This is a genomic window from Mycobacterium sp. MOTT36Y, assembly GCF_000262165.1.
In the GTDB taxonomy this organism is placed as follows: Bacteria; Actinomycetota; Actinomycetes; order Mycobacteriales; family Mycobacteriaceae; genus Mycobacterium; species Mycobacterium intracellulare.
Genome location: NC_017904.1, coordinates 5,203,235 through 5,317,792 on the forward strand (window position 1 = coordinate 5,203,235; position 114,558 = coordinate 5,317,792).

Consider the following 114,558-nt stretch of genomic DNA (forward strand, 5'->3'; position numbering starts at 1 on the left):
CACCCGGATCCCCAAATCGGCTGCCTGCGACAGCAACCCGATCAGCGGAGACCACGGGCGCTGCCCGACGTAGGGGCCGCTCATCGCCGGCGAATCCGGAATCTGGTCGACGTCGTCGATGATCAGGTAGTGCGTCTGGCCCGCGAACGTCCAGCGCGACAGCTCGGCCGGCGACAGGCCGGCCGGCGGCCGGCGCGACTCGATCAGGTTGGCCAGCCCCAGCATCGCCGGGATGATGCGGTCGATGTTGGCCGTGTACTCGTTGTCGGCGAACAACGGTTCGTCGACGAGGTGCAGCCGTCGATCCAGCACCGTGAAGGCGACCTGGTCCGGCGTGGAGTGTTCGCGGACCGTGCGGATGAGGTGGCGCAGCAGCGTCGTCTTCCCCGACTTGCTGTCACCGAACACCATCAGCAGCGGGTTGTCGGCGAAGTCGACCACCACCGGCGCGAGGTCCTCCTCGCGCTGGCCGATGACCACCTGCTCGGGCCCGCGGTACAGCGACCCGACGGCATCCGGGGCGAGGTTGGTGGGCAGCAGCCGCACCGGGGGCGCCGCCATGCCCGGGTAACGGTCGTTGATCGCGGCGATCTGGTCCAGCTCCGGGGTGGCGAACAGGAAATGCTCTGCGGCCATGGTCAATCCGCGACCCGGCTGGTCGTGCGGCACCGCTTCGGCGGGCCGGCGCAGGGCGCCCACCACCCGCACGTTGCTGTCCCGCGGATCGTGCAGCTTGAGCTCGAGCCTCAACCCCAGGCCGTCCCGCATCGACAGCGGCACCTCCAGCCAGCTGGGCGTGGTGACCACGACGTGGATGCCGTACGCCAGCCCGATGTTGACCAACTCGGTGACCTTGGCCAGCAACGGGTTTCGCGTGTTGAACTGGTCGGTGTTGTCACGGCCGAACGCGTAGAGGTTGTCGATGAGCAGGAACACCTCGCCGAACCCGTCGTCGGGGACCCCACCGCGGGAGTCCCGGAACGCCTCCCGGCGCTGCCGCGACAACAGCAGCTGCTCGAGCTCGCCGAAGGTGCGACGGATCCGTTCGGGCTCCAGCGCCGAGGCGACGCTGCCGACGTGCGCCAGGCCCTCCATCGCACGGAGCTTTCCGCCGCCGTAGTCCAGGCAGTAGAACGTGACCTCGCGCGGCGAGTGCAGGCTGGCCGCCGACAACATGAACGTCTGCAGCGCAGTCGACTTCCCCGACTTGGGGCCACCGTGGATGACCATGTTCCCGGCCGACGACGCGGCATCGAAGATCAGCGGGTCGCGGCGCATCTCGAACGGCTTGTCGATCTCACCCAGCGGCCACTGCCACTGCCGCGGCGGCACACCGGCCCGGGCCAGCATCGCGCTCACCGGGATCGGCTCGTCCAGCGGCGGCAGCCACAACTGCGGCGCGCGCGGCCCGTACCCGGCCAGCTGGTCGCCGATGGTGGCGATGAGCTTGCGCGGCGGCCCGGTCAGTTCGACCTCGTCGGGGCTGGTGATCACGGTGTCCTGATCGGGCTCGACCCGCCCGGCCGTGAACACCTTGGGCTCCGGGATAGACGGCACCACAAGCGATTTGGCCTTCTGCGGCGGATCGTAGATGCCGTCGACATAGGTGCTGCGGAACTTGATCGGGGTCGCGCCCGGCGCGGGCACCAAGAAGCCCACGCCCTTGTGCTCCTTGCCGGATTCGATGTGGTAGGCGTCCTCCACCCCGATGATCTGGCGGGACACGCTGGGACTGGCCACCTTCAACCCGATGCGGTAGGAGGTGTTCTTGTCGATGTCCTTGATCTTGCCGACATCCAGCGTCTGCGACGCGAACAGGATGTGGATGCGGAACGAACGGCCTTTGCGGGCAACGTAATCGAACAGCTCCGCGTACTCCGGGTGGTCGGCCAGCATCAACGTGAACTCGTCGGCCACCACGAACAGCGTCGGGATCGGCGCCAGGTCGTGCCCGGCGGCGATGGCGTTCTCGTACTCGACCACCGAGTTGAACGCGCTGCCCTGCACCCGGCGGCCGGCCTCGCGCAGCAGCGTCTCCCGGCGGGCCACCTCGCCGCGCAGCGTGTCGGCGAATCGGTCGGCCAGCGACTTCTTTTCGGCCATGTTGGAGATCACCGCGACAACCTGCGGGAAGTGGCGGAAGCTGTCGGCCCCCGCCTCACCCTTGAAGTCGGCGTAGATGACGATCAACCGGTCCGCGGAATGAGTCGTCAACAGCGACAACAGGATCGACATCAGGGTCTGGGACTTACCCGATCCCGTCATACCGATCATCAGACCGTGCGGGCCCATCCCGCCCTCGGCCTCGTCCTTGAGGTCGAACATCAGCGGCTCACCGGTCGCGGTGACCCCGATCGGAACGCGCAGCTCGTCCTCGCGACGCCGCGGCGCCCACAGCGTCGGCACATCCAGTTGCGACGCGTCCGGGATGCCCAGCATCGTGGTGAACGTGGCGCCCCGGGTGGCCGCCGAACGCAACCCCGTGTGGGTCGGGTTGGAGTCCCAGCGCGACAGCTGGCGCGCCAGGTGGGCGGCCTCGTCGGCGCCCAGTTGGTCGGCGTCGTCGATGTACGGCTGCCAGCCGCCGGTCTGCCAACGCTCGATGGAGTGGGTCCGGGCGCCCGCGCCGTCCGCCGCGGTGATGCGCAGGATCGGCTTCTCGGGGTCCGAATACTGTTCGCGGTGCGGGGCGGTGGCGCCGCGGTGCACGACGGTGACGCCCGCGCGGCCCATCGCCAGCGTCGAGGCGTTCAGGTCGTAGTCCGGGTCGTCGACGATAATCAGCAGGTGCCGCAGCGCGTCGGCGGGTTCGCCGGTGAACGCCGGGCGGTCGACTAGCGCGGACCCCAGCTTGGCGACCAGTTCGTCGACGTTGGTGGCCATCAAGCGGGCCGGCCCGACGCCGTCGAGCTCACCGGGAATGTCAATGTGCGGCAACCACTTCAGCCACGACCAGTCCGGGCTCTCGAGGTCGGGGGTGACCAGCGCGACCCCGAGCACGGTCGGGTCGTGCCAGGTGACCGCCTGGGCCACCCAGGCCCGCATCGCCGAGCGCGCCTCGTCCTCGGAGCCCAGCACGGTGATTCGCGAGACCTTGGCCAGGTCGATCCCGGTCGGCACGTCACGCACCGTGCGGTGGGTGTCGAGCAGGCTGCGTAATGCGCTGTGCGACACCGGTTCCAGGTCGATTTCGTCCGCGGTGTCGTTGACCCGCAGCGCGGTCGCCAGGGGCACGTGGTGGCGTCCGGCCCGCAGCACCAGGAAGTCGGGATCGTGCGGGTCGCGCTCCCACTGACGGCGCGATCCGGGCACGGCGGCCAGCGCCGCGGGCTCCGGGTGGGACCACTGCGCGGCGGCGCTCTGCGCGGCGGCCTGGGTGCGGATGTTGTCCCGGACCACCGACAGGTAGCGCAGGTAGTCGGCGCGTTCGGCGTCGACCTCCTCGGTGCGCGTCTTGTTGTCGTTGCCGCGGTACATCGCCGTCGCGGCGAGCAGCAGCACGAACGGGAAGAACAGCGTCTGCGGGGAGATCAACCGCATTCCGGTCGCGAACAGCGCGACGATCATGCCGACGATCAGGATCACCAGCACGTACGGCATCGCGCGGCGCAGGAACGACGGCGGGATCACCCGCGGCAGCTCGGGCGGGGCCTCGATGGCGATGGTGCCCTTGCGGGTCACCGGCGGCGCCAGCCGGCGGCGCGCTTCGAAGATCAGTCGGCTCATCGGGGGGCTCCCTCGGCTTCCCTAGCAGCGGCAGTGACGCGGCCGGGCTTCTGGTCGGGCGTCAGCCCGTCGTGTGCCAGCAGCGCGTCGGCGCGCGATAATGTCGGGCCGCTCGCGAACAGCGACAGCACCGACCACGGGATCGGGACCGGCGACCCGGTAAGGCCAAGGGCCTCAACGGTTTTGTTCTGCCCGGCGGCCGAGTGCTCGGCCTCGTTGTCGATGCCGTAGCGGACACCGGTGTCAGAGACCCAGAACAGCGACCCGGCGCCCGGCGAGTTCGGCCCGCCGCCGACGGTCTGGGTGAAGTAGCCGGTGCCCGGCGCCAGGGCGACGCGGGCGGCGGTGGCCGGCGAGCCGCCGCCCACCAGGTCGACGGTGCGTATCGATTCGGCGACCGGCAGGGCCGAGCCCGTCAGCAGGTTCACCGAGCTGCTGGCGGCCTTGGCGGGCTTGCTCCAATAGGCGCACATGACGGGCGATTTGGCCGCATCCACCACCCCGACCTGCTGGTCGGGGTACCGCGCGGTGTCCAGCATCCGCGACACCGGCAGCTTGGCCACCGCGTCGGCGCCCAGCCGCGGCGGTTGGTCCAGCCCATAGGAATTCGTGTTCCGCAGGATCGCGGCGAGCACCGGCGAGATCTGCTGCAGGCCGTCCGGCAACACCGCGTAGTAGCGCGGCGCCCCGGAGGAGCTCTGGTCCAGGGTGTAGGACACCACGACCCCACCGATCGGTGCCGGCACGGTAAAGGGCGCCGGCGCACCGGCGTTCGGGATGCCGGGCGCGGTCAGCGGCGGGGCTTCGGGAATCGCGTTGAACAGGCCCAGGGCGATCGGGCGGGGCGCGGGGATCTCGGAGTTGCCCTGCCCCAAGCCAAGTGCGTTCGTGATCGCTTGGTCGGTGAGGTTGATCTGACTGCGCTTGCCGTCCCACAACAGCCACGTGGTGCCGTCACGGTCGGCGAGCATCGCCTGCCGCGGCGGGAGCGTGGCGGCGCGGGCGCCGCTGCTGTCCGGCCGGCCGGCGATCACCGTGACACCGGTGCTGTGTGCGGCGTGCCCCCCGGGCTCGCTGACCGCGTCGCACACCGTCCAGTTCGCATCGGTCGAGGGGTTTTGCACCATCCGTTCCGGCGCACCGGGGATGCCGATCAGGTTGCCGCGCGGAAACCGGTCCAGCTCACTGCTTTTCACCATGGTCGGGTCCACCGGCCGACCCGTGATCAGTCGGGCCGAGGTCAGGTTGAGCACCGGATGCAGATCCTCACCGACACGGACATACAGCGCGGCGGTGGACCGGTCGGCGAGCACGGCGTTGGTGCCCGCCGTCCCGTTCGGACGGATCAGCGAGAACACGAAGCAGCCGGCCAAACCGGTGACCAGCAGGACGGCGCCCATCGCCACCGCGCGCGACTGCGTGCGCAGCGGGTCGACGAGCATCCTGGTGTCGTGCAACGCGATACCGGAGGCGATCCGGCGCATCACGAAACGCCAGCCGCTCACCTGGTGCCGGGTGACGAAGCCGCGGCGGTACTCGACCTGGTCGGGATTGTCGTTGACCGGGGTCCGAGACGAGAACGAACGGCGTTCGTCGGGTTGCTGATTGGACGTCATGCCGGCACCGACAGCCCGAGGCCGCGCAGCAGCGGCTCAACCGACCTTGCGACGTCGTCGTCGGTGATCGTCATCAGCTCCTCGTCACTGAATTCGCCGGTTCCGGCGTGTTCCGAATGGTCGAGCCGGAACTCTCGTTCTTCTTCGGAGCGTTCGACGATGTTTCGCACGAATCGACCGTTACCGGCGATGTCCAGGTTGCGTCGCGAAATCCCGTTGGCGTCGGGTGTCGACTCGGTCGCCAACTTCGTGAACAACTCCTCCATGTGGTCGAGCGCGGCCTTTTCGAAAATGCTGTCGCGCTGCTCGGCCATCTTGTTCGCGATCTCGACCAGTTCCGACGGTGCGTAGGAAGGGAAGTCGATGTTGCGGGTGAATCGGGAACGCAAGCCCTCGTTGGTGTCCAGGAACTTGTCCAGGTCGGCCCGGTACCCCGCGATGATGACCACCAGGCGGTCGCGGTCGTTCTCCATCCGCGCCAGCAGCGTGTCGATGGCCACCAGCCCAAAGTCGTTCTTGGCGCCGGTGGCGACCAGCGCGTAGGCCTCGTCGAGGAACAGCACGCCGTCGAGCGCGCTGTCGATGATCGCGTTGGTCTTGGCCTCGGTCTCGCCGATGTGCTGGCCGATGAGATCGGCGCGGTGCACCTCGCGGATGTTCTCCCGCTTCAAAAGCCCCAGGCCGCAATAGATCTTGGCGACCACGCGGGCGATGGTGGTCTTACCGGTTCCGGGCGGGCCGGCGAAGACCAGGTGGTGGGCGCGCTGCGCGACCGCGAGCCCACGCTGCTTGCGGACCAGCTCCATGGCGACCGAGCTCTTCAGCCGCGACACCTGGTTCTTGACCTCTTCGAGGCCGATGAACTCGGCGAGCTGGCGTTCGGCCTCGTGCAGCAGCACGGCCTTGCGTTCGTGGGCGGCGGGGTCGACGAAATCCTCGGCGCTGGGCTCGGTTTCGGGATCCCACGGATCGGTGCGGGCTTCGATGCGCGCCGCCGTGGTGGTCACGATGCCAAAACTGGTGTCGGTCAGGGCCTGTTCGACCTGTTCGTTCTCGGGGTGGGCCGCGTACAGGTCCTGCAGCACTTCGCTCGCCGCGTCCTCGTCGACGTGGGCGCGCAGCACCAGCGCTTTGGCCAGCGCGCCGTCGACGGCCGCCACCGCGACCGGCCCCTCGGGCTCCTCCAGATAGGACAGCGCCGGGGCGAACATGCCCAGCCGGGCCAGCGCGGTGCCGAGCGCGATCTTGGCCGCGTGCGAGAACGCCTCGTCCAGGTCCGTGTCGTTGACGATCGGGGTCAGCAGTTTGACGACGTCCGACCAGCGCTCGGCGCGGTAGTTGATGACGACGGACACCCAGCGGGCCTCACGCCAGTTCGGTCGCTCGGTCGTCAGGCCCGCGACGATCGCGTCGGCGTCAGCAAACCGTCCCGCCGTCGCGAGCGCGGCCGCGTAGGCAAGGTGGAAGTCGTCGGGAGTGGTCGCGCGGAACTGTAGATACAGTCCGGTGTCGTAGCGGAAGCCCAGCGAGTTGGGTGCCAGGTCGACCTGGCGCTGCAGCACGCCCGCGGAGGCCGCGGTGCGCGACACCGCCTCGAGCACCCGCAGGGACGTGTCTCCGGCAGCCGCCAGCCCCGTCCACGCGTCGCATTGATCGTGGGCGATGCGGGTCAGCGCGGCGAAACCCGAACGCGCGGCGGCCAGGTCGGCCGGCCGCTGGCGTTGGTAGACGACGATGCCCAGCGCGCGGCAGCAGGTGGCGAACCGGCTGACGACGTCGCCGTCAACGCGCGTGTCCACGCGCGAATTGGCCGGCTGAACTGTGAGCATGCCGGTGTCACCGTGTTCCACGGCCGCGTCTTTTCATGTATGTAGTCTCCCCTAACCTGACCCGCCTGAAGTTAGCATTGCATAAGCTAACTGTCGAGGCGTTTGGGCCTGTCCGACTCACCACTGCACTGCCCTTCTTCTACCGCCGATGAGGACGTTCTGGAGAGGGTTTAGCCGCATTTTCGGCATACTCACAGCCGCACGCCGTGCGGCCTCACAGCAAGGCCTCACCTTACTGAAAATCATTTTCATTTTCAATCTCGGCACGCCACCTCGGCGCCCACCGGCTCGGCCGAGCGGATCAGGCACGACATCGTCCGCACCGGCGCGGTCATGGCAAGGACTCCTCGACGATCGGGTTGTGCTCGACGATCGCCCCGACCCGCAGGCCGGTGGAACGATCACGCAGCCACTAGTCGGCTGGCGGACCGAAAAAGTTCCGGCGTTGGTCGCTGCCCGAGCGAACTCGCCCGGCCTTCCGTGAAATCCGCCCGAGGGCTCAGGTGCGGACGGCGCTCACCAACGTGTTGCGCGCGATCATCGGGCCGGCTTCGGTCTCCGGCCCCGGCACCGGGCGGCCGACCTCGCGCAGGTAGTCGGCCAACGGGGTGCCGACCGCGGTCCAGCCGCGGTTGCCGAACCACTCGGTGGCCGGCGCGCACTGCTCGTTGTAGACCAGCTGGAAGAACACGCGCTGGTCGCCCTGCGCGGTGGCCGCGCGTTCTTCGGCGACGGCGGTCTCGAAGTCCTCGGGGTTCATCGGGGCGCCGTCCTCGACGGCGACGTGGCTGCCGTGACCGGCCAGCCCGTCGATACCGGTGAACAGCTGCTCCTGGGCGCTCGCCGGGAGATAGATCAGCAGGCCCTCGGCGATCCACGCCGAGGGTTTGGCCGGGTCGAAGCCGCTGTCGCGCAGGGCTTGCGGCCAGTCCTCGCGCAAATCGATGGCGATCTCGCGGCGCTCGGCGCGCGGCTCGGCGCCGACGCCGGCGAGCACCTCTCGCTTGAAGTCGAGCACCTGCGGCTGGTCGAGCTCGAAGATCGTGGTCGCGGCCGGCCAGTCCAGGCGGTAGGCGCGCGAGTCCAGGCCCGCCGCCAAGACCACCACCTGTCGCACGCCCGCGTCGGCGGCGCGCCGGAAGTAGTCGTCGAAGTACTTGGTGCGGGCGCCCTGGAAGTTGACGAAGTTTTCGCCGAAGTCGGCGGTCTTCAGCTGGTGGTCGGGGTCCTTGCCGTCGAGGACGTCGGCGGCGGCACCGCCGACGGCGCGGCAGAAGATCTCCGCGTACGGATCCACGGCCAGCGGGTCGGGCTTTTGCGCCTCCAGCGCCCGCGCGGTCGCGACGAACAACGCGGTCGAGCCCACGCTCGTGGTGATGTCCCAGGTATCGCCTTCGCTTCGCACCCCGCCCACAGTACGCCGCCGCGACTCGGCCCCTTTTCGGCTGGCGCGCAACGGTAGTGGAGCGCGTCGGCGCGGTACGGGCTACCGGCGACCGTAGCGGCGGTGGAACTTCTCCACTTGTCCCGCGCTGTCGACGATGCGGCGGCTGCCGGTCCAGAACGGGTGGGAGTCGGCGGTGACGTCGACGACGACGAGCGGATAGGTCCGGGTTCCCCGCGCCGTCTGCCACTCGACCGTCCGCGGGCTGGTGCGGGTCGACCGCGTCAAGAACATGGCGCCGGTGGTGGCGTCCTGGAAGACGACGGGGTGGTAGTCGGGATGCACGCCGGGCTTCATGAAGGGTCCTTGCCTTGCTGGGTGTGGCCGGCCACGTTGTCGGCGGCCTCGGTCAATTCCGCGCACGGATCCTCGTGCCAATCGCCGAACGGGTCGTCGTAGGCGATCCAGGTGCGCGGGTTCCGCATCTCCTCCTCGGTGAGCAGCGCGCCGCGCAGGGCGTCGAGGACCTCGTCGGTCCGGGCGCCGCACACCAGGATGGCCATCGCGGTATGCCGATCACCGTGCCGGTCGTCCCAGCCGAGCGCGGCCAGCGCGCGTCGCTCGGCGTCGACGCCGTCGCGCTCCGGCCCGCTCATCGCCGCCAGCCATTTGCCGGCCGAGCTCACCCGCAGCCCGGGGCCGGCCGATTCCAGCCACATCGCGCGGTCGGGATTGCTGGCCAGCCACAGCCGTCCCCGGGTCCTGATCACGCCGTCGAGCAACAGATCCAGGGCGGCGTGCAGGCGCTGCGGATGAAAGGGGCGACGGGCGTTGAATTCCACCAGGCTGATCGGACCGCGGGACTCCAGCGGCGGCTGCCCAGCCAGCAGCGGGCCGTGCGGGTCGTCGCTTCGGCCGCGGCGCGCGTCGCGGTACAGGTTGTTCAGTGCGTCCTCGATGCCGCCGGCCCCCACGCGGACGCGGGCGCGCGGCGACAGGCGACGCAGCACGGCCGCCACGAACGGGTTGGCGCGGTCGAGCACGACGACGTCGGCGAACTCGGCCTGTCCGATCACCACCTGGGCGTGGGTGCGGCCGTCGTCGAGTTCCTCCTCCCCCAACGCCTGGTCCAGCCAGGCCGCCGAATCGACGCAGGTCACCACGGCGGCGATCGCCACGTCCAGGGCCGCGGGCCCGTCGATGTACCCCGGCGCCACCCGCACCCGAACGTGCTTGATGGCCAAGCAGATTGGTTCGGGTTCCAACCAGGGCGCCAGGTGCACCACGATCCGGTCCACGTCGTCGCGGCGGTGCAGCCGGCGCAGCAGCACCAACAGGTCGTTGCGGATGGTGCACGAGACACAGCCGTGCGCGAGTTCCAGTCCGTTCTCGGTGCTGGTCAACACGCCGTCGGACAGCGACGCCGTCGTGCGGCGCACCACGTGACCGTCGAATCGGTGCTCGACGACCAGCGTTCCCGGCGTCTGCAGCATCGCGCCCACAACGGCGTCGGTGTCCCGCTGGCCGGCGACCAGGATGACGGGCGTCCGCATCGTCCTCCTTATTGATAATCATTTTCATCTAAGCCGTTCCTACGGTACCGTCCGTGGGGGACCTTGTCGAAAATGATTTTCAATAAGAGATGTGGAGGTGCAGGTGTCCGCCCACTGCCAGGTGACCGGCCGGCGGCCGGGTTTCGGTAACGCGGTGTCGCATTCCCATCGCAGGACCCGTCGGCGCTGGTCGCCGAACATCCAACTCAAGACGTACTACCTGCCCTCGGAGGACCGCCGGATCCGGCTACGGGTCAGCGCCAAGGGCATCAAGGTCATCGACCGCGACGGCATCGAGGCGGTCGTCGCGCGGTTGCGCCGCGAAGGGCAGCGAATCTGATGGCGCGCAACGAGATCCGTCTCCTGGTGAAACTTCGGTCCACCGCGGGCACCGGCTACACCTACATCACCCGCAAGAACCGACGCAACGACCCCGACCGACTGGTCCTGCGCAAATACGACCCCGTCATCCGCCGCCACGTCGACTTCCGCGAGGAGCGCTGACCATGGCCAAGAAATCCAAGATCGTCAAGAACGAGCGTCGCCGCGCGATCGTGGCCCGCTACGCCGAACGCCGCGCCGAACTCAAAAAGATCATCCGCTCACCGGCGAGCACCCCCGAGCGACGGGCGGCGGCACAGGACGAGTTGGCGCGCCAGCCCCGCGACGCCAGCGCGGTGCGGGTGCGCAACCGCGACGCCGTCGACGGCCGACCCCGCGGCCACCTCCGCAAGTTCGGGCTGTCGAGGGTCCGGGTCCGCGAACTAGCCCACGCCGGCCAGCTCCCCGGCGTGCGGAAGGCGAGCTGGTGATGGCCAGAAAAGTCGCGCGTCGCCGGGCCACCGCGCCCGCCGCCCGCTCGCCCAAGAGGAATCTGCTCGACAGCCTCGGGTTGCGCACGGTGGACTACAAAGACACGGCGACGCTGCGGGTGTTCATCTCCGAACGCGGCAAGATCCGTTCCCGCCAGGTGACCGGCCTGTCCGTCCAACAACAACGACAGGTCGCGGCCGCCATCAAGAACGCCCGCGAAATGGCGCTCCTGCCCTACCCCGGACGGCACACGGCGCCTTGACGTCCCCACGCCGCGGCACCGATCGCCCGTTCACCGTAATCGTCTGTGCCGCATGCGCCGTCGACGATCGACTGTCGGTCATCGACGAATTGCGCCCCGCCATCCGGCGCTGCCCGCATTCCATGTTGGTCTCGGTCGCCTGCATGCTCGGACCACTCACCTGCGCCTCTCGGCCGACCGGCGGGGGCGTGATGGCCCTGGTCCAGCCCTGCACGAACGATCGGGTGGCCAGCGGCCCGGCGCGGTGGATAGGACCCATCGCCGACAGCGATTCAGCCGCGGCGCTGCGCGACTGGCTGGTGCTCGGTCAATGGGAAAACATCCCCGTCCCAAGGCAACTCGATCGGCATCAGCGCTGGACGCGCGACTCGCATCGACGCAACTGACGCCTGACGAACCCGCCGATGGGGTGCCGGGGCGCTAGCCGTCGCGGCCCGCCTCGTCGGCACCGCCGTCGCCCCAGGTGCCCGGCATCATCGGTGCCGTTGGGCCACCGTTGAATTCGTCCCCGGCCAGCCGGGTCAGCCCGGCCGCCGCGGCGACCGCCTCACGCTCGGCGGTGCCGGCGAATCCCAGCGTGCCGGCACCCCGATCGGATGCCAGCGACCCGCCCCAGTCCGGGTCGACATCGACATTCATGTCCATGAACTCGTCGCCATACCCGCGGTCCGTCGCGCCCCGGCGCCGCCGCGCCCGGGCCGCTTTGCGCGTGCGCGCGACCGCGGCCGCCGCGGCGGCGGCGCTATCCGGTTCCGGCGCTTTCCTTTTCGCGCTGAAGCTGGCGCTCGCCCCCATCCCCGAGCCCGTTCCCATTCCGGGCGGACCGACGACGTACGGAGGAAAGAAGCCCGCCGCGGCCGGCGCCGCAGCGGGTGCGGCCGGAGCGGCGGTCACCGTGGTCGCCGTGGGGGCGGGCGCCGGTGCCGGCGCGGAGGCCGGCGCCGCGACCGGCGCGACGGGGGTGGTGGGGGCCATGGCGATGGCGGGCGGGATGCTGGGCGTCGGCGGCGGCGGCGCGGCCACCACCGGGAGGGCCGCAGGCTGGGGGATGGCGGCGAGGCCGGCCAGCCCGGCGAATCCGCCGACGGCGCCGAGGGGCGCGGCCGCGAGGAGGAGCGCGGGCGCCAACAACTCCGGCTGGCTGATGAAAATCTCGAGGATGTGCGTCGGCCAGTCGAACAGGATGAGTTGCACCAGGTACTGGAAGGCCAACGCCGGATTGTGCACCAGGTAATAGCCGAACTGCTCGAAATCCTCCAGCAGTTCCAGGGCGCGCACCACCCAGAAGATGGGCTGCCCGGCATTCGTGTAGGCGTCGTAGGGCAGCCCGTTGACGGTGCCCTCGGACGGGTCCCAGTTGATGCCCAAGTTCTTCAGGATGTTGGCGATGAAGTCGTTGAACGGATTGTCGATCTTGGGGTCATGGTCCGGGTCGTCCGAGTCATCGCTGGAGGCATCGGATTTCACGATCGGCGGCGCCGGATCGGTTTGCGGTGTCGCGGCGACGGCCGCGGTGGACACCGCCTGGTAGGTCGACATCGTGGTCGCCGCCTGGGTCCACATCCGTGCGTAGTCGGCCTCGTTGACCGCGATCGGAACCGTGTTGACGCCGAAGAAATTCGTTGCCACCAGGGCCCCGTGGACGACGTGGTTGGTGGCGAGTTCGGGCAGCGTCGGCATGGCGGTCAGCGCGGCAGTGTAGGCTGCCGCGGCGGTCTCGTGCTGGGTGGCGGCGGCGGCGCTGTCGGCGCTGGATTTTGTCAGCCACGCCAGGTACGGGGCGTGCGCGGCCACATAGGACTCCGCGCTGGGTCCCTCCCACGCCCCCGCCTGCACCCCCGCCAGCAAGGTGCTCAATTGTTCTGCGGCCGAAGCGTATTCGGCGCTCAGCTCGGACCACGCGCCGGCGGCCGCCAGCAGCGGCCCGGGGCCGGGGCCGCTGCTGAGCAAAGCGGAATGCACTTCGGGCGGCGAGGCCATGAAGATCGGCGCCGTCATAGGTACTCCTCGGGCTGGAGGGCTTACCAGACTGAGGAGAGCTTAATGAATATGATTGTCGTTATCAACTTGGCGGGCACCGCCCCGCCGCGGGCCGCTACACCAGCGGCCGCCCCTTCTTGATCCGGCGGTCCAGGTCGTGCAGCAAGACGTTGAACGGGAACTGCCGGATGAACCGCGGCAGATACCGGTTCACCGTGGCCAGCACGGCGATCAGCCTGTCGAAGCGCCGCTGCTTGGTCGCGTCCCAGGGCAGCCGCATCTCGTCGCGGAACCGTTGCGGCAGGAAGCCCGTCGTGATCATCAGCGCGAAGCCCTCGGAGAGCCGCTGGATGGGACCGGGCAGCTTCACGCCCCGGATGCGGTTGGCGGCGATCGGGTACAGGTATTCCCGCACCGCGTCGTCGATGTGCACCTTGGCCAGCGACTCTTCCCAGTAACGGTCGAACGCCGCCCGGTCGGCCGGCCACATCTTCGGCGGCACCTGCAAGGTCGTGGCCAGCGCCATGCCCTCGCGGTAGTGGCGCTCGGCGTCTTCGCCGTCGAGCTCACCGATGAACATCCGGTAGATGTCGAGGCCGCCCTTGTACAGGCAGGCCCCCACCCAGAGCTGCAGCGCGGGATCAAAGGCGTTGTAGGACACCGGGCTTTCCGGCGTCGAGTAGACCTGCGCGTGGGCCTTGTTCACGGCCCGGCGGAAGGCGGCCTTCTGGGCCTCGCTGCCGTTGGTCGCCACGGCCAGGTAGGTGAACGTGGTGCGGGCCCGCTTGAACGGGTGCAGGTCGACCCGGCCGCTTTCGACGCGGCTTTCCATGACGCCGTAGCCCACACCCGGCTGCGCCAGTTGCATGATCACGTTCGCCGGACCGGCCAGCAGGGCGACGCCCATCAGGCCCTCGTCGATGCCCAGCGTCCGCCCGCGCCTGCGCCGCTGGGGGCGCGGCGGATCGGTGGCCCCGCGCTCGACGTGCCCGATCGGTGCCTGCACCGACTGGTGAATTGCCATCGTCAGATCCTCCCGCAGCGCGGCCGCTAATGTGCGAACGCTTGTTTCCTGATATTGTCGCGCCGCGGCGTTAGTGTCAAGATGGTCCGCATGAGCGACACGTCCAGCGCGCGGCCGTATCGCGGGGTGGAGGCCGCCGAACGCCTGGCCACCCGCCGTAACCGGCTCCTGGCCGCCGGCCTGGACCTGCTCGGCGATCAGCGGCCGGACATCTCGGCGGTCACCGTCCGCGGGGTGTGCCGCCGCGCCGGGCTGGCGGCCCGGTACTTCTACGAGAGCTTCACCGACAAGGACGAATTCGTCTCCTGCGTCTTCGACTGGGTGGTCGCCGAGCTGGCCGCCACCACGCAGGCCGCGGTCGCCACGGTGCCCGCCGACGAGCAGACCCGCGCGGGCATCGCCAACATCGTGCGGACCATCACCGACGACGCCCGCGTCGGCCGCCTGTTGTTCAGCACGCAGCTGGCCGACCCCGTGGTGGTGCGCAAACGCGCCGAGTCCAGCGCCCTGTTCGCGATGCTGTCCGGCCAGCACGTCGGCAACGCGCTTCAGGTGCCGGCAAACGATCGCATCAAGGCCGCAGCGCACTTCGTGGTCGGCGGGGTCGGGCAGACCATCAGCGCCTGGCTGGCCGGCGACGTCCGGCTCGAACCGGATGAGCTCGTCGATCACCTGGCCGCCCTGCTCGACGAGCTTGCCGAGCCAAACCTCTACCGGCTCACCGAAACACGGGCCGAGGCCTAGCGCCTCACACGGGGCAGACCGTGTGCCAGCCCGTTGTGGCGGCCAGCGAGAAGTCGCTCAGCGTCTTGGAAAGCGCTTGTCGCAGACCCTCGTTCGAATTGTGGCGGCCCAATTCGTAGGCGAGGACCGAGATGAAGACCCGGCCGTGGACCCGCCCCGACAGCAACGCCAGGGCCCCGTTGGTGCGGTGCATCGTCGCGGCGGTCACGCCCGGGTACACCGACTTCATGGCGAAGTAGTCGGCGTCCGTGCCGTCCGGCCGGTTGGCGGCCGGGTCGAGCGCGCCGAGATTGGACGACACCACGGTCGCCGCGCCGCCGGTGACCACGCTGAGCAACCGCCGAAACACCGGCTTCGGGATCAGCGGGACGAGGGGCAGCAGCGCCCACCGCTCGTCGGGCTCGTCGTGATGGCGAACCAGCGCCCGCTTGATGGCGGCGCGGATCTCGCGCAGGTCCGTGGTGATCGCCGCGGCCCCCAGCGTGACGTCGACGTTCGTGACCGCGTTGGCGCGCGTGTCGCTTGGGGCGCGCTCGTTGACGGGCATGCCGATGTTGACCGAGCCGTCGGGGGCCACCCGCCCCACCCGCTGGGCGAGGTGGGCCGCCAACCCGGCGAGCAGCGCGTTGCTGGTGCCGCCCAAGGCAGTTGCGCGGGCGTCCCAGTCGTCGGCGCTGACGAAGATCGTCTCCATCGGCAGGGAAATGCGGTCGTCGGGCGCGGCCGGCGGCGCGGGCCGCTTCCCGCGTGGCGGGGCGACGGACGCGGTGCCGTCGCGGCCCTGCCGGAGCATCCGGGCCGCGGCGCCGACGGCGCGGCCGACATCGAGCGCGTCGTGCGCGGTTTGGCGCGCGTCCTCGCGCAGGGCTTGCCAGCGCCGCCGGCCTCCCGCGGCGGGCCAGCGGGTCCGGTCGCCGCGTCCCCGAGCCGCATCGGCCAGGGCCTCGCACAGCCCGACGCCATCGGTGAGGCAGTGCGTGGTGACCAGGCTCACCACCGCGCCGCCGTCGGTCAGCGGGAGCATCGCCAAGTGCCATCCGGGCCCGCGCTCGGCGTCCGGCCGCTTGTGGGTCTGCTCGTCGAGCCACGCATCGATGTCCTCGCGCTCCCGCGGCGGCGCGACGATCTCCAAGGGGGAGCACTCGGCGGCCGCCACCCAGCGATGACGGCCAAAGGGCAAGGCGGAGCGCTCGACTCGCCGCGACAGCCGCCCCCGGCCGAGGTGGCGGTGGAACTCACGCAGCCCACCGACGTCGACGGCGCGGTCGTACACCCAGACGCACTGCAGCAAACTGGTGGCACCCGTCGCCCGCTCACCCAGGAAGAGTGTTTGGTCGGCCAGGTCCAGCACGTTGCTCATCGCTACGCCGCTTCGTGATCGTCCGTGTCCGGCGCCGGAGCGAATGTGTCGTCCGGGTTCACCTGGGGCGCAACCACAACCGGCTCGTCCCCGGTGGGCCTGGCGACACGCGCGAACACCTGGATCAGCGTCGCGATGTAGCGCAGCACCGACTCCCGCGCGATCGCGTTGTCCGGGAAGGACATCGTCACCGTGGTGTTCGCGGCCTGGCGGTTGATCCACATGTTCACCCCGCCGTGGGACAGGCTGTCGCCGTACGTGCCGAATTTCGTCTCCGCCCACAACCCGTTGAGGGGGATCTTGCGGAAGTCGAGGAACGACAACATCATCGGCAGCTGCGTGGGCAGCTTGATGCCCAGTTCGTCCGGGGTGGCGAGCTCCAGCACCCGCTCGACCGGCACGTCGGCGAGGCGCTGAGCGTCGTCGAACGACTTCTGCGCCGTCCGGGCGGCCTGGGCGAACGTCTCGCCGGCGGTCGGCACCGTGATCGGAATCAGGCTGGCGAACCAGCCGACGGTCATCGAGTCGACGCCCGGTGTCCTGGTGTCCTTGGCCGTGAACCCGTGATAGGTCTTCTTACCGGTCAATTCGTGCTCGGCCAGGCCCGTGCAGGCCAGCACTCCCCCGATGAACCGGGCGCCGGCCGCCACGCAGGCGGCGTCGAAGGACTCCGTGTCCTCGGCATTCATCAACTCGACCGTCAACAGGTCGCCTCTGGTGCTGGACCACGTGTCACCAAGGGGCAGCGGGAAACTGGGCCAGTCGCCGTCGGTGTGGCGGGCGAACTCGATCCAGTCCTTGATCTCGGGCGACGAGAGCGTCAACGTCGCCGCCTTCTCGCGTTGGCGCGCAACGTAGTCGCGGTAGCTGCGGATCTCCGGTAGGCCGGCGGGCTGGTGCCCGGTCTGCGCGAGTTCCTGATACGTCAGGTGGACGTCGAGGAAGATGAGGGCGGCCGACAAGCCGTCGATGTGCAGGTGGTCGACGCTCGCGTAGAACGTGAAATAGTCGGCGTGCTGGACGATTCCGTAGGTGAAGCAGCCCCACTCGAGGGTGTCCGGGGTGGTGGTCAAGGCATGGGCGCGGACTTGGTCCGCGGTCTTGTGCCCCAGCGCCACGGGGACGAACTCGATCGCTTCGGGATCGTCGATCACCCGGCGCACGAACGTGCCGTTGTCGTACTCGAACCAGTTGTGATAGGTGTCCTGGCGGCGAACGTGGGCGTTGATCGTCGCCGTCATCGCCGCAATGTCGCAGGTGCCGGGGATGTCCCACGCGACGATCATCAGACGGGGCAGCTGGCGGTTCATGGCCTTGCCTTGGTAGGAGGCCCAGAGGTGTTGATTCTGTTGGTAACTCGGCGCCAGGTCGCTTCGCCGTGCGGCGCGGGCCGCTTCGCGTGCGGCTGGTGCGGCCATCCACATGGTGACCGGGCCGTGCGGCGGGTGCCATTCGTTGATATTTCCGAGTGCGACCATTTCCTCGAGTCCTTGTGCTGTGAGACGACGACGTTTGCGGGGCGGTCTGGGGGTGCTGGAAGTACGGTTGGCGCTTGGCTTTTCGAGGATCGTCGATGTGTGTCGCGCTTGAAATTGTCCGACGGACTTTCGCCTGTGTTGGTGAACTACCCCGCCGCTCATACCCCTATGTCGCTGCTGTGGACGCTAGCTGACGCAGGCGAAGATTTCGCGGTTTTGTCAAGACTCGAATTCCGCCGCGAGATCGCCGGCGGTGCAGTAATCTTTTCCCCCTCAACGGCCCTGGCCACGCCGGGCGGGGTCGATTCGCGACGACTTATCGCCGATTCGGCCCGCTACGCCCGCAACTCGGGATACAGTTGTCCGGCCCTCGAGCCGGTGCGCGGGCCAAACCCGCACCGCCTCACGGGAACAGCGGCAGCTCCCAGAGGCGCATGCCGGGACGCAGCAGCCACAAACGCATCATGGTGAGCCGCAGGATGCGCATGGCGCTGAAGATCATGAAGATCGCCAGCGGCACCTCGATCAGCAGCGCGGTGATCACCGACAGCCACACGTCCTTGGGGCCCGCGGTCATGAGGTCGAACCACGCGTCGCAGATCAGCAGCACCCCGGTGGTGAACGCGGCGAGGACCAGCAGCTGGCGGCGCAGATACCCCAGCGCGGCCGTCGTCAGCATGAAGGCGACCAGCAGCACATCGAAGCCGATCCAGGTGACCGGCCAATTGTGGGCGACGTACTTCTCGGGCAGCGTCATCGCCAGGTATCCCAGCCAGGGAACCATCGCGATGGAGCCGCCGATCATCAGACTCAGCCGGACGCGGCGCACGCGGTCCAGGAAGTCCGGGTCGATGACCTCGCCGAGGGGCCGCTCCAGCCGGGAGATGAGGTCGCGGCGCTGCCCGGGGGTAAGCGCGGCGATCTGTTCGTCGGTCAAAATGCCGTCGGTCATACCTAGCATTCTCCGACTCGCGGAGCAGCGGCGCGATCAGCGACCGGCGCCCACCGGGGGCCGGCGGTCCGCGGCGGTCTTGGGCACGGCCTTCGCGTCGCCGCTTTCGAATTCCTTCACCCAACAGGCGAACTCGAGGGTAATGCCGTCGGGATCCTGGAAATAGAACGAGCGCACATAGACGCCGGGATGCACGGTCGCCGAGACCTGCATGGGGCTCTCGTCGTGGTTGAGCACCGGCCCGACCCGCACCCCTTTGTCCTTGAGTCGCTGGCGGTAGGCGTCGAACTTCTCGGCCGGCACGTGGAAGGCCAGGTGGTTCATCGTGCTGACCGCGCTGGTGATGTCGCCGATGCCGGGGATGGCGCCCGGCGACGAAATGCCCGGCACCCGGTCGGGGGCGTCGGCGAACCAGAAGAAGGCGACGCAGTCGCCGTTGCCGGCGTCGAAGAAGAAGTGCTGGCCCGCCCCGCCGGGCAGATCGAGCGACTTGATCAGCGGCATGCCCAGGATGTTGCTGTAGAAGTCGACGGTTTTGGCCATGTCCGAGCACACCAGCGCGACGTGATTGATCCCGCCGAGTTCGAATTCCGCGTTGGTGTTGTGCGGCTTGATCATCGTGCGGCTCCCCTCGGTTCCCGGCTCGATGAGCCTGGCCAAGATCCGAATCTGAATCTAACATCAGATTCAGTTTTGGCCCAGGGAGGTGCGCAGGTGTCCACCGCGGCATCCCCTGCTGACCGGAGCGGGCCACCCGCGGAGCTGCCCACGCATCGCGGCAGGCGGACGCAGGCCGCGATCGATCTGGCCGCCCGGACGGTCATCGCGCGCAAAGGTGTCCTGGCCACGACCATCGCCGACATCGCCGCGGAGGCCGGCCGCTCGGCGGCGTCCTTCTACAACTACTACGAGTCCAAAGAGGCGATGGTGCGCCAATGGGCGCTGCGCTTCCGCGACGAGGCCAACCAGCGCGCGCTGTCGGTGACCCAGCACGGGTTGACCGATCGCGAGCGCGCGTACGGGGCGGCCGCCGCGCACTGGCACACCTACCGCAACCGGCTAGCCGAGGTGATCAGCGTGTCACAGCTGGCGATGATCAACGACGACTTCGCCCAGTACTGGGCCGAAATCTGCTCGATACCAATATCTTTCATCGCTGAATCGGTCCGCCGCGCACAGGCCGAGGGCCGTTGCCGCGACGACGACCCGCAGCTGATCGCGGAGGCGATCGTGGCGATGTTCAACCAGTTCTGCTACGTCCAGCTCGGTTCGGCACGTTGCGGGGAACCCGACGACGAGGCCTGCATCCAGACCCTGGCCAACATCTATTACCGGGCCATCTACGCCACTGAGGGGGACCGCTGAATTGACTCGTCGTACCGGTGCCGGAGTCATCCGCGAATTCGTCGGGCTGCCGTCGCCTACGGCCGGGCGCGCCGGCGCCGGCGGGCACCCCTGCCAGGGTTTGTATCACCGGGGGGTGGGACGCAAGCCCAAGGTGGCGATGATCGCCGCGCACTACCAGATCGACTTCTCCGAGCACTATCTCGCCGATTACATGGCCACTCGCGGCATCGGATTCCTCGGCTGGAACACCAGGTTCCGCGGCTTCGAAAGCAGCTTCCTGCTCGACCACGCGCTGGTGGACATCGGGGTCGGAGTGCGCTGGCTGCGCGAGGTGCAGGGCGTGGATACCGTTGTGCTGCTGGGCAACTCGGGCGGAGGGTCGTTGATGGCCGCCTACCAGTCCCAGGCCGTCGAGCCGAACGTGACCCCGCTGGAAGGCATGCGCCCGGCGGCCGGGGTGACCGAGTTGCCGCCCGCCGACGGCTACGTGGCCACCGCCGCCCATCCCGGGCGACCCGAAGTGCTCACCGCCTGGATGGACGCCGCCGTCGTCGACGAGAACGATCCCGTCGCCACCGACGCCGACCTCGACCTGTTCAACGGGCGCAATGGGCCGCCCTACACCCCGGAGTTCCTCGCCCGGTACCGCAGCGCGCAGGTCGCGCGCAATCACGCCATCACCGACTGGGCCGAAAGAGAGCTCAAACGCGTTCGCGCGGCGGGGTTTTCCGATCGCCCGTTTTCGGTGATGCGCACCTGGGCCGACCCGCGCATGGTCGATCCCGGCATCGAGCCGACCAAACGGCAGCCCAACATGTGCTACGCGGGCGTCCCGGCCAAGGCGAACCGCTCGGCGCACGGCATCGCGGCGGCGTGCACGCTGCGCAGCTGGCTGGGCATGTGGAGCCTGCGGGTGGCCCAGACCCGGGCCGAGCCGCACCTGGCCCGGGTCCGGTGTCCGGCCCTGGTGATCAACGCCGACGCCGACACCGGCGTGTTTCCCTCTGACGCGCAACGCATCTTCGACGCCCTCGCCGGCGCCGACAAGACCCGGGCCTCGGTGGACACCGATCACTACTTCACCACCCCCGGGGCCCGCAGCGAGCAGGCCGACATCATCGCCGGATGGATCGGCAAGCGGTGGCGGTAGGTGATGTCGTCAACCAACCGACTGGTTGTTAGCTTGGAAGGTACTTGGCCGAGACGGCGTCCTGCAGCAACGGAAGGCGACCAATGCCGATCGCGATAAATCCCGAGCATCAAGAACTGGCCGATTCCGTGCGAGCGCTGGTGGCGCGCATCGCCCCGTCCGAGACGCTGCACGAGGCGATGGAGACGGAGGTCGGCAACCCGCCGCCGTACTGGCAGGCCGCGGCCGAGCAGGGCCTGCAGGGCGTTCATCTGGCGGAATCCGTCGGCGGGCAGGGCTTCGGCGTTCTCGAGTTGGCCATTGTGCTCGCGGAATTCGGCTACGGGGCGGTGCCGGGCCCCTTCGTGCCGTCCGCGATCGCCAGCGCGTTGATCTCCGCGCACGACCCGGACGCCAAGGCGCTCGCCGGGCTGGCATCCGGCGCCGAGATCGCCGCCTACGGCCTGAATTGCTGCGCGCTGACCGCCACCCGGCAGGGCAGTTCTCTGGTGATCCGCGGCGAGCTCCGCGCGGTCCCCGCCGCCGCGCAGGCGTCGCTGCTGGTGCTGCCCGTCGCGATCGACAGCGGCGAGGCGTGGGTGGTGCTGCGCGCCGACCAGCTCGAGATCGAGCCGGTGAAAAGCCTGGACCCGTTGCGGCCCATCGCCGACGTGCGGGCCAACGCCGTGGAGGTCGGCGACGACGTCGTCTTGACGAACCTGAGCATGGGCACCGCGCACGCGCTGATGACGACGCTGCTGTCCGCCGAAGCCATCGGCGTGGCGCGCTGGGCGACCGACACCGCGTCGAGCTACGCCAAGATCCGCGAGCAGTTCGGCAGGCCGATCGGCCAATTCCAGGCCATCAAGCACAAGTGCGCCGAGATGATCGCCGACACCGAGCGGGCCACGGCTGCGGTGTGGGATGCCGCCCGCGCGATCGACGAGGCCCGCGAAAACCGTTGGGACACCGCGGGTTCCCACGTTGAGTTCGCCGCCGCCGTGGCGGCGACGCTGGCGCCGGCCGCCGCTCAACGGTGCGCGCAGGATTGCATCCAGGTGCACGGTGGGATCGGCTTCACGTGGGAGCACGACACGAACGTGTACTACCGCCGGGCGCTGATGTTGGCCGCCTCCTTCGGCCGCAGCTCGGACTACCCGCAAAAGGTGGTCGACACAGCGACCACCACCGGGATGCGCGCGGTCGACATCGACCTCGATCCCGAGACCGAGAAGCTGCGGGCGGAGATCCGGGCCGAAGTGGCGGCGCTCAAGGAGATCGAGCGCGAGCAACGCAAGGTCGCCATCGCCGAGGGCGGCTGGGTGCTGCCGTACCTGCCCAAGCCGTGGGGCAGGGCGGCCGGGCCGGTGGAGCAGATCATCATCGCGCAGGAGTTCGCCTCCGGGCGGGTCAAGCGGCCCCAGACCGGCATCGCCACCTGGATCGTCCCGTCGATCGTGGCGTTCGGCACCGAGGAGCAAAAGCAGCGGTTCCTGCCGCCGACCTTCCGCGGCGAGATGATCTGGTGTCAGCTGTTTTCCGAGCCCGGCGCGGGTTCGGATCTGGCCGGCCTGTCCACGAAGGCCACCCGGACCGACGGAGGGTGGCGCATCACCGGCCAGAAGATCTGGACGACCGCCGCGCAGTTCTCGCAGTGGGGTGCGCTGCTCGCACGGACCGACCCCAGCGCGCCGAAACACAGCGGCATCACGTACTTCCTGCTGGACATGAAGAGCGAGGGCGTCGACGTCAAGCCGCTGCGCGAGCTCACCGGCAACGCGATGTTCAACACCGTCTACATCGACGACGTGTTCGTGCCCGACGAGTGCGTGCTCGGTGAGGTGAACCGGGGCTGGGAGGTAAGCCGCAACACGCTGACCGCGGAGCGGGTGTCGATCGGCAGCAGCGAGGCGAACTTCCTGGCCACGCTGTCGCAGTTCGTCGAGTTCGTTCGTGACGGGCAGTTCGATCAGGTCGCGCAGCACCGCGCCGGTCAGTTGATTGCCGAGGGCCATGCGGCCAAGGTGCTGAACCTGCGTTCCACGCTGCTGACGCTGGCCGGCGGGGACGCGATGCCGTCGGCGGCGATCTCCAAGTTGTTGTCGATGCGCACCGGCCAGGGTTACGCCGAATTCGCGGTCTCGTCCTTCGGGACCGACGCCGCGATCGGCGACACCGACCAACTGCCCGGCAAATGGGGCGAGTACCTGCTGGCCAGCCGGGCGACCACCATCTACGGCGGGACGTCCGAGGTGCAGCTGAACATCATCGCCGAACGGTTGTTGGGCCTGCCGCGCGATCCGTAACCGGGCGCAGAAATGGGCCATGCCGGCCTGACTGAGTCAAGCCGGCATGGTTCCCCCCATACACGGGCCGTCCATCCCGAGGGTTGGCGTGTCGGTGATGGCCGGCTACCGCGCGGAGATGGTGGTCACCACCACCAGTTCCACCAGTGCTGGGGCTTCCAGTAGCCGGGCCCATGGACCCAGCCACCGTGCCCCCAGCCGCCGTGACCCCAATTGCCATGTCCCCGACCATCATGGCCACCCCATCCACGACCGCCGGGGCGCTCGGGAATGAAGCCCGGTCCGCTCTGCGGCCCGGCACTGGCGAAGCTTGTGGAGTGACTCGGCCCGGGGGCGGCCGAAGCCACGGGGGCGCCGCCGAAGAGCAGCGCGCCCGCCACGGCTCCGGCGCCCACAACACCTACGGCCGCGCCACGTAACGATGCTGACGAGATCATCGAGGGCGCTCCTTTCAAAGACTTGATATCGATGCTTAAAACGCTAACCGGACATTTCTAAGCAAACAAGCGAATTCGGGGCTTTCGCGGTGTGAATTGCGCAACAATGACGTGATAGCGCCCAATCCAGCGCGCGATGATCAATCCCTATTTACGCAATTCATTTATCCGCGAATACTGAGCCGGCGCACGGCGATCGGCTTATATCTGCAGGTAATAGCCCGTATACTGATGTACTGCGCGAGCCTACCGTATTTACTGAAGTCCGAATATGCGCATTGTCAGATCCACTGATTCGCGCCGCGATTACCGTCCACGAGTCGTCGGATCACCGCAATCCTGGCCTCGTTTTTACCGGCGTCAGCTATTTGCAGAAATTTGCTCTTTCGCCTGCATCCGGCGTCGCGGAGCCGCGCGCAAATCCGTCGGCGTCCCACCCGGGCCGTCCGCGGCCCGGCGACGCGACTTAGGGTGGCGTCGGTGAGAGAATCAGTATTGACACATAGGCGACGAGCGCTGATTTACTGATCCGCACTCACGGAGGAAGACACCGAAGTGAACTTCAAGCCCAGTCCCAACGGACCCAGCGCCGGATCCTTTCGCGCCCCCACCCCGGCGGGCGGCCCCGCCGGAGACGCCGCGCCGACCGAGCGCCTCAGCCTCGGGCAGCCCCGCGGCCAGCGCATCGCCAGCGAGCCGTCGGCCAACCAGGCGGGGCGCACCCAGCGGACCCGCCGGACCGTCGACCTGGCGGCCGCCACTCACCGGGCCCTCGACATCTGGCAGCGCGAGGCGGCCGATCGGCTCGGCGTCGCGCGCGTGACCGGGCAGGAGGTGCTCACCGCGCTGATCGACCAGCTCCTGGTCGACCCGAAGCTCACGGCCCAGATCACCCGGGCCATCAAAGAACGCCGCTGAGGCCTATTCGATCTCCATTTCGCGCAGCTCGCGCTTGAGGATCTTGCCGGTGGGGTTGCGCGGCAGCTCGTCGAGGAAGATGACCTCGCGCGGCACCTTGTAGCGGGCCAGGTGATCGCGCACGTAGTGCTTGACGGTGTCCTCGTCGAGGTCCGCGCCGTCCTTCTTCACCACGAAGGCGCGCAGGCGGTGGCCCCACTCCTTGTCGTCGACGCCGATCGCGGTGGCCTCCACGACGTCGGGGTGCCCGGTGATCAGGTCCTCGACCTCGGCCGGGAAGACGTTCTCGCCGCCGGAGACGATCATCTCGTCGTCACGCCCGCTGATGTAGAGCAGGCCGTTCTCGTCGAAGTAGCCGACGTCGCCCGACGACAACAGGCCGTCGATGATCTGCTTCTTGCCCCCGCCCGTGTAGCCCTCGAACGGGAAGGCGTTGCCGACGAAGATGCGGCCGACCTCGCCCTGCGGCAGCTCCTTGCCGTTGTCGTCGTAGATCTTGACGCGCACGCCCTTGACGACCGGCCCGACGGTCGACGAGTTGTACTGCAGGTGCTTGGGTTCGGCGATGGTCGCAAAGGCGATCTCGGTCGAGCCGTACATGTTGTAGATCACTGGGCCGAGGTCCTTGAGCGAGCGCTCCGCCAGGTCGGCCCCCAGCGCCGATCCCGACACGAACACGATCTTCAGGCTGGACAGGTCAGGCTTGGAGTCCATCTTCTCGACCGCTTCGAGGATCCGCGACAACATCACCGGGACGACGACCATCGCGGTCACCTTGTACTTCTCGATGTCCTGCAGCACCAGCGGCGGCTTGAACTTGCGGCGCAGCACCAGCGTCGAGCCCAGGAACATCGCGATCGTGCCGTGCAGATACCCCAGCGCGTGGAACATCGGCGCCGGCAGCGACGTCACCTCGCCGGCCTTGAACGGGACGTGCGACAGGATTCCGCCGACCGGCGCCAGCGTCGGCGGGGTGCTACGGTTCGCGCCCTTCGGGGTGCCGGTGGTCCCGCTGGTGAGGATGATGATCGAGGCGTGCCTGGCCGCCTTGGGGGCGGGCTCCTTGCTGCTGCGCTCGATCAGGTCGGCCAGCGTCTCGTCGGTGCTGCCGGACGGCTCGTCACTATCCGGGTTGGTCCCCAGCGCCCGCAGCTTGCCCAGCTCCGGCGAGGCCTTGCTGACGGCCTTGGTGTACTCGTCGTCGTAGATGATCAGCTTGGCGCCCTCGCGCTCGGACACCTCTTTGATCTGCGGACCCGAGAATTCGCTGTTGAGCAGGATGATGCGCGCGCCGACCCGCGCGGCGCCGTAGTTGGCGATCAGGAACCAGCGGGTGTTGCGGGCCAGGATGGCGACGCCGTCGCCGCCCTTGACGCCCTTCTCGATCAGCCCGTTAGCCACCGCGTGCGCCGCCTCGTCGAGTTCGCGGTAGGAGAATTCGCCCTCTTCGTCGATGCACGCCGCGCGGTCGGGATGGCGCCGCGCGTTGAGGGCGGGCAGCATGCCGAACTCGCCCCACTTGTAGATGTCGGCCGCCATCGCGGCGTAGTTCTGCGGTGGCTCGATCCGGAACGCGCCCGACTCGAAGATTTTGCGCACGTAGTGCAGTTCGGCGGAGCCGCGCTCGACGTACTGGTGCAGTTTTGCTACCGCTTTGGAGGCCTGGCCGGGCAGGCCGAGGAGGTTAGGCATGGAATCCACCATATGTGACGTCCGTCTCAGCACGGCCAGAAATTCTGGCGAATTAACATGAACTCCCATGACCCGTCCGGTTTTGCTGGAGGTGGCCGGGCGAGAGGTCACCGTCACCCATCCGGACAAGGTCGTGTTCCCCCGCGCGGACGGCCACAAAACATCGGGCCCCTACACCAAGCTCGACCTGGTCCGCTATTACCTGTCCGTGGCCGACGGCGCGCTGCGCGGCGTGGCCGGGCGCCCCATGATCCTGAAGCGCTTCGTCAAGGGCATCACCGAAGAGGCGGTGTTCCAGAAGCGCGCGCCGGCGAAACGGCCGGACTGGGTCGACGTCGCCGAACTCCGTTACGCGCGAGGCACTTCCGCGGCGGAGGCCGTCATCCGCGACGCCGCCGGGCTGGCCTGGGCGATCAACCTGGGCTGCGTCGACCTGAATCCGCACCCGGTGCTCGCCGACGACCTCGATCACCCCGACGAACTGCGCGTCGACCTCGATCCGATGCCCGGGGTCTCCTGGCGGCGCATCGTGGACGTCGCCCTGGTGGCGCGCGAGGTGCTCGAGGACTACGGCCTGACCCCGTGGCCGAAGACGTCGGGGTCGCGCGGCTTCCACATCTACGCCCGCATCGCCCGGCGCTGGGAGTTCCGCCAGGTGCGCCTGGCCGCGCAGACAGTCGCCCGGGAGGTGGAGCGGCGCGTGCCCGAGGCGGCGACCAGCCGGTGGTGGAAGGAAGAACGCGAGGGGGTGTTCGTCGACTTCAACCAGAACGCGAAGGACCGCACGGTCGCCTCGGCCTATTCGGTGCGGGCGACGCCCGACGCCCGGGTCTCGACCCCGCTGCACTGGGACGAGGTCGCCGGGTGCCGGCCCGAGGCGTTCACCATCGATACCGTGCCCGCGCGGTTCGCCGAGATCGGTGACCCCTGGGAGGGAATGGACGACGCGGTCGGTGACCTCGACCGGTTGCTGGTGCTGGCCGAGGAGATGGGGCCTCCCGAGCGGGCGCCCAAAGGGTCGGGCAAGCGCGACAAGGGCACCGGCGGCCGGCGTCAATCCTCGATGCCCCTGATCGAGATCGCCCGCACCAAGACCAAGGACGAGGCGATGGCGGCGCTGGACACCTGGCGCGACCGCCATCCGGCGGCGGCCGAGCGGCTGCAGCCGGTCGACGTCCTCGTCGACGGCATGCGCGGGCCCAGCTCGATCTGGTACCGGATCCGGATCAACCTGCAACACGTTCCCGAGGACCAGCGGCCGCCGCAGGAGGAGCTGATCGCCGACTACAGCCCCTGGGCCAACTACGGCGGCAAGCAGCAGCCCTAACTAGATCCCGACCCGGGTTATCGCGTTGTGCCTGCGCAGGTAGCAGTACCAGGTGACGCCCAGCAGGGCGAGGAAGAACGCGATGTAGAAGCGCAGCGCCGGCTCGATGCTGCCGAACTCCGACTTCGACCAGGCGTAGGCCAGCGGCACGATGAAGCCGCCGAAGGCGCCCACCGCGGAGATGACGCCCAGCGCGCCGGCGGCCTGGCGCCGCATCCGCACCATGGTGTCCGGATCGCCGCCGGCCAGCTCGCCCTTGATCTTGAAGATCCGCGAAATCATCCGGTAGGTCGAGCCATTGCCGATGCCGGTGGCGACGAACAAGAACATGAAGCTGGCGAAGAACGCCGGCAGGTTGACCGCCCGCACCGACCACAGCGCGGCCGCCGCCCCGAGGGCCAACAGCGCGAAACTGGCGGCGGTGATGCGCGCGCCGCCTATCCGGTCGGCCAGCTTGCCGCCGAGGGGCCGGATCACCGACCCGATGCCGGCGCCGAGGAAGGCCCAGGTCAGCGCGATGTCGCCGCGGCCGAACACCGTCTTGAGCAGGGTCGGGAAGGCGGCCGAGTAGCCGATGAAGGACCCGAACGTGCCGATGTAGAGCAGCGACATGAGCCAGGTGTCGGGGTGGCGCAGCGACTGCCACACCGGCTTCACGTCGGCCTTCGCCTCGCTCAGGTTGTTCATGAATCCGAACGCGCACACGGCGGCCACGACGGCCAGCGGCACGTAGAACAGTCCGGCGCGCGCCAGGGCCACCCCGCCGCCGGCGACGACGACGGGCGGGATGATCTTCTGCACAACGGCGACGCCGACGTTGCCGCCGGCCGCGTTCAGGCCCAGCGCCCAGCCCTTGTCCTTCTCCGGGTAGAAGAAGGAGATGTTGGCCATCGACGAGGCGAAGTTGCCGCCGCCGAAGCCGGCGGTCGCCGCGACCGCCACCAGGACCGCGAACGGGATGCCGGGATGGCTCACCGCCCAGGCCAGCAGCAGGCACGGGATCAGCAGCAGCGCCGCCGAGATGGTCGTCCAGTTGCGGCCACCGAAGATCGGCACCGCGAAGGTGTACGGCAGTCGCAGGAAGGCGCCCACCCCGCTGGGGACGGCGACCAGGCACAGCGCCTGGCTGGGGGTCAGCGCCCAGCCGGACGCGGCGGGCAGCCCGTGCGCGCCCGCGGTCATCTGCACCACGACGATGCTCCACAGCATCCACACGCTGAACCCGACGTGCTCGGCGAAGATCGAGAAGATCAGGTTGCGGCGGGCGATCGGCTTGCCAGTCGCCTCCCAGAACTCCGGGTCTTCGGGTCGCCAGTCGTCGATCCAGTGCCGTCCGGCAGGACGCTCGCGCGTCGGCGCGGGCTGCGATGCCGGGCTGAGGGTCGTGGTCATCTGGTGGGACTCCCTTGTGGGTAGGCGCGGGCGGTGACCACTTGACGCTAGAGAGGCACTGTTACCGGTCCGGGTGTGCACAGTTACGCGGGCGATACGCAGAAATCGCAACGGGGCCGGCGCGTTTGTCAGAACTCTGCAACGCGAGCCGCCGGGTGGCGGAACGCGATACTCTCACGCGATGCGACAGGGATGGAATCGACGGGGATTCTTGCAGCTCGCAGGGGCTTCCGGCGTCGCCGCGCTGGCCGGGTCCTCGGCGCTTTCGGCGGGGTGCTCGTCAAACAAAACCGCACCGGGAGCCACGCCGGGATCGGTGACCCTCACCCACCTGTTCGGTCAGACCGTCATCAAAGAGCCGCCCAAGCGCGTCGTCAGCGCCGGCTTCACCGAGCAGGACGACCTCCTCGCCGTCGGTGTGGTGCCGATCGCGGTGACCAACTGGTTCGGTGACCAGCCGTTCGCGGTCTGGCCGTGGTCCGCGCCCAAGCTCGGCGGCGCGCGGCCGGTGGTGCTGAACCTGGACAACGGCATCCCGGTCGACCAGATCGCTGGGCTGAAACCGGACCTGATCGTGGCCGTCAACGCCGGCCTCGACGCCGACACCTATCAGAAACTGTCCGCGATCGCCCCGACCGTCGCGCAATCCGGGGGCGACGCCTTCTTCGAACCGTGGAAGGAGCAGGCCGCCGCCGTCGGGCAGGCCGTGTTCCAGGCGGACCAGATGAAGTCGCTGGTCGACGGTGTCGACCAGAAGTTCACCGACGTCGGCAAGAGAAACCCGCAGTGGACCGGCAAGAAGGCGCTGCTGATGCACGGCGCGCTGTGGCAGGGGACCGTCGTGGCCACCATGGCGGGCTGGCGCACGGATTTCCTGAACCAGATGGGGCTGGTCATCGCCGACACCATCAAACCGTTCGGCACCGATCAGCGCGCCGTCATCCCGCGCGATCACATCAAGTCCGTGCTCGATTCGGCCGACGTGGTGATCTGGACGACCCGCAACCCCGACGATCAGAAGGCCCTGCTGGCCGACCCCGAGGTGGCCGGGTCACTGACCACCGCGCAGAACCGCCACATCTTCACCACCGCGGAGCAAGCCGGCGCGATCGCCTTCGCCTCACCGCTGAGCTACCCCCTCGTCGCCGACCAACTGCCCCCGCTGCTCGCCAAAATCCTGGGCTAGCCGCTCGCGCGCATCCTGGCTGTTTGAGCGTTTGCTAAGGCAGCTCTGGCAGTGCTCGAAAATCCCGCCGCCGCCCCTCGCACGAGCCCCGATCCCGGGGTTACCGTCGAGTAATGAGCGTGACGGACCTTAGCGGCGACCTGGCCCACGAACTGCCGACCGAGCTGGCCGGCAACACCGTCCTGGACTACGGCGACCGGGCGCTGATGGTGCAATGTGGCAGTGCCGCAGAGGTTTTGGCGTGGACCGCCGCGCTGCGCTCCGAGCCGATCGCGGGCGTGGTCGATGTCGTGCCGGCCGCCCGCACCGTGCTGGTGAAGCTGGACGGCCCACGCCGCCAGGGCGTCGTCCGCCGGAGGCTGCACGCGATGCGCGTCACCGCCACGCCACCGGCCCCGTCCGAGCGCGGCGCCGACGTGGTGATCGACGTGGTCTACGACGGCCCCGACCTCGCCGAGGTCGCCGGCCACACCGGGCTGACCATCCCGCAGGTGATCGACGCCCACACCGCCACCCTGTGGCGGGTCGGATTCAGCGGATTCGCACCCGGTTTCGCGTACCTGGTCGACGGCGACCCGCGCCTGCGGGTGCCCCGGCGTCCCGAGCCGCGGACCGCCGTGCCGGCCGGATCCGTCGCCCTCGCCGGAGAATTCAGCGCGATCTATCCCCGGCAATCCCCCGGCGGGTGGCAACTCATCGGCCACACCGACGCGGTCCTGTGGGACCTGCAGCGCCCGGACCCTGCGTTGCTGATGCAAGGCATGTGGGTTCAGTTCCGGGCCGTCTAGCCCAACCGGGCCGCACCATTCAAGGAGGCAGTCGTGGCAGTCCTGGAGATCCTGCGCACCGGGCCGTTCGCCGTCGTCGAAGACCTCGGCCGGCCGGGACTGGCCCACCTCGGCGTCAGCCGGTCCGGGGCCGCCGACCGGCGAGCGCACAAACTGGCCAATCGGCTGGTGGCCAACCCCGACGACCGCGCCACCGTGGAGGTGACGTTCGGCGGGTTCGCGACCAGGGTCCGGGGCAGCGACGTCGACATCGCGGTGACGGGCGCCGACACCGATCCGACCGTCGACGGAATCGAGTTCGGCACCAACAGCATTCAGCACGTGCGCGACGGTCAGGTGATCTCTTTGGGCGCCCCGCGGGCGGGGCTGCGAAGCTACCTCGCGGTCCGCGGCGGGATCTGCGTGGAGCCGGTGCTGGGCTCGCGCAGCTACGACGTCATGTCGGCCATCGGGCCCTCACCCCTGCGGGCCGGGGACCGGCTGCCGATCGGCGAGCACACCGCGGACTACCCCGAGTTGGACCAGGCGCCGGTGGCGGCCATCACCGGCGGCGTCGTCGAGCTGTCCGTGGTGCCCGGGCCGCGCGACGACTGGTTCCTCGACCCCGACGCGCTGGTGCGCACCGCTTGGGTGGCGTCCGATCGCAGCGACCGGGTGGGGATGCGGTTGGTCGGCCGTCCCCTGCAATGCCTCCACCCGGACCGGCAGCTGCCCAGCGAGGGTGCCACCCGTGGCGCAATCCAGGTGCCGCCCAACGGTTTACCGGTGATCCTCGGTCCGGACCACCCCGTCACCGGTGGCTATCCGGTGGTGGGTGTGGTGATCGACGAGGACGTCGACAAGGTCGCCCAGGTGCGGCCCGGCCAGTCGGTGCGGCTGCACTGGGCGCGGCCGCGTACCCCGGTCGGCGCCGTGGCCGGGGCCGGCGTCGCGAGTTGGCCGTTCGGCTAACGCAATTCCGGCGTTCGACTGTAGGACAGCTCACAAAGTCCGACGCACCGGCGTGAGATCACTTGGCGGCGATCGGCATTCGCGCGCGCCGGCACCCTTCAGGGACTTACCAGATAACTGGTAATCAACTAACAGCCCATATCGGCCGATTCCGGTTGACCCGCTCGCGTCCTAGATGTGAGCATCGGAAACCTACGGCGGGGCATGCCCCTTCATGCGGGACGCCCACGCGCGTCGCCGGCCAGACCCCGAACTGCTTCCAAAGAGAGGGATCGGTATGCACGCACGCGCAGCGTCCATATGCCAACGTGCCCAGGTGATCTCGCCGCGCCGCAGCCATCGCATCGCGGACTGGAATCCCGAAGACGCGGCGGCCTGGGAGGCCGGGAACAAGAAGATCGCCCGGCGCAATCTGCTCGGCACCATCGCGGGTGACCACGTGGCCTTCTCGATCTGGACGCTGTGGCCCGTCATGGCGCTGTTCATGCCGGGCGCCGTCTACGGTTTCTCCGCGGGCGACAAGCTGCTGCTGGGCGCGGTGGCCACCCTGGTCGGTGGTTGCGCCCGGATCCCCTACACCCTGGGCATCGCCGCCTTCGGCGGTCGCAATTGGACGACGTTCTCGGCCTTCGTGCTGGTGATCCCGACGGCGGGCACGATCGCCCTGTTGGCCAACCCCGGCCTGCCCCTGTGGCTCTTCGTGCTGTGCGCCGCGCTGACGGGGCTGGGCGGCGGCAACTACGCGGCCTCGCTGGCCAACGTCAACGCCTTCTACCCGCAGCGCCTCAAGGGCGCCGCGATGGCGGTCAACGCCGGCGTCGCCAACCTCGGCGTCGCGGTGATCCAGCTGATCGGCCTGCTGGTGCTGGCCACCGCCGGGCACCAGGCCCCGTACTGGGTGTGCGCGATCTACCTGGTCTTGCTCGTCGCCGTGGGGATCGCGGCCGCGTTGGTCATGGACAACGTCCACCACGGCACCCAGCTGCGCACCATGCGCTCGATCCTGTTCGAGCGCGACACCCACGTCATCTCGCTGCTCTACATCGCCACCTTCGGCTCCTGGATCGGGTTCTCCTTCGCCTTCGGGCAGGTGCTGCAGGTCCACTTCCTGGAAAGCGGGGAAACCGCCAAGCACGCCGCGCTGCACGCCGCCCAGGTCGCCTTCGTCGGCCCCCTGCTGGGCTCCGTGGCGCGCATCTACGGGGGGCGGCTGGCCGACCGCATCGGCGGCAGCCGCGTCACGCTTGGCGTCCTCGCCGGGATGACCCTGGCGGCCGCGCTGTTGGTCACCATCAGCGCCCTCGAGGACCAGCAGGCCGTAACACGTTCCGTCAGCATGATCGGCTGCGTCGCCGGCTTCATGGTGCTGTTCGTCCTGTCCGGCATGGGAAACGGGTCGGTGTTCAAGTTGATCCCGACGGTCTACGAGGCCCGCAGTCGCGGGCTGGCCATGAGCGAAGACGACCGTCGTCGTTGGGCGCGCGCGCAGTCGGGATCGCTGATCGGCATCTGCTCCGCGGTCGGCGCGTTCGGCGGCGTGGCAATCAACCTGGCGCTGCGGCAGTCCTACCTGAGCACCGGTACCGAAACGGCGGCGTATTGGGCGTTTTTGGCTTCCTACGTCGGCGCGGCGATCATGACCTGGATGGTCTACGTCCGGCGTCCCGTCACGGCCCCGGGCCGCTCCGGGGCGCGGGCGGAAGCCGAGGCCGCCCGTGTGTGAGCGGACTCGCAACACGGGCAATGCCACAGCAATTGCCCGGTAACGCAACCGAAATGTCGCAGGCATACACACTTCATATGGCCCCCCAACTGGCCCCACCAGACTCCGCGCCGCTGACCGGCTACCGGATCGCCGTGACGTCGGCGAACCGGGCCGAAGAGCTGTGCGCGTTGCTGCGCCGCAACGGCGCGGAGGTGTCCAGCGCCGCGGCCATCAACCTCATCGCGCTGCCCGAAGACGAAGAACTGCACCGCCACACCGAAGCGGTCATCGCCGAGCCTCCCGATATCTTGGTGGCGCACACCGGCATCGGCTTCCGCGGCTGGGTCGCCGCGGCCGACGGCTGGGGACTGGCCACCCAGTTGCTGGCGTCCCTGTCTCGGGCGCGGATCGTGGCCCGCGGGCCGAAGGCGACCGGCGCCTTGCGCGCCGCCGGACTGCATGAGGAGTGGTCGCCCAGGTCCGAATCGTCGAGCGAGGTCCTGCGCTACCTGCTCGAATCGGATATCGCCGGAAAGCGGGTCGCGGTCCAGCTGCACGGCGCGGCCGACACCTGGGACCCGTTCCCGGAATTCCTCAACGGGTTGCGGTCCGCGGGCGCCCAGGTGGTCCCCATCCACGTATATCGCTGGAAACCAACGCCGGCCGGCGGCGACTTCGACCAACTCGTCACCTCGGTCGCCCGGCGGCAGTTCGACGCGGTGACCTTCACCTCGGCGCCCGCGGGCGCGGCGCTGCTGGAGCGCAGCCGCGAGTTGGGCGTCGAAGAACAACTGCTGCAAGCACTTCGCAGCGACGTGCACGCGATGTGCGTGGGCCCGGTCACCGCGCAGCCCCTGCTCCGCGCCGGGGTCCCCACGTCGTCGCCCGAGCGAATGCGGTTGGGGGCGTTGGCCCGTCACATCGCCCAGGAGCTCCCGACCCTTCGCTCGACCACCATCCGGGCGGCCGGCCACGAGATGGAGATCCGCGGGACCTGCGTGCTGGTCGACGGTTCGCCGCGGTCCCTGTCGGGATCGGGAATGGCGACGCTGCGCGCGCTGGCGGAGCGCCCCGGCGACGTCGTCGCGCGCAACGACCTGTTGCGGGTGCTTCCCGGCAACAGCAACGATCCCCACGCCGTCGACACGGCCGTGCTGCGGCTGCGAACGGCGCTGGGCGACAAGAACATCATCGCGACGGTGGTCAAGCGTGGCTACCGGCTCGCGATCGACCATCCGGACGAATCCCCATGGCACTGATCCTGGTGGCGCACGGCACCCGCAGGCCCGGCGGCGTGGCGATGGTCGAAGACCTTGCGGCACAGGTGAGTACGCTCGTCCGCAGCCCGGTCGACGTGGCGTTCGTCGACGTGGTGGGACCCACCCCCAGCGAGGTGCTGGCCACAGCGAAGGCCGCCGGCCGGCCGGCCATCGTGGTGCCGGCGTTCCTGTCGCGCGGATATCACGTCCGGGCCGACCTGCCCGCCCACGTCGCGATCAGCGGTCATCCGAACGTGACCGTCACCCCCGCGCTGGGCCCGAGCGGGCAGGTCGCGCGGATCGTCGGCGATCAGCTGCTGAAATGCGGTTGGCGGCCGGGTGATTCGGTGATTCTGGCGGCCGCGGGAACCTCGGACGACAACGCCCGCGCCGACCTGCACACCACGGCGACGTTGTTGTCGGCGCTCACCGGGTCGCGGGTGAGCCTGGCGTTCGCGGCCACCGGGGACCCGCAACTGCACGAGTCGGTCGACCGGGCGAGGCGCCGCGGTGGACGCGTCGTGGTCGCCTCCTACCTGTTGGCCGACGGCCTGTTCCAACAACGGCTGCACGACTGCGGCGCCGACCTGGTCAGTCAACCGCTGGGCACCCATCCCTGCCTGGCGCGCCTGATCGCGAACCGATTCCGCCGCGCCCTGCCGCCCGCCCTGGCCGCCACCGCCCGGCATGCGTCGCGTCGATCGGCCCCCCAACAGGTCACCCACGCGCGCGCGTTACGGCCAATTCCTTGATCTTTGGGCTCGAACCGGCGATCCTGGCACCATGCCCCGTCGCGAAGAGCCGTCGCGTGGCATCCTTGATCCGGTCGCCAAGGCGCTGCGTTTGCCGTTCGGCACACCGGAATTCATCGACCGGCTCGTCACCGGAGGGGTCAATCAAATCGGCCGCCGGACCCTGACGATGCTGATCACCACCTGGGATGCCGCCGGGGGTGGGCCGTTCGCGGCCAGCGCCGTCGCGTCCACGGGCATGGCCAAGACCGCCGAAATCGTCCAAAGCAATTTCGTGGGCCCGGTCTTCGGCCCGCTGCTGAAAATCCTCGGCGCCGACAAGGCGGCCACGCGGGCCTCGTTGTGCGCCTCCCAGCTCGTGGGCCTGGGCATCATGCGCTACGGCATCCGCTCCGAGCCGCTGCACTCGATGTCGGTGGACGCGCTGGTCGACGCGATCGGTCCGACGATGCAGCGCTACCTGGTCGGCGACATCACCCGGTGAGCGGTCGCGCGCTCAGGCCGCCCGGGCCTCGGCGTCGCGGGCGATCTGCACGAAGCCGTCTGCGGTGATCCGCACCGGGTACACCGGCACCGAAACGCTCGGATCGTCCAGGCAGGAACCGTCTTCGAGCGAGAACGCCTGCTTGAGAATGGGCGACTGAACCGTGACGCGGCCTCCGCGGTCGCCGACGATGCCGCGGGACAGCACGGCCGCCCCGGAGAACGGGTCGACGTTGCCCACCGCGTGCACGGACCCGTCGTCGAGCCGGAACAACGCGGCCTGGGAACCGTCGTCGAGCAGCACGCCGACGCCGCGGCCCGGAATGAGGTGGTCGTACGCGCACGCGCTCGTCCACACGGCAATGTCGTTGAGAAGCGTCATGATACCTTCCTCGTTCCTTCGGAGTTGTGCTCGCGAACCGTCGGCATGCCAATGGACACAGGGATTTTGCGCCCGGCGTGCTCGGTGAACGTCACCGTCGAATCGACGGCGTCGGGGGCGTTGACGAACGAAACGAAGCGCGAGAGCTTGTCCGGGTCGTCGAGCACCCCCTTCCATTCGCACTTGTAGTTGCGCACGTGCCGCTCCATCGCGGCCTCGAATTCGGCTGCCAGGCCCAGTGAGTCCTCGCAGACGACCTCGCGCACGTGGTCCAGACCGCCGTCGAGCGACTCGACCCACGGCGCGGTGCGCTGCAGCCGGTCAGCCGTGCGGATGTAGTACATGACGAACCGATCGACGTACCGGACCAGCGTCTCGGTGTCGAGGTCGCTGACCAGCAGCTGCGCGTGCTTGGGGGTCATCCCGCCGTTGCCGCCGACGTAGAGGTTCCAGCCCTTTTCGGTGGCGATGACGCCGACGTCCTTGGAGCGGGCTTCGGCGCACTCCCGCGCGCAACCCGAGACGCCCATCTTGATCTTGTGCGGCGCCCTCAGGCCGCGGTAGCGCAGTTCGAGGTCGATGGCCAGCTGCACCGAATCCTGCTGCCCGTAACGGCACCAGTCGGTGCCCACACAGCTCTTCACCGTGCGCAGCGCCTTGCCGTACGCGTGCCCGGATTCCATGCCGCCGTCGACCAGGCGCTTCCAGATCTCGGGCAGTTGGTCCACCCGCGCGCCGAACAGGTCGATGCGCTGGCCCCCGGTGATCTTGGTGTAAAGGCCGAAGTCCTGGGCGATCTGGCCGATCAGGATCAGGTGCTCGGGCTTGATGTCGCCGCCGGGGACCCGCGGCACCACCGAGTAGCTGCCGTTCTTCTGGATGTTGGCCAGGAAGTGGTCGTTGGAGTCCTGCAGCGACGCCTGCTCGCCCTCGAGGATGTGGTCCGAACCGGTGGACGCCAGGATCGAGGCGACCACGGGTTTGCAGATGTCGCAACCCTTTCCGCGACCGAAGCGCTCCAGCAGTCCGGAGAAGGTCCGCAGCTCGGTGGCGGAGATGATCTCGAAAAGCTCGGCGCGCGACTGGCTGAAGTGCTCACACAGCGCCTTGGACTGCTCGACGCCCTCGGCTTCCAGCAGCTGCTTGAGCAGCGGCACGCACGACCCGCACGACGTCCCGGCCGAGGTGCACGACTTCAGCGAGGGCACATCGGCGCAGCCGTCGGCGATCGCGCACTTCAGATCGCCCTTGGTGACGTTGTTGCACGAGCAGATCTGGGCCGAATCCGGCAGCGCCCCAATGCCCAACGCCTCGCCGCCGCCGGATTGGGCCGGCGCGATCAGCGCGAGCGGATCCCCGGGCAGCTCGCTGCCGACCATCGGCCGCAGCACCCCGTAGGAGGAGGCGTCGCCGACCAGGACGCCCCCGAGCAGGGTCTTGGCGTCGTCGGAGAGCACCAGCTTCGCGTACGTCCGGTTCACCGCGTCGTTGACGGCGACCTCGAGGCAGTTCTCGGTGACGCCCATCGCGTCACCGAAGCTGGCGACGTCGACGCCCAGCAGCTTCAGCTTCGTGGACAGGTCCGCCTCGCCGAACTCCGCGACGCCGTCCAGCAGGCGGTCGGCCACCACCTCGGCCGAGGTGTAGCCCGGACCCACCAGGCCGTAGCACCGGCCGCCGATCGCGGCGACCTCGCCGATCGCGTAGATGTCGGGATCGCTTGTCCGGCAGGACACGTCGGTGAGCACACCGCCGCGCTCGGCGCGCGTCAGCCCGGCGGCGACCGCCAGTTCGTCGCGCGGCCGGATCCCGGCCGCGAAGATCACCAGGCCGGCGTCGACCACCTGCCCGCCGGTCAGGCGCACCCGCACCGACGTCGACCCGTCCGGGTGGTCGACCGATTCGATCGACTCGGTGCCGGTGCCGACATGCACGGAGATGCCCAGGTCCCCGACCATCCGGGCCAGCAGCGCGCCGCCGGCCTCGTCGATCTGCTGCGCCATCAGTCGCGGCATCATCTCGATGACGTGGGTCCGCAACCCGAACTGGCGCAGCGCATTTGCGGCCTCCAGCCCCAGCAGGCCGCCACCGATGACCACGCCCGCGGTCGCGTGTGAGCTTTGCGCCGCGCGCTGGGCGTCGGCGCGGATGGCGTCGAGGTCGTCGAGCGTGCGGTACACGTGGCAGGCGGGCAGGTCGTGGCCGGGCACCGGCGGCACGAACGCGTAGGAGCCGGTCGCCAGGACCAGGGTGTCGTAGTCGTGGCGCCGCCCGTCGGCGGTGAGCACCGACTTTGTCGCGCGGTCGATTTCGGTGACCCGCTGGTTCAGCACCAGCCGGACCCGGTCGTCGCCCGCGTACTCGTTGCCGGGCAGCGCGAGCAGCTTGCGGTCCCAGCTTTCGGTGTAGGAGGTCAGCCCCACGCGGTCATAGGCGGCGTCGGTCTCCTCGGCGAAAACCGTTATGCGCCAACGGCCCTCGGTGTCGCGGGCGCGGAGCGCCTCGACGAACCGGTGGCCCACCATGCCATGTCCGACTACGATGATGTGACGCGGCGCACAGCTTGCGCGCGAAATCCCGTCTGCAGACATGGCTTTGAGAGTAACGGCCAGAAATTACGTCTTTTTCGCGCAATGTGACAGTCCTATGACGAGGATCTCACAACTCACAGGGACGGCTGTGATTGATCGTTCGCTGCCGGCGAACGGCCAGTTGGAACTTAAGCGTGGTCGACTCATGTTTGTACTAGTAGCCGGTCATCGGAGCGCCGGTCACAGGAATCTCACAACGAAGATCAAGGAATCGAAAGGGGAAGCACCATGAGCAACCTCGCACTGTGGTCGCGACCGGCCTGGGACACCGACCGGTGGCTGCGCGACTTCTTCGGCCCCGCCGCCGCGGCGGACTGGAACAACCCGCTGAGCAGCGGTTGGCGCCCCGCCGCCGAGATCGTCAAGGACGGTGACGACGCGGTCGTACGTGTCGAGCTCCCGGGCGTTGACGTCGACCGGGACGTGAACGTCGAGGTCGACCGGGGTCGCCTGGTCATCCACGGCGAACACCGCGACGAGCACGCGGAGGAGAAGGACGGCCGGACGCTGCGCGAGATCCGGTACGGCTCGTTCCGCCGGTCGTTCCAGCTGCCCGCCCACGTCACCGGCGACGCCATCACGGCGTCCTATGACGCCGGAGTGCTGACGGTGCGGGTCAGCGGCGCGTACGCCGGGAACCAGGCGCAACGCATCGCGATCACCAAGTAAGGCGCCGACGAGACGCAACAGCCCCCGCACGCACCGCGTGTCGGGGGCTTTTGCGTCGCTGCGCGTCAGCCCCAGCGGGCGAGCAGCTCGTTGGCCCGGCCCGTCAGCGCGGCCTGCAGGAAGGGCCCGAAGCTGATTCGCGCCACGCCCAGCGGACCGAAGGCCGCGGGGTCGTCCTGGTCGGGCAGCGCGATCGCGTTGACCGGCAACACCAACTCCGCGGCCAAGCGCCGCAACGTGTCGGGGTGGTGGCGGCCGACCGGGTACAGGACATCGGCGCCGGCGGCGGCCGCCTGATTCAGCCGTGCCACGGCGCGGTCGACGCGATCGGACTCCTCGCCGTCTTGGCGCAGGAACAGATCGGTCCGGGCGTTGATGACCACATGCACCCCCACCGCGTCGGCGGCCGACCGCAGCGCGCCGACCAGCTCGGCGTGTTCCTCGGCGGACCGCAGCCGTCCGCCCTCCGAGTGCACGGTGTCCTCGATGTTCAGCCCGACGGCCCCGACGCTGAGCAGGCCCTCGATCAGGCGGTCGGCCGGAAGTCCGTAGCCGGATTCGATGTCCACCGAGACCGGGACGCCTTCCGTTTCCGAGACCGCCGCGGTGATCTGCGCGACGCGGGTGAGCACGTCGTCGAACGACATGCCCTCGTTGTCGGATTTGCCGATCGAGTCCGCCATCGGATGGCTCCCCACGGTCAGCGCGGCGAATCCCGCGCCGACGGCCAGTCGCGCCGACCAGGCGTCCCACACGGTCGGCAGGATGACCGGGTTGCCCGGCCGGTGCAGCTTCAACAGGGTGGCGGCGCGCTCGGCCGGCGTGTTGGGGCCCGTCATCAGTGTTTGCTCCCTTGGCGTCGGAGCTCAATGGTCTGACGTTCGCCTGTGCCGTGGATAGTATTGGGGACGTACTGTGATCCGAAACACTGCCGAGGAGATGCGTTGACGAGCACGACTGGCACGACAGAATTCGCCGAACTGCACGATCTGATCGGCGGCCTGCGGCGGTGCGTGAGCTCGCTGCGGTCGCGATACGGCGACAGCCCCGCGATGCGTCGCATCGTCATCGACGCCGACCGCATCCTGTCCGACGTCGATCTGCTCGACACCGACGTGTCCGAGTTGGACCTGGCGGGCGCCACCGTGCAGCAGTCGGGCGAGAAGATCGTCATCCCCGACACCCAGTACGACAGCGAATTCTGGCGTGATGTCGACGACGAGGGCGTCGGCGGTCACAACAGGGCCTGAACAACCCGAGCGCCCCGACTCCATGCCCCCCGCTGGAGGGGGCCTTCTCTCTGTGTACCCTTCGACAGACAGCCCGTTCGAAGAGGAACAACTAGATGAGCGCACCCACGGCGAACCGTCCTGCGTCCGGTGTCTTTTCACCCACGCGCGCCCGTATCCAGCAGCGGACCCTCCGTACCGACCGGTGGTGGATGTCGCCGCTGAGGATCGACCTCGGCTTCGCCGCATTCGTCATCTACGCGACGGCACGAGCGTTCCAGCAGAACTACTTCTTTGTCCCCAAATACCACTACCTGACGCCGTTCTACTCGCCGTGCGTCAGCAAGGGTTGCGGTGAGGCCGGCGACATCTGGCCGCAGTTCCTGCCCGACGTGTGGTGGCTGCCGTATGCGGCGGTGTCGCTGCCGTTCCTGCTGCTGTTCCGGTTGACCTGCTACTACTACCGCGGCGCCTACTACCGCACGGTGTGGCAGTCGCCCACCGCGTGTGCGGTGGCCGAGCCCCGCGTGCACTACAGCGGCGAGACGAAGTTCCCGCTGATCATCCAGAACACCCACCGGTACTTCTTCTACATCGCCTGCCTCATCTCGATCGTCAACAGCTACGACGCGATCGTCGCGTTCCATTCCGACAGCGGGCCGGGCGGATTCGGCTTCGGGCTGGGCAACCTGATCCTGCTGGGCAACGTCATCATGCTGTGGGTCTACACGCTGTCCTGCCACTCCTGCCGGCACGTCACCGGTGGGCGACTCAAGCACTTCTCCAAAAACCCTGTGCGGTATTGGATCTGGACGCAGGTCAGCGCGATGAACACCCGGCACAAGCAGTTCGCCTGGATCACGCTGGGCACCCTGATGCTCACCGATTTCTACATCGCACTGGTGGCCAGCGGCGCCATCAGCGACCTGAGATTCGTTGGCTGAAAAGCCATTTGACTTACAAATCAGAACGTAGCTAGCGAGGGTTTTCATGGTTGATGTCGAGCGGCATGCCTACGACGTAGTCGTCATCGGCGCCGGCGGCGCGGGATTGCGCGCGGTCATCGAGGCGCGCGAACGCGGCCTGCGGGTCGCGGTGGTGTGCAAGTCCCTGTTCGGCAAGGCACACACCGTGATGGCCGAGGGTGGGTGCGCGGCCTCGATGGGCAACACCAACCCGAAGGACAACTGGAAGACCCACTTCGGCGACACGATGCGCGGTGGGAAGTTCCTCAACAACTGGCGGATGGCCGAACTGCACGCCAAGGAGGCCCCGGACCGCGTCTGGGAGCTGGAAACCTATGGCGCGCTGTTCGATCGCCTCAAGGACGGCAAGATCAGCCAGCGCAACTTCGGCGGGCACACCTACCCGCGGCTGGCGCACGTCGGTGACCGCACCGGCCTGGAGCTGATCCGCACCATGCAGCAGAAGATCGTCTCGCTGCAGCAGGAGGACTACGCCGAGCTCGGCGACTACGAGGCCCGCATCCGGGTGTTCGCCGAAACCACGATCACCGAACTGATCAAGGACGGCGACGCGATCGCCGGGGCGTTCGGCTACATCCGCGAAAGCGGCAACTTCATCCTGTTCGAGGCGCCCGCGGTGGTGCTGGCCACCGGCGGCATCGGCAAGTCGTTCAAGGTCACCTCGAACTCCTGGGAGTACACCGGCGACGGGCACGCCCTGGCGCTCCGGGCGGGCGCGTCCCTGATCAACATGGAGTTCGTCCAGTTCCACCCGACGGGCATGGTGTGGCCGCCGAGCGTGAAGGGGATCCTGGTCACCGAGGGCGTTCGCGGCGACGGCGGGGTGCTGAAGAACTCCGACGACAAGCGGTTCATGTTCGACTACATCCCGCCGGTCTTCAAAGGCCAGTACGCCGAGACCGAGCAAGAGGCCGACCAGTGGCTCAAGGACAACGACTCGGCCCGCCGCACCCCTGACCTGCTGCCGCGCGACGAGGTCGCGCGCGCGATCAACTCCGAGGTCAAGGCCGGCCGGGGCAGCCCACACGGCGGCGTCTTCCTCGACATCGCGTCGCGGCTGACGCCGGCGGAGATCAACCGCCGCCTGCCGTCGATGTACCACCAGTTCAAGGAGCTGGCCGGGGTCGACATCACCAAGGAGCCGATGGAAGTCGGGCCGACCTGCCACTACGTGATGGGCGGCGTCGAGGTCGACGCCGACACCGGGGCGGCCACCGTGCCCGGGCTCTTCGCCGCGGGCGAATGCTCCGGCGGCATGCACGGCTCGAACCGGCTGGGCGGCAACTCGCTGTCGGACCTGCTGGTATTCGGCCGGCGCGCCGGCCTGGGCGCCGCCGACTACGTGCGGGCGCTGAGCAGCCGTCCGACGGTCGGCGACGGCGCCGTCGAGGCGGCGGCGAAGCGGGCCCTGTCCCCCTTCGAGGCGCCGGCGGGCGGCGGCCCCGGCGAGAACCCCTACACCCTGCAGCTCGAGCTGCAGCAGTCGATGAACGACCTGGTCGGCATCATCCGCAATGCCGACGAGATCTCCGAGGCTTTGGCCCGGCTCGACAAGCTGCGGGAGCGGTTCAAGAACCTGCATGTGGAGGGGCAGCGCCGCTACAACCCGGGCTGGAACCTGGCCATCGACCTGCGCAACATGCTGCTGGTCAGCGAATGCGTCGCCAAGGCCGCGCTGCAGCGCACCGAGAGCCGGGGCGGGCACACCCGCGACGACCACCCGTCGATGGACTCGTCGTGGCGCAAGCTGTTGCTGGTCTGCGAGGCAGTCGCCGAGCCAGGCGACGTTGAAGGCGCGGTGATCCCCGACATCACCATCACGAAGAAAGAGCAGACGCCGATGCGGCCCGATCTGCTGGAACTGTTCGACATCGCCGAGCTGGAGAAGTACTACACCGACGAGGAGCTCGCCGGGCATCCAGGGCGGACACCCAGGACGGAGAAGTAAATGACCTACAACGCGACGATGCGGGTGTGGCGCGGCGACGACGCCAACGGTGCGTTGCAGGACTTCACCGTCGAGGTCAACGAGGGTGAGGTCGTCCTCGACATCATTCACCGCCTGCAGCAGACCCAGACGCCCGACCTGGCGGTCCGGTGGAACTGCAAGGCGGGCAAGTGCGGCTCGTGCTCCGCGGAGATCAACGGCTATCCGCGGTTGCTCTGCATGACCCGGATGTCGACGTTCGCCGAGGACGAGGTCGTCACGGTCACGCCGCTGCGGACGTTCCCGGTGATCCGGGACCTGGTCACCGACGTCTCGTTCAACTACGAGAAGGCCCGCGAGATACCGTCTTTCGCGCCGCCCAAGGACCTGCAACCCGGCGAGTACCGGATGGCGCAGGAGGACGTCCAGCGCTCCCAAGAGTTCCGCAAGTGCATCGAATGCTTCCTGTGCCAGAACGTGTGCCACGTGGTCCGCGACCACGAGGAGAACAAGAAGGCGTTCGCCGGCCCCCGCTTCCTGATGCGGATCGCCGAGCTGGAGATGCACCCGCTGGACACCCGGGACCGGCGCAAGGACGCCCAGGAAGAGCACGGCCTGGGGTACTGCAACATCACCAAGTGCTGCACCGAGGTCTGCCCGGAGAACATCAAGATCACCGACAACGCGCTGATCCCGATGAAGGAGCGCGTCGCCGACCGCAAGTACGACCCGGTGGTCTGGCTCGGTAACAAGCTGTTCCGTCGCTGAGCGCTCCCGCCGCGCCCTCACCGGCTGGCGGGGTTAGGGCGTCGCGGTACCCGGGTAACCAACCTGCATCCTGTCGGGCCGTCCGGATGGACGGCCGCTGTACCAACGACCGGAAAGGCAGCTCATGGAACCCAGGCGAGAAACCGCCAGCATCAACAACATTCGGACCGCAATCCGGCAATTGTCCGTGCGCGCCCAGCTCGCGCAGAAGGAGGGGCGGCACAACGACGCCGCCGAACTCGAGAGCCGCATCCAGGGCTTCCGGGAAGAACTCAGCCACCGGCCCTAGCGCGCGCCGGCGGCCCCGGTTCAGGCGCCCAAGCGGCGGAAATTGCTCCGGTGGAACACGATGGGCGCCACGTCGGCGTCCACGGTCACCTCGCTGACCCGCAACACGACGATCGTGTGGTCACCGGCGGGAACGAGTTGCTCGATGGCGCTTTCCAGCCACAGGCCGGTGCCCTTGATGAACACCGCCCCGGTGGGCCGGGAGACGGTCTCCAGGCCTGCGAACCTGTCGCCGGTTTTGGCGGCCAGCGTGCGGGCGGCCTCGTCGTGCGCCTCGCCGAGCACGCTGATGCCCAGCATGGGCAGGTCCTTGAGTTTGGGCCAGGTCGTCGAGGTGTTCTGCACGCAGAACGACACCAACGGCGGGTCCAGCGAGACCGGCACGAAGGTGCTGGCGGCCAGCCCTTCCCGGGTTCCGTTCACCTCGGCGGCGATGGCCACCACACCAGACGGAAAATGACCGAAGGCCTCACGAAGTGACGACGCTGTCAGCTTGTTGTTCGAGTTCACCGGACTTTTTCGCCCCTAGAGCGCCAGACGTATTTTCGGGTCCGACCCTACCCGGCGCGCATCGTCCCGGCGCGGACACCCTTACTCGTTTTCTAAGCGCTCTGCCGAATACCCATGCGCGGAAGCGACATCCGGGTGCGAGCGCAGCCGGCTCTTCCAGGCGTTGCGGCCGTAGACCGAGAAGATGGGGTCGGCGGGATCCTGCGACGCCGCCCAGTCAGTCCCGGTGCCCGCCGCGAGTTCGCGAGGCAGCGCGAGCACGGGTATCCGCGCGTCGAGGCGCGGATTGAAGAAGTAGGGCACCGAGATCCGGTCGGTCGCCGGGCCCTGCAGGTTGACCCGGTGCTCGGTGGCCCGCAGGTAGCCGCGCGTCGCCGCCTCCAGCAGTTCACCGATGTTGACGATGAACGCCCCCTCGCGCGGGGGGACGTCGATCCAGGCGTCGTCGAACGCCCGCCGCACCTGCAGGCCCCGGCTGCCCGGCTCCGCCAGCAGCAGCGTGAGCACCCCGGCGTCCCGGTGCGCGCCCACGCCCTGGGAGCCGGCCGCGCGCCCCGGGTAGCGGATGATCTTGATCAGCGTGGCCGGGGTTTCGGCGAAGGCGGGGTCGAACACGTCCGCCGGGCTGCCCAGCGAGGCCGCCCAGTGCCGCAGCAGGGTGCGGGCCACCGCCGACAGCGCGGCGTCCCACTCCTCGACGAGTCCGGGCAGCTCGGGCAGCGCGGCCGGCCACTGGTTGGGACCCTGTAGCCACCGGTAGTCGGACTTGCCCAGCCCGCCGATCGGCGGACGTTGCGGCCCGATGTCGATCTGCTCGCGCCAATCCACCTCGCCGCGGGTCACCTCGCCGCCCAGGCGGGTGTAGCCGCGGAAATGCGGGCTGCGCACCATGGCGACCGAGTCCTTGTCGTGCTGCGGCAGCGCGAAGAGCCGGCGCGCGGCCTCGAGCATCCGCGTCACCAATTCCGGGGCGACCCCATGGCCGGTCAGATAGAAGAATCCGACCCGGTGGGCGGCCTCGCGCAGACCGTCCCGCAACCGCGCCGGATCGGCCCGCAGGTCGACGACCGGCACCGCAGTGACGCCCGGCACATCGCCCGTCCCGCGCCCGTCTCCGCAGGTAGCGCGGGTTTTCGACGGCATCGGCGCACCCTTCCCAACCGGTTGGTTAATTAGGCAATGAAATCTAGCTCACATCCGCTTGCATCCCACTGACGCTAACGATATTTTAGGTGTTGTTACTGGTGGGTAACTTAGACCTAGTACCCAACCACAAGTGGCATTCTCAACGAGGAGGACCGTAGTGAGCCACTACAAGAGCAACGTCCGCGACCAGGCGTTCAACCTGTTCGAGGTATTGGGCGTTGACAAGGCCTTGGGCCAGGGCGAATACAGCGACCTGGACGTAGACACCGCCAACGAAATGCTCAACGAGATGAGCCGGCTGGCCGAGGGGCCGATCGCCGACTCGTTCGTCGAGGGCGACCGCAACCCGCCGGTCTTCGACCCGAAGACGCACTCGGTGACGCTGCCGGAATCCTTCAAGAAGTCCGTACACGCCGTCATCGAGGCCGGGTGGGACAAGGTCGGCATCGACGAGGCCCTCGGCGGCGTGGCAATGCCCAAGTCGCTGCTGTGGGCGCTGCACGAGCACATCCTGGGCGCCAACCCCGCCGTGTGGATGTACGCCGGCGGCGCGGGTTTCGCGAACATCCTGTACCACCTCGGCACCGAGGAGCAGAAGAAGTGGGCCGTCCTGGCCGCCGAGCGCGGCTGGGGTTCGACCATGGTGCTCACCGAGCCGGACGCCGGCTCCGACGTCGGCGCCGGGCGGACCAAGGCTGTCAAGCAGGACGACGGGTCCTGGCACATCGACGGTGTGAAGCGATTCATCACCTCGGCCGACTCCGGCGACCTGTTCGAAAACATCTTCCACCTGGTGCTGGCGCGCCCCGAGGGCGCCGGACCCGGCACCAAGGGCCTGTCGCTGTTCTTCGTGCCCAAGTTCCTGTTCGACTTCGAGACCGGTGAGCTGGGCGAGCGTAACGGCGTGTTCGTCACCAACGTCGAGCACAAGATGGGCCTGAAGGTGTCGGCGACCTGTGAGCTGAGCTTCGGCCAGCACGACGTTCCCGCCAAGGGCTGGCTGGTCGGCGAGGTGCACAACGGCATCGCGCAGATGTTCGACGTGATCGAGCAGGCCCGCATGATGGTCGGCACCAAGGCCATCGCGACCCTGTCGACGGGTTACCTGAACGCGTTGGAGTACGCGAAGTCCCGGGTCCAGGGCGCGGACATGACCCAGATGACCGACAAGACGGCACCGCGGGTGACCATCACGCACCACCCCGACGTGCGCCGGTCGCTGATGACCCAGAAGGCCTACGCCGAGGGTCTGCGGGCGCTGTACCTGTTCACGTCGACCTACCAGGACGCCTCGGTGGCCGAGGCCCTGCACGGTGTGGACGCCGAGCTGGCCGTGAAGGTCAACGACCTGATGCTGCCGGTGGTCAAGGGTGTCGGCTCGGAGCAGGCCTACGCCAAGCTGACCGAGAGCCTGCAGACGTTCGGTGGGTCCGGCTTCCTGCAGGACTACCCGATCGAGCAGTACATCCGGGACGCCAAGATCGACTCGCTCTACGAGGGCACCACCGCCATCCAGGCGCAGGACTTCTTCTTCCGCAAGATCGTCCGCGACAAGGGTGTGGCGCTGGCCCACGTGTCCGAGCAGATCCAGAAGTTCGTCGACAGCGAGTCCGGCAACGGGCGGTTGAAGACGGAACGGGAGTACCTGGCCAAGGCCCTGACCGACGTTCAGGCCATGGCGACCTCGCTGACCGGTTACCTGATGGCGGCGCAGGAGGACGTGACCAGCCTCTACAAGGTGGGTCTGGGTTCGGTGCGCTTCCTGATGAGCGTCGGTGACCTGGTCATCGGCTGGCTGTTGCAGCGTCAGGCCGCGGTGGCCGTGGCGGCGCTCGACGCCGGCGCCAGCGGTGACGACAAGGCCTTCTACGAGGGCAAGGTCGCGGTGGCGTCGTTCTTCGCGAAGAACTTCCTGCCGATGCTGACCAGCACCCGCGAGGTCATCGAGACGCTGGACAACGACATCATGGAGCTCGACGAGGCCGCCTTCTAGGCCGCTTCGTAGGGACGCACAAATCCCCCGCCTCGCGTGCGAGGCGGGGGATTTTGCGTCGGTCTGACCGTCAGAACACCAAAAAGGCCGCCGCTGGATCCCCTCACTCCAGCGGCGGCCCTTTTCGGACGCCCATCGGCCAAGACCGACAGGCGGTCGTTCCGGGGGATGCCCCGTATTGCCGTCGGGGTCGGGGGGTCAGACCACAACACGGGGCCATCCGGGGTCACGGATACCCGCCGCCTTCGATCGCTAACCCGATGTGACCCATCTCATGGGCCCGACGGTCAGGCCTCCAGGATCGCGGCCACTCCCTGGCCGCCCGCCGCGCAGATCGAGACCAGGGCGCGCACCGGCTTGCCCGCGCCCTTCTGCTCGGCCTTTCGCTGCGCGAGCTGCTTGGCGGCCTGAGCCAGGATCCGCCCGCCGGTGGCGGCAAACGGGTGGCCGGCGGCCAGCGAGGAGCCGTTGACGTTGAGCTTGGACCGGTCGATCGAGCCCAGCGCGGCGTCCAGCCCCAGCCGCCCCTTGCAGTACTCCTCGGATTCCCACGCCTGCAGATGACACAGCACAACCGACGCGAACGCCTCGTGGATCTCGTAGAAATCGAAGTCCTGCAGGCTCAGGCCATTGCGGGCGAGCAGCCGCGGCACCGCGTACGTGGGCGCCATGAGCAGGCCGTCCCGCCCATTGACGTAGTCGACCGCCGCCGTTTCGGAGTCCACCAGGTACGCCAGCGGTGTGAGCGAGTGGGCCTCCGCCCACTCGTCGGTGCCCAGCAGGGCGACCGAGGCGCCGTCGGTCAGCGGGGTCGAGTTGCCGGCCGTCATCGTCGCGTCGCCGGCCTTGACGCCGAACACCGGCCGCAGCTTGGCCAGCTTCTCGGCCGACGAGTCCGCTCGCAGGTTGTCGTCGCGGTACAGCCCCAAAAACGGCGTGACGAGGTCGTCGAAGAAGCCGCGGTCGTAGGCGGCGGCCATGTTGCGGTGGCTGGCGGCGGCCAGCTCGTCCTGGGCGACGCGCGAGATGCCCATCTGCTTGGCGGTGATCGCCTGGTGCTCCCCCATGGACAGCCCGGTGCGCGGTTCGCTGTTGACCGGGATCTCCACGCCCAGGGTCGCGGGCAGAGTGCCCACCAGCTTCAGCCGCTGCACGTTGGACTTGGCGCGGCGCAACTTCAGCAGGGTGCGGCGCAGGTTGTCGCCGAGGCCGATCGGCGCGTCGGAGGTGGTGTCCACCCCGCCGGCGGCGGCCACCTCGTAGCGGCCGGCCGCGATGCCGTCGGCGGCGGCGATGGCCGCCTGCAGGCCGGTGCCGCACGCCTGCTGCAGGTCGAACGCCGGCGTGTACGACGCCAGCTGCGAACCGAGCACGCATTCGCGCGTGAGGTTGAAGTCCCGGCTGTGCTTGAGCACGGCGCCGCCGACCACCACGCCGAGCCGCTCGCCGGCCAGCCCGAAGCGATCCACCAGCCCGCCCAGCGCGGCGGTGAACATGTCCTGGTTGGAGGCCTCGGCGTAGGCGCCGTCGGACCGGGCGAACGGGATGCGGTTGCCGCCCAGGATGGCGACGCGCCGCCGCTCGGAGCTGCGCTGAGCAGCCGGTGTACTTGCCTCAGAACTTGCAGGGGCCACTGTTTTCTCCGTGCTCGTGCGGTCTATCGGTTTGGGATTCGCCCGTCTGGGGCCATACTACCCACTGTTCTTACTCTGCAGTAAGTTCGTCCTCGATACGGTTGTGCTGTAGGCATACCCCGACTTCGCAAGAACATGGAAGGTAGCTCCGGTGGCTCCCAAGGTCTCGTCCGATCTGTTCTCTCAGATCGTCAACTCCGGTCCTGGTTCGTTTCTCGCCAAGCAGCTCGGTGTTCCCCAACCCGAGACGCTGCGCCGCTATCGCGCCGGTGATCCGCCGCTGGCCGGGGCGCTGCTGATCGGCGGGCAGGGCAGAGTCGTCGAGCCGCTGCGCGCGGCGCTGGACGCCGACTACGACCTGGTCGGCAACAACCTGGGCGGGCGCTGGGCCGACAAGTTCGGCGGGCTGGTCTTCGACGCCACCGGCATCACCACGCCCGAAGGGCTCAAGGGGTTGTACGAGTTCTTCACCCCGCTGCTGCGCAACCTGGGCCACTCGGCCCGCGTGGCGGTGGTCGGCACCACGCCCGACGGCGCCGCCAACCCGCACGAGCGGATCGCCCAGCGCGCGTTGGAGGGCTTCACCCGCTCGCTGGGCAAGGAGCTGCGCAACGGCAGCACGGTCGCGCTGGTGTACCTGTCGCCGGACGCCAAACCCGCTGCGACGGGCCTGGAATCGACCATGCGGTTCATCCTGTCGGCCAAGTCGGCGTACGTGGACGGCCAGGTGTTCTACGTCGGGGAGGCGGACTCCACACCGCCGGGTGATTGGGAACGGCCGCTGGACGGCAAGGTCGCCATCGTGACAGGCGCGGCCCGCGGCATCGGCGCGACGATCGCCGAGGTGTTCGCCCGCGACGGTGCGCGCGTCGTCGCGATCGACGTCGAATCGGCCGCCGAGGCGCTGGCCGAGACGGCCAGCCGGGTGGGGGGCACCGCGCTGTGGCTCGACGTCACCGCCCCCGACGCCGTCGACAAGATCACCGAGCACCTGCGCGAGCATCACGGCGGCCACGCCGACGTCCTGGTCAACAACGCCGGGATCACCCGCGACAAGCTGCTGGCCAACATGGACGATGCGCGCTGGGACGCCGTCTTGGCCGTCAATCTGCTTGCCCCGCTGCGCCTTACCGAGGGGCTGGTCGGCAACGGCAGCATCGGCGAGGGCGGCCGGGTGATCGGCCTGTCGTCGATGGCCGGCATCGCGGGCAACCGCGGCCAGACCAATTACGCCACCACCAAGGCGGGGATGATCGGCCTGACCCAGGCGCTGGCCCCGGAGCTCTACGACAAGGGCATCACCATCAACGCCGTCGCACCGGGATTCATCGAGACCCAGATGACGGCCGCCATCCCGCTGGCCACCCGCGAGGTCGGCCGCCGGATGAACTCACTGCTGCAGGGCGGCCAGCCGGTGGATGTCGCGGAGGCCATCGCCTACTTCGCCAGCCCGGCCTCGAACGCGGTGACCGGCAACGTCATTCGCGTATGCGGCCAGGCCATGCTGGGCGCATAGGAGAACTTGATGAACCAGCCAAGCGGCCTGAAGAATCTGCTGCGCGCGGCCGCGGGAGCCCTGCCGGTGGTGTCCCGCGGCGGCGGACTGCCCACCCGCACGGTCACCATCGAGGAACTGCCCATCGACCGCACGAACGTCGCCGAGTACGCGGCGGTGACCGGCCTGCGCTACGGCAACTGCGTGCCGCTGACCTACCCGTTCGCGCTGACCTTTCCGGCGCTGATGTCGCTGGTGACCGGGTTCGACTTTCCTTTCGCCGCAATGGGTTCGGTGCACACCGAAAACCACATCACCCAATACCGCCCCATCGCGGTCACCGACACCGTCGGCGTGCACGTGCACGCCGAGAACCTGCGCGAACACCGCAAAGGTCTGCTGGTCGACCTGGTGACCGATGTCAGCGTCGGCAACGACACCGCGTGGCACCAGGTCACGACCTTCCTGCACCAGCAACGCACCAGCCTGTCCGACGAACCCAAACCGCCCCCGCAGAAACAGCCCAAGCTGCCGCCACCGCCCACCGTGCTGCGCATCAGCCCGGGCCTGATCCGGCGCTACGCCGTCGTCGGGGGCGATCACAACCCGATACACACCAACCCGATCGCGGCCAAGCTGTTCGGATTCCCCACCGTGATCGCGCACGGAATGTTCAGCGCCGCGGCCGTATTGGCCAACATCGAGGCGGCCATCCCGGACGCGGCTCGGTACTCGGTGCGCTTCGGCAAGCCGCTGGTGCTGCCCGCGACGGCCGGTCTCTACATCGACGAAAACGACGACGGCTGGGACCTTTCGCTGCGCAACATCGCCAAGGGATACCCGCACCTGACCGGCACAGTCCGGCCGCTTTAGCTTCTACCGGTGGCGACCGGCTAGCCGGCGTGCGTCGAACCGCGCCCGCAGGCAAGCACTTTCAGCGCGTGGGCGGCGGTCGCGGTCAGCAGGAACAGCGCAAACAACCACAGCGGCGGGCGGGCGAGTTCCCACACGAAAATCGCCGCCCAGATCGGCGAGCCCTGGGTCACCGCGAGCACACCGGCGGCGCCGGCCAGCGACACCGCCGGCACGTGCAGGTGCGTCCCGCTCGCCCAGTTGATCGCCAGCACCAGCGCCGCCCCCGCCGCCGCGCCGGTGGCCAGCGACGGCGTCAGCAGCCCGCCCGTACCCCCGGCGCGCAGGAACAACGCTGTCAGAAGGGGTTTCAACGCCAGGATCGCCAGCGCGGACACCAGGGTCATGCCGCTGGCCAGGCTGACCGTCAGGATGCTGCGGCCGTTGCCGGGTAACTCGGGCCACCAATGCGAGCAGACGCCCATTACCAGGCCCGCCCCGGCCAGCGCCGGGATCAGCACCCAGCTTCGCACCGGGCGCGGCGGCCGCGCCGCGGCCATCAACCGGTTGAAGGCCCAGCCCGCCGCGAAAGCCACCGGCGCCAACAGCAATCCGTGCGCTGTCAACAGATAGGTCGATTCCTCGATCGGCCACTGCAGGTTGGGTTGATCGCGCGTGATGGCCGAGCCGATGGCGACCGCCAGGCCGGAGGACAGGAACGCCGCGCCCACCGCGCGCGGGTGCCAGGTGCCCAGCAAGATCCGGGTCGAGAAGAGCGCCCCGGCCAGCGGGACCGCATACACCGCGCCCAGCCCCGCCCCGGCCGCGCAGGCCAGCAGGATCTCACGGTCGCGCCCGGAGAGCCGCTTGAGCCATCCGGTTCCCAAATCGCTTAGAACCGCGGCGAATTGGCGTGGCGCCCCTTCCCTGCCGAGCGATGCTCCCGACCCGACGAGCACCACCTGCAGCATGGCGTCGATGCTCCACGAGAGCCGCGGCACGCGTTCTCGGCGGGCGATGGTTTCCGCCAGCGGCGGCACGTCCGTGCGGCGCCGCAGCAGCCACCACCCGAGCGCGGCCAACGCGGCGCCGATCATCGGGCCGACCACGCGGCGTATCGGGCTGCTGGCGGCGACCCCGGCCAGCAGGGTGCCGAAGCTGTAGTGGTAGGTCGCGTGCTGGACCGCCCGCAGCACGAGCGTCGTCGCCAACCCGGCGACGCCGGCCAGCAACCCGACGATGACGACCGCGCAAAAGAAGTCGAGGTTGCCGCGGTCCGTGCGGGCGACGGGCATCGGGGCCACCTGACGAAGGAGGGGTCTAGTCGCCGGCGGCGTCCGAGCCGTCCGACTGGGACCGGGCCGCTTCCCGCTCCTCCGGTGAGCCTTTGAGGCCGTACCAGAACAGGTCGATCATCAGCTGGGCCGCCTCGTCGACATCGATATCGCCGGTGGACAACCGATTGGCCACCGCCTCGCCGGCGCCCACCAGCGCCACGGCCATCATCTCGTGCTCGATGTCCGGCCGCGGCGCGCGGCTGCCGGCCCGCATCAGCCCGGCGACCAGGTCGATGATCTGCTCGCGTCCCTCGCGCACCATGTGGGCGAACGCCTGCGAGCTGGTGGCCTGGGTGTACATCACGATCCACGACGCCCGGTTCGCGTCGATGTAGCGCATGAACGACGCGATCGTGTTGCGCAGCATGTCATTCGGGCTCTGGCGAAAGTCGATGTCGGCGCGCAACACGTCGATGAACCGGGTCATTTCCCGGTTCAGGCAGGCACCGAACAGGTCCTCCTTGGAGCCGTAATACAGGTACAGCATGGGCTTGGAGATCTGCGCCTCGGCGGCGATGGCGTCCATCGAGGTCTCGTGGTAGCCGTTGACCGAGAACATCTGCACGGCGGCGTCGAGCATCTGCTGCTCGCGCACGGCGCGCGGTAATCGCTTGGTACCACCCGCCATCGCTCGCCTCTCTAGCCCGTCTATCTGACTCAAGAGTAAGCAATGCGGCCGGACCGCACAGCACTAGTGCCCACGGCGGCGACCCGCTTCGCCCGGGGTGGACTATGCGGCGACCCGCTTCGCCGGCCCCGCCGCGCCCCTCTTCGCCGCCGCGCCTCGGCCCGTCTTCGCCGCGCCTTGCCCCGTCTTCGCCTCGCCTTGGCCCGTCGAGTGTGAATCGTTGGCTTTCGGTGTGAATCTGCGGCGGCGACACGCCGATCGGGCGCGCCGCCACTGCACACTCAAAGCCGTCAGTTCACACTCAAGGTTGCGGCGGCCGGCTCACGCCGCGCTCGCGATCGCCGCTAGTGCCCGCAGGTCGGGCCGGGGCCCTTCATCTTCGCCACCCGCACCAGCGCCTCATCCACCCGTCGTGTCGGCAGTTCGCCTGAGGCGACGGCCTTTTGCAAGCGGTCCAGCACCGCGGGCACCTCGTCGGTGGTGACCCACAGCGCGACGTCGACGCCGGCCAACAGGCTGCGCAGCACCGCCTCCGACACCCCGTACCGGTCGGAGATGGCGGCCATGCTGGACAGGTCGTCGCTGAACACCGGGCCGGTGAACGGCGGACCCTTGTAGCCGACGCCGTTGCGCAACAATTGCACCGCCTCGGGGCTCAGGCTGGCGGGGACATCGCCGGTGAGGCCCGGGACCTGCAGGTGGCCCACCATCACCGCGACCGGCGCCGCGGCCACCAGCGACCGGTAGGGCACCAGGTCACTGGTCTGCAGGTCGGCGAGCGGCGGCGTGACTACCCCGCCGGTGTGCGAATCACCCGAGCCGTGCCCGTGCCCGGGGAAATGCTTGAGCACCGGCAGCAGCCCGGCGTCGCGGAGGCCCTGCGCGTACGCCCCGGCGTAGTCGGTCACCGTCTGCGGGTCCGCGCCGAAGGAACGGTTGCCGATGACGGCGTCGTCGTCCTCGTCGCTGACGTCGACCACGGGAGCGAAGTCGACGGTGATGCCCAGGTCGCGCATCTTGTGGCCGCGGTCGGCGGCCAAATCGTGGACCTGCTGGACGGTTTGTGTCTGCGCCAGCTCCCGGGCCGGCGGCGACGTGCCGATCAGGGTCTTCAGCCGCGACACCCGGCCACCCTCTTCGTCGACGCTGACCGCCAGCGGCAGCGGTCCCGCCTGGGCGCTGATGTCCGCCAACGGCCCCTGGAAGATCGTCAGGTCGGTCCAGCTGCCGATGAAGATCCCGCCGACGTGGTAGCCGTTGACGACGGCCCGGGCGTCATCGGCGTTCTTCACGCCCACCATCAGGAGTTGGGCCAGCTTGTCGCGGATGCCCAGCGCGGCCGGCACCGCCGCCGGGTCGGCGCACACCGGGGGCGCGGGCGCGGCCGCCGGCTTACTCGACGTCGACGAGTGGGCGGGTGGCGCGGGGTGGTGGCCGCAGCCGGCCACCAGCGCCGACGCGGCCGCAAGCACGGCGAAGGTGCGCGAAAATGCCATCGGGCCATGCTTTCACAGGGGGGCGTTTCGTCCCCGGCCCCAGGGGGCACAAGCGGTAGGTTGCCCATCAGGGGAGGTCAGCAGGCGATGAGCGGTTTCACGGTGGCGGCCGCGGCCAGCATCGCGGCGGGGTTGGCCGTCGGGATCGCGACGACGGTCGGCATCACGCTCGCGGTGGCCGACGACACCGCCGTCCCCGTGCAGGCGCCGGCGCGCCCGGCGTTGCCCTATCAGGTGCAATACGGCGACCGCTGTTTCCACGGACACTGTCTGCACTGGTGACGAGCGCTCGGTCGAACGCTCTTCTGCTAGGTTGGCGCTAGGTTGAAGTCACGACCGCAAGCCCCGCAATTACCCAGGAGCCGTCGATGAACCGGATCGTTGCGCCCGCCGCAGCGAGCGTTGTGGTTGGCCTGTTGCTCGGCGCGGCCGCGATCTTCGGGATCACGTTGATGGTCCAGCAAGACACGAAGCCGCCACTTCCCGGGGGCGATCCGCAGTCGTCAGTGCTCAACCGGGTCGAGTACGGCAACCGTAGCTAGCGGCGAGGTAGGGGCAGCGCGGCCGGAGCCCGCGGAGACGACCCTCACTTCGTCGGCTGTGTCGCGCCGCTGGTTGTGGTTGGTCGGCGCGATCGCGCTGGCGTTGACGTTCGCCCAGTCGCCGGGGCGGATCTCCCCCGACACGAAGCTCGACCTGACCGCCAACCCGCTGCGTTTTTTGGCGCGCGCGACCAACCTGTGGAACAGCGAGCTGCCGTTCGGGCAGGCGCAGAATCAGGCCTACGGCTACCTGTTTCCGCACGGCACCTTTTTCCTGATCGGTCACGCGCTGGGCGTGCCCGGCTGGATCACGCAGCGGCTGTGGTGGGCGCTGCTGCTCACGGCGGGCTTCTGGGGGCTGATGCGCGTCGCCGAGGCGCTGCGGATCGGCAGCCCGGCGTCGCGGGTGATCGCCGCGGCCGCGTTCGCGCTGTCGCCGCGGGTGCTGACCACCCTCGGATCGATCTCGTCGGAAACCTTGCCGATGATGCTGGCGCCCTGGGTGTTGCTGCCCACGATCCTCGCGTTGCGGGCGTCGACGGATCGGTCCGTGCGAGCGCTGGCCGCCCGGGCGGGCCTGGCCGTCGCGCTGATGGGCGCGGTCAACGCCATCGCGACACTGGCCGGCTGCCTGCCCGCGGTGATCTGGTGGGCATGCCACCGACCGAACCGGCGGTGGTGGCGTTACACCGGGTGGTGGCTGCTGGCGCTGCTGCTGGCCACGCTGTGGTGGGTGGTGGCGCTGGTGATGCTGCGCGCCATCAGCCCGCCGTTCCTGGACTTCATCGAATCCTCCGGTGTGACAACGCAATGGTCGTCACTGACCGAGATGTTGCGCGGGACCGACAGCTGGACCCCGTACGTGGCGCCCAACGCCACCGCGGGCGCCCCGCTGGTGACCGGATCGGCGGCCATCCTGGGCACCTGCCTGGTCGCCGCGGCCGGGCTGGCGGGGCTGGCCTCGGCCGCCATGCCGGCGCGTGGCCGCCTGGTCACGATGCTGTTGGTCGGGGCGGTCTTGATGGCCGTCGGCTACAGCGGCGGGCTGGGCTCTCCGGTGGCGCACGCGGTGCAGGCCTTCCTGGACGCCGGCGGCGCCCCGTTGCGCAACGTGCACAAGCTGGGGTCGGTGATCGGCATCCCGGTGGCGCTGGGCATCGCCCACCTGCTCGGCCGGATACCGCTGCCGGGCGCCGCCCCGACGCCGGTGTGGCTGCGCGCGTTCGCCCACCCGGAGCGCGACAGGCGGGTGGCGGCCGCGATGGTGGTCCTGACGGCGCTGATGGTCAGCACCTCGCTGGCGTGGACCGGTCGGCTGGCGCCGCCGGGGACGTTCACCGCCATCCCGCCGTATTGGCATGAGGCCGCCGACTGGCTCACCGAGCACAACACGGGCGCCCCCACACCCGGGCGGGTGCTCGTCGTGCCGGGGGCGCCGTTCGCCACGCAGGTGTGGGGCACCAGCCACGACGAGCCGCTGCAGGTGCTGGGCAGCAGCCCGTGGGGGGTGCGCGATTCGATCCCGCTGACCCCGCCGCAGACCATCCGGGCGCTGGATTCGGTGCAGCGCCTGTTCGCCGCCGGCCGGCCCTCGGCGGGATTGGCCGATACCCTTGCGCGCCAAGGTATTTCCTACCTTGCGGTGCGCAACGACCTGGATCCCGACACGTCGCGCTCGGCGCGCCCGATCCTGGTGCACCGCGCCGTGGACGGCTCGCCGGGGCTGCGGAAGGTGGCGCAGTTCGGCGCCCCGGTGGGCCCCGGAACGCTGGCCGGCTTCGTCGCCGACAGCGGGTTGCGGCCGCGCTACCCGGCGGTCGAGATCTACCGGGTCACCGGCCGCGGTGACGTCAGTGACCCCGCCGCGCCCTACCTCGTCGACGCCGACCGGCTGGCCCGCGTCGACGGCGGCCCGGAAGCGTTGCTGCGCCTGGACGAACGGCGGCGGCTGCTGGGCCAGCCGCCGCTCGGCCCGGCGCTGCTGACCGCCGACGCGGGCGCCGCCGGGCTGCCGCTGCCGCCGGGAGGCGGCGTGACCGTCACCGACACCCCGGTGACCCGGGAGACGGATTACGGTCGGGTGGACCAACATTCGTCGGCGATCCGGGCCCCCGGCGACGCGCGGCACACCTACAACCGGGTGCCGGACTATCCCGTCCCGGGCGCGGAGCCGGTGGCCGGCGCGTGGACCGGCGGGCGGATCACCGTGTCGAGCTCGTCGTCGGATTCCACCGCCATGCCCGACGTCGCCCCGGCGACCTCCCCGGCCGCCGCGATCGACGGGGACTCCGCGACCGCCTGGGTGTCCAACTCGCTGCAGGCCGCCGTCGGCCAGTGGATGCGGATCGATTTCGACCACCCCGTGACGAATGCGGCAATCACGTTGACCCCCAGTGCAACCGCCGTCGGCGCCCAGGTCCGCCGCATCCTGATCGAAACCGCCACCGGCAGCACCACGCTGCGGTTCGACGAGCCGGGCAAGCCGCTCGCCGCGGCGCTCCCCTACGGTGAAACGCCGTGGGTCCGGATCACCGCCGCGGGCACCGATGACGGGTCCGCCGGCGTGCAATTCGGCATCACCGACCTGACGATCACCCAGTACGACGCGTCCGGGTTCGCCCACCAGGTCGACCTGCGGCACACCGTGCGGGTGCCCGGGCCGCCCCCCGGCGCCCCGATCGCAGGGTGGGACCTGGGCTCGGAACTGCTCGGCAGGCCCGGCTGCGCCCCGGCGCCCGACACCGTGCGCTGCGCGCCGTCGATGGCGCTCACCCCGGAGGAGCCGGTCAACTTCAGCCGGACGTTGACCGTGCCGGCGCCGGTGTCGGTGACCCCGACGGTGTGGGTGCGGCCCCGGCAGGGCCCGAAGCTGGCCGCCCTGATCGCCGAGCCCGATGCGACTGTTGCCCAGGGTGATTCGGATGCGGTCGATGTGCTGGGCTCGGCCTACGCGGGCACCGACGGCGACCCGGCCACCGCCTGGACGGCGCCGCAGCGGGTGGTGCAGCACAAGACCCCGCCGACGCTGACGCTGAGGCTGCCTCGACCCACCGAGGTCACCGGGTTGCGGCTGGTGCCCAGCCGGGCGGCGCTGCCCGTGCGTCCGACGATGGTGGCCGTCAACCTCGGTGACGGCCCGCAAGTGGCGGCGGTCAAGGCCGATTCAGGCGGGGCGCAGACGCTCGCGCTGAAGCCCCGGGTGACCGACACGGTGACGCTCAGCCTGCTGGACTGGGACGACGTCATCGACCGCAACGCGTTGGGCTTCGACCAGCTCAAGCCGCCCGGGCTGGCCGAGGTGGCCGCGCTCGGCGCCGACGGCAACGCGATCGCGCCCGCCGACGCCGCCCGCAACCGCGGCCGGGAGATCTTCCTCGGGTGCGATCGCGGCCCGGTCATCGCGGTCGCGGGCCGGTTCGTGCACACCGCGATCCACACCACCGTCGGGGCGATACTTGACGATCAGCCCCTGGCTGCGGTGCCGTGCGACCGCGATCCGATCGCGCTGCCCGCCGGCGACCAGGAGCTGCTGATCAGCCCGGGGGCGCAGTTCGTCGTCGACGGGGCCCAACTGTCGACCTCGCGGGCCCCCGAAAGCGCGCGGGCCGAACGTCTTTCGTCCTGGCGGGCATGGGGACCGGCCCGGCGCGAGGTCCAGGCTCCCCCGTCGGCCACCCCCCGGGTGATGGTCATCCCGGAAAGCATCAACCCCGGCTGGGTGGCGCGCACCGGCAGCGGGGCCCGGCTGACGCCGATCGCCGTCAACGGCTGGCAGCAGGGGTGGGTGGTCCCCGCGGGCGACCCCGGCACCATCACGCTGACGTTCGCCTCCAACCCGCTCTACCGCGCGGGACTGGTGGTGGGACTGGCCTTGTTGCCGCTGCTGGCGCTGCTGGCGTTCTGGCGCACCCGAACCCGCGACGCGGGCGCCCCCACGCAACCATGGCGGCCCGGGGCATGGGCGGCGGTCCCGGCGCTGGCCGCCGGGGCGCTGATCGCCGGCGCCGGCGGCGTCGTCGTGATGGGCGCCGCCCTGGGGTTGCGCTACGCGCTGCGCGCCCGGCGCTGGGAACGCCTCGCCCTGGTGGGCAGCGCCGGCGGGCTGATTGTGGCGGGGGCGGCGTTGTCGCGCCAGCCCTGGCGCTCGGCGGACGGCTACGCGGGTCATTCGGCGAACGTCCAACTGCTGGCGCTGGTTTCGCTCGCGGTGCTGACCGCCTCGGTGATCGTCATGCCCGACCGGGAGCGCCGGTCCGGCGACGAATAGTGCCGAATAGTTTTGGCGCGTAGTGGCTACCCCCGTTTATCGGCTGATTGACTGGATATGCGGTCGGTGCGACAGCCGCCGATCGGGGAGTGAGCGCCATGACCTGGTTTTCCGCGCCCGAATACTGGGTGGGCAGACTGGTCCTCGAGCGCGGCGCCGCGGCGATCTATCTGCTGGCGTTCGTCGCGGCGGCCGCGCAATTCCGCGCACTCATCGGCGAACACGGGATGCTGCCCATTCCGCGGTTTGTGGCGGCGCAGTCGTTTTGGCGCACGCCGAGCATCTTTCATCTGCGCTACTCCGATCGGCTGTTCGCGGCGGTCGCCTGGTTCGGCGCGGCACTGTCGGCGGCCGTCGCCGCCGGCGCGGCCGACGCGGCGCCGCTGTGGGCCGCGATGGCGATGTGGCTCGTGCTGTGGGTGCTCTATCTCTCGATCGTGAACGTCGGGCAGACCTGGTACTCGTTCGGTTGGGAGTCGTTGCTTCTCGAGACCGGGTTTTTGATGATCTTTCTCGGCAACGAAGACGTGGCGCCCCCGGTGCTGACGTTGTGGATGGTCCGATTGCTGTTGTTCCGAGTCGAATTCGGTGCGGGGCTGATCAAGATGCGCGGCGATCCGTGCTGGCGCGACCTGACGTGTCTGTACTACCACCATGAGACGCAGCCCATGCCCGGGCCGCTGAGCTGGTTCTTCCACCACCTACCCAAACCGCTGCACCGGGTCGAGGTGGCGGGCAACCATTTCGCGCAGCTGATCGTGCCGTTCGGACTGTTCGCGCCGCAGCCGGTGGCCAGCGTGGCCGCGGCGATCATCGTCATCACGCAGCTGTGGCTGGTCGCGTCGGGCAACTTCGCCTGGCTGAACTGGGTGACGATTCTGTTGGCGTGCAGCGCCATCGACGACGCGTCGGTCGCGTCGCTGCTTCCCGGGGGGCTGGTCCCGGCGCACGACGGCCCGGCGGCGCCCGCGTGGTTTGCGGTCCTGGTTGCCGCGGTGTCGGCGGCGGTGCTGTTCATGAGCTACTGGCCGATACGGAACATGTTGTCGTCGCGCCAGCGAATGAACATGTCGTTCAACTCATTTCACTTGGTGAACACCTACGGGGCCTTCGGCAGCATCGGGCGGATCCGTCGGGAGGTGGTGATCGAGGGCACCGACGATGACCAGCTCAGCGACCAGACCGTCTGGCGGGAATATGAATTCAAAGGCAAGCCGGGTGGGCCGCGCCGGCTGCCGCGACAGTGGGCCCCCTATCATCTGCGCCTGGACTGGCTGATGTGGTTCGCCGCGATCTCGCCGGGCTACGCGCAGCCCTGGCTGCGGCCGTTCCTGCAGCGGCTGCTGCGCAACGACCGGCCGACCCTGCGTCTGTTGCGCCACAACCCGTTCCCGGATGCGCCACCGCGGTTTGTGCGCGCCCAGCTGTACCAGTACCGCTTCACCACCCCGGCCGAGCTGCGCCGCGACCGGGCGTGGTGGCATCGCGCCCTGGTGGGTGGCTATGCGCCGCCCATGACGTTGTCGACACCTACCACCACCAATTGAGGCCAATCTCGGCGTCACCGGTCGTATCGGCCAGGACGCGACGCAAGGCCGCGTGAACCCCCTCTAGGCGCGGTTGCGTTCACGGAAATTCAAACCGTTGTCCGCCCAACCGATCTGCCATAGCCTCGCCTTCCACAGCGCCGCAGCCTTGCCTGCGCGAATCCCGTGCCAACCGGCCCCGTCCCGGGTACCGCACCGACGTGCTCAGCCAGCTCGGTGTCCTGATCTGAGGAGCTCGATGTCGACACGACGCCATACCGCGCTACTGCTGGCTGCCATCGCTCTGCTGCTGCCGGCGTGCGTCTCCCGCCAACAGGCCGCCGGCCCCGGCGCGGTGCCGGACCGAGTTCCGCTGTCACAGCTGGCCGACCTGACTCTCAAGGTCGGCGATCAAAAGAGCGTTGGCACCGAAGCCATGCTGAGGGCCGCCGGCGAGCTGCAGAACCTTCCGTACCGGATCGAATTCTCCACCTTCACCTCGGGACCACCGATGGTCGAGGCCGCCGCCGCCGGCAAGATCGATTTCGCCATCACCGGTGACACCCCACCGATTTTCGGCGCGGTCGCCAACGCCCGCATCAAGGTGGTGTCCGCATTCGACGGTGGGGGCCCCGGTGATCAGATTCTGGTTCACGCCGATTCGCCTATTCACTCCGTCACCGACCTGCGAGGCAAAACCATCGCGCTGGCCAAGGGCAGTTCGGCGCACGCCAATGTGCTTGATCAGCTCGACAAGGCCGGACTCAAACCCGACGACGTCCACCTGGTGTTCCTGCAACCGGCCGACGCCCTGTCGGGATTCCGCAATGGCCAGGTCGACGCGTGGGCCGTGTGGGATCCCTATACCGCGCAGGCCGAACAGCAACTCCCGGTGCGGGGCCTGGTCACACGCAAGTACAAGTACTCGTTCGGGATCGCCTCCGACCAAACGCTGGCCGACGCCAAACGGAACACCGCCCTGGCGGATCTGCTGGCGCGATACACCCGAGCCGCGGTCTGGGCGCGCGAGCACCCGCAGGAGTGGGCCGCTCAGTACGCCGGGTCCGCCGGCATCGACCCCGCCGTCGCCGCCGTCGCGCAGGGGCGCACTCTGCGACAGCCGATCCCCCTCGACGACACCGTGATTGACGCCGAACAGCGCCTCACCGACCTACTGGCGGCGGCGGGCCAGATCAAGTCCGCACCGCGCTTCGGCAACTGGGTGGATCGTCGCTTTGCCGCCACCGCCGCCGAAACTCACTGACCCGCATGAGGTGGGACTTCTGATGACGAGGCCAGACCGCCCCGCGATAGTGGGCGCGGCAAGGCCGACGTAGTGGTGTTCGCATCGGTTGACGCCGCCGGGGCGGCCGGCTCAGGCACCGGAGGCTGTGGAGCGAAACAACATTCGCGGTCGTCGCTGCGCCGGTGATTCCGGGCCGCGACGGCGACGTCGTGTTGCCAGTGGACTCTGGTCAAGCGCACGCGGATGACCGCGCCCGGTGCGGGGCAGCGAATTTTGGATGGTGAGATTTTTATTGAGGAAACCCCCTGGCACGCTCATGTTTGCCGGGTGTTGATCGTGTTTTCACTCTGGGACGTGTACGAATTCGCCCGAGGTAGACGGGGCTATCGGCGCCTTGCCAATCAAACCGCTGCGTTGCAGGCCTTGCCATTCGAACGCGGTGTTCCCCCGGCGTCGGCCTGCATTTGCCACGAGCTCTTCGGGCAGAGCTGGCTAGTCTTCTGAGCACCCGAACATTTCAAGCAACTGGCATCCACTGGCGGGTGCCGACCGAAGTTGCTCAATGTTGTTGAAGACCAACCTTATCGGCAAGGACGAGCGCGGGGTCCGTGGTGTTCGCGGCCGGAGGCGGAGGAAACAAATGGAATTCGGAGCGTTACCGCCGGAGATCAACTCCGGCAGGATCTACTCAGGCCCCGGGCCGGCCCCGTTGTTGGCCGCCGCGGCCGCCTGGGACGGATTAGCGTCCGAATTACGCGCCACGGCAGCGTCTTACGGGTCCGTCGTCGCAGAGCTGAGAACCGCGTGGAATGGCCCCTCGTCGACGTCGATGGCGGCCGCGGCCGCGCCGTACGTCGCGTGGCTGATCGGCAGCGCCGCGCAGGCCGAGCAGTCGGCAAGTCAGGCGAAGGCGGCGGCGGGCGCGTACGAGGCCGTCTTCGCGGCCACGGTGCCGCCGCCGGTGATCGCGGCCAACCGGGCGTTGTTGGCGACACTGGTCGCGACCAACATCCTGGGCCAAAACACCCCGGCCATCGCGGCCACCGAGGCCCAGTACGCCGAGATGTGGGCCCAAGACGCGGCCGCGATGTATGGCTATGCGGGTTCCTCGGCGGCCGCGACTCAACTGGCACCGTTCACCACGCCGCCGACGACCACCGACGGCAGCGCGGAAACCAACCAGACCACCGCGGTCGCCGCCGCGACTCAGTCCTCGGCGAGCTCCAATGTGGAAACCGCGGTCTCCCAGGCGCTCTCGCAGGCCCCGGCCGCGGCACAAACCGCGGCGACGACGTCGCCGGGAATCTCGCTCGGTCTCGGGGAAGCCACGGGAGGCCTGAAAAGTTTCAACAGCTTCCTCAGCACCCTGACCGGGCCCTACTCGCCGCTCGGGGTCGCAGACGCGGGGAAGGGTTTTTATCAGCTTGCGCTCAACACCAAGGCGATGGGCGGCAACGTTCAAAGTGTCGACCCCACACTGCATCCCAAGGGTCTCCATGGGGTTCTGGCCCCGTTGCTGCACAGCGATCTGCTGACCGGCGCCACCTCCTTTCAGGCACCGAGTGCGGGAACGGTGTCGGCGGCGGTGGGTCGTGCCGGTGTGGTCGGATCGTTGTCGGTTCCCGCGAACTGGGCCTCGGCCGCGCCCGCGATCAGGACCCTGGCCGCCGAGCTGCCCGAGACGATGCTGGACGCCGCACCCGCGATGACGATGAACCCCGGCCAGGGCCTGTTCGGCCCCACCGCCTTGTCGAGCCTGGCCGGACGCGCCGTCGGGGGCAGCGCCACCCGCGCGGTGGCCGGGCCGGCGGTCCGGGTGCCCGGGGCGGTGGCCGTTGATGACATCGCCACCACCTCCACGGTCATCGTGATCCCGCCGAACCCGAAATAAGGAAAGGCACCGCCATGGTTTTCACCGATTTCGCAGCGCTCCCACCAGAGGTCATCTCCATCCAGCTCTACGCCGGCCCCGGCGCGGCGCCCATGCTGTCCGCGGCCGCCGCATGGCAGGCGCTGGCCGCCGAATTGCATTCCACCGCATCCTCGTACGGCGCGGCGATCTCCGAACTCATCGGCGAGGACTGGCAGGGCCCGTCGTCGGACTCCATGGCGTCCGCCGCGGCACCGTACGTGAACTGGATCTCGACCACGGCGGGCCTCGCTGAGCAGACTGCCGCCCAAGCCCAAGCCGCGGCTGCCGCCTATGAGGCCGCGCTGGCCTCCGTCGTCCCGCCCGCGCTGATCGCCGCCAACCGCACCCAGCTGGCAGCGCTGCAGGCGACCAACCTGTTGGGGCAAAACGGCGCGGCGATCGCGGCCACCGAAGCCGAATACGCCCAGATGTGGTCCCAAGACGTCACCGCGATGTTCGGCTACGCCGCCGCCTCCCAGTCCGCCGGGGAGCTGGCGCCGTTCGAGCAGGCGCCCGCTGTCAGCAAGGACACCGGGTCGGCGGCTCAGGCGAGCACCACGGCCGCCGCGGCGTCGAGCTCGTCGTCCTCGTGGACGCAACAGCTGCAGGACTACATCAACTCGCTTACCACGGGATACACCCAATCGTGGCAGAAGCTGATCGAGGGCATGACCGGCAGTAAGGAGGTCGCGCCGCTGTGGGAGGCGCTGTTCTCCAGCGTCAAGGGCGTCGGCGGGCAGGCCACCTGGACCAACGTCGTCGGCGCCAGTGGCGGCCTGGGCGTCTCGGAATGGAAGGGGGCCTTCGTCTATGCCCCCTGGAGCGCCGGCTTGCCCAAAGCTTCGCTGGGCGCGGGTCTGGCCTCCCCCGGAGGCCTTGGCGCCGGCGTCCCGGTGCGTCCCGTATCGGCGGTGCTGGGCACCGCGCCGACCGTGGGAAAGCTGTCGGTGCCCTCGAGCTGGGCCACCGCCGCCCCCGCCATCCGGCTGGCCTCCACCGCACTGCCGGCCACCAGCGCGGCCGCGGCCGCCGCGGCGGGTTTCCCGGCCGAGCTGGTCAACGACGCCACCCTGGGCAGCCTGGCCGGCGGCGCACTCGGCGGCCCCGCCGCCCGCGTCATCAACACCACCACCGGGATCCAGACCCGCGCGATCGCCGGCCAGCGCCGCACCCAACCGGTCAAACTCGACCGCATCATCGCCCAACTACAAGAAATGCCCGACCAGGTGCAGCACTGGAACGTCGACGAGTCCGGCCTCGACGACCTGGTCGCCCAACTCAGAACCACACCCGGAGTGCACGCCGTGCACGTCAACGACGAACCGACGCCCGCCGCCGCACACCCCGAATCCCAGCTGGGATAACCACACCGAAGGAGGCTCCATGACACGGCTGCTCGCGCTTCTCACCGTATCGCTGGGCATCACGCTCGCGGCACCCGCACACGCCACGCCGGGCGAGGACGAGGCACCCGCCGACGACAACAACGGATCCTTCCTGTCCGACCTCCACACCGTCGGGATCAGCTTCAAGGACCCCGGCCAGGCCGTCGCCGCGGGAAAGTCGGTGTGCGGCATGATCACTCGCGGCGTATCCGGCCTGCAACTCCTCACCGACATACGCGACAACAACCCCGCCCTGACCACCCACGGCGCCGCCCAATTCGCCACGATATCGGCGAAGGCCTACTGCCCCGGACAACTCGAAGAGAGCAAGGGCAAAGGCGGGGGCTGAGCGCCAACTGGCCGATGCCCGCGACTACTTCTGGTAGGACAGCGCCCCGGTGCCCGCGAGCCTGCCGCCCTCGACGATCAGGTACTCCGGACGGATCGGCGTGCCGGCCAACCAGCTTTCCAGGATCTCCCGGGTGCCGGCCGCGTAGCGCGCCTGCGCCGACAGGGTCGTCCCCGAAACATGCGGCGTCATCGCGTTATTCGGCATCGTCCGCCACGGATGGGCGACCGGCGGGGGCTGCGGGTACCACACGTCGCCGGCGTAACCGCCGAGTTGCCCGCTGCGCAGCGCGTCGGCGATCGCTTCCGGGACGGTCTCCTCGGCGCGGGCGGTGTTGACGATGTAGGAGCCACGCCGCATCGTCGAGATCAGCTTCTCGTCGAACATCGCGCGGGTGTCCGCGTACAGCGGCGAGTGGATCGAGACCACGTCGACCGCCCGCACCAGCTCCTGCACCGTGGGATGGAACGTCACGTTCAGTTCCTTTTCGACCTCCGGTGCCAACCGGCGGGTGTCGGTGTAGTGCAGGTTGACGTCGAACGGCGCCAACCGGCGCAGCACCGCACGCCCGATCCGTCCGGCGGCGATCACACCCACGTCCATGCCCTCGAGGTCGTAAGCGCGCTCGACGCAGTCGGCGATGTTCCAGCCGCCCTCGACGGCCCACCGGTGGGACGGGACGAAATTGCGGACCAGTGCCAGGATCTGCATCACCGCGTGCTCGGCGACGCTGATGCTGTTGCTGTAGGTCACTTCGGCCACGGTGATCCCGCGCTCCTTGGCCGCATCCAGATCCACGTGGTCCGAGCCGATGCCGGCGGTCAGGGCCAGCTTGAGCTTGGGCGCCTTGGCGATGCGCTCCTTGGTCAGGTAGGCCGGCCAAAACGGTTGCGAGATCACGATTTCGGCGTCGGGCAACGCGCGTTCGAACTCCGAGTCGGGTCCGTCCTTGTCCGACGTCACCACCAGTTCGTGGCCCGCGTCTTCGAAAAACTTGCGCAGCCCGAGGGCGCCCGACACGCAGCCAAGCAACTCACCGGGCGTGAAATCGATCGTTGACGGAGTCGGCACGGTGCTGCCGTCGGGATATCCGTGGATCGTCGGGATGCTGTCGCGCGCGTAGGCCGGCGGGTATCCGTCGACGGGGTCGGGATAAAGCACCATCACACACTTGGCCATTGAATTCTCCTTAACTGGCGATCAACCCCAGTCTCACGGCGCGGCCACGGGCTGTCCAAGACGCGATTCCGACTGGCTGATAGGCGACGCCGATCAGTGGAGACGGGGGCTAGGACCGCTCGGAGAGCGTGGCGCCGATGCGGGCCTCGCGCGCGGTCCGCCGCAACGCCCGCGCCAGCAACGAACCCGGCTCGGCCCGGTTGGTGACCAACGCGATCAGCGCGGTGACCGAGGGCCGGCGCAGTCGCAGCACGCTGGCCCCGGCGGGGATGCCCAGGGTGTGGATCCACGGTTGGGGCACGATGCTCGCCCACCGGCCGGTGCGCACGTGCGCGAACAACGCTGCCACGGAGTCGGTTTCCAGCTGCGGTGTCACCTCGAGGCCGTGGGTGGCCAACGCGTCGTCGATGACCCGGCGCCCGCGCATGCCCTGGGTGAGCAGGCACAGCGGCAGCTGCACGGCATCCGACCACGCGATGGTGTCCGACTCGCCGCCCAGCAGCTCGGCGGCGGCGATGAGCACCGGTTGTTCGTGGTAGAGCGGGGTGACCAGCAGGTCGGCCGTGTCCTGTTGGTCCGGATAGAGGATGCCGGCGTCCAATTCGAACTTGCGGACGCGTTCGACGATGCCGGCCGATCGCAGATTGACCTCGAGCCGGACCCGCACCAGGGGATGCGCGGCACAGAACGGATCCGTAAGCAGCGCAACGGTGGTCGATGCGGCCGGGACCACCCCCAGCCGCAACTCGCCGGTCAGCCCGGCCTGCAGCGCGGTGACCTCCCGTTTGAGCGAGTCGCGGTCGGCCAGGATGCGCCGCGCCCAGGGCACCAGCCGCTCGCCTTCGGGGGTGAGGCCTTCGAACCGCTGCCCCCGCCGCACCAGCGGGACGTTGAGTTCGGATTCGAGCTTGCGGATGGCCTCCGACAGCGCGGGCTGCGACACGTAGCACGCCCGCGCGGCGCGCGCGAAGTGGCGCTCTTGCGCGAGCGCGACGAAGTACTCCAGCTGACGAAACAGCATGCGCCCATTCGACCACGCGCACGGTTACTCGTCGCAGTGGTGGGGGAACCCACGCAGCGAACCACAACGCACGCGAAGGAGGCGCACGGTGGCCAAACAGTTCGAGGTCGGGGACCACGTCCGATGGAATTCGGAAGCCGGTCACGTCAGCGGCATCGTGGTCAAGAAGCACACCCGCGACACCGAGTACAAGGGCCACAAACGGCACTGCACGAAAGACGACCCGCAATACGAGATCAGAAGCGACAAAACCGACCACATCGCGATGCACAAGGGCGACGCCCTGGAGAAGATCGACTAGGACACGCCGCGACACCACCATGAGCGACGACGGCGAGATCTGGACGATCGGGCATTGGACATGCCCGGTGCCCACCTTCCTGGAACCCCTCGATCAGGCCCGCATCGACCTGCTCGTCGACGTGCGCGCCCAGCCCGGCTCGCGACGCAATCCCCAGTTCGGCAGTGCGGAGATGGCGCGCTGGCTCGGCGACGCCGGCATCGGCTACCTCCACCTTCCCGCGCTCGGGGGACGACGCGGCCGGCAAAGCGTCGACCCCACCATCAACGCGGGCTGGCAGAACGCCAGCTTCAAGAATTACGCCGATTACACCCTCACCGACGAATACCAGCGCGGCCTGGCGGAACTGATCACGCTCGCCCGCTCCCACCGCGTGGCGATCATGTGCGGTGAGCCCGTGCCGTGGCGATGCCATCGGCAATTGATCGCGAACAGCCTTGTCGCCCAGGGCTGGACGGTATGGCACCTCATCAGCGGATCCGCGCCGCGTGAGCATCGACTCGGACAATGGGGCGCCACACCCGTCGTCGACGAGCGCGGGCGGGTGACGTACCCGGCGGACGCCGGCGGTGCCTGAATAACACACTGAGGCAACGGGTTTGGCACGCGGCAGCGCCGTGAGCTAGTCAGCGCTTGCCGCGACCACCACACAGCACCGGCCCGGCGTCGGCTGCAGCCGGGCATCCAGGCAACGCGGGGTCATCGCGTCCACCATCCCGTTGATCAGCGCGTGGTTCATGCCGCAGGCCAATTCGGTCTGTTCCTGAGCCAGCGCATGGAACGGGCAGTTGACCAGATACACGCCGTCGTCGTCGTGACCCGGTTCATAGCCATACTCCCGCAACAAGCTGGCCACCAGTTTCAGCGCCGCACGCGCGTCGGCCGGCCGCCGGCGGGCCGCGCTCAGCGCGCTCTCCGCGATGCTCCGGCCGTAGTCGTGGGCGTTGCGGTGCAACACCTCTACGACGGGCGCGCCGCTCTGCTGGGATTGGACGATGGCCCGGCCCATCAGCCGCCCGGCCAACTCGTACTGACGTTGCGGCAAACTCACGGCGATGTCGCGACGGACACGTCGGTACAGCTTCGAGGTGCGCCCCGCTCCCGGGCCGGTCCGGCCGGTCAACCGGGCGTAGTCACATTCCAGCAGGCCTTCGGCCGTCAGCCGGTCGAGATGAAACTTCGCCTGGTGCCGGGCGATTCCCACCACTTCGGCCGCCTGATCGCGGCTCACCGGTCCGGGCTGCGAACACACAAACTGATACAGCTCGTAGCGCACGGGGTCGGCGAGGGCGCCGATTCCGGCGGCATCGCGTTGCAGTTGGTCCATCGCGCCCACTTCTAAATCACAAAAGTCTTGACGTTACAGCGAATAATTTCTAAAGTTTAATTACTTATCTGTTAGTTTTCAGGAGCCGCCATGGTCACCTTGCCAACCAGCGCCGCCCACATCCATCGGTTCGACGATCAGGCTACCCGCGCGCATCGCCGACCACGATGCGATATCGCCGTGGTAAAGCGCCCGGTGTCGTGAAGCACTTTGTGCTCCGGACCGCCGCGCGGTCGGCCACCTGGACCATCGGGCTGGCGCTGGCGGCGAGGACCGTTCCCCACGTTGTGCTGACGGCATCGGGCCTCATCGTTGCCGTGGTGTTCTTCTCGGTAACGCAGACGACCCTGTCGGTGAAGATCTTGAAATTGCCCCATGGATACGCGTCGCTGCTGCTGGGCTGCACCGGCCTGACCCTGACCATCGGCGCGATGAGCCTGGCTTCGGTGTCGACGCACGGACTCAGCATCTACGGCGGCGCATCGTGGCTCGCCGCGACGGTCATGGTCTGGCTCGTGACGACGATCGGCGCGATCCTGCTGTTCGACGTCTACGTTCCCCGTGATATCGGCTTCCCCAAAGTTGCCGAGTCACTGCGGAATTGACCGACGAGAGGGAACCATGGGAGACACACATCACGACCCGACCGATCGTCATCGGACGGCACACCCACGCGCCGGTCTCACGATGAAGGACAACTTCTTTTGGCCCGGGTTCATTCTGCTGGGGGTCGCATTGTGCGGCATCATCGCCAGCTTGGCCGTCGCCGCCTACCAGCATTACGAATGGCTCAGCACGGTGGCGATCATCGCGCTACTCGCCACCGTCGCCGCAACCTTGTGGTTCGTTGTGGAACTTCGCCGGGTCACGCTGTTGGAGAATCAACAAGACGGGTAACGGGACGCGCCGATCCCGTTGGCGAGCCGGCCATTTCAGGCCGTCAGGCGGGGCCGTAGCCGCGATGCGGTGATATCCGCCCCGGCGGCGAGGGCGTCGATCAGCGCATCGGCGAAGTCCACCAGCCCGGCCGCATCAACGGCGTGCGGCGCCGGCCGATCCTGCTGCGCCAGATGGGCGCGGGCACGGCTGAGCAGCGTGGTCGCACCCTTGACGTTGCCACGCTGCGCGTGGGTGATCCCCACCGCGAGCTGCGTCAGGCCTTGCCACAGGGCCTGCTCGTCGGCCGGTCCGTTCTTCCAGGCGGCCTCGAGCACCTCATGGGCGTTGAAGGCGAGGCCTCGGTCCAGCAGATCCTGGGCGTATGCCAGCGTCTCGACCGGCGCCAGCGCCAGGTCGTCCGGAATGCGTGGAACGCCTTCGCTGCCCGGCGGCAGGGGCCGGCCCAGGGCGTCGCGGGGTCGGGCGCTGCGCGGCCGGCCCGATTCGTCGCGATCACGCTCGGTCATCGGCAATGGATTCCCGAATCACAGCGTTTCGTCCAGCTCGCCGAGCCGGTCGGTCAGCCGCAGGTTCTCCGAGTAGTCGACCGGGCAGCTGATCAACGAGACGCCCTCGTCGTCGAGCGCGGCGCGCAGCGTCGGGAGCAGTTCGTCGGCATGAGTGATCCGATATCCCTTGGCGCCGAAGCTTTCCGCGTACGTCACCACGTCCGGGTTGTTGAATTTCACGTAGTAGTGCGCCCCGAGTTCGAGATCCATCTTCCATTCGATGAGGCCGTACCCGCCGTCCTCCCAGATCAGCACGACCAGCGGTATCCGCTCGCGCACGGCGGTCTCGATCTCCTGCGAGTTCATCAGGAACGCGCCGTCGCCGACGACGGCCAGCACCTTGGACTCCGGCTGCGCCAGCTTGACGCCGAGCGCCCCGGGAAGGGCGAAGCTCATGGTGGACAGGCCGTTTGAGATCAGGCAGGTGTTCTTTTCGTACGTCGGGTAGAGCCGGGCCATCCACATCTTGGTGGCGCCGGTGTCGACCAGGACGACGTCGCTGCGGCCCAGCGCCGCGCGGGTGTCGGCGACCACCCGCGCCGGCGCCAGCGGGTAGCGCGAATCCTGTTGCCCCCGGGCGAATTCCTCGGCGAGCAGGCCCGACCCGGGCACGTCGGCGGCGTGGCTGAAGCTGTGACCGGACAGCGCGTCGGTGAGGGCGTTCAGCGAATCGCTGATGTCCCCGATGATCCCCACGTCGACCGAGTAGTGCGCGTCGACCTCGGCGGGGAACCGGTGAATGTGGATGATCTTCTTATCGGCCTGGGGGTTGATGCGGACCGGGTCGAATTCCTGCAACTCGTAGCCGACGGCGATGACGACGTCGGCGTTGTCGAACCCGAAGTTGACGTAGTCGTGCCGCATGAAGCCCAGCGTGCCGATGCTGTTGCGGTGGTCGTCGGGCATGACGCCCTTGCCGTGGAAGGTGTTGGCCACCTGGATGCCGAACTCGTCGGAGAAGCGCACCAGGGCTTTGGTGGCGTCGGCGCGCGCGGCGCCGTGCCCGGCCAGCACCACCGGGCGCTTGGCGTTGCGCAGGATTGCGACGGCGCGTTCCACCTGGCGGGGCGCCGGAGCGTCGGGGCGCACGACGTTGCGCGGCAACGGCCCCAGGTCGGAATAGTCGGCGGCATCTGCATCTATGTGCTCGGGCACCGCGAGATAGACCGCGGCCGGGCGTTCGGACTCGGCGAGCTTGAACGCCTTGCGCACCATCTCCGGGATGGCGCGCGGGGTCGGGATGCCGGCCGCCCACCGGGTGATCGGGGCGAACATCGACACCAGGTCGACGTATTGGTGCGACTCCTTGAATTCCCGGTCGTGGCCCACCTGCGCGGAGATGGCGACCAGCGGGGTGCTGTTGGTGGTGGCGTCGGCGACGCCGAGCTGCATGTTGATCGCGCCGGGCCCCAGGGTGGCCGACACCACCGCCGCCCGGCCGGTGACCCGGCCGTACATCTCGGCCATGAAGGACGCGGCCTGTTCGTGCCGGGTGAGCACGTAGCGGATGGGCGACGCCGCCAGCGCCTGCACGAATCGGATGTTCTCCTCGCCGGGCACCCCGAACACGACGGAAACACCCTCGTTTTCCAGGCACTTGACGATCAACTCGGCGGCTCTGCTCATCCGGCACCTCCCTTGAAGGAACGATAGTGGCAGGGTGGGTGTTGGACTTTTCAGCTACTCATCCGATGAAGGAGGGCCAGGTGCCCATCGCCACCATTAACCCGGCTACCGGCGAGACAGTGAAAACCTTCACCCCGGCCACCGATCAAGAAGTCGATGCCGCGATCGCCCGTGCCTACGAACGCTTCCTCGACTACCGCCACAACACCACGTTTGCCCAGCGCGCGGGGTGGGCAAACGCCACCGCCGACCTGCTGGAAGCGGAGGCCGACGACGTCGCCGCCATGATGACGCTGGAGATGGGCAAGACCCTGAAATCGGCCAAGGCCGAGGTGTTGAAGTGCGCCAAGGGTTTTCGCTACTACGCCGAGCACGCCGAGCAGCTGCTCGCCGACGAGCCGGCCGACGCCAAGGCGGTGGGCGCGAAGAAGGCCTACATCCGCTATCAACCGCTCGGCGTCGTGCTGGCGGTGATGCCGTGGAACTTCCCGCTGTGGCAGGCCGTGCGGTTCGCCGCCCCGGCGCTGATGGCCGGCAACGTCGGGATCCTCAAGCACGCCTCGAACGTCCCCCAGAGCGCGCTGTATCTTTCCGACGTCATCACCCGCGGGGGCTTCCCCGAGGGCTGCTTCCAGACCCTGCTGGTCTCCTCCAGCGCCGTCGAGCGCATCCTGCGCGACCCGCGCGTCGCGGCGGCCACCCTGACCGGTAGCGAGCCGGCCGGCCAGTCGGTGGCGGCCATCGCCGGCGACGAGATCAAACCGACGGTGCTCGAGCTCGGCGGCAGCGACCCGTTCATCGTGATGCCCTCGGCGGACCTGGACGAGGCCGCCAAGACCGCGGTCACCGCCCGGGTGCAGAACAACGGCCAATCCTGCATCGCCGCAAAGCGGTTCATCGTCCACACCGACATCTACGACGCGTTCGTCGACAAGTTCACCGAGCGCATGGCCGCGCTCACCGTCGGCGACCCGACCGACCCCGACACCGACGTGGGCCCGCTGGCCACCGAGTCCGGCCGCGACGAGATCGCCAAGCAGGTCGACGACGCCGCCGCCGCGGGCGCCACCATCCGCCTCGGCGGCAAGCCCATCGACGGGCCGGGCTGGTTCTACCCACCGACGGTGGTCACCGACATCACCAAGGACATGGGCCTCTACACCGAAGAGGTGTTCGGCCCCGTCGCGTCGATGTACCGCGCCAAAGACATCGACGAGGCCATCGAGATCGCGAACGCCACCACGTTCGGCCTGGGGTCCAACGCCTGGACCAACGACGAGGCCGAGCAGCAGCGCTTCATCGACGACATCGAGGCCGGCCAGGTCTTCATCAACGGGATGACGGTGTCCTACCCCGAGCTGGGGTTCGGCGGCGTCAAACGGTCCGGCTACGGACGCGAACTCGCGGGCCTGGGCATCCGCGCGTTCGTCAACGCCAAGACCGTCTGGGTCGGCGAATCCGAAAGCGGCTCCTCGTCGGGCGACGACAAGGTCGAGTGAGCTGCTAGGCCGACGCGCCCGCCAGCGCCTTTTCGTCCTCGTCGGCGAACGTGTCCTCGAGCTGCAGCGGCGAGTAGTCCAGGTCGATCTCGCCGAGCGGCCGGCCGCGGGCGCTGGAGATGGTGCCGAACCGCCGCATCCCCTTGTCGGAGGCGTAGGCCATGAACTCGTCGACCGACAGGCCGAAGGGCATCGGGTCGTAGAGGGCGAAGCCCTCCTCGATCAGCCGCAGCCCGAGCGGCATGAGTTCGTTCATGCGCGTTTCGAAGACGCCCCAGTTGGCGTCGTCGGCGGCCACGTGGCGACGGCACGTGAAGGTGCCCCACGCCATGTGGCGGCGCTCGTCGTCGCCGATCCGCCGGACCAGCTCCTGCATGCCGGGCAGGATGCCGCGCTCCACGCAGATCTTGTGCCAGCCGAAGTAGCCGGTCAGCGCCAGCATGCCCTCGACCATGTGGTTGTAGGTCACCGACGCCCGCACCTGGGCGGCCGGCGACGGATCGAGCGTCAGCGCGTTCAGACACTCCGGCAGTTCCTCGTAGAAGATGGTGCGGTAGGTCGGGACGTCGTCGAGGAAGTAGTGCAGGTCCTCGGTGATGCCCACGGCGTCGAGCCACATGCGGAACACCTGGACGTGCTTGGCTTCCTCGAAGGCGAACTGCGTCAGGTACATCTCGTCACCCAGCCGGCCTTCGGCCCGCATCGCGGCCATGAACGGCTGGATGTCCTGGGTCACCGATTCCTCGCCGGCGATGAACTCGGCGCACAACCGCGTCGCATAGCTGCGTTCGTCGTCGGTGAGGCGCTCCCAGTCCTCCCGGTCGCGGGAAAAGTCGATGTCGGCCGGATTCCAGAATTTCGCGTTGCCGCCCGCAAACAGCTTGAGCGGCAAGCTGTCCCAGTTGAGGCCGCCCTCGGCCATCGAGGCGATTCGGGTTCGATTCATGAGACCTCCTCAGATCGTTGGGGGGCTGAATTGACGGAGGAGTCCTCCGAGAACGCCGCGGCCAGCACGCCGACGAGCCTGCGCACGGCCAGCGCCGGCTGCTCGGGGGTGGGCTCGTCGAGCCCGAGGACCGGGTCCAGCCCGCGCATGTAGGGCGCCAGCGCCAGGTGCGGAAAGATCAACAGCAGCAACGACAACAGCGCGTCGGTGTCCGACTCGGCGCGCAGGTCGCCGCGCACGTGCGCGTCGCGGACCAGCGGGCGCATCACTTCCAGGTAGTGGCGGTGGATGACGTTCTGCACGCTGACGCGGGCCTCGGTGTCGACTTCGAGGGTCGCCGCGGCGTGCAGCGCGCGCTCGTGCGGGTGGTCGGCAAAGTAGGCCACCCAGGCGTCAAGCCAGTCGGTCAGGAACTCGAAGAAGGGCCGGCTCGGGTCGAGTTCGCGGATGCGCCCCTCCATGTAGGCCCGCACCCGCTGGCTGGCGATGTCGGCGATGAACGCGTACAGGTCGCGCTTGTCGGCGAAGTACTGGAACAGGCTGCCCTTGGCGACGCCCGCGCGGCGCGCGATGACGTTGAGGCTGCCGCGGGAGAAGCCGTGCGCCCCGAATTCCGCCTCCGCGGCTTCGATGATCGCGGCGCGACGAGCGGGGTCGACGCGCGCCCAGGTGACCGTCGGCAATGCTGGCTCCTCGCTTCGATGACCACTGGTCATACTACGGTGACCTGCGTCACAGTCAAGGGGTGTCGGGTCTCGGGTGTCGGGTCTCGGGTCCAGCCGCCCCGCCGAGTGCCCGGCGGCCCGGGCGCTCGAATCCCAACGCCCGGCCGGCCGGGCGCTCGGCGAGCGAACTTCAGGGGCGCAACGAACCTAGGGGCGCATCTGGTAGGCGCCGCTGAGCGGAAGGACGTGCTCCTTCCAGATCTGCGCGTACCGCGACGGGTCGTGGACCGGGCGGCGGATCATCCGCATCGCGTAGCGTGCCTGGGCGTCCGTCGTCGCGGGCTTGTCGCTCAGCTCCACGGCGTAGGCGTTGAAGTCGCGGACCAGCACGGCGAAGATCTCGTCGAGCAATCCCTCGTCGATGCTCTTGTCGGAGCCCGAGAGCCCGGCCTCCTCCAAGATGAGCTGGGCGTAGGGCACCGTGGCGAACAGTTGACCGACGGCGAACGCGAAGTCGATGTCCTTCTGCTGCGCGGCATCCGGAGTGGCGCTGGCCAGCATCTCGGCGAGCACGTCGACCTGCGAGCGCAGCAGCGCGACGTTGGGCAGGTGGCCGAAGCTCTCGAACGGCGCGCGCCAGTCGTGGAAGCGCACCTTGCCCAGGCCGCCCGTCGGGCCCTGGTCGAACAGGAACGAGTCGTCGGCCGCGTCGTCGCGGCGCGGAAGCACCGGCAATTCGGTGCTGGGCGCGAACAGGAAGTTGGGCATGAACTTGCCCAGCAGCCCGATGTTGATGTGGACGGTGCCCTCCAGCCGGGGCAGCAGGCCGATCTCCCGGGTCATCGCCTCGAAGATGGTGTCCTTCTCCACGCCCTTGGCGGCGATGACGTCCCACAGCGCGGTGATGACGCGCTCGCCCTCGCTGGTGATCTTGGCCTTGGTGAGCGGGCTGTACAGCAGGTAGCGGCGGTCGGTGCCCGACGCGCTGCGCATGTAGTCGCAGGCGCGCGTGGCGACCATCCGCATCGCGACCAGCCGCGCATACGCGTCGGTGAGCAGTCGCCGCACATGCGTGAAGTCGGTGACGACGGTCCCGTACAGGATGCGGTTGGACGCGTGGGTGACCGCCTCGTACATCGCGTGGGTACACATGCCGACCGCGCCCCAGCCGAGGTTGTACTTGCAGACGTTGACGGTGTTGAGCGCGGCGTGGAAGGCCTCCGTGCCGCGGTGCAGGATGTCGGCCTCGGTCACCGGGTAGTCGCGCAGCGCGTAGTTGGCGACGTAATTCTGCGAGTTCACCACGTTCTTGATCAGGTCGTAGCGCTCGTGCTGGGAGTCGGCGGCGAAGAACACGTACTCGTTGGTGCCGGCGAACTTGCCGAAGGTGGAGACCATCCGGGCGACGTTGGCGTTGCCGATGTAGTACTTCTCCCCATTGGCGACCCAGCCCCCGTCGGAGGGCGCCAGGTTCATGTCGGTCTGGTAGACGTCGGCACCGTGCGTCCGCTCCGACAGGCCGAACGCGAACACCTCGCCGGCCTCGAGCAACCCGGCGGCCTTGCGCTTGGCGTCGGCGTTGGCGCTCATCCAGATCGGGCCCAGGCCCAGGGCGGTGACCTGGAAGGGGTACCAGTAGTTGAGCCCGTAGAAGCCGACGATCTCGGCGAACGCGCTGATCCGGTAGGTGTCCCAGCGGCAATCGTCGACCCCGTAGTCCGAGGGCGTCAGCAGCGACGCGAAGATGCGCTCGCGGCCGATGTGGTCCAAAAACTCGGAGTACCAGACCCGTTCGTGGTCGTCGGACTTCAACCGCGCCTTGCCCCGGGACTCGAAGAAGTCCACCGTCGAGGCCATGATCTCCGCGGAGCGGCGGTCCGGGTACTGGCGTTGCAGGTGATTGGGATTGAGCAACATGGCGGGACTCCCAGCGGTTCTCGACGCAGACGAGGGTGACGGTACTGCAACGGCGCGGCCGTCGGGGCGCACCGGAACAAAACGACCCTGTTCGTCACGTGCCCGTCGACCTAGCATCAGTGGCGTGTCAGAACTCAATACCGCCCGCGGGTCCATCGACACCGCCGCACTGGGCGTCACGCTCATGCATGAGCACGTGTTCATCATGACCACCGAGATCGCCGAGAACTATCCCGAAGCCTGGGGCGACGAAGAACGGCGGGTGGCCGACGCCATCGACCGGCTCAACGAGCTCAAGGCCCGCGGCGTGGACACCATCGTCGACCTCACGGTGATCGGCCTGGGCCGCTACATCCCGCGCATCGCCCGCGTCGCGGCGGCCACCGAGCTGAATATCGTTGTGGCGACCGGGCTTTACACCTACAACGACGTGCCGTTCCGGTTCCACTACGAGGGCCCCGGCGGGCTGCTGGGCGGCCCGGAGATCATGACCGAGATGTTCGTCCGCGACATCGAGCAGGGCATCGCCGACACCGGCATCAAGGCCGGAATCCTCAAGTGCGCCACCGACGAGCCCGGCATCACCCCCGGCGTCGAGCGGGTGCTGCGCGCCGTCGCCCAGGCGCACAAACGCACCGGGGTGCCGATCTCCACGCACACCCACGCCGGACTGCGACGCGGCCTCGAGCAGCAACGCATCTTCGAGGAGGAGGGCGTCGACCTGACCCGGGTGGTGATCGGCCATTCCGGCGACAGCACCGACATCGGCTACCTCGAGGAGTTGATCTCCGCCGGCTCCTACCTCGGCATGGATCGGTTCGGCCTCGACGTGATCTCGCCGTTCGAGGAGCGGGTGCGGATCGTGGCGGAGATGTGCGAGCGTGGGCACGCCGACAGGATGGTGCTCTCCCACGACGCCAACTGCTACTTCGACGCGCTCCCCGAAGAGCTGGTGCCGCAGATGGCCCCGAACTGGCATTACCTGCACATCCACAACGACGTCATCCCCGCGCTCAAGGAGCGCGGCGTCACCGACGAGCAGCTGCACACCATGCTGGTCGACAATCCGCGCCGCATCTTCGAGCGTCAGGGTGGCTATGAGTGAGCCGGTCCCGCCGATCGGCACCCAGATTTCGCAGCTAGCCCAACTCGCCCCCGACGAGCCGGCCGTCACCTGTGACGGGGTGACCCTGACCCGGGCCGAGCTCGACCGCTCGACGAATCGATTGGCCCGGGCCTACGCCGAGCGGGGCGTGGGTGTCGGCGACTACGTGACCATGGTGCTGCCGAACTCGATCGAGTGGATCCAGGCCGCCGTGGCCTGCTGGAAGCTGGGCGCGGTGCCCCAGCCGCTGTCGGCTCGGCTGCCCGACGCGGAGTTGGCGGGCCTGCTCGAATTGCGGCCACCGGCCTTGTTGGTGGGGCGTGATCATGTCGAATTCCCCTGTGTGCCAGCGGGTTTCGTGCCCAATCCGGCGCTGCCGGACGGCGCGCTGCCCGAGGCGGTGTCGCCGGTGTGGAAGGCGATGGGATCCGGCGGCAGCACCGGGCGGCCCAAGCTGATCGAATCCGGCGGCGACAGCCGGATACCGCCGCTGATCGGCTACCCGCTGGGCGCCCAGGAGGGCGACACCACGCTGGTGCCGGTGCCGCTGAGCCACAACACGGGCTTCACCACGGCCACCATCGCCCTGCTGATGCGCCATCACCTGGTGCTGATGAGCCGGTTCGATCCGGTTCAGTTCCTCCGGCTGATCACCGATCATCGCGTCACGTTCCTGACGACGGTGCCGACGATCATGCAGCGGACGCTGCCGGTCTATCACGCCGACCCCGGCTCCTACGACCTGTCCTCGCTGCGGCGGTTCTGGCACCTGGGGGCGCCGTGCCCGCCGGCCATCAAGCAGGCGTGGATCGACCTGCTGGGCCCGGAGAAAGTGTGGGAACTCTACGGCGGCACCGAATTACAGGCGCTGACCTTCATCTCCGGCGACCAGTGGCTGGCGCACCGGGGTTCGGTGGGCGTGGTCGTCGCCGGCGAGATGAAGGTGCTCGACGACGACGGCAACCCGTGCCCGCCCGGTGTGGTCGGCGAGATCTACATGCGGCCCGGGCCCGACAGCGCGCCCACCTACCGCTACGTCGGCGCCACGGCGAAAAGCCGCGACGGCTGGGACTCGCTGGGCGACCTCGGGTATTTCGACGACGACGGCTTCCTGTACCTGTCGGACCGCCGCGTCGACATGTTCACCGTCGGCGGCCGCAACGTCTACCCCGCCGAGATCGAGAACGCGCTGTCGGCGCACCCGGAGGTGTTGTCGTGTCTGGTCGTCGGAGTTCCGCACGGGGACCTGGGCCAGGTGCCCTACGCCCTGGTGCACACGGCCGACGGCTCCACCCTGGATTCCGTTGGCGTGCAGGCTTTCCTGCGCGAACACCTGGCGGCGTACAAGGTTCCACCCGGCCCCGACTTCATTGAATTCGTCGACACCCCGTTGCGTGACGACGCCGGCAAGGCCCGCCGCTCGGCGGTCCGGGACCGGATCCTGCAACGGCTTCAGACCGCGGAAGCCCGCTGACCCGACACCTTCGAAATCGACGGCAAGCCACCCGATATGAGGCGGCGGGGGGCGCTCGAGAGCAAGAAGTGATACTTGTCGAGTCCTGTCATCACCGGGTAATGGAGAACGATGCCGCCTAAGTCACCGACATCGACCCCGAAACTGCCGCCCGCCCGGGTGGCTCGCGCGGTCGAACGAGTCCGTCATCACGTGGGGCGGCTACACCAGCGACTGGCGCCTCCGCCGATCGCGGTCATCGATCTCATCTTCGGAGCCTTTCTGTCGCAGGCCATCTCGGCATCCGCGCAGCTGGGTATCGCCGACGCGCTGGCCGCGGGCCCGCTGACCAAGGAGGAACTGGCGGGGCGCATCGGGGCCGACCCGGACAGCGTGGCGCGGCTGATGCGGTTGCTGATCAGCCGCGGCGTGTTTCGCAGGCGCCGCGACGGCCGTTTCGCACTGAACGCGCTGGCCGACACGTTGCGCACCGATTCGCCGGTCTCGACGCGTGGGGCCGCCCTGCTATTCGGCTCGCCGCAGCACCGGGCGAACTGGACGCGGCTGGCCGACGCGGTGCGCACCGGAGAGCCGAACCCCTCAAAAGTGTTCGGTAAGGACTTCTTCGACTATCTCCGCGACGACCCGGAGTTCGCGGAGATCTTCAACAGCGCCATGACCTCCACGTCGTCGGTGCTGGAGGCGGCGGTGGTCGCCGCCTACGACTTCACCCAATTCGGTGTCATCGCCGACATCGGTGGCGGCCACGGCCGGTTACTGTCGTCGATTCTCACCGCCGCCCCCGATGCCCGCGGCGTGCTGTTCGACCTCCCCGAGGCAGTCGACGGGGCGCAACCGGTGTTGACCGCGCACGGTGTCGCCCACCGAGTCACTGTGACGGGCGGGTCGTTCTTCGAAAGCGTGCCGGCCGCTGACGCCTATGTGATGAAGAACGTCATCCACGACTGGCCCGATGACACGGCCATCGCGATCCTGGGCACCATCAAAGCCGCGGCCCCTCCGGGCGCGACGCTGCTGCTGCTGGAGATGGTCGTCCCCGATCACGACCGCGAATTCCTGGGCCACTACGCCGATATGGAGATGCTCGTAATGGCGGGCGCACTGGAACGCAGCCTCACGCAGTGGACCGACCTACTCCGACAGGGCGGATTCCGACTGCAGCGCGTGGTGCAGACGGCAGGCCCGCTCTGCGTCATCGAAGCCGTGCCCAGCTAGCGGTGTGTCATGCCAGTAGCACCAGCAGACGTCTAGTGTCGTGAGTCGTTAATCCGCATCCGGATAGTAGACTTGGCCTGTGCCGGGTCCGATTGCTGTGCCTGTGGTGTTGTCCGATGAAGAACGCGATCAGTTGCGGGGATGGGCGCGCCGCCCGAAGAGCGCCCAGGCGCTGGCCCTGAGGTCACGGATCGTGCTTGCCTGCGAAGGGGATTCGAGTAATACCGCGATAGCACACGATCTGGGTATCACGCGGGGAATGGTGACCAAGTGGCGCAATCGATTCGCCACCGATCGCCTCGACGGGTTGCTCGACGAGCCGCGGCCGGGTCGGCCCCGGGTGGTCGGTGATGAGCGGATCGAAGCGTTGATCACCGCGACGCTGGAGACCGCGCCGCTCGATGCCACGCACTGGTCGACGCGGTCGATGGCCCAACATTTGGGGTTGAGCCAGTCGATGGTGTCGCGGGTGTGGCGGGCGTTCGGATTGGCTCCGCACAAACAGGATTCGTGGAAACTTTCCAAGGACCCGTTATTTGTCGACAAGGTGCGTGACGTCGTCGGGTTGTATCTGAACCCGCCCGAACGTGCGGTCGTGCTCTGCGTGGACGAGAAGACTCAGATCCAGGCGCTCAACCGCACCGCACCGGTGTTCCCGATGCTGCCCGGCACCCCGGCGCGGGCCAGCCACGACTATGTGCGCCACGGCACATCGAGCCTGTATGCCGCCCTGGATCTGGCCACCGGCCAGGTCATCGGCGCGCTGCACTCGCGTCACCGCGCCCAGGAATTTCTGGCCTTCCTGAAAAAGATCGACGCCGAAGTCCCCGCCGACCTCGACTGCCACGTCGTGCTGGACAACGCCTCCACGCACAAGACGCCCCAGGTCAAACGCTGGCTGACCGCCCATCCACGGTTCGTCCTGCACTTCACCCCGACCAGCTCGTCCTGGCTCAACCTCGTCGAGCGCTGGTTCGCCGAACTGACCACCAAGAAACTGCGCCGCGGCACCCACACCTCGGTACGCCAACTCAACACCGACATCCGCGCCTGGATCCAAAACTGGAACGACAACCCGCGCCCCTACGTCTGGACCAAAACCGCCGACCAAATCCTCGAATCCGTCGCCAACTACTGCAAGCGAATTAACGACTCGCGACACTAGGTGGACACCGATAGACGTCAGGCCGCCAACCCGTCGTACACCTTCTTGTAGTACGACGACAGCAATCGTGGTCCGGCGAACCGCATCATCGCGACAGCGATCAGGCCGGTCAGATTCGCCGAGGTCTGTTCCCACACGCCGTGCACGGAACTGCCACCCCCGGGCCTGGGCGTGGCTTCGAGCGTCATGAAGCTGCCCGGCGCCTGCGCATCGCTTTCGACGACCGTCAGTGTGACCGAATTCGGCTTCGTCCAGTCGTAGTGCCATGTGGCCCACACCTTCGGAAAGTCTTGGCCCTCGCGCACGTCGGCCTCGGTCTCGCCGACGTGATACACCTCGAACGCCTTGGCCGACAATGCCGGCCAGCGGTGCGGCCGGTTGGGCGAGAAATCGGTCATGAGTTCGACGACCCCATGAGGCGATGCCGTTGTCAAGTCGAAGTCGAATCTCGTGCGCACCCCGACGAACGTATCAGCCTGTCAGCGCCGGTGAACCTGCCCTTCGGTTGGCGCTGACGCGCTGGAAACGATAGACGGACCGCAGCGGCTAGGGCGCGATCGCGTCCGCCTCCGCATCGACGGCCTGCGCGGAATCTGCGGGTCGCTCGCGTTTCTCCCAGCGCCGCAAGGCTTCTCGGCAGGGCGACTCCACCAGCGCGTAGCTGACGGCGGCGATCGCGAACCCGAAGACCAGGGTCAGCACCAACACCGTCGGCATGTTGCCGGTGAACGGGAACGTCCCGACGACCGGAAACACCATGGCCAGCGCGGCCAGGTGCCAGATGAACAGGCCGTAGGACCAGCGGCCCAGGGTGACCATCGCGGCGGTCCCCAAGATCCGGTGCGGCGTGTCGAGCCGGTCCAGCACCAGCGGCGCGACCAACGCGAAGGCCACCAGCGCGCCCATGGCGGTCTTCACCGCGAACTGCGCGGGCGTGCCGGGCACCAGACCCTCCGGGCCGGCCACTGGCGACGCCGCGACCAGGTAGGCCGCCGCCGCGACGACGGCCATCACCAGGCGGTGGTGCGCGATGCGGTGCGGGAACCCGACGCCGCTGTGGACCCACTCGGCCAGCAGCATGCCGGCGGCGAACCAGGAGAAGAACGCCGGCGGCCAGTTGAGCGGGTTGACGCCCTCGGCCGCGTGGCCCGGCACCCAGCCCCACGCCCAGCTCAGGGCGCCCAGCGTGGCGATCGCCGGCACCCGCGCGCGCACCGGGAGCCGGCGGGCCAGCAGCGCGAGCACCGGCAGCGCCAGATAGAAGCTGACCTCGACCGACAGGCTCCACATCTGGGTCAGCCCGCCGGTCAGCGTGAGCGGCACATAGATCTGAGTGAGCGTCAGGTTGGCCAGCCACACCGTCGGGCTGGCGTGGTCGGCGTCGGGCAGCAGCGTCAGGATCACCACGACCGCCACCACGTAAGCGGGCATGATGCGCACGACCCTGGACCGCAGATAATGGGCGGTGGCCGGGCGGGGGCCCAGATCCCTTGCCGCCCCGGCATGTCCGCGCCAGAGCAGAAACCCCGACAGCGCGAAGAACACCGCGACGGCGAGGTCGAACCGGCCGAACAGCCGGCCGGAGGCGCCGCTGGAGTGCCCGGTCTGGAAGGCGACGTGGGTGACCACCACGCCCATCGCCGCGCAGGCGCGCATCCCTTCCACCGCCGGCAGGAAGCTGCGCACCCCGCCCACCCGCTGGTCGTCGCCCACCACCACAGTGTGCCCGTGCTGGGTTGCCCGGCGAATGGGTACACCCGAAGGACCCGCCCGCACGAGCATCAGGTTCGTAAGCCGCCGCCTTACTTTCTGCTGTTAGGGTCAAACGAGTTTGCCCCGGGCTGCTCGCTCGGGTCGGGTCGCGGCTGAGAAATGCAAGGACATGAGGAGGGCACAGCGACGTGAACCGAGCAGTCATGTTGCGGTTCGCCGCATGCGGGATCATCGGACTCGGAGCCGCCCTGCTGATCGCCGCGCTGCTGTTGTCGACGTACACCACCAGCAGGATCACCAAGGTCCCCCTGGACCTCGACGCCACGCTGGTCGGCGACGGCACCGGGACGGCGCTGGACTCCGCGTCGTTGTCCACCGACCACGTCGTCGTCAACCAGAACGTGCCGCTGGTCTCCCAGCAGCAGATCAGCGTCGAGTCGCCCGCCAACGCCGACGTGGTCACCCTGCAGGTCGGAAGTTCGTTGCGGCGCACGGACAAGCAGAAGGACAGCGGGCTGCTGCTGGCGATCGTCGACACCGTCACGCTCAACCGCAAGACCGCGCTGGCCGTCTCCGACGACACCCACACCGGCGGCTCGGTCCAGAAGCCGCGCGCCGTCAACGACGAGAACCCGCCCACGGCGATGCCGCTGCGGCACGACGGGCTGTCGTACCGGTTCCCGTTCCACACCGAGAAGAAGACCTATCCCTACTTCGATCCGATCGCCCAGAAGCCGTTCGACGTCAACTACGACACCGAGGAAGACGTCAACGGGCTGACCACCTACAAGTTCACGCAGAACGTCGGCTACAACGCCGACGGCAAGCTGGTGGCCCCGGTGGCGTACCCGTCGCTGCTGGCCGGCAACGAGGACGCCAAGCAGACCACGTCGGCGTCGATGTGGGGCGTCCAGGGCGGCGATCCGAACGAACAGATCACCATGACCCGCTACTACGCGGCGCAGCGCACGTTCTGGGTGGACCCGGTGTCGGGCACCATCGTCAAGCAGACCGAGCACGCCGACCACTACTTCGCCCGGGACCCGCTCAAGCCGGAGCTCACGCTGGCCGACTACAAGGTCACCTCGAACGAGGACACCGTCGAATCCCAGGTCAACGCGGCCCGCGACGAGCGCGACCGGCTGGCGCTGTGGTCGCGGGTGCTGCCGATCACGTTCACCGCGGTGGGGCTGATCGCGCTGGTCGGCGGCGGGCTGCTCGCCTCGTTCAGCCTGCGCAGCGAGAGCGCGTTGACCGACCCCGGACTGGATCGCGGCGATCAGGACTTCTTCGGCCGCAGCGGCCTCGAGGAGCCGGTGCCCGGGGCCGAGGCCGAGACGGAGAAGCTGCCCACCCAGCGTCCCGATCTGCGCCAGGAGCCCGGCGGCGATCCGCCCGGCTCGGCCGGCTCACCCGGGGCCCCCGGACCGTCCGGCCCCGACGAGCCCACCGAGGCCGGGCCCACCGAGTCGAATCCGCCCGGCCCGCACGACCGCGAATAGCCGGCCCGGATGCGGTAACCGTGCGCTGGACCCGACCCGGGTACGCACTGGTCCTGGCGCTGCTGGTGGTCGGGCCGCTGCTGGCCCCGGGGTACCTGCTGCTGCGTGACGCCGTCTCGACGCCGCGGTCATACCTGTCCGACACCGCCCTGGGGTTGACCTCGGCGCCGCGCGCCACCCCCCAGGATTTCGCGGTGGCGCTCGCCTCGCATGTGGTCGACGGCGGCATCGTGGTCAAAGCGCTGCTCGTGGTGGGGTTGTGGCTGGCGGGCTGGGGCGCGGCCCGGCTCGTCGAGGTGGCCCTGCCGCCTGCGGGCGCGCCCGGGCAGTTCGTCGCGATCACGCTGGCGATCTGGAATCCCTATGTCGCCGAACGTCTTCTGCAGGGCCATTGGAGCCTGCTGGTCGGCTACGGCTGCCTGCCCTGGGTGGCGACGGCCATGCTGACGTTGCGCGCGGGATCCGGCTCGTTCTTCGGGCTGGCCTTCTGGATCGCGCTGGCCGGTCTGACCCCGACCGGGCTGCTGTTGGCCGCGACGGTGGCGCTGGTCTGCGTGGCCGCCCCGGGTGACGGCACGGCCGGGCCCTGGCCGCGCCGGTGGTGCGCCGCGGCGGCCCTCGGCGTCGCGGTGGTGGCCGCGCTGCCGTGGTTGGTCGCGTCGGCGCTGGGCGCTTCGCTGACCGCCCACACCGCGGCGAACCGGCTGGGGGTCGAGGCGTTCGCGGCGCGCGCCGAGCCCGGCCTGGGCACGCTCGCCAGCCTGGCCAGCCTCGGCGGAATCTGGAACGGCGACGCCGTACCCGCTTCGCGCGCCACGCTTTTCGCCGTGTCCTCGGCCGTGGTGCTGCTCGGGATCGTGGCGGCGGGCCTGCCGGCGGTCGCCCGCCGTCCGGTGGCGGTTCCGCTGCTGGTGCTGGCTGCGGTGTCGGTGCTGGTTCCCGCGGCGCTGGCCACCGGGCCGGGCCTGCATCTGCTGGGCGCGGTGGTCGACGCCGTGCCCGGGTTCGGCGTGCTGCGCGACGGGCAGAAGTGGGTGGCGCTCGCCGTGCCCGGCTACAGCCTGGCGGGCGCCGGCGCGGTGGTGACGTTGCGACGGTGGGTGCCGCCCCCGGCGGACGTTGCGGCGGCGCTGGTCTGCTGCCTGGCGCTGCTGCTGGCGCTGCCCGATCTGGCCTGGGGTGTGGGGGGCAAGGTGTCGCCGGTGCACTATCCGCGCGGCTGGGCCGCCGTCGCCGCGGCGATCAACGCACAACCGGCCGCGGTCGCGGTGTTGCCGGCCGGGACGATGCGTCTCTTCTTCTGGTCGGGGGCCGCGCCGGTGCTGGACCCGCTGCCGCGCTGGGTCCGTGCCGAGGTGCTGACCAGCGGCGACCTGGTGATCTCGGGGACCAGCATTCCCGGCGAGGGGGCGCACGCCCGGGCCGTGCAGGAGCTGCTGCTGACCGGACCAGACCCGTCGGCCCTGGCCGCGGCCGGTGTGGGCTGGCTGGTGGTGGAATCGGGCAGCGCCGGCGACATGGGGGCGGCCGCCCGCACGCTGGGCGCGCTGGCGCCGGTCCACCGGGACAACGAGATCGCGCTCTATCGGATCGGCGGCCAGAGCGCCGGGGTGCCCGCCGATCGCCGGACGGCGACGACGATCGCCCATCTGGCGTGGCTGGCGCTGCTGATCATGGGCGGTGCCGGCGCGGGGATCGGAGCGTGGCGGCGCCGAACCCGGTCAACCCCGCCCGGTGACTAGGCCGTTGACCGTGCGGCCGGATTGCACCGCTTCCAGCACGCTGCGCATCGCGTCGGCGCTTTGCGTCCAGGAGAATTCGCCGCATCGGGTGTGCGCCTTGATGCCCAGTTGGTCGCGCAGCACCGGATCGGCGAGCAGTTCTTCGAGCCGGTCCACCAGCTCGGCATGGGTGTCGACCAAGATCCCGGTCACCTCGTCGACGATCGAGTCCGACAGGCCGCCCGAGGATCGATAGCCGATGGTCGGCACCCCGTGCTGGGCCGCCTCGACGACCGCCAGACCCCAGCCCTCCTTGCGTGAGGGCAGCACGTGTACCCAAGCCCCTTGCAGCACATGGTGTTTGGTCACGTCGTCGACGTGACCGTGGAACGTCACCGCCGAACTAATGCCGAGCCGCCCCACATGCTCGACGAGCCGCCCGCGCCACCAGCCATCGCCGACGATGTCGAGGTGCAGACCCGGTATCCGCGGCAGCAGCCGCGCCACCGCTTCCAGCGCGTCCTCGATCTGCTTGTGCGGAACCAGCCGTGACAGCACGACCACCCGCGGCGCGGCCGCACGCGGGCCCGACAACGATTGCCCCGGCGCCCGATCCAGGCCGTTGCGCACCACCGCGATCTGGGCGCCGTCGACACCCAAGGCGACCAGGTCGCGCGCGGACGGCAGCGACACCGTCACGTATTGGTTGCGCCGGTTCAGCCGCGGCGAGAGCGTCGACTCGACGAACCAGCCGAGCCGGCCGAGCACCGGTCCGGCCACCGGCCACTGCTGGCGGTGGCAATGGTGCACCAGCACCACCACGCGGCGGCCGTAGACCAGCCGGGCCAGGAAGGGCAGGCCGTTCTGGGTGTCGACGACCACGTCGGGCCGCACCCTCCGTAGCGGACCCAACCCGAGCCGGGCCATCGCCATCGCCAGCAACGCCCAGACGTACACCGAATAACGGCCACCGGCGCGGTCGATCCGCACACCGTCGACGATTTCGCGGCGCGCCGCGCCCGGATAGCGGGCGGTGCGCAGCGTGACGTCGGTCCCCGATGCGGCCAGCTGGGCACCGATGCGCTGCAGATAGGCTTCGCTACCGCCGCCCTGCGGGTGCCCGGTATCGCGCCAGCACAGCAGCAGGACCGAGCGCAGAGCAGACATCACCGGTCAGCCTAATGGGAATCGGTCGGTGCGCCATGGCGAGGCCGCTAGGGCCGCGCCGGCGCCTGCCGGCGGGCCCGTCGGCGCAGCCATCGGATCAGTTCGATGACTCCGGCCAGCGCCAGCGCCACCGCGAACGACACCGCGAACGCCGCAATCGTGTTGTCGGCAAAGGTGTTGCCGCCGATGTAGCCGATCATCGTGTTGAGCGTCGCCCACACGACGGCGCCGATTGCGTCGAACACCACGAACTGGCGGTAGGGAAAATCCAGCACGCCGCAGGCGATGGTGGTGGCCGTCCGGCCCCCGGGGAGGAACCGCGCCACGATCACCAGCGGGCCACCGTGGCGGTCCAATTCCCGATGCGCCCAGTCCAGGCTCCGCTTCCCCTTCTCGCCGCGGGTGATCCAGCGGCGGGCCCAATCGTCGGCCGAGTGACCGATCGCGTACGCGAGGTTGTCGCCGACGAACGCGCCGATGGCCGCCATGACGATCACCCAGCCCAGCAGCATCGAGCCGTTGGCCGCGAGGATTCCCCCGGTGAGCAGTGCCGTCTCGCTCGGCAACAGGGGAAGGATAGCGTCGAAAGTGCAGGAGGCCAGGATCAGCGGATACGCCCACCACGAGTTGCCGAGCGCGTCAAGCAGGGAGTCGAACACTAGAGCGCAACCCTACACAGCGCGCGCCGGCGGCCGACTTCTCAGGAGGTCAGGCCCATCCTGACGAACGGCTCGGCCTCGCCGCGGCCGACGGCTTCGTCGTGCTTGGCGGCCGCGCGGTCGAACAGGTCGATCAGGGCCGGCTCGTCGCGGACCAGCTGGCGGTACTTGGGACCGAGCGCGAGGATCTGGTCGCGCTCGTCCAGCAGCTTGCGGAAGATGCGCTCGCGTTCGCCCGCGTCGTGGGTGTATTCGGAGTCGAGGTAGGCCGTCGCGTGCCGCCGGGCGCCGGCGATGGCCGTCCGGGCCTTGCCCATGGGGCTCAGCAACGAGGCCACGACGGTGACGACCAGAACGCCGACAATCACGGCCAGCGACAGGTAGGTGCTGATCTCGACCAGCGAGACCGGCTCGCCGTCGTTGATGAAGGGGACGTTGTTCTCGTGCAGCGCATGCAGGATCAGCTTGACGCCGATGAAGCCCAGGATCGCCCCGAGGCCGTACGAGAGGTAGACCAGCCGGTCCAGCAGGCCCTCGATGAGGAAGTACAGCTGGCGCAGGCCCAGCAGCGAGAAGGCCGTCGCGGTGAACACGATGTAGACGTTCTGGGTGAGGCCGAAGATCGCCGGGATCGAGTCGAGCGCGAAGAAGATGTCCGTTCCACCGATGGCCACCATGACCAGCAGCATCGGCGTCATCGCGCGCCGGCCATCCACCATCGTGAACAACCTGTCGCCGTCATAGTGCTCGGTGGTGTGCAGGACCTTCTTCGCGATCCGGATGACGACGTTGTCGGCCTTGCGGGATTCCTCGCGCTCGTCGGGCCGCAGCACGCCGCCGGCCGCGAGCAACAGGATCAGCCCGAACAGGTAGAAGACCCATGCGAACGTGTTGATCAGCGTGGCGCCGAGAAAGATGAAGCCGGTCCGCGCGATCAGCGAGAAGACGATCCCGAACAGCAGCACCTTCTGCTGATCCTCGCGCGGCACCCGGAAGCTGACCATGATCATCAAAAAGACGAACAGGTTGTCGACCGAGAGCGCCTTCTCGGTGACGTACCCGGCGAAGTATTCCGGGCCCTCCTCGTGTCCTCCGAACGCGAGCAGCCCGACGCCGAACAACAGCGCGATGCCGACGTAGGCCACCGACCACAGCGCGGCCTCCCGCAGCGTCGGGGCGTGCGCCTTGCGGACATGGAAGAAGAAGTCGAAGGCCAACAGCCCGACGATGGCCAAGACGGTCAGGGCCCACACCCAATCGGGAACATCCATTTCGCTGCCTGAGCCACCTTCGTCGGAGCCGTCGTCTGGGTCTTCGTCGCTTCCGTACCCTCTTTGCCGCCACACTATGTGTGCGCCCGGTTGCGCGCCCGGCCGTAGGGTTGGCCGGTGGCCGTGACCGACCTCTTCGCTCGCCGGGCGACGCTGGCCCGCTCGGTGCGGTTGCTGTCGGAGTTTCGCTACGAGCAGACCGATCCCGCCCGCTTCTACGGCGCGCTGGCCGCCGACACCGTGGCGATGGTGAGCGACCTGTGGTGGGCCGCCCACGCGGACTCCCCCGCCGGCCGCACGCTGCTCGACGTCGGCGGCGGGCCGGGCTACTTCGCGACGGCCTTCGCCCGCGCCGGGCTCGACTACGTCGGCGTCGAGCCCGACCCGGGCGAGATGCACGCGGCCGGACCCGCCGACGCGGCGGCCGGGGGAAGCTTCGTGCGCGCGTCGGGCATGGCGCTGCCGTTCGCCGACGATTCGGTGGACATCTGCCTGTCGTCCAACGTCGCCGAACACGTGCCGCGGCCCTGGCAACTCGGCGCCGAGATGCTGCGAGTGACCCGGCCCGGCGGGCTGGCCGTGCTGTCCTACACGGTCTGGCTGGGCCCGTTCGGCGGACACGAGATGGGCCTGACCCACTACCTGGGGGGCGAGCGCGCCGCGGCGCGCTACGCGCGTAAGCACGGCCATCCCGCCAAAAACAACTACGGGTCGTCGTTGTTCGAGGTGTCGGCGGCCGACGGCCTGACGTGGGCCGCGAACACCGGCGCCGCGCTGGCCGCATTTCCCCGCTACCACCCGCGATGGGCGTGGTGGCTGACGGGCGTGCCGGTGCTGCGCGAGTTCCTGGTGAGCAATCTGGTGCTGGTCCTGCAACCCCAAGAGTGAAACGTGTTCTCGTTTTGCCCTGGCTTGGGTAGGGTGGCGCGCATGCCCGCCGACGACGATGACAGGGCAGTGCGATCTGAACAAGCAGGAGGAGTGGCGGAAGATGACAGACGCTAAGACCGAATACGACAAGCTTTTCATCGGCGGCAAGTGGACGGAACCGTCGACCTCCGAGGTGATCGAGGTGACCTGTCCGGCCACCGGTGACTACGTCGGCAAGGTGCCGCTGGCCGCCGCGGCCGACGTCGACGCCGCCGTCGCCGCGGCCCGCGCGGCCTTCGACAACGGCCCGTGGCCGACCACGCCGCCGAAGGAGCGCGCCGCCGTCATCGCCAACGCGCTCAAGGTGATGGAGGAGCGCAAGGACCTGTTCACCCAGCTGCTCGCGGCCGAGACCGGCCAGCCTCCGACGAGCGTCGAAACGATGCACTGGATGAGCTCGATCGGGGCGCTGAACTTCTTCGCCGGCCCGGCCGTCGACCAGGTCAAGTGGAAAGAGGTCCGCACCGGCGGCTACGGGCAGAGCATCGTCCACCGCGAGCCGATCGGCGTGGTGGGCGCGATCGTGGCCTGGAACGTGCCGCTGTTTTTGGCGGTCAACAAGCTGGGCCCGGCGCTGCTGGCCGGCTGCACGGTGGTGCTCAAGCCGGCGGCCGAAACACCGCTGAGCGCAAACGCTTTGGCGGAGGCGTTCGCCGAGGCGGGGCTGCCCGAGGGCGTGCTGTCGGTGGTGCCCGGCGGGATCGAGACCGGGCAGGCGCTGACCTCCAACCCGGACGTCGACATCTTCTCCTTCACCGGCAGCTCGGCGGTGGGCAAGGAGATCGGCCGTCGCGCCGCCGACATGCTCAAGCCGTGCACCCTGGAGCTGGGCGGGAAGTCGGCGGCCATCGTCCTCGACGACGTCGACCTGCCTTCGGCGATCCCGATGCTGGTGTTCTCCGGGATCATGAACACCGGGCAGGCCTGCGTGGCCCAGACCCGCATCCTGGCTCCGCGCTCGCGGTACGACGAAATCGTGGACGCGGTAAGCACTTTCGTGCAGGCGCTGCCGGTGGGCCTGCCGTCGGACCCGGCCGCCCAGATCGGTTCGCTGATCTCGGAGAAGCAGCGGGCCCGGGTGGAGGGCTACATCGCCAAGGGCATCGAGGAGGGTGCGCGGCTGGTGTGCGGCGGCTCGCGCCCCGAGGGGCGCGAGGACCTAGCCGGCGGCTTCTTCGTGCAGCCGACGGTGTTCGCCGACGTCGACAACAAGATGACGATCGCCCAGGAGGAGATCTTCGGGCCGGTGCTCTCGATCATCCCCTACGACACCGAGGAGGATGCGATCAAGATCGCCAACGACTCGGTGTACGGGCTGGCCGGCAGCGTGTGGACCGCCGACGTGCAGCGGGGCATCGAGGTCTCGGAGAAGATCCGCACCGGGACGTACGCGATCAACTGGTACGCGTTCGACCCGTGCTGCCCGTTCGGCGGCTACAAGAACTCCGGCATCGGCCGCGAGAACGGACCCGAGGGCGTCGAGCACTTCACCCAGCAGAAGAGCGTGCTGATGCCGATGGGCCACACGATCGAAAGCTAAATCCCGCGTCGAACGTGCACGCAGGGCGAGATATCTGCCGATTTTTCGCCGTGGGTGCGCGTTCGGCGTTTGGGGGGCCGTCCCTGGCCGCGTTCTAGCGGTTATGCAATAGAGCATATTTTCGGCCGGTTCACGCGGCCGCAAGTGCGGACCGCCGCGCCGACGCGCCCTGTTTGTGCGGCGTACGTCACATTTCGCCTGAGAAATTGCTTAATTTACGGATGTCTTATATGGTTCTTAGCATAATCAAGGGCCGCACACAGGCCGGGAGAACACCATGTGGATCATTGAGCTCAACGTCGCCGGCTATCAATTCACCCGCGAGATGCCAGAGTTGCGGCGCCGGACATTCCGCTTCAGCCCGCGTCATATGCACTGGCCGGCGCTGCGCCACTCGCACGCTGCATGACGCCAGCCTCGGGAGGTACGACAGTGCCGACTATCGGTGACGCCCCGACGAAGCGCGGGGACACCCGGACAAAAATGCTGGCCAGCGCCGCCGAGGTGATGCGTGAGCGCGGCGCCGCGGGCGTGACGATCGACGCGGTGCTCGCCCGCAGTGGCGCCCCGCGTGGCTCGGTCTACTACCACTTTCCCGACGGGCGCAATCAGATCCTGACCGAAGCGCTGCGCTACTCCGGCGACTCCATCACCGCCCTGATCGACGACGCCGCCGGGCGCGGCGCCCGGGAGTTGTTGGCCGAGTTCGTCGGGTACTGGGAGCGGCTGCTCACCGAGGGCGGCTTCACCGCCGGCTGCCCGGTGGTGGCGGCGGCGATCGGGTGTTCCGACGGTGACGGGCCCAAGCTCTCCACCGAGGCCGGCGCGATCCTGGGCCGCTGGTGCACCGCGCTCACCCGCGCGTTCGTCAATGACGGCTTCGACGACGCTGACGCCGCGTCGCTGGCCGTGATGTCGATCTCCGCGCTGGAGGGCGCCATCGTCCTGTCGCGGTCGACCCGCAACGCAGGCCCACTACACCAAGTGGGTGAGCAGCTCGAATTCCTGATCAAGGCAAAGGAATTCGTTCTCCGGAACAAGATCCCGGGCAAGCCTGCCGGCTCGCAGTGACGTCGTCAGTCGCTCGCGGGTAGCGGCTTGACCTCTTTGAGGTGCAGCGCGGTCTGCCCGATGCTCAGGCTTCCGGCGCCGGGCTTGGTCACCAGCACCTCGGCGCCGGATTCGTCCACGTAGCGCTTGCCCATGACCGTGCCGTCGGAGAACGCCGGGTCCAGTTCGCCCGAGCGCTCGGCGCCCACCGGCACCATCGGCGCACCGCCACACCGCAGGTCGTCGAGGCTGTCCGCGCTTCTGACGACGATCACCTGGGTGTCGCATACCTGGCTGGCGAGACGAGTTCCGTTCTTGATCATTGATTTCCGTCCTTGATCGCTTACTGCTGGGCCGGCGCGGAGCGCAATTCCGTGAGGGTCTGGATGATCTCCCGCCGCAACACCTTGCCGGTGGCGGTGGTGGGCAGCTCGTCGCGAAACACTACCTCGTCGGGGGTGCGTGATCCGCGCAAACTCTTGCGGACGAATTCGCGCAGTTCCGCGGGGTCGGGGTCGACGCCCGGCGCCGGCACCACCACCGCGACGATCGCCTGGCCCCACTGCGGATCCTCGACCCCGACCACGGCGACGTCCCGCACGTGGGGGTGCTCGACCAGGACCTCTTCGAGTTCGGCGGGCGCGATGTTCTCGCCGCCGCGGATGATCGTGTCGTCGCTGCGCCCACCGATGAACAGGTAGCCCTCGTCGTCGAGCATGGCGATGTCCTTGGTCGGGAACCAGCCGTTCTCGTCGAGCACCGAACCGATCCCGGTATAGCGGCCCGAGACCTGCTCGCCCCGCACGAACAGCTCACCGGTCTCGCCCGGCGGCAGCACGTTGCCGGCCTCGTCGCGGATCTGCAGCTCGATGCCCGCCACCGCCTGCCCGACCGACCCCAGCCGCCGCGCGCCCTCCGGAGTCGACGCCGCCAGCGCCGCGCGATGGTCGTCGGGTGTCAGCACCGCGATCGTCGAGCTGGTCTCGGTCAGGCCGTAGGCGTTGACGAAGCCCACGTCGGGCAGCAGCTCGAGGGCCCGGCGAACCAGCGGCAAACCGACCTTGGAGCCGCCGTAGGCGAGGTTGCGCAGCGACGGCAACTCGATGGCCGGCCCGTCCCCGTTCTCCAGCACCGTGACGATGCGGTCGAGCATGGTCGGCACCACCGTCGCGGTGGTCACGTTCTCCGTGTTGATCAGCCGAACCCATTCCTGCGCATCGAAATTGGGCAGGTACACCATCTTGCGGCCGGCATACAGATTCGACAGCGCGGCGCTGACCCCGGCGATGTGGTACGGCGGCACGCAGATCAGCGCGGCATCGGTGTCGGCGGCCGCCCCGAATTCCACCGTCCCGGTGACGTAACTGGTCAGGTTGTTGTGCGAGAGCTCGACGGCCTTGGGCTGCGAGGTGGTGCCCGACGTGAACAGCACGATCGCGACGGCGTCCGGATCGGGGAATTCCGCCGCGGGCTCGGCACCGCCGGCGGCGTCGAGGAAGTCGTCGGACACCATCACCCGGTCCGACACGCCGCCGATCATCTCCCGGTAGCGACCGTCGACCACCACCAACGGCTCGGGCAGCCGCTCGATCAGCGCCTGGATGCCCTCGGCGGAGAGCCGGTAATTGATCGGCGTGAACGCCACCCCGGCGCGCGCCGCGGCGAAGATCAACACCGGCAGCATCGCGCCGCCGGTGCCCACGTACACCAGGTGCTTGGCTCCCGAGGCCGCGACCACCCCCGCGCCGCCGTCGGCAAGATCGCTGAGCTGCTGCGTGGTCAGCCGCAAATCGCCGGACACCACCGCGGTGCGCTCGGCGTCGCCGGACACGGCCATCTCGAGCAGCAACGAAATGCTCATCCTCGATCCTTCTGGATTCCCGGCCCTTTACAAATCTCGTCTGCAGTGTAACTCAGCCGGATTGTCCCTCGATGCCGAGCTTGCCGCGCGACGGGCGCCCTGGTCACGGCGGGTCCCTCGACGGCAAAGGTGGGACCGGAACCCCGAGTTGCGATCGGTGCCGGGCGCCCGCCACCGCCTCAGGAGCGGGCGGGCGGATCCCAGGCCGAGACCCGCGGGATCCAGCGCGGCACGTTGCTTCGATAGTCGACGTATTCACGGCCGTAGCGCTCGGCGAGATGGGGCTCCTCCCAGAACCGAATGGCGATGGCCTGGAACGTGAAAAAGATTGCGAACCAAAGCAATAGCGGGCCCGACGCAATGATGGCCGCCTCGCCGAGCAGGATGCACAGCACGCCGGTGATCATCGGGTTCCGCACGTGCCGATACGGGCCCCGCACCACCAGATGGACCGGCTCCCCCATCACGTTGCCCAGCCCGAGCGTCCCCTCGCCCACCCGGTCGAACAGCACATTCGTCCAGATCATCAGGGCCAGCCCGGCGGCGATCAGCACGCAGCCGACCGTGATCAGCGCGATCGTCGGCGCGGCATCCAGGCGCGGCGCGCGCACGCCGGCCGTGCCGACGATGACGGCCGGCACCACGAGCGTCATCGTCACCGGGAACAGCAGGACCGACATCAGGTGGCGCCACCACAGGCGTCGCCGCGTCCTCGTCACCATTGAAGGCCTCCTTCAGCTAATACTTCAACCTCCGTTCAACAACTAACGGTACGCCGCGCGACGGCATTCGCCAACGCTTGTTGAAGTATTCTGGTGCGCATGCCAGCAGCGCGGCGCGCCGGCCGGTGGCGCACCGGCCAAGTGAACAGACAGCGCATCATCGAGGCGGCGCGCGAACGCTTCATGCGCGACGGGTACGAACGGGCCACCGTCCGCGCGATCGCGGCCGACGCCGGTGTGGACGTCGCGATGGTCTACTACTTTTTCGGCAACAAGGAAGGCCTGTTCACCGCGTCCACGCTGACCGGTCCCGAGCACCCGTTGCACCAGCTGGCCACGCTGCTCGACGAGGGGACCGAACGGGTCGGCGAACGGCTGGCGCGACGCTTCCTCGAGCACTGGGAACAAGGCGCCGTGTTCGAGCCCTTCCTGACGCTGTGGCGTTCGGCGGCGATCCACCCCGAGGCGCGAAAGGTGTTGCACGACAGCCTCGCCGGCCCGATCGCCGAACGGGTCGCGACGGAATTCGGGGTTGCCGATGCCGAGCTACGGGTCGAGCTGGTGGCCAGCCACCTGGCCGGGCTCGCCTTCGCGCGCTACCAGCTGAAGATCGAGCCGCTCGCGTCGACCAGCATCGAGGACCTGGTCGGCCGGCTGGGGCCGACGTTGCAGCGATATCTGACCGATTAAGTGCCCGTCCACTTGGGCGGGCGCTTTTCGGCGAAGGCGATCGCGCCCTCCTTGGCGTCGTTGGAGGAGAACACCGGGGCGAGCAGCTTGTTCTGCTCGGCGAACATGGTCTCGGGGCTCCAGCCGCGGGACTCGACGATGATCTGCTTGGTGGCGGCCACCGCCAGCGGCCCGTTCGCGGCGATCTTCTCGGCCAGCTCGATCGCCGCGTCCAGCGCCGATCCGGGCTCGGCGAGGACGTTGACCATTCCCAGCGCGTGCGCGCGCTCGGCGCTCAGGTTTTCACCGGTCAGTGCCAGCTCCATGGCGATCGCGGACGGGATGCGTTGCGGCAGCCGCAGCAGCCCGCCGCCCCCGGCGACCAGGCCGCGCTTGACCTCCGGGATGCCGAACGCCGAGTCCTTGGAGGCCACGATCAGGTCGGTCGCCAACGCCAGCTCGGTGCCGCCGGCCAGCGCGTAGCCCTCGACCGCCGCGATCAGCGGCTTGACCGGCGGACGTTCGGTGAAGCCCATGCCGCGGCCCTCGACGATCGGGAGCTCGCCGCGGGCGAAGGCCTTGAGGTCCATGCCCGCGCAGAACGAGCCGCCCGCGCCGGTGAGGATGCCGACCGACAGGTCGGGTTCGTCGTCGAGCCGGTCGACGGCGGCGGCCAGGCCGTTGGCCACCGCGGAGTTGACCGCGTTCTTGGCCTTCGGCCGGTTGATCGTGATGATGAGGATCCGGTCCCGCTGTTCGACCAGGACTTCGGGTTCGTTGGCCTCTTCGCTCACGGTGCTCCCTTGTTCGTCACGCTACTGACTTGTCGGACCGATGGTAACGGTCGACGGGAATGGCGTTAACGGCCCGGCGAGATTCGGGTTACCGCCCGCGCGCGGTCAGCGACCGTGCCGACCCGGTCAGGCCGGCGCCATCGCGGCTTCGATTGTGGTGAGCTTCTCCGAAATCCCTGCGGCCCTGCGTATTTCGATGAAATCGTTGACCATGGCGTCGGTGACCTCGTGCGGGTCCTCGCACGTGGCCCCGTCGGCGAGCACCGAGATGTTGAGCTGATCGACATAGCTCCACACGGTGATGTTGAGCCCACTGCCGGCGGTCAACGGGCCCACCGAATAGATCTCGGTGACCAGCGCACCGCCCACGCGGCCGCGCTCGCGCGGCCCGGGGACGTTGGAGATGTTCAGGTTGAGGATCTTGTTGTGGCCATCGCGGCCGGACGCCCACCGGAAGAAGGCCTGTGTGGGGCCCGGCGGCATGTAGGCCGCCCACCGGCTGACCAACTCCGGTCCCATCAGCTGGTTGCTTTCCTTGGCGGCGATCGCGTTCTCGTGGCTGCACCGCACCCGCTCCAGCGGATCGTCGGAATCGGTCGGCAGGCCGACCAGCACGCCGGTGAAACGATTGCCGGAGATCCGCTCGGGCGAGAAGTCGAAACTCATTGGCACCGAAGCCAACAACGGCTCGGCCTTGCCGTCGTAGCGCAACAGCAGGGTGCGCAACGCGCCCGTCGACATGGCCAGCACCATGTCGTTGATCGTCGCCCCGAGCCGCTTGCCGGTCTCCTTGACGTCGGCCAGGGCCAGTGTGGCGGTGGCGAACCGGCGTTCCGGGGTGAGCTTGTGGTTCATGAACGTCGGCGGCGGCTCGAACGGCCGCGTCAGTTCCGGGGAGAACTTGCGTGTGCTGCGGCGCACCCGGCCCAAACCCTGCGCGGTGTAGCGGATCGTGTGCGGCAGCCGCCCAACGTGGCGGACGTGGTCGGCGAGCGCCGAGGCGACGAGCTGCCGCGTGGTCGGGGGCGGGTCGCACATGTACGGTCCGCCGTCCGGGCACGGCTGCAGGTCCATGCCGCGGGCCAACAAATTCGCGGATGCGACGCCGTCGGCGAGCGCGTGGTGAATTTTGCCGACGACCGCAATCCTGTTGTTGGCCAACCCTTCCACGAAGTACATCTCCCAGAGCGGGCGGCTGCGGTCGAGCGGGGTGCTGGCGATTTGCCCGATGGCTTCGTCCAGCTCGCGGCGGCCCCCGGGCGGCGACACTCGCCAGGGACGGATGTGATGGTCGAGGTCGACCTCGCAGTTTTCCCGCCACATCGGGTGGTGGAAGTTGAGGGGGACCTCGATGAGCTGGTAGCAGAACGGATCGAGCTTGTTCAGCCGGCCGGCGATGACTTGCCGGAACGCGTCGACGTCCAGGGAACGCCGATCAACGTCCAGTTCGATGACGGCGGCTTTGATGGTGTGCATGTGCACGTTCGGCGTTTCGCTGTACAGCAGCACCGAGTCCCAGCCGCTAAGCCTCTTCACCGCTGCCCCTTACCCATAGAGGGACCATACTCAGCGGCGCCGGCTCAGATAACCTCTTTTGCCCCGATCCGTGTCTTGGTGCGATAAACCTGGTTGAGGAACAGGGAGGCGACGTGTGCCGCCGCGCCGGCGCGCTCGCCGTCGATGAGGTCGTATCCGTGGCCCGCGCCCGGCAACTCCAGGTAGCCCACCGTCGAATGCGACACCGTCCGCAGCCGCTCGACGAAGCTGCGCGCCTGCTCCACCGGGATGACGCTGTCCTTGCTGCCGTGAATCACGAGGAAGGGCGGCGCATTACGGTGCACTCGGGCGATCGGCGAGGCGGCCCGGAATACTTCGGGATGACGGGCGATCGACTTTCTCACCACGACCCGTTCCAGGAATTCGACGAACCGGGCGCGCTCCGGCGTGGAGCGGTCCTCCCAGTCGTACCGGCCATAGATTCCGACGACCGCGTCCACCGACGTGTCCGCACCCTCGGGCAGCTTCGCCCGGTACTCCGGGTCGTCGGGGGTCAGCCCGGCCAGCGCGCACAGGTGGCCGCCGGCCGAACACCCCGCTATCGCAACGAAATTGCGGTCGCCGCCGAACTTGTCGACGTTGGCGTGCGCCCACGCGATGGCGGTTTTGACGTCGACGATGTGGCGCGGCCAGCGGTGGTGTGGCGCGACGCGGTAGTCGACCGCCAGGCACACCCACCCCTGCTCGGCCAGCCGCGACATCAGCGCGGACCCCTGACCCATGCACCTGCCGTGCACCCAGGCGCCGCCCGGCAGGAAGATCAGGACCGGCGCGGGTTGCGCGGGCAGGTCTTTGCGGCGCCAGACGTCGAGCACCTGTGCGGGGTGGTCCCCGTAGTGGACGCCCCGGCGATAAAGGTGGCGCCGCTGGCGCAGGCCGTCCCAGATCGGCGGTGTCCGTTCGGCCGCCGGCCAATCCATCTCGAGGTCCGCCGCCGACACGACCCCCCGCAACGCCGCGAGGGAGACCTGCCGCGTGCTCTCACGGTCCCGGCGCCGCGCGTCGTTGATCCCCGGCGTGAACCAGTCCTTTTTCGCCGCGGAGATCGCCTCGGGTGCGTGCCGCGCGCCCCACACGCCCATGGCGGTGATGCCGGCCAGCGGCTCGAGGTGTTTGCCGACAACCGGCAGCGACGCCCCGGCCACGCTCAGCGCCAGCGCATAGTCGGCGGGACCGGCCCGCAGCAACCACTTCATCCACGGTGTGAAACCCGGTCGGTTCGCCGTCATGTCGGGAACTGTACCCCCGGGCAGGTCGCCGAAACCGGTGTTTACGTAGAACCGGCTATGGTTGCGCTCACGCTTTGCCCAGGGGTGTCGCTGACGGGGTTATTCACCCTGTTTGGAACGCATTTGGCGGTTCGCTACGTGCGCCTGATTTAGCTGCGCGCGACACGCTCAGACCGCCGCCAGGCTGGCGATCACCCGGTCGCCGATCAGGCGGACGCCGGTCAGCGTCAGCCCCACCTGCGCGGCCAGCGCGGCGGCGCTGTCCACCCCGACGGTGGCCCAGCGAAACCAGGGCCCGACCTCGCACGACGACTCGAGGCGGACCCAGCGCGACCGGATGCCGATGGTCTCGGCTTCGAATTCGGCGATGCAACGGCCGCCGCGGGCCAACAACTCGAAGGCGCGCGCGAGAATCCGCAGCGGGTCTCCACCGAGCCCGACGTTGCCGTCGACCAGTAACACCGTCTGCCACAAGCCCGTTCCGGGCAGCTCCTCGAACACGTCACCCAACAGGGCCGGCGCACCGCCCCGGCCCGCCAGCTGGATCGCGGTCGCGGATCGGTCGATACCGAGTGCGGGGATGCCCCGCTGGATCAGTCTCGCCACCAACCGCCCCGGACCGCAGCCCAGCTCGATGGTCGGCCCGGTGCACATCTGGGTGACGGCCTCGTCGAAAACCTCGTCGACGGCGTCACCGGATCCGCCTGAGCCGTCGGGGGGACATCGCACCCCCAACCAGCGGTGCGCCGGCAGCGGCCGCAGTTCGCCGTCGTCATGGCGGATCCAACATCGCTCCCCGCCGAGTGCCCGATCGTATAGCTGCCCCAGCATGTCTCGCCCCTCGCGTCGCGGCCGATCGGGCGGCCTGCGACGCGCGGCCCCAGGCGGGACGTAGCGAACACGAGCCGACAAACCCCACAAGCTGACGGCAAGCACGTTCGCCAGCATTGCACCGATACCCCGATCGCGGTTCGGTTAATCCACTGCCTTGTGGGCCCTGCACGGGCCCGTTAGGGCTACGTGGCAACGCGTGTTTCGGTTCGATAGCGGCGCCGCGTCACCCGAACAGAAACGACTCCAGCAGCGCGTTCACCCGGGCGGGGTCCTCGAGCGCCGCGAGGTGCGCGACCCCGTCCAGGACGGTGAAGGACGCGGTAGGGATCGACTCGGCCATGGCCCGGGTTTCGGCCACCGGGAAGGTGGCGTCTTCCGCGCCGGCGACCACCAGCACCGGCGCCGTGACGCGCGCCAGCAGGGCGTGCTGATCGGGCCGGGCCGAGACCACGCTGCGCACCGCCCAGCGGACCGAATCGGCGTTCACCGCAGCCACGTTCGTCCGCACGGCCTCGACCACGTCCGGGCGGGTGCGCAGCGTGGTCGGGCCCAGGAAGGCGCGGATGCCCGACCGGGTCAGCGGCGGCCGGATGCCGCCGAGCAGTCTCGCCAGCCACAGCATGGCGGCGTACTGAATCTTTTGTGCGACACCGGCTTTGGAGGCGGTGCAATTCATCAGCACGGCGCGGTCGAGCCGTTCGGGGTGCAGCGCGGCGAAGGTGCCGCCGATCATCCCGCCCCAGGAGTTGCCCACGAAGTGGGCGCGGTCGATGCCGAGCCCGTCCAGCAGGTCGACGACGCAGCGCGCGCAGTCGGCGAAGCTGAAGGGCCCGCTCAGCGGCGCGCTGCTGCCGTGGCCGGGCGGGTCGACGAGCACCAGGCGATGGCTGTCGCCGAACCGGGCGGCCTGCCCGGCCCACAGGTCGCCCGTCATCAGCAGGCTCGGCCACATGAGGACCGCGGGACCGGTTCCGCCACTCACCTGGACCCGAAGCATCCCGAGCGTCGTGTCGACCAATCGCGTGGCGAGGTGGGGGACGTTTGCGGGCACGCGGCCTCCTCGTGTCATGAACGGCAGAACACCGATAGCGGTCCCTTCATTTTCCCCGTCGGTGATACTGGATCGGTGACGAACGACGCTGTTCATCCTGACCTGCAAAAACTCGCCCGCTTCGCTCCCCGGCGGCTCGTCGGCCCACGCACCCTGCCCATCATGCGGGCGGCGATGGACTGGCGGGCGCGGCTGGGCAAGCCCGTCCGCGACGTCGAGGTGATCACCCTCGAGTCCGGGGCCGGCGTCCGGCTGTTCCGGCCCGCCGGTGTCAGCGAGCCGACGCCCGCGCTGCTGTGGATTCACGGCGGCGGATACGTGATCGGCACCGCCCAGCAGGACGACCGGTTGTGCAGCGGGTTCAGCAGGCGGCTGGGCATCACCGTGGCGTCGGTGGAATACCGCCTGGCGCCCGAACATCCGTACCCCGCACCGCTGGAAGACTGCTACGCGGCGCTGACCTGGCTCGCCGGGCTGCCGTCGGTGGACCGGTACCGGGTGGCCATCGGGGGTGCCAGCGCCGGCGGTGGCCTCGCCGCGGCCCTGGCCCTGCTGGCCCGCGACCGCGCCGAGGTGAGCCCCTCGTTTCAGCTGCTGACCTATCCCATGCTCGACGACCGCAGTTCGGCGACCGAGCCCAGCGCGAACTACCGGCTCTGGGACAACCGCAGCAACCGATTCGGTTGGGCCGCATACCTGGGCGGCGCGGACCCGCAGGTCGCGGTGCCCGCCCGGCGCGACGACCTGAGCGGGCTGCCCCCGGCATGGATCGGTGTGGGCACCCATGACCTGTTCCACGACGAAGACTTGGCCTACGCCGAACGGCTGAAAGCCGCCGGGGTGCCGTGCCAGGTCGAAATCGTTCCCGGCGCCTTCCACGGGTTCGACCTGATCGCGCCGAAACTTCAAGTGTCACAACAGTTCTTCGGCAGCCAATGCGACATCCTGCGCGCCGCGCTCGCCCCGGCGTCCTGACCGCCGGGTCACATCGCGAAGTACACCAGCTCGCCGCCGATGACGGTGGCGGCCACCATGCCGGCGTCCAGCTCGGCCAGCGCCGTCGCCGGTGGCTCGCTGAGCACGCACAGGTCGCCCGGCTGCCCGGTGCGCACCGCGCGCACCCGGTCCGGTCGATCCGCGCACCCCAGAAACATCGTCAAAGCCGTTGACGGCGAGACACATTCGTCGGCGCCCAGAACGGCACCGCTCGGTGTGGTGCGGTGCACCGCGGCGCGCATCGCCGTCCACGGGTCGCCGTGGCCGAACGGCATGTCGGTGGACAGCGCGACCGGCACCCCCGCGTCGCGCAGCGCCGCGACGCGCCACAGCTGATCGTGCTCGGCGGCGGGAACCTCGGCGAGGTACTGATCGCCGCGCTCGGCGACGAAGTTGGGCTGGGTGACCACGGTGACCCCGAGCTCGGCGAGGTCGGCCACGTTGTCGTCGGGCACCACCGCGGCGTGTTCGATGCGGTCCTGCGGGTGGCCGCCGGCCGCGCGCAGGGCGGCGATGGTCACCACCAGCTGGGCCGCGGTCACGCAGTGCACGGCGACCGGTTGGCCCGTGTTGTGCTGCCCGGCAATCCATTCCGTGAGACCGTCGAGGTCGAGGCGGTCGTCGTGCAGGATTTTCTTGCCCGGGGACAGGAAGCTGACCCGTGGCCGGAACTCGCCGCGGCCGTGCGCCGCCGCCAGCGAGGCCCTGTCGTCGGCGTCGAGGTCGGGGGTGGCGTCGGTGACCCCGGTGACGCCGGTCGCCGTGATGCGGCGGCTGAGTTCGGCGAGGTCGGTTTCGCGTCGGTCCAGGGCCTGCGACCAGCCGTCGTCGGCGCTGCGCAGTCGCCCGTCGGGGTGTTCGGCCAGGCCGATCCGGCCCAGCGCCTCGGAGTTGAGGATCCACAGCGCGCCGCTGCGGTGCTGGATGCGCACGGGCACGCTGCGGACCATCGCGTCCAGAGCGGTCCGGTCGAGTTCCCCGGCGACCGAATCGTGGTAGCCGACGGCGCGAATCCACCCGTCGGGCCCGGGCGTGGCGTTCGCCAGCAACTGGGTGAGCTCGGCTTCGGTGCTGACCCCGGGCGGTCCGACGAAAAACGAATCGAGCGCCGAGGCCGCCGAGCGCAGGTGCACGTGGTGGTCGTGCAGCCCGGGCAGCACGGTTCCGCCGCCCGCGTACAGCACGCCCTCGCCGGCCCGCGGCGTCAGGCCCTCGCCCGAGGGCGCCATCTCCTCGATCTGCGCGCCAACGCGGATGTCGGTCACGGTCCCATCCAGCAGGGTCGCCTGACGAATCAGCATGACAGGCAACGTCTTTGGCCGACGAGGTGGCGCACCGCCGCGTTGTCGGCGCCCAGCCCGGACGCGGGAGGCGCCGCCGGCGGCATTAGCGGCGGTGACACCGGCGCGGGCGACTCCGAGGGCCCCGTGGGCAGCGCCGCGTAGGTCGCGGCGACGGCCGCCATGGAGAGGCGGATCAATTCGCCGCCGCCGCGCGCCAGGGATTCGGCCACCGCCAGCGCCGCCTGCAGGCCGGTCAGCGGGTCGGCGATGGCGTCGCCGCAGAACACCGGCCCCTCGGCGCTGGTCCCGACCAGGCCGCCACCGACGGCGGCGTCGTCCCCGAATCCCGGCCGGCGCCCGTCATAGGCGGTGATCTGCAACCAGATTCGGCCCGGTCGTGGCGCGACGTCGTCGGGCCCGAGGCCCCGGCGCGCCAGCCCGGCCGGGCGGGAGCCCTCGATGACGACGTCGCTGACCGTGAGGAGCTCGCGTAATTCGTCGGTCTGGCTGTCGAAATCGATGCCATAGCAGAGCTTTTTGTGGTTCATCCAGTCGAAGAAGGTTCGGTCCCCGGCGCGGGTGCCGTCCGGGCGGCGAGGGCTTTCGACCTTGACGACCGTCGCCCCGGCGTGGGCCAGCAGCCGACCGCACAGCGGTCCCGCCCACATCGAGGACAGATCGGCCACCAGCAGCCCCCGCGGCGCGCGCGGTGGCGCCGGCGGTCCGATGCGGCGTGTGTGCGACGGCGCGGCCGTCGCCTCACCCAGGCCCGCCGCCGGGATGTCGAGCAGCGCCGCCCGCTCGACGATGTCGGGGACCGCACGGGTGGCGGCCCACCGTCGCAGCTGCGGCCACGGGTCGACCGCGGCGTCGTCGACCTGCAGGAGCGCCGGGACGGCGGCGAGGTCGTCGGCGCGGGAGAGGGTGAGCGCGCACCAGCCGTCCCGCGCCGCGAGCAGGCGGGTGGCGCCGCCGGGCGACACCCGGCCGGCGCGGGTCAGGCCCCGTAGGGCGGCCCGGCCGGTCAGCAGCCCGGCCGCGTCGACGTCGATGCCCCAGCGGCCGCCGATCGCCGCGGCCACCTCGTGCGCGCGGGACAGCACGCGGGCGCGGGAGAAGTCGGCGGGTCCGTCGGGCGGGCCGGTCAGGTAGGCCAGCCCGCTGCTTCCCCAGGCGGTTGCGGCCGAGCTCACGCCCCCCATTGTGCTCGTGGCGCGCATCGTCGTTAGAACTGCAGCGCGCGAAACCGCCAGTCCAGCACCGGCCGGTCCGGCCCGCCGTCGGCGTCACCGGCGGCATACACCAGCGACCGCAACCCGAGCACTCCCCCATGCTCGGTCGGCTCGGCGGATTCGATGTGCAGCTCGCTGTAGAGGGTGTCGCCCTCGTGTACGGGACCTGTGTGATCGCACGACTCCCAGCCCAGCACCGTCACCAGATTGGGCAGCAGCCTGCCGGCCTGCGCGAGCGCCAGCCCGATGGTGTGTCCGCCGTACACCAGCCGGCGCCCGCCGACCCGCGAATCATGATGGGTCGCAGCGTTATTCAGGGTGAGCCGGGCGAGCTCGGGGGCATTGGTGACGACGTCGGCGGTGCTGTGCAGCACCGATCCCGCCAGAGCGGGATCGAAGTGCGGCCCGGGCACCTTGGTGCGGAAAACCTCACCGTCCCATTGCGCGGTGGGATCGTGGGCCGGGCCGGGCACGTCGGCGCCGATGGTGGACAGATCGTCGTGCGGTGCGTTGTCGGCATCGAAATCCGGTCCGGCGGGCAGCATCCCGCAACGGTAGAAGTCGAGTACCAACTGGTCGGCCTGGTCGATCGTGATCATCCGCAGCGCCACCAAGCCCGTCGGGGCCCGGCCCGGCTTGGGTGAATTGGCCCGCAGCCCAACCACTTCGGTGCGGGTGTAGAGGGAATCGCCGATGACGGGGAACCGGTGAAACACCAGGCCGCGATAGAACAGGTTGGCCTTGACCCGCTGGGTCACCAGCGTCGACTGGCCGATCGCCACGTCACACACCAACCCCGGGTGGGCCAGCGGGGCGGGCAGCCCCGTCACCGCCCCACACAGATCGGCGTCGAGCGCCAGGCGCAGCCGGTCGCCCACGATCGCCTGGTGCGCGCCCGCCAGGCCGGACGACAGCGTCATCGACGGCGCCCAGTCGAACACCTGCCCCACCGAGAGGTCGTCGAAGTACGGCCCACCCTCGCGAATCCGCGCATACCCGTCACTAGTCACAACGCCACATGCTGGCAGGCTGTGGAATCGAGGGTCAATCCGGATCAGGCCCCAACGTCGACCTGCTGGTGCCGATTTTCCCCAGCAAGTCGACGTTCGGCGCGAATCGACGAGGTGCTCATAGGTGAACGACGAAGAGGACATGCTGGTCGCGACGGTGCGGGCGTTCATCGACCGCGAGGTCAAGCCGAGCGTGCGCGAGACCGAACACGCCAATACCTATCCCGAGGCGTGGATCGAGCAGATGAAGCGGATCGGCATCTACGGGCTTGCCGTGCCCGAGGAGTACGGCGGCTCGCCGGTGTCCATGCCCTGCTACGTCCGGGTCACCGAGGAACTGGCGCGGGGCTGGATGAGCCTGGCCGGCGCGATGGGCGGGCACACCGTGGTCGCCAAGCTGCTGACGCTGTTCGGCACCGAGGAGCAGAAGCGGACCTACCTGCCTCCGATGGCCGGCGGCGAGGTGCGCGCCACCATGGCATTGACCGAGCCCGGCGGCGGCTCGGACCTGCAGAACATGGCGACCACCGCCCTGAGCGACGACGCGGGCGGCCTGGTGATCAACGGGACCAAGACCTGGATCAGCAACGCCCGCCGCTCCGGGCTGATCGCCCTGTTGTGCAAGACCGACCCGAACGCCAAGCCGCGCCACACGGGCATCTCGATCGTGCTCGTCGAGCACGGGCCGGGCCTGACGGTGTCGCGGGACCTGCCCAAGCTGGGCTACAAGGGCGTGGAGTCCTGCGAGCTGTCCTTCGACAATTACCGGGTGCCGGAAACGGCGATACTGGGTGGCGTTGCGGGCGAGGGCTTTTCACAGATGATGAAGGGACTCGAGACGGGCCGCATCCAGGTGGCGGCCCGCGCCCTGGGCGTGGCCACCGCCGCGCTCGAGGATGCGCTGGCCTACGCCCAGCAGCGGGAGAGCTTCGGGCAGCCGATCTGGCAGCACCAGTCGGTGGGCAACTACCTGGCCGACATGGCGACCAAACTCACCGCCGCCCGCCAGCTCACCCGCTACGCCGCCGAGCGCTACGACAGCGGTGAACGCTGCGACATGGAAGCCGGGATGGCCAAGCTGTTCGCCTCCGAGGTGGCGATGGAGATCGCGCTGAACGCGGTGCGAATCCACGGCGGCTACGGCTATTCCACCGAATACGACGTCGAACGCTACTTTCGGGACGCGCCGTTGATGATCGTCGGTGAAGGCACCAACGAGATCCAGCGCAATGTGATCGCCCGGCAACTGGTGACCCGCGGCGGGATCTGACGCGGGCTTGTCAATCGCGCGGCGGCAGAACGGCGTTTGGGAGTATATTTGCCTGACTTCCGAACCAAAGGGAAAGGCAGCCGCCATGAGTTATCCTCCCGCGCCGCCCGGCGGTTCGCCTGAATGGCCCGGGCAACAGCCGGAATGGCAAGGGCAACAACCGGAATGGCAAGGCCAACCGCCGCCGGACTGGCAAGGTCAGCCGCCGCCGGGGTATCCGCCGCAGCCGCCTCCGGCGTGGCCGGGTCAGCCGCGCGCGGGATGGCCCGCGGCCCAGCCGGGCTGGCAGGGCCAGCCGGAACCCGAGAACTATCTGGTCTGGGCGATCCTGTGCACGGTGCTGTGCTGCCTGCCGCTGGGGATCGTCTCGATTGTGTACTCCAACAAGGTCTCCGGGCTGTGGGCGCAGGGCCGCTACGCCGAGGCGCACGAGGCGGCCAACAACGCCAAGAAGTGGGCCATCATCGGCGCCATCGTGGGCGTCGTCGCGGCGGTGATCTTCGTGCTGATCTACGTCGTCGCCGGGGTGCTGGTCGTCTCCCATCTGCCCTCGACGACCACGACCACGTATTCGGGCTTCTGACGCCGAACCCGGGCCACGTCGAGCGTGCCGCGGCGCGGTCGCTAGGCCTCGTCCACCAACCCCCAGGCCAACGCGGTCTCGGCGTCCACGGTGTGGCCGGACAGCACGAGATACGCCGTGCGCCACCGGCCTATCCGCCGGGTGACGCTGACGGTGCCGCCGGCGCCGGGGATCAGGCCGAGCGCCAATTCGGGTAGCCCGAACACCGCGTCGCCGCGGGCGGTGACCCACCCGCAAAACGCGGCCATCTCCAGTCCGCTGCCCATCACCCGGCCGTGCACCTCGGCGCGGCACGCGCGGCCGAGTCGCGCGGTCAGCGCGTCGAGCGCGAGGGCGGGGCTGTGCCGGGTGCGGGCGAGGTGGGCACTCGCCGGGTCGGCGAAGGTGCCGAATTCGGCGAGATCTCCACCGCTGCAAAACGATGGGCCGTTGCCGCTCAACACGATGCCGGTGACCGAGGGATCCAGCTGCGCGACGGACAGCGCCTCCAACAGCGCCGCGCGGGCGTCGGTGGAGAACGCGTTGTGGCGCTGCGGCCGGTTGAAGGCGATGCGCAGGATGTCGCCGTCACGGTCCGCCAGTACCGGGTCGGCGATGTCGGGCATGCGGACCCGGCCGCGCTCCTGTAGCCACCGCGCGAACTCCGGGCCGGACTGCAGCGTTGAATACCCCAGCGACTCGGCCACCACCCCGGCCAGCGTCGGCCCCTCGGGATCCACCGCGCGCAATACGTCGTCACAGATCCCGCCGGCGTGCGGCCAACGTCGACAGCGATCGGTCAGCTCGACCAGCGCGTCGGACACGGAATCGACGGTGATGACCCGGCGGTCGGCGCAGGCGTCCTCGGTCAGCGTGAAAGTCGCTGCGTCAAGCCAGGTTCCGGCCCTAGCGATGTCGTCGGCCGAGCCGACGGCGATGATCACGCCGGGCGGCGACGCCGGACCGTCCTCCGGCGCGCTCGACAGGTCGACCACCCGGAGCATCGGTCACACCGAGTACTTCTCGATCAGCCCATTCTTGTAGAGCTTGCCGGTGTCGGTGCGCGGCAGCTGCGCTTCGAAGGCGATCGATCGCGGACATTTGTAGTGCGCCAGGCGATCCCGCAGCCAGGCCAGCAGCTCATCGCCGAACGCGTCGGTGGCGTCCGCGGGGTCGACGGTCTGCACGACCGCGGTGACGCGCTGGCCCATCTCGTCGTCGGGAACGCCGAACACCGCCGCGTCCATCACCTTGGGGTGGGTGACCAGAAGGTTCTCGGCTTCTTGTGGGTAGATGTTGACCCCGCCGGAGATGATCATGTGGTGGCGCCGGTCGGTCAGGTACAGGTAGCCCTCGTCGTCGACGTAGCCGATGTCGCCGACGGTGGCCCAGCCGTGCTTGGAGCGCGATGACGCGGTTTTCGTTGGGTCGTTGAGGTATTCGAACGAATACCCGCCCTCGAAGTAGATCTCGCCGGCCTGGCCGGGCGGGAGCTCGTCGCCGTTCTCGTCCAGGATGTGCACGGCGCCGCCCATGGGCTTGCCGACCGAACCCGGATGCGCCAGCCAATCTTCGGCGGTGATCAGCGTCGACCCGTGTGCCTCGGAGGAGGCGTAGTACTCGTCGATGATCGGACCCCACCAGTCGATCATCTGCTTCTTGATCTCCACCGGGCACGGCGCCGCGGCGTGCATCACCCGCTGCAGGCTGCTCAGGTCGTACGAATGACGCACCGCATCAGGCAGTTTCAGCATCCGGGTGAACATCGCCGGCACGAACTGTCCGTGGGTGACCCGGTGCCGCTGGATGGCATCCAGGCAGCCCTCCGCGTCGAACTTCTCCATCACCACCGTGGTGATGCCGCCGGCCTGCGCGCTCATCGACCACACCGACGGCGCCGTGTGGTACAGCGGCGCGGGGCTCAGGTAGACCGAATCGGGCGTCATCCAGAAGCCGACCAGCGCCGACATCATGCCGGGGGCGTCGGCCGGGGGAACGTGCGGCAATTCGCGCTTGATGCCCTTGGGCCGGCCAGTGGTTCCGGACGAGTACTGCAGCAGGTCACCCTCGATTTCGTCGTCGATCGGGGTATCCGGTTGGCCGGCAACGCATTCCGGGTAGCGCTCCCAGCCCGGCAGGCCCTCGTCTTGCTTCTCGGCGGCGATCAGCAACAGTTCCGGTAGCCCGCGCGGCAGCTGCTCGGCGAGGCCGGCGCAGGTTTCGCGCAGCGCGGCCGAGCCGATGATCGCCTTGGCGGCGCTGTTGTCGACGATGTAGGCGGCTTCCGCCGCGGTCAGATGGGTGTTGATGGGCACGTAGTACAAACCGCTGCGGCGAGCAGCCCACATCACCGCGTGGATGTGCTCGTTGTTCTCCATCAGGATGGCGACCGTGTCACCCTCGCGCAGGCCCGCCTGGCGGAACCGGTGCGCCAGGCGATTGGCGCGGGCCTCGAGGTCATCGAAGGTGACGACCGTGCCGGACGGGTACAGGATGACAGCAGGTTTGTCGGCGCCGATATACGGGCGGATCTGCATGCGCAGACTGTACCGCCGCCAAACTTGACGGGTGTTAAGTGGTGGGTGGGCCCGGCGAGTTTCTGCGTCAATCCCGGCGCGGGGCGCGCGGCGCCAGCCATAATGCAGTCAAGTAGAGCGCCGTGGGCCCTGGAACCCGACCTTGGTCAGCAACGCGCGGCGGGATACGCCACTGCCGCACGGAGGTGCGCATGACCGCCGAGCAAGAATCGGAGCCTGCCGCATCTTCGTTCGCCGATTCCGACTATGTCGACGGCATGGAGCGGCTCGTGCACGCCATTCAGGAGCTGTCGCTGGCGCGCACCCTGCCCGACCTGCAGCGCATCGTCCGCTCCTCGGCGCGCGAGCTCACCGGTTGTGACGGCGCGACGTTCGTGCTCCGCGACAACGACAGCTGCTATTACGCCGACGAGGACGCGATCGCCCCGCTGTGGAAGGGCAGCCGTTTCCCCATCGGGTCCTGCATCAGCGGCTGGGCGATGCTCAATCGCGACGCGGCGGTGATCCCCGACATCTACGGCGACCCGCGCATCCCGCACGCCCTGTACCGCCCCACCTTCGTCAAGAGCCTGGTGATGGTGCCCATCCGCAAGCTCGAGCCGATCGGCGCGATCGGCAATTACTGGGCCGGCCGGCACCAGCCGTCCGACCAGGAGGTCCACCTGCTGCAGGCCCTGGCGGACTCGACGTCGATCGCGATGGAAAACGTGCGGGTGTACTCCGAGCTGGAACGGCGGGTGCGCGACCGCACCGCCGCCCTGGAGGACGCCAACGAGGAGATCCGCCGGCTGTCGGTCACCGACGAGCTGACCGGGTTGAATAACCGTCGCGGCTTCTACCTGCTGGCCGAGCAGAAACTGCGCGGGTCACACCACCTCGGCCACAATTGCGTGCTCGCCTTCCTCGACGTCGACGGCCTCAAGAAGGTCAACGACGAGCTGGGCCACGACACGGGCGAC

At 69.0% G+C, this 114,558-nt stretch carries 104 protein-coding genes (2 of these 104 only partly in view); 55 read left to right on the plus strand and 49 right to left on the minus strand.

From position 1 onward, the window contains the following. From W7S_RS23860 to mrf, 6 genes are all read right to left on the minus strand, one after another. Nucleotides 1–3,726 carry the 5' portion of a type VII secretion protein EccC gene (locus tag W7S_RS23860; RefSeq protein WP_008261679.1) on the minus strand. Its footprint begins 264 nt before the window's first position, so the window shows 3,726 of its 3,990 coding nt (coding positions 1–3,726); it begins with the start codon at nt 3,724–3,726; its stop codon lies beyond the left edge, outside the window. Further along, complete coding sequence (eccB, locus tag W7S_RS23865) at nt 3,723–5,342, minus strand: type VII secretion protein EccB (RefSeq protein WP_008261687.1); 1,620 nt, start codon at nt 5,340–5,342, stop codon at nt 3,723–3,725. The genes W7S_RS23860 and eccB overlap by 4 nt, the downstream gene beginning before the upstream one ends. Then, nucleotides 5,339–7,192 carry a type VII secretion system ESX-3 AAA family ATPase EccA3 gene (eccA3, locus tag W7S_RS23870; RefSeq protein WP_008261690.1) on the minus strand — a complete coding sequence of 618 codons (1,854 nt, stop codon included), beginning with the start codon at nt 7,190–7,192 and terminating at the stop codon, nt 5,339–5,341. The genes eccB and eccA3 overlap by 4 nt, the downstream gene beginning before the upstream one ends. Nucleotides 7,193–7,670: 478 nt before the next feature. Further along, nucleotides 7,671–8,576: a class I SAM-dependent methyltransferase gene (locus W7S_RS23875; RefSeq protein ID WP_008261692.1), complete on the minus strand. Its 906-nt coding sequence runs from the start codon at nt 8,574–8,576 to the stop codon at nt 7,671–7,673. An 81-nt stretch (nt 8,577–8,657) separates the two neighbouring features. Next, nucleotides 8,658–8,912, minus strand: a complete 255-nt coding sequence (locus tag W7S_RS23880; protein ID WP_008261694.1) for a type B 50S ribosomal protein L31 — start codon at nt 8,910–8,912, stop codon at nt 8,658–8,660. Further along, entirely contained in the window at nt 8,909–10,108 is a 1,200-nt protein-coding gene (gene mrf / locus W7S_RS23885; protein ID WP_008261696.1) for a ribosome hibernation factor-recruiting GTPase MRF, read from the minus strand. The genes W7S_RS23880 and mrf overlap by 4 nt, the downstream gene beginning before the upstream one ends. A gap of 103 nt (nt 10,109–10,211) precedes the next feature. Between mrf and rpmB the strand changes: the two genes are divergently transcribed. Genes rpmB through W7S_RS23910 form a run of 5 tightly spaced genes read left to right on the plus strand, consistent with a single transcriptional unit; the run spans nt 10,212 to nt 11,569 of the window. Further along, on the plus strand, nt 10,212–10,448 hold the full coding sequence (gene rpmB / locus W7S_RS23890) for a 50S ribosomal protein L28 (RefSeq protein ID WP_008261697.1): 237 nt from the start codon (nt 10,212–10,214) through the stop codon (nt 10,446–10,448). After that, nucleotides 10,448–10,612, plus strand: a complete 165-nt coding sequence (rpmG, locus tag W7S_RS23895) for a 50S ribosomal protein L33 (RefSeq protein WP_008261699.1) — start codon at nt 10,448–10,450, stop codon at nt 10,610–10,612. The genes rpmB and rpmG overlap by 1 nt, the downstream gene beginning before the upstream one ends. Nucleotides 10,613–10,614: 2 nt before the next feature. Continuing rightward, on the plus strand, nt 10,615–10,920 hold the full coding sequence (rpsN, locus tag W7S_RS23900; RefSeq protein WP_008261701.1) for a 30S ribosomal protein S14: 306 nt from the start codon (nt 10,615–10,617) through the stop codon (nt 10,918–10,920). Then, nucleotides 10,920–11,183, plus strand: a complete 264-nt coding sequence (gene rpsR, locus W7S_RS23905; protein WP_008261704.1) for a 30S ribosomal protein S18 — start codon at nt 10,920–10,922, stop codon at nt 11,181–11,183. The genes rpsN and rpsR overlap by 1 nt, the downstream gene beginning before the upstream one ends. Continuing rightward, nucleotides 11,180–11,569 (plus strand): hypothetical protein, encoded by a 390-nt coding sequence (locus W7S_RS23910; RefSeq protein WP_008261713.1) that lies wholly within the window; start codon nt 11,180–11,182, stop codon nt 11,567–11,569. Before rpsR ends, W7S_RS23910 begins: the two co-directional genes overlap by 4 nt. Before the next feature lie 34 nt (nt 11,570–11,603). Here W7S_RS23910 and W7S_RS23915 read toward each other — a convergent pair whose 3' ends face one another. Then, nucleotides 11,604–13,181: a PPE family protein gene (locus W7S_RS23915; RefSeq protein WP_008261715.1), complete on the minus strand. Its 1,578-nt coding sequence runs from the start codon at nt 13,179–13,181 to the stop codon at nt 11,604–11,606. A 97-nt stretch (nt 13,182–13,278) separates the two neighbouring features. Continuing rightward, complete coding sequence (locus W7S_RS23920) at nt 13,279–14,187, minus strand: oxygenase MpaB family protein (protein WP_008261717.1); 909 nt, start codon at nt 14,185–14,187, stop codon at nt 13,279–13,281. A gap of 81 nt (nt 14,188–14,268) precedes the next feature. Between W7S_RS23920 and W7S_RS23925 the strand changes: the two genes are divergently transcribed. Further along, nucleotides 14,269–14,931, plus strand: coding sequence for a TetR/AcrR family transcriptional regulator (locus W7S_RS23925; RefSeq protein WP_015632553.1), 663 nt, complete (start codon nt 14,269–14,271; stop codon nt 14,929–14,931). Nucleotides 14,932–14,935: 4 nt separating this feature from the next. Here W7S_RS23925 and W7S_RS23930 read toward each other — a convergent pair whose 3' ends face one another. The 4 genes from W7S_RS23930 to W7S_RS23945 all read right to left on the minus strand — a co-directional run bounded on the left by W7S_RS23930 (nt 14,936) and on the right by W7S_RS23945 (nt 19,339). Next, nucleotides 14,936–16,291: a hypothetical protein gene (locus W7S_RS23930; RefSeq protein ID WP_008261721.1), complete on the minus strand. Its 1,356-nt coding sequence runs from the start codon at nt 16,289–16,291 to the stop codon at nt 14,936–14,938. A 2-nt stretch (nt 16,292–16,293) separates the two neighbouring features. Continuing rightward, nucleotides 16,294–17,769 (minus strand): condensation domain-containing protein, encoded by a 1,476-nt coding sequence (locus tag W7S_RS23935; protein ID WP_008261722.1) that lies wholly within the window; start codon nt 17,767–17,769, stop codon nt 16,294–16,296. Nucleotides 17,770–18,172: 403 nt separating this feature from the next. Further along, complete coding sequence (locus W7S_RS23940) at nt 18,173–18,721, minus strand: hypothetical protein (protein ID WP_003874010.1); 549 nt, start codon at nt 18,719–18,721, stop codon at nt 18,173–18,175. A gap of 36 nt (nt 18,722–18,757) precedes the next feature. Further along, nucleotides 18,758–19,339, minus strand: a complete 582-nt coding sequence (locus W7S_RS23945) for a VOC family protein (RefSeq protein ID WP_008261724.1) — start codon at nt 19,337–19,339, stop codon at nt 18,758–18,760. A 96-nt stretch (nt 19,340–19,435) separates the two neighbouring features. On the opposite strand from W7S_RS23945, the gene W7S_RS23950 reads away from it, so the two are divergent. The 4 genes from W7S_RS23950 to W7S_RS23965 all read left to right on the plus strand — a co-directional run bounded on the left by W7S_RS23950 (nt 19,436) and on the right by W7S_RS23965 (nt 24,858). After that, nucleotides 19,436–20,086 (plus strand): TetR/AcrR family transcriptional regulator, encoded by a 651-nt coding sequence (locus W7S_RS23950; RefSeq protein WP_003874012.1) that lies wholly within the window; start codon nt 19,436–19,438, stop codon nt 20,084–20,086. 1 nt (nt 20,087) lies between these two features. Then, complete coding sequence (locus tag W7S_RS23955) at nt 20,088–21,218, plus strand: alpha/beta hydrolase (protein ID WP_036429553.1); 1,131 nt, start codon at nt 20,088–20,090, stop codon at nt 21,216–21,218. An 83-nt stretch (nt 21,219–21,301) separates the two neighbouring features. Further along, nucleotides 21,302–23,503: an acyl-CoA dehydrogenase gene (locus tag W7S_RS23960; protein WP_003874014.1), complete on the plus strand. Its 2,202-nt coding sequence runs from the start codon at nt 21,302–21,304 to the stop codon at nt 23,501–23,503. A 992-nt stretch (nt 23,504–24,495) separates the two neighbouring features. Beyond that, nucleotides 24,496–24,858 carry a hypothetical protein gene (locus tag W7S_RS23965; protein WP_008261730.1) on the plus strand — a complete coding sequence of 121 codons (363 nt, stop codon included), beginning with the start codon at nt 24,496–24,498 and terminating at the stop codon, nt 24,856–24,858. 3 nt (nt 24,859–24,861) lie between these two features. Here the strand turns inward: W7S_RS23965 and fadD2 are convergent, their stop codons facing one another. Then, nucleotides 24,862–26,550 (minus strand): long-chain-fatty-acid--CoA ligase FadD2, encoded by a 1,689-nt coding sequence (fadD2, locus tag W7S_RS23970; RefSeq protein WP_008261732.1) that lies wholly within the window; start codon nt 26,548–26,550, stop codon nt 24,862–24,864. A 67-nt stretch (nt 26,551–26,617) separates the two neighbouring features. Here fadD2 and W7S_RS23975 point away from each other — a divergent pair, with 67 nt between their 5' ends. Then, nucleotides 26,618–27,877: a DNA polymerase domain-containing protein gene (locus W7S_RS23975; protein WP_008261733.1), complete on the plus strand. Its 1,260-nt coding sequence runs from the start codon at nt 26,618–26,620 to the stop codon at nt 27,875–27,877. Here the strand turns inward: W7S_RS23975 and W7S_RS23980 are convergent, their stop codons facing one another. Then, nucleotides 27,878–29,269, minus strand: a complete 1,392-nt coding sequence (locus W7S_RS23980; protein ID WP_008261734.1) for a NarK family nitrate/nitrite MFS transporter — start codon at nt 29,267–29,269, stop codon at nt 27,878–27,880. A 181-nt stretch (nt 29,270–29,450) separates the two neighbouring features. Here W7S_RS23980 and W7S_RS23985 point away from each other — a divergent pair, with 181 nt between their 5' ends. The 7 genes from W7S_RS23985 (at nt 29,451) to W7S_RS24015 (ending at nt 36,394) form a co-directional block, all read left to right on the plus strand. Continuing rightward, nucleotides 29,451–30,455, plus strand: coding sequence for an ABC transporter substrate-binding protein (locus tag W7S_RS23985; RefSeq protein WP_036429554.1), 1,005 nt, complete (start codon nt 29,451–29,453; stop codon nt 30,453–30,455). 113 nt (nt 30,456–30,568) lie between these two features. Further along, nucleotides 30,569–31,243, plus strand: coding sequence for an allophanate hydrolase subunit 1 (locus tag W7S_RS23990; RefSeq protein ID WP_008261736.1), 675 nt, complete (start codon nt 30,569–30,571; stop codon nt 31,241–31,243). Nucleotides 31,244–31,276: 33 nt separating this feature from the next. Then, nucleotides 31,277–32,194 carry a 5-oxoprolinase/urea amidolyase family protein gene (locus W7S_RS23995; protein WP_008261737.1) on the plus strand — a complete coding sequence of 306 codons (918 nt, stop codon included), beginning with the start codon at nt 31,277–31,279 and terminating at the stop codon, nt 32,192–32,194. A gap of 277 nt (nt 32,195–32,471) precedes the next feature. Next, nucleotides 32,472–33,917: an MFS transporter gene (locus W7S_RS24000; protein WP_050989399.1), complete on the plus strand. Its 1,446-nt coding sequence runs from the start codon at nt 32,472–32,474 to the stop codon at nt 33,915–33,917. Nucleotides 33,918–34,006: 89 nt separating this feature from the next. Beyond that, nucleotides 34,007–35,158, plus strand: coding sequence for a uroporphyrinogen-III synthase (locus tag W7S_RS24005; RefSeq protein WP_026071138.1), 1,152 nt, complete (start codon nt 34,007–34,009; stop codon nt 35,156–35,158). Beyond that, nucleotides 35,149–35,910: a sirohydrochlorin chelatase gene (locus W7S_RS24010; protein ID WP_008261744.1), complete on the plus strand. Its 762-nt coding sequence runs from the start codon at nt 35,149–35,151 to the stop codon at nt 35,908–35,910. The genes W7S_RS24005 and W7S_RS24010 overlap by 10 nt, the downstream gene beginning before the upstream one ends. Nucleotides 35,911–35,941: 31 nt before the next feature. After that, nucleotides 35,942–36,394: a hypothetical protein gene (locus tag W7S_RS24015; protein ID WP_008261746.1), complete on the plus strand. Its 453-nt coding sequence runs from the start codon at nt 35,942–35,944 to the stop codon at nt 36,392–36,394. A gap of 12 nt (nt 36,395–36,406) precedes the next feature. Here W7S_RS24015 and nirD read toward each other — a convergent pair whose 3' ends face one another. Further along, nucleotides 36,407–36,775, minus strand: a complete 369-nt coding sequence (gene nirD / locus W7S_RS24020; protein WP_008261748.1) for a nitrite reductase small subunit NirD — start codon at nt 36,773–36,775, stop codon at nt 36,407–36,409. Beyond that, nucleotides 36,772–39,366 (minus strand): nitrite reductase large subunit NirB, encoded by a 2,595-nt coding sequence (nirB, locus tag W7S_RS24025; RefSeq protein WP_081490142.1) that lies wholly within the window; start codon nt 39,364–39,366, stop codon nt 36,772–36,774. The genes nirD and nirB overlap by 4 nt, the downstream gene beginning before the upstream one ends. 228 nt (nt 39,367–39,594) lie before the next feature. Between nirB and W7S_RS24030 the strand changes: the two genes are divergently transcribed. Continuing rightward, a complete protein-coding gene (locus W7S_RS24030) occupies nt 39,595–40,035 on the plus strand; it encodes an Hsp20/alpha crystallin family protein (protein ID WP_008261751.1) in 441 nt (146 codons plus the stop codon). A 65-nt stretch (nt 40,036–40,100) separates the two neighbouring features. Here W7S_RS24030 and W7S_RS24035 read toward each other — a convergent pair whose 3' ends face one another. Then, nucleotides 40,101–40,874 (minus strand): isocitrate lyase/phosphoenolpyruvate mutase family protein, encoded by a 774-nt coding sequence (locus tag W7S_RS24035; RefSeq protein ID WP_008261753.1) that lies wholly within the window; start codon nt 40,872–40,874, stop codon nt 40,101–40,103. A 105-nt stretch (nt 40,875–40,979) separates the two neighbouring features. Between W7S_RS24035 and W7S_RS24040 the strand changes: the two genes are divergently transcribed. From W7S_RS24040 to W7S_RS27245, 5 genes are all read left to right on the plus strand, one after another. Further along, nucleotides 40,980–41,285, plus strand: coding sequence for a hypothetical protein (locus W7S_RS24040; protein WP_008261755.1), 306 nt, complete (start codon nt 40,980–40,982; stop codon nt 41,283–41,285). Between the two features lie 95 nt (nt 41,286–41,380). Further along, nucleotides 41,381–42,208, plus strand: a complete 828-nt coding sequence (locus W7S_RS24045; protein ID WP_008261757.1) for a hypothetical protein — start codon at nt 41,381–41,383, stop codon at nt 42,206–42,208. Between the two features lie 46 nt (nt 42,209–42,254). Then, nucleotides 42,255–44,198 carry a fumarate reductase/succinate dehydrogenase flavoprotein subunit gene (locus W7S_RS24050; protein WP_008261758.1) on the plus strand — a complete coding sequence of 648 codons (1,944 nt, stop codon included), beginning with the start codon at nt 42,255–42,257 and terminating at the stop codon, nt 44,196–44,198. Then, nucleotides 44,199–44,945: a succinate dehydrogenase/fumarate reductase iron-sulfur subunit gene (locus tag W7S_RS24055; RefSeq protein WP_003874034.1), complete on the plus strand. Its 747-nt coding sequence runs from the start codon at nt 44,199–44,201 to the stop codon at nt 44,943–44,945. Nucleotides 44,946–45,069: 124 nt separating this feature from the next. Then, nucleotides 45,070–45,234, plus strand: a complete 165-nt coding sequence (locus W7S_RS27245) for a hypothetical protein (RefSeq protein ID WP_008261761.1) — start codon at nt 45,070–45,072, stop codon at nt 45,232–45,234. A 20-nt stretch (nt 45,235–45,254) separates the two neighbouring features. Here the strand turns inward: W7S_RS27245 and W7S_RS24060 are convergent, their stop codons facing one another. Together W7S_RS24060 and W7S_RS24065 are read right to left on the minus strand one after the other, a co-directional pair. Then, nucleotides 45,255–45,743: a flavin reductase family protein gene (locus W7S_RS24060; RefSeq protein ID WP_008261762.1), complete on the minus strand. Its 489-nt coding sequence runs from the start codon at nt 45,741–45,743 to the stop codon at nt 45,255–45,257. An 81-nt stretch (nt 45,744–45,824) separates the two neighbouring features. Next, nucleotides 45,825–46,886, minus strand: coding sequence for an isopenicillin N synthase family oxygenase (locus W7S_RS24065; RefSeq protein ID WP_170320617.1), 1,062 nt, complete (start codon nt 46,884–46,886; stop codon nt 45,825–45,827). A gap of 160 nt (nt 46,887–47,046) precedes the next feature. Here W7S_RS24065 and W7S_RS24070 point away from each other — a divergent pair, with 160 nt between their 5' ends. After that, nucleotides 47,047–48,882 (plus strand): acyl-CoA dehydrogenase, encoded by a 1,836-nt coding sequence (locus tag W7S_RS24070; protein ID WP_008261764.1) that lies wholly within the window; start codon nt 47,047–47,049, stop codon nt 48,880–48,882. Nucleotides 48,883–49,169: 287 nt separating this feature from the next. On the opposite strand, the gene W7S_RS24075 is transcribed toward W7S_RS24070, so the two are convergent. Further along, entirely contained in the window at nt 49,170–50,516 is a 1,347-nt protein-coding gene (locus W7S_RS24075) for an acetyl-CoA C-acetyltransferase (RefSeq protein ID WP_008261765.1), read from the minus strand. Nucleotides 50,517–50,667: 151 nt separating this feature from the next. On the opposite strand from W7S_RS24075, the gene W7S_RS24080 reads away from it, so the two are divergent. Further along, the gene (locus W7S_RS24080; protein ID WP_008261780.1) at nt 50,668–52,032 is read left to right on the plus strand and encodes a 3-oxoacyl-ACP reductase; all 1,365 of its coding nucleotides are present in this window, start codon (nt 50,668–50,670) and stop codon (nt 52,030–52,032) included. A 9-nt stretch (nt 52,033–52,041) separates the two neighbouring features. Continuing rightward, the gene (locus W7S_RS24085; protein ID WP_008261782.1) at nt 52,042–52,884 is read left to right on the plus strand and encodes a MaoC/PaaZ C-terminal domain-containing protein; all 843 of its coding nucleotides are present in this window, start codon (nt 52,042–52,044) and stop codon (nt 52,882–52,884) included. Between the two features lie 20 nt (nt 52,885–52,904). Here the strand turns inward: W7S_RS24085 and W7S_RS24090 are convergent, their stop codons facing one another. From W7S_RS24090 to W7S_RS24100, 3 genes are all read right to left on the minus strand, one after another. Then, entirely contained in the window at nt 52,905–54,158 is a 1,254-nt protein-coding gene (locus W7S_RS24090) for a chloride channel protein (protein ID WP_008261783.1), read from the minus strand. A 25-nt stretch (nt 54,159–54,183) separates the two neighbouring features. Continuing rightward, complete coding sequence (locus tag W7S_RS24095) at nt 54,184–54,828, minus strand: TetR/AcrR family transcriptional regulator (RefSeq protein WP_008261784.1); 645 nt, start codon at nt 54,826–54,828, stop codon at nt 54,184–54,186. A gap of 344 nt (nt 54,829–55,172) precedes the next feature. Next, nucleotides 55,173–56,324: a glycoside hydrolase family 3 N-terminal domain-containing protein gene (locus W7S_RS24100; RefSeq protein WP_008261785.1), complete on the minus strand. Its 1,152-nt coding sequence runs from the start codon at nt 56,322–56,324 to the stop codon at nt 55,173–55,175. An 87-nt stretch (nt 56,325–56,411) separates the two neighbouring features. On the opposite strand from W7S_RS24100, the gene W7S_RS24105 reads away from it, so the two are divergent. From W7S_RS24105 to W7S_RS24135, 8 genes are all read left to right on the plus strand, one after another. Next, nucleotides 56,412–56,606, plus strand: a complete 195-nt coding sequence (locus tag W7S_RS24105) for a DUF2613 family protein (protein ID WP_008261786.1) — start codon at nt 56,412–56,414, stop codon at nt 56,604–56,606. An 86-nt stretch (nt 56,607–56,692) separates the two neighbouring features. Beyond that, complete coding sequence (locus tag W7S_RS26590; protein ID WP_007769006.1) at nt 56,693–56,866, plus strand: DUF2613 domain-containing protein; 174 nt, start codon at nt 56,693–56,695, stop codon at nt 56,864–56,866. A 58-nt stretch (nt 56,867–56,924) separates the two neighbouring features. Beyond that, nucleotides 56,925–61,133, plus strand: coding sequence for an alpha-(1->3)-arabinofuranosyltransferase family protein (locus W7S_RS24110; protein WP_008261791.1), 4,209 nt, complete (start codon nt 56,925–56,927; stop codon nt 61,131–61,133). A 98-nt stretch (nt 61,134–61,231) separates the two neighbouring features. Continuing rightward, the gene (locus tag W7S_RS24115; protein WP_008261794.1) at nt 61,232–62,680 is read left to right on the plus strand and encodes a lipase maturation factor family protein; all 1,449 of its coding nucleotides are present in this window, start codon (nt 61,232–61,234) and stop codon (nt 62,678–62,680) included. A 238-nt stretch (nt 62,681–62,918) separates the two neighbouring features. Then, nucleotides 62,919–63,923: an ABC transporter substrate-binding protein gene (locus W7S_RS24120; protein WP_008261807.1), complete on the plus strand. Its 1,005-nt coding sequence runs from the start codon at nt 62,919–62,921 to the stop codon at nt 63,921–63,923. Between the two features lie 622 nt (nt 63,924–64,545). Continuing rightward, nucleotides 64,546–65,796, plus strand: a complete 1,251-nt coding sequence (locus W7S_RS24125; RefSeq protein ID WP_008261808.1) for a PPE family protein — start codon at nt 64,546–64,548, stop codon at nt 65,794–65,796. A 14-nt stretch (nt 65,797–65,810) separates the two neighbouring features. Next, complete coding sequence (locus W7S_RS24130) at nt 65,811–67,181, plus strand: PPE family protein (protein ID WP_008261809.1); 1,371 nt, start codon at nt 65,811–65,813, stop codon at nt 67,179–67,181. Between the two features lie 19 nt (nt 67,182–67,200). Then, nucleotides 67,201–67,551, plus strand: a complete 351-nt coding sequence (locus W7S_RS24135) for a DUF732 domain-containing protein (RefSeq protein WP_008261810.1) — start codon at nt 67,201–67,203, stop codon at nt 67,549–67,551. A gap of 24 nt (nt 67,552–67,575) precedes the next feature. Here the strand turns inward: W7S_RS24135 and W7S_RS24140 are convergent, their stop codons facing one another. Together W7S_RS24140 and W7S_RS24145 are read right to left on the minus strand one after the other, a co-directional pair. Further along, the gene (locus W7S_RS24140; RefSeq protein ID WP_008261811.1) at nt 67,576–68,730 is read right to left on the minus strand and encodes an NAD-dependent formate dehydrogenase; all 1,155 of its coding nucleotides are present in this window, start codon (nt 68,728–68,730) and stop codon (nt 67,576–67,578) included. Between the two features lie 109 nt (nt 68,731–68,839). Then, on the minus strand, nt 68,840–69,751 hold the full coding sequence (locus W7S_RS24145; protein ID WP_008261812.1) for a LysR family transcriptional regulator: 912 nt from the start codon (nt 69,749–69,751) through the stop codon (nt 68,840–68,842). An 88-nt stretch (nt 69,752–69,839) separates the two neighbouring features. Between W7S_RS24145 and W7S_RS24150 the strand changes: the two genes are divergently transcribed. Continuing rightward, nucleotides 69,840–70,052, plus strand: coding sequence for a DUF2945 domain-containing protein (locus tag W7S_RS24150; protein WP_008261813.1), 213 nt, complete (start codon nt 69,840–69,842; stop codon nt 70,050–70,052). A gap of 19 nt (nt 70,053–70,071) precedes the next feature. Then, nucleotides 70,072–70,629 carry a DUF488 family protein gene (locus W7S_RS24155; protein ID WP_008261815.1) on the plus strand — a complete coding sequence of 186 codons (558 nt, stop codon included), beginning with the start codon at nt 70,072–70,074 and terminating at the stop codon, nt 70,627–70,629. 45 nt (nt 70,630–70,674) lie between these two features. Here W7S_RS24155 and W7S_RS24160 read toward each other — a convergent pair whose 3' ends face one another. Then, nucleotides 70,675–71,379 (minus strand): metalloregulator ArsR/SmtB family transcription factor, encoded by a 705-nt coding sequence (locus W7S_RS24160; RefSeq protein ID WP_008261816.1) that lies wholly within the window; start codon nt 71,377–71,379, stop codon nt 70,675–70,677. A 167-nt stretch (nt 71,380–71,546) separates the two neighbouring features. Here W7S_RS24160 and W7S_RS24165 point away from each other — a divergent pair, with 167 nt between their 5' ends. Beyond that, entirely contained in the window at nt 71,547–71,984 is a 438-nt protein-coding gene (locus W7S_RS24165) for a hypothetical protein (protein WP_225331558.1), read from the plus strand. A gap of 82 nt (nt 71,985–72,066) precedes the next feature. After that, complete coding sequence (locus tag W7S_RS24170; RefSeq protein ID WP_009957647.1) at nt 72,067–72,276, plus strand: UsfY protein; 210 nt, start codon at nt 72,067–72,069, stop codon at nt 72,274–72,276. A 35-nt stretch (nt 72,277–72,311) separates the two neighbouring features. On the opposite strand, the gene W7S_RS24175 is transcribed toward W7S_RS24170, so the two are convergent. Both W7S_RS24175 and W7S_RS24180 read right to left on the minus strand, forming a co-directional pair. Continuing rightward, a complete protein-coding gene (locus tag W7S_RS24175) occupies nt 72,312–72,785 on the minus strand; it encodes a DUF309 domain-containing protein (RefSeq protein WP_008261822.1) in 474 nt (157 codons plus the stop codon). An 18-nt stretch (nt 72,786–72,803) separates the two neighbouring features. Further along, nucleotides 72,804–74,453 carry an acetolactate synthase large subunit gene (locus W7S_RS24180; RefSeq protein WP_008261824.1) on the minus strand — a complete coding sequence of 550 codons (1,650 nt, stop codon included), beginning with the start codon at nt 74,451–74,453 and terminating at the stop codon, nt 72,804–72,806. A gap of 80 nt (nt 74,454–74,533) precedes the next feature. Between W7S_RS24180 and W7S_RS24185 the strand changes: the two genes are divergently transcribed. Then, nucleotides 74,534–75,952, plus strand: coding sequence for an NADP-dependent succinic semialdehyde dehydrogenase (locus W7S_RS24185; RefSeq protein WP_036429637.1), 1,419 nt, complete (start codon nt 74,534–74,536; stop codon nt 75,950–75,952). 4 nt (nt 75,953–75,956) lie between these two features. On the opposite strand, the gene W7S_RS24190 is transcribed toward W7S_RS24185, so the two are convergent. From W7S_RS24190 to W7S_RS24200, 3 genes are all read right to left on the minus strand, one after another. Further along, the gene (locus tag W7S_RS24190; protein ID WP_008261828.1) at nt 75,957–76,898 is read right to left on the minus strand and encodes a R2-like ligand-binding oxidase; all 942 of its coding nucleotides are present in this window, start codon (nt 76,896–76,898) and stop codon (nt 75,957–75,959) included. Continuing rightward, the gene (locus W7S_RS24195; RefSeq protein ID WP_008261830.1) at nt 76,895–77,581 is read right to left on the minus strand and encodes a TetR/AcrR family transcriptional regulator; all 687 of its coding nucleotides are present in this window, start codon (nt 77,579–77,581) and stop codon (nt 76,895–76,897) included. Before W7S_RS24195 ends, W7S_RS24190 begins: the two co-directional genes overlap by 4 nt. A 189-nt stretch (nt 77,582–77,770) precedes the next feature. Continuing rightward, nucleotides 77,771–79,480, minus strand: a complete 1,710-nt coding sequence (locus tag W7S_RS24200; protein WP_008261831.1) for an acyl-CoA dehydrogenase family protein — start codon at nt 79,478–79,480, stop codon at nt 77,771–77,773. A 124-nt stretch (nt 79,481–79,604) separates the two neighbouring features. Between W7S_RS24200 and W7S_RS24205 the strand changes: the two genes are divergently transcribed. From W7S_RS24205 to W7S_RS24220, 4 genes are all read left to right on the plus strand, one after another. Next, nucleotides 79,605–80,585: a phosphotriesterase gene (locus W7S_RS24205; RefSeq protein ID WP_008261832.1), complete on the plus strand. Its 981-nt coding sequence runs from the start codon at nt 79,605–79,607 to the stop codon at nt 80,583–80,585. Beyond that, nucleotides 80,578–82,059: an AMP-binding protein gene (locus tag W7S_RS24210; protein ID WP_008261833.1), complete on the plus strand. Its 1,482-nt coding sequence runs from the start codon at nt 80,578–80,580 to the stop codon at nt 82,057–82,059. The genes W7S_RS24205 and W7S_RS24210 overlap by 8 nt, the downstream gene beginning before the upstream one ends. A 192-nt stretch (nt 82,060–82,251) precedes the next feature. Then, the gene (locus W7S_RS24215) at nt 82,252–83,274 is read left to right on the plus strand and encodes a methyltransferase (RefSeq protein WP_014712501.1); all 1,023 of its coding nucleotides are present in this window, start codon (nt 82,252–82,254) and stop codon (nt 83,272–83,274) included. 79 nt (nt 83,275–83,353) lie between these two features. Then, the gene (locus tag W7S_RS24220; protein ID WP_036429555.1) at nt 83,354–84,439 is read left to right on the plus strand and encodes an IS630 family transposase; all 1,086 of its coding nucleotides are present in this window, start codon (nt 83,354–83,356) and stop codon (nt 84,437–84,439) included. A gap of 17 nt (nt 84,440–84,456) precedes the next feature. On the opposite strand, the gene W7S_RS24225 is transcribed toward W7S_RS24220, so the two are convergent. Together W7S_RS24225 and W7S_RS24230 are read right to left on the minus strand one after the other, a co-directional pair. Beyond that, on the minus strand, nt 84,457–84,837 hold the full coding sequence (locus W7S_RS24225; protein WP_014712502.1) for a hypothetical protein: 381 nt from the start codon (nt 84,835–84,837) through the stop codon (nt 84,457–84,459). Nucleotides 84,838–84,985: 148 nt separating this feature from the next. Continuing rightward, on the minus strand, nt 84,986–86,221 hold the full coding sequence (locus tag W7S_RS24230; protein WP_085976464.1) for an acyltransferase: 1,236 nt from the start codon (nt 86,219–86,221) through the stop codon (nt 84,986–84,988). Nucleotides 86,222–86,340: 119 nt separating this feature from the next. On the opposite strand from W7S_RS24230, the gene W7S_RS24235 reads away from it, so the two are divergent. Both W7S_RS24235 and W7S_RS24240 read left to right on the plus strand, forming a co-directional pair. After that, complete coding sequence (locus tag W7S_RS24235; RefSeq protein WP_014712504.1) at nt 86,341–87,654, plus strand: DUF3068 domain-containing protein; 1,314 nt, start codon at nt 86,341–86,343, stop codon at nt 87,652–87,654. 20 nt (nt 87,655–87,674) lie between these two features. Beyond that, a complete protein-coding gene (locus W7S_RS24240) occupies nt 87,675–89,396 on the plus strand; it encodes a hypothetical protein (RefSeq protein WP_014712505.1) in 1,722 nt (573 codons plus the stop codon). Here the strand turns inward: W7S_RS24240 and W7S_RS24245 are convergent. From W7S_RS24245 to W7S_RS24255, 3 genes are read right to left on the minus strand one after another with little or no spacing between them, the layout of a single operon-like run. Further along, entirely contained in the window at nt 89,376–90,542 is a 1,167-nt protein-coding gene (locus W7S_RS24245) for a glycosyltransferase family 4 protein (protein ID WP_014712506.1), read from the minus strand. The genes W7S_RS24240 and W7S_RS24245 overlap by 21 nt on opposite strands. A 47-nt stretch (nt 90,543–90,589) precedes the next feature. After that, nucleotides 90,590–91,201: a DedA family protein gene (locus tag W7S_RS24250; protein ID WP_014712507.1), complete on the minus strand. Its 612-nt coding sequence runs from the start codon at nt 91,199–91,201 to the stop codon at nt 90,590–90,592. Nucleotides 91,202–91,242: 41 nt separating this feature from the next. Further along, nucleotides 91,243–92,472, minus strand: a complete 1,230-nt coding sequence (locus tag W7S_RS24255; RefSeq protein ID WP_014712508.1) for a TerC family protein — start codon at nt 92,470–92,472, stop codon at nt 91,243–91,245. 117 nt (nt 92,473–92,589) lie between these two features. Between W7S_RS24255 and W7S_RS24260 the strand changes: the two genes are divergently transcribed. From W7S_RS24260 to W7S_RS24270, 4 genes are all read left to right on the plus strand, one after another. After that, entirely contained in the window at nt 92,590–93,360 is a 771-nt protein-coding gene (locus W7S_RS24260) for a class I SAM-dependent methyltransferase (RefSeq protein WP_014712509.1), read from the plus strand. A 103-nt stretch (nt 93,361–93,463) separates the two neighbouring features. Continuing rightward, entirely contained in the window at nt 93,464–94,942 is a 1,479-nt protein-coding gene (locus W7S_RS24265; RefSeq protein ID WP_014712510.1) for an aldehyde dehydrogenase, read from the plus strand. A gap of 277 nt (nt 94,943–95,219) precedes the next feature. Continuing rightward, nucleotides 95,220–95,351: a hypothetical protein gene (locus W7S_RS27730; protein ID WP_014381414.1), complete on the plus strand. Its 132-nt coding sequence runs from the start codon at nt 95,220–95,222 to the stop codon at nt 95,349–95,351. Continuing rightward, entirely contained in the window at nt 95,348–96,013 is a 666-nt protein-coding gene (locus tag W7S_RS24270; RefSeq protein WP_172417544.1) for a TetR/AcrR family transcriptional regulator, read from the plus strand. Before W7S_RS27730 ends, W7S_RS24270 begins: the two co-directional genes overlap by 4 nt. Nucleotides 96,014–96,018: 5 nt before the next feature. Here the strand turns inward: W7S_RS24270 and W7S_RS24275 are convergent, their stop codons facing one another. From W7S_RS24275 to W7S_RS24285, 3 genes are all read right to left on the minus strand, one after another. After that, nucleotides 96,019–96,315 carry a hypothetical protein gene (locus W7S_RS24275; RefSeq protein WP_008261847.1) on the minus strand — a complete coding sequence of 99 codons (297 nt, stop codon included), beginning with the start codon at nt 96,313–96,315 and terminating at the stop codon, nt 96,019–96,021. A gap of 20 nt (nt 96,316–96,335) precedes the next feature. After that, a complete protein-coding gene (locus tag W7S_RS24280; protein ID WP_008261848.1) occupies nt 96,336–97,853 on the minus strand; it encodes a class I adenylate-forming enzyme family protein in 1,518 nt (505 codons plus the stop codon). A 179-nt stretch (nt 97,854–98,032) separates the two neighbouring features. After that, a complete protein-coding gene (locus tag W7S_RS24285) occupies nt 98,033–98,533 on the minus strand; it encodes an isoprenylcysteine carboxylmethyltransferase family protein (RefSeq protein WP_231504810.1) in 501 nt (166 codons plus the stop codon). A 141-nt stretch (nt 98,534–98,674) separates the two neighbouring features. Here W7S_RS24285 and W7S_RS24290 point away from each other — a divergent pair, with 141 nt between their 5' ends. After that, nucleotides 98,675–99,265: a TetR/AcrR family transcriptional regulator gene (locus tag W7S_RS24290; RefSeq protein WP_041298117.1), complete on the plus strand. Its 591-nt coding sequence runs from the start codon at nt 98,675–98,677 to the stop codon at nt 99,263–99,265. Here W7S_RS24290 and W7S_RS24295 read toward each other — a convergent pair. The 5 genes from W7S_RS24295 to W7S_RS24315 form a co-directional block, all read right to left on the minus strand. After that, nucleotides 99,262–100,038, minus strand: coding sequence for a crotonase/enoyl-CoA hydratase family protein (locus W7S_RS24295; RefSeq protein ID WP_014712513.1), 777 nt, complete (start codon nt 100,036–100,038; stop codon nt 99,262–99,264). The genes W7S_RS24290 and W7S_RS24295 overlap by 4 nt on opposite strands. Before the next feature lie 126 nt (nt 100,039–100,164). Further along, nucleotides 100,165–101,574: a wax ester/triacylglycerol synthase family O-acyltransferase gene (locus W7S_RS24300; RefSeq protein ID WP_014712514.1), complete on the minus strand. Its 1,410-nt coding sequence runs from the start codon at nt 101,572–101,574 to the stop codon at nt 100,165–100,167. Between the two features lie 44 nt (nt 101,575–101,618). After that, nucleotides 101,619–102,824: an alpha/beta hydrolase gene (locus tag W7S_RS24305; RefSeq protein ID WP_014385999.1), complete on the minus strand. Its 1,206-nt coding sequence runs from the start codon at nt 102,822–102,824 to the stop codon at nt 101,619–101,621. A gap of 168 nt (nt 102,825–102,992) precedes the next feature. Beyond that, on the minus strand, nt 102,993–103,655 hold the full coding sequence (locus tag W7S_RS24310) for an SAM-dependent methyltransferase (RefSeq protein ID WP_008261863.1): 663 nt from the start codon (nt 103,653–103,655) through the stop codon (nt 102,993–102,995). 226 nt (nt 103,656–103,881) lie between these two features. Then, nucleotides 103,882–104,655: an alpha/beta fold hydrolase gene (locus W7S_RS24315; protein WP_071196530.1), complete on the minus strand. Its 774-nt coding sequence runs from the start codon at nt 104,653–104,655 to the stop codon at nt 103,882–103,884. 129 nt (nt 104,656–104,784) lie between these two features. On the opposite strand from W7S_RS24315, the gene W7S_RS24320 reads away from it, so the two are divergent. Then, entirely contained in the window at nt 104,785–105,684 is a 900-nt protein-coding gene (locus tag W7S_RS24320; protein ID WP_008261865.1) for an alpha/beta hydrolase, read from the plus strand. 8 nt (nt 105,685–105,692) lie between these two features. Here W7S_RS24320 and W7S_RS24325 read toward each other — a convergent pair whose 3' ends face one another. From W7S_RS24325 to W7S_RS24335, 3 genes are read right to left on the minus strand one after another with little or no spacing between them, the layout of a single operon-like run. Next, the gene (locus W7S_RS24325; protein ID WP_008261866.1) at nt 105,693–107,006 is read right to left on the minus strand and encodes an amidohydrolase family protein; all 1,314 of its coding nucleotides are present in this window, start codon (nt 107,004–107,006) and stop codon (nt 105,693–105,695) included. Then, nucleotides 107,000–108,190, minus strand: coding sequence for a CoA transferase (locus W7S_RS24330; protein ID WP_008261867.1), 1,191 nt, complete (start codon nt 108,188–108,190; stop codon nt 107,000–107,002). Before W7S_RS24330 ends, W7S_RS24325 begins: the two co-directional genes overlap by 7 nt. A 23-nt stretch (nt 108,191–108,213) precedes the next feature. After that, nucleotides 108,214–109,230 carry a MaoC family dehydratase gene (locus tag W7S_RS24335; protein WP_014712515.1) on the minus strand — a complete coding sequence of 339 codons (1,017 nt, stop codon included), beginning with the start codon at nt 109,228–109,230 and terminating at the stop codon, nt 108,214–108,216. A 124-nt stretch (nt 109,231–109,354) separates the two neighbouring features. On the opposite strand from W7S_RS24335, the gene W7S_RS24340 reads away from it, so the two are divergent. Together W7S_RS24340 and W7S_RS24345 are read left to right on the plus strand one after the other, a co-directional pair. Beyond that, a complete protein-coding gene (locus tag W7S_RS24340) occupies nt 109,355–110,500 on the plus strand; it encodes an acyl-CoA dehydrogenase family protein (protein WP_014712516.1) in 1,146 nt (381 codons plus the stop codon). 85 nt (nt 110,501–110,585) lie between these two features. After that, complete coding sequence (locus tag W7S_RS24345; protein ID WP_014712517.1) at nt 110,586–111,083, plus strand: CD225/dispanin family protein; 498 nt, start codon at nt 110,586–110,588, stop codon at nt 111,081–111,083. 41 nt (nt 111,084–111,124) lie between these two features. Here W7S_RS24345 and W7S_RS24350 read toward each other — a convergent pair whose 3' ends face one another. Continuing rightward, complete coding sequence (locus tag W7S_RS24350) at nt 111,125–112,066, minus strand: enoyl-CoA hydratase/isomerase family protein (protein ID WP_008261871.1); 942 nt, start codon at nt 112,064–112,066, stop codon at nt 111,125–111,127. Between the two features lie 3 nt (nt 112,067–112,069). After that, on the minus strand, nt 112,070–113,599 hold the full coding sequence (fadD4, locus tag W7S_RS24355) for a fatty-acid--CoA ligase FadD4 (protein ID WP_008261872.1): 1,530 nt from the start codon (nt 113,597–113,599) through the stop codon (nt 112,070–112,072). A 191-nt stretch (nt 113,600–113,790) separates the two neighbouring features. On the opposite strand from fadD4, the gene W7S_RS24360 reads away from it, so the two are divergent. After that, nucleotides 113,791–114,558: the 5' portion of a sensor domain-containing diguanylate cyclase gene (locus W7S_RS24360; RefSeq protein WP_014712518.1), read on the plus strand. Its footprint extends 318 nt past the window's final position; the window shows 768 of its 1,086 coding nt (coding positions 1–768); the start codon lies at nt 113,791–113,793; its stop codon lies off the right edge, out of view.

Coding starts and splice junctions, on each gene's coding strand:
- W7S_RS24245 (WP_014712506.1), bottom strand. CDS start 90,542: ATGTCTGCTCTGCGCTCGGTCCTGCTGCTGTGCTGGCGCGATACCGGG.
- W7S_RS24265 (WP_014712510.1), top strand. CDS start 93,464: ATGACAGACGCTAAGACCGAATACGACAAGCTTTTCATCGGCGGCAAG.
- W7S_RS24065 (WP_170320617.1), bottom strand. CDS start 46,886: ATGCCGTCGAAAACCCGCGCTACCTGCGGAGACGGGCGCGGGACGGGC.
- nirB (WP_081490142.1), bottom strand. CDS start 39,366: ATGTCTGCAGACGGGATTTCGCGCGCAAGCTGTGCGCCGCGTCACATC.
- W7S_RS24055 (WP_003874034.1), top strand. CDS start 44,199: ATGACCTACAACGCGACGATGCGGGTGTGGCGCGGCGACGACGCCAAC.
- W7S_RS24030 (WP_008261751.1), top strand. CDS start 39,595: ATGAGCAACCTCGCACTGTGGTCGCGACCGGCCTGGGACACCGACCGG.
- W7S_RS24125 (WP_008261808.1), top strand. CDS start 64,546: ATGGAATTCGGAGCGTTACCGCCGGAGATCAACTCCGGCAGGATCTAC.
- W7S_RS24175 (WP_008261822.1), bottom strand. CDS start 72,785: ATGACCGAGCGTGATCGCGACGAATCGGGCCGGCCGCGCAGCGCCCGA.
- W7S_RS23985 (WP_036429554.1), top strand. CDS start 29,451: ATGCGACAGGGATGGAATCGACGGGGATTCTTGCAGCTCGCAGGGGCT.
- W7S_RS24015 (WP_008261746.1), top strand. CDS start 35,942: ATGCCCCGTCGCGAAGAGCCGTCGCGTGGCATCCTTGATCCGGTCGCC.
- W7S_RS24100 (WP_008261785.1), bottom strand. CDS start 56,324: ATGGCATTTTCGCGCACCTTCGCCGTGCTTGCGGCCGCGTCGGCGCTG.
- W7S_RS24085 (WP_008261782.1), top strand. CDS start 52,042: ATGAACCAGCCAAGCGGCCTGAAGAATCTGCTGCGCGCGGCCGCGGGA.
- W7S_RS24115 (WP_008261794.1), top strand. CDS start 61,232: ATGACCTGGTTTTCCGCGCCCGAATACTGGGTGGGCAGACTGGTCCTC.
- W7S_RS24120 (WP_008261807.1), top strand. CDS start 62,919: ATGTCGACACGACGCCATACCGCGCTACTGCTGGCTGCCATCGCTCTG.
- W7S_RS24050 (WP_008261758.1), top strand. CDS start 42,255: ATGGTTGATGTCGAGCGGCATGCCTACGACGTAGTCGTCATCGGCGCC.
- W7S_RS23975 (WP_008261733.1), top strand. CDS start 26,618: ATGACCCGTCCGGTTTTGCTGGAGGTGGCCGGGCGAGAGGTCACCGTC.
- W7S_RS24140 (WP_008261811.1), bottom strand. CDS start 68,730: ATGGCCAAGTGTGTGATGGTGCTTTATCCCGACCCCGTCGACGGATAC.
- W7S_RS26590 (WP_007769006.1), top strand. CDS start 56,693: ATGAACCGGATCGTTGCGCCCGCCGCAGCGAGCGTTGTGGTTGGCCTG.
- W7S_RS24135 (WP_008261810.1), top strand. CDS start 67,201: ATGACACGGCTGCTCGCGCTTCTCACCGTATCGCTGGGCATCACGCTC.
- W7S_RS24330 (WP_008261867.1), bottom strand. CDS start 108,190: ATGGGGGGCGTGAGCTCGGCCGCAACCGCCTGGGGAAGCAGCGGGCTG.
- W7S_RS24180 (WP_008261824.1), bottom strand. CDS start 74,453: ATGAGCAGAGCCGCCGAGTTGATCGTCAAGTGCCTGGAAAACGAGGGT.
- W7S_RS24230 (WP_085976464.1), bottom strand. CDS start 86,221: ATGCTCGTGCGGGCGGGTCCTTCGGGTGTACCCATTCGCCGGGCAACC.
- W7S_RS23915 (WP_008261715.1), bottom strand. CDS start 13,181: ATGACGGCGCCGATCTTCATGGCCTCGCCGCCCGAAGTGCATTCCGCT.
- W7S_RS24305 (WP_014385999.1), bottom strand. CDS start 102,824: ATGACGGCGAACCGACCGGGTTTCACACCGTGGATGAAGTGGTTGCTG.
- W7S_RS24290 (WP_041298117.1), top strand. CDS start 98,675: ATGCCAGCAGCGCGGCGCGCCGGCCGGTGGCGCACCGGCCAAGTGAAC.
- nirD (WP_008261748.1), bottom strand. CDS start 36,775: ATGACGCTTCTCAACGACATTGCCGTGTGGACGAGCGCGTGCGCGTAC.
- W7S_RS24045 (WP_008261757.1), top strand. CDS start 41,381: ATGAGCGCACCCACGGCGAACCGTCCTGCGTCCGGTGTCTTTTCACCC.
- rpsR (WP_008261704.1), top strand. CDS start 10,920: ATGGCCAGAAAAGTCGCGCGTCGCCGGGCCACCGCGCCCGCCGCCCGC.
- mrf (WP_008261696.1), bottom strand. CDS start 10,108: ATGCGGACGCCCGTCATCCTGGTCGCCGGCCAGCGGGACACCGACGCC.
- W7S_RS24000 (WP_050989399.1), top strand. CDS start 32,472: ATGCACGCACGCGCAGCGTCCATATGCCAACGTGCCCAGGTGATCTCG.
- W7S_RS23935 (WP_008261722.1), bottom strand. CDS start 17,769: ATGGTCGCACTCGGAAATATCAACGAATGGCACCCGCCGCACGGCCCG.
- W7S_RS23940 (WP_003874010.1), bottom strand. CDS start 18,721: ATGACCGACGGCATTTTGACCGACGAACAGATCGCCGCGCTTACCCCC.
- W7S_RS24145 (WP_008261812.1), bottom strand. CDS start 69,751: ATGCTGTTTCGTCAGCTGGAGTACTTCGTCGCGCTCGCGCAAGAGCGC.
- W7S_RS24210 (WP_008261833.1), top strand. CDS start 80,578: ATGAGTGAGCCGGTCCCGCCGATCGGCACCCAGATTTCGCAGCTAGCC.
- W7S_RS24275 (WP_008261847.1), bottom strand. CDS start 96,315: ATGATCAAGAACGGAACTCGTCTCGCCAGCCAGGTATGCGACACCCAG.
- W7S_RS23930 (WP_008261721.1), bottom strand. CDS start 16,291: ATGAGCAACGTGCTGGACCTGGCCGACCAAACACTCTTCCTGGGTGAG.
- W7S_RS23880 (WP_008261694.1), bottom strand. CDS start 8,912: ATGAAGCCCGGCGTGCATCCCGACTACCACCCCGTCGTCTTCCAGGAC.
- W7S_RS24350 (WP_008261871.1), bottom strand. CDS start 112,066: ATGCTCCGGGTGGTCGACCTGTCGAGCGCGCCGGAGGACGGTCCGGCG.
- W7S_RS24200 (WP_008261831.1), bottom strand. CDS start 79,480: ATGTTGCTCAATCCCAATCACCTGCAACGCCAGTACCCGGACCGCCGC.
- W7S_RS24255 (WP_014712508.1), bottom strand. CDS start 92,472: ATGGATGTTCCCGATTGGGTGTGGGCCCTGACCGTCTTGGCCATCGTC.
- W7S_RS24155 (WP_008261815.1), top strand. CDS start 70,072: ATGAGCGACGACGGCGAGATCTGGACGATCGGGCATTGGACATGCCCG.
- W7S_RS24090 (WP_008261783.1), bottom strand. CDS start 54,158: ATGCCCGTCGCCCGCACGGACCGCGGCAACCTCGACTTCTTTTGCGCG.
- rpsN (WP_008261701.1), top strand. CDS start 10,615: ATGGCCAAGAAATCCAAGATCGTCAAGAACGAGCGTCGCCGCGCGATC.
- W7S_RS24315 (WP_071196530.1), bottom strand. CDS start 104,655: ATGCTTCGGGTCCAGGTGAGTGGCGGAACCGGTCCCGCGGTCCTCATG.
- W7S_RS27730 (WP_014381414.1), top strand. CDS start 95,220: ATGTGGATCATTGAGCTCAACGTCGCCGGCTATCAATTCACCCGCGAG.
- W7S_RS24170 (WP_009957647.1), top strand. CDS start 72,067: ATGAAGGACAACTTCTTTTGGCCCGGGTTCATTCTGCTGGGGGTCGCA.
- W7S_RS24165 (WP_225331558.1), top strand. CDS start 71,547: ATGCGATATCGCCGTGGTAAAGCGCCCGGTGTCGTGAAGCACTTTGTG.
- W7S_RS24280 (WP_008261848.1), bottom strand. CDS start 97,853: ATGAGCATTTCGTTGCTGCTCGAGATGGCCGTGTCCGGCGACGCCGAG.
- fadD2 (WP_008261732.1), bottom strand. CDS start 26,550: ATGCCTAACCTCCTCGGCCTGCCCGGCCAGGCCTCCAAAGCGGTAGCA.
- W7S_RS24225 (WP_014712502.1), bottom strand. CDS start 84,837: ATGACCGATTTCTCGCCCAACCGGCCGCACCGCTGGCCGGCATTGTCG.
- W7S_RS23980 (WP_008261734.1), bottom strand. CDS start 29,269: ATGACCACGACCCTCAGCCCGGCATCGCAGCCCGCGCCGACGCGCGAG.
- W7S_RS24345 (WP_014712517.1), top strand. CDS start 110,586: ATGAGTTATCCTCCCGCGCCGCCCGGCGGTTCGCCTGAATGGCCCGGG.
- W7S_RS24130 (WP_008261809.1), top strand. CDS start 65,811: ATGGTTTTCACCGATTTCGCAGCGCTCCCACCAGAGGTCATCTCCATC.
- W7S_RS24035 (WP_008261753.1), bottom strand. CDS start 40,874: ATGACGGGCCCCAACACGCCGGCCGAGCGCGCCGCCACCCTGTTGAAG.
- W7S_RS24270 (WP_172417544.1), top strand. CDS start 95,348: ATGACGCCAGCCTCGGGAGGTACGACAGTGCCGACTATCGGTGACGCC.
- W7S_RS23920 (WP_008261717.1), bottom strand. CDS start 14,187: ATGGCAATTCACCAGTCGGTGCAGGCACCGATCGGGCACGTCGAGCGC.
- W7S_RS24190 (WP_008261828.1), bottom strand. CDS start 76,898: ATGAATCGAACCCGAATCGCCTCGATGGCCGAGGGCGGCCTCAACTGG.
- W7S_RS23945 (WP_008261724.1), bottom strand. CDS start 19,339: ATGATCAAGCCGCACAACACCAACGCGGAATTCGAACTCGGCGGGATC.
- W7S_RS24105 (WP_008261786.1), top strand. CDS start 56,412: ATGAGCGGTTTCACGGTGGCGGCCGCGGCCAGCATCGCGGCGGGGTTG.
- W7S_RS23960 (WP_003874014.1), top strand. CDS start 21,302: ATGCCGATCGCGATAAATCCCGAGCATCAAGAACTGGCCGATTCCGTG.
- W7S_RS24010 (WP_008261744.1), top strand. CDS start 35,149: ATGGCACTGATCCTGGTGGCGCACGGCACCCGCAGGCCCGGCGGCGTG.
- W7S_RS24160 (WP_008261816.1), bottom strand. CDS start 71,379: ATGGACCAACTGCAACGCGATGCCGCCGGAATCGGCGCCCTCGCCGAC.
- W7S_RS24285 (WP_231504810.1), bottom strand. CDS start 98,533: ATGTCGGTCCTGCTGTTCCCGGTGACGATGACGCTCGTGGTGCCGGCC.
- eccB (WP_008261687.1), bottom strand. CDS start 5,342: ATGACGTCCAATCAGCAACCCGACGAACGCCGTTCGTTCTCGTCTCGG.
- fadD4 (WP_008261872.1), bottom strand. CDS start 113,599: ATGCAGATCCGCCCGTATATCGGCGCCGACAAACCTGCTGTCATCCTG.
- W7S_RS27245 (WP_008261761.1), top strand. CDS start 45,070: ATGGAACCCAGGCGAGAAACCGCCAGCATCAACAACATTCGGACCGCA.
- W7S_RS24095 (WP_008261784.1), bottom strand. CDS start 54,828: ATGGCGGGTGGTACCAAGCGATTACCGCGCGCCGTGCGCGAGCAGCAG.
- W7S_RS24325 (WP_008261866.1), bottom strand. CDS start 107,006: ATGCTGATTCGTCAGGCGACCCTGCTGGATGGGACCGTGACCGACATC.
- W7S_RS23925 (WP_015632553.1), top strand. CDS start 14,269: ATGGTCCGCATGAGCGACACGTCCAGCGCGCGGCCGTATCGCGGGGTG.
- W7S_RS24310 (WP_008261863.1), bottom strand. CDS start 103,655: ATGCTGGGGCAGCTATACGATCGGGCACTCGGCGGGGAGCGATGTTGG.
- rpmG (WP_008261699.1), top strand. CDS start 10,448: ATGGCGCGCAACGAGATCCGTCTCCTGGTGAAACTTCGGTCCACCGCG.
- W7S_RS23990 (WP_008261736.1), top strand. CDS start 30,569: ATGAGCGTGACGGACCTTAGCGGCGACCTGGCCCACGAACTGCCGACC.